The following is an 85,411-nucleotide window of genomic DNA, read 5'->3' as shown; positions in this document are numbered from 1 at the left end:
TTTTTATCAGTGTTGACACATAAAAAGAGGTTCAGACACATAAACAGGCTGTGGAGAAGACTTTCTCCACAGCCTGAGAAAAAAGATATGCATCTTGCATATCTTTTTTCTCTTATATTTTAAATATATTGAGGTGTTATTTATGAAAAATATATATATCATTATCGGTTTTTTACTTATTTCTTTCCTTACAATGTATGTTTTGTTCCATGCTTCAATTATACAACCTTATACACCTTCCAAAGAAAATAAGAGAGAGAAACAAACCAATACTATTTCATACGGCTTGAAGGATAATCAAGGGCAACATATTAACAACGGTAGTGAAATTACTAGTGAGAATAATACAATTAACGTATCGTTATCCTTTATACATAATATTGACGAAGACCGAAAGTATGGATTAATTGTTCTAGAAGATTACGTACAAAAACCTTTCAAAATAGAAAATACTGTAAATGAACTATCACACTACTCTTTCGATATGAAACCAAATAGTTCGATTACTACGAAAATCTCTTTACACACTTCTCCTAACGCAAGCGAATTAGCCTTTTTAATTATTAAAAAACCTGAATATAAGTTAAAAGATAATGACTTACACAAAGCGTCTATACTAGAAGAGATTTTAAGTATGCGATATTCAATACATCATCCTCATAAAGAAAGTGAAACATTAAAGTCTACCCCTATACAGCCAAATACTATTTTAAAAGATGGTCTTTATGAGCCATTATTTGTTACGAGCAATGAAGAGAAATTACAAACGGTATTTTCTGAAAAGGAAGGTGAAACATTAACTCTATCGAACGGAAATGAAACAAAAGATGAAATACCTTATGCAATCGTGGCCTTTAAAGATTGGGAACAAGTTGAATTATTCCATAATAAAACGTCGCTTATACTACAGTGGCACCAGAAACGAGACAAACTTTTACTTTCACACTACCTACAGTGGAACAGGAAAGTAATTTTCAACTAGTCGCATTCCCATTTCCTTATAAAGTTAGTGAAGATCATTATGTCAGTCAACAAGCATACGGTTCATTTCGTATTGTAATTGAAAATAAAAAATAAATATGTTCCCACTTTATACAATTACAACAACGTAAAAAGCCTACTCACACAAGTAGGCTTTTTCATACTACGATAACTTCGTCAATAACTGATTTAAATCTTTTTTCGTTTTCGACGTTAACGACTTCATTTTCGTAATATCGATCTTTTCTTTTTCCGCGCCTACAATTAACGGATACATACTTTGACCGATTGTTTTAGAATCCGTCGGATGTGATGCTTCTAACTCTTTTTCAATGACATCCCACTTCTCATTAATTTGTTTTCCAAGTTTATTCACTGTTTCTAATTTAGGGTTAGCAGCTAATTGCTTGTCTAAGCTTTCAATTAATGTAACGACTTCTTTTACGTTCGTTTTCACAGCAACACTTTTCTTCGGATCTTTAGTAGTCTTTCCACTTGTCGTTTGGTCTGTCGTTTTCCCGCTAGTAGTTTGATCGGTTGCTTTGCCACTTGTAGTTTGCTCATTCGTTTTTCCTGTCGTTTCTTTTTCTTTTGTCGTTTTGCCGTTATTTTCTGTTCCAGATGATTCTTTTGTATTTTTTGCATCCTTATCTGTTTTTTCATTTGAAGAAGTATTTGTTTCTTTTTCAGTATCTTTCGTTGTTTTTGACGCTTCATCTGTACTTGTCGTTTTTGTTTCTCCTTCATTTTGTGCTGTTACTTGCTCTTTCTTTTCTGCCTCTTTATCTGCTGATGGACTACAAGCTGCCATAGTAAGCATTGTACCAATTGTTATCGATGCGATAGCGACCTTTTTCATTTTCATATAAATCCCCCTATGTTTACTTAATTTATCCTCCCCTTTACGATTCTATTTCCCCTTAAAAAATCCCTTTTCATACGAATCACCATCTTTCCGACAGTAATCTTCATAATAATACGTACAAAAACTGATAAACAGATTTGAATATTCGAGTTTCTTCTACTTCATTTTTCCTCTCTGCTGTAAAAGAAAAAGAGTATATTGTCACATCAAGAATTACTATCCTCATATGACAATATACTCTCCTATCAAATTTTTCTCTTTCTTGACATTTTATTTATACAAAAAAATATAAATATCTTAATTTTTTTGTTTCTCAATAATTGTTAACATAATATTTTTATGAGAAACCACCATTCGAATGAATGACTTGCCCAGTAATCCACTTCGCTTCTTCACTTACTAAAAAAGATATTAGGCGCGCAGCATCCAATGATTCTCCAACTCTACCTTGCGGGAATTTCCATACTAAATAATGTTCTAATTCCTCTGTAATCCACCCCGTATTCGTCGGTCCTGGATCAACGGCATTAACGGTAATCCCCTTCTCCATCGCAACTGGTGCTACTGATTTTGTAAATGCTTCAATTGCTCCTTTCGTTGCCACATATGCTAGTTCATCTGGCATTGGATCTAATGACTGCCCTGAAGTAAGATTAATAATACTTCCACTCTTCTTGTATGCATAATGTTTTATAAATAATGAACTTAATAACATAGTTGCCCGAACATTCACTGTATAATGTTTATCTAACTGTTCTACATTTAATTCCTCAATTCTTGTATGAGTAGCATACGCTGCATTATTAATTAAAATAGATGGATCACCTAATCGTTCTGATACCATATAAAACAAACGATTTGGTGAATAAGACTGTGATAAATTGATTTCTGCCATTTCACATCGAACACCGTAACTTTCAATCTCCTTCTTCAACAAAAAGGGCTCTTGATCATTCATTCCCCATGGCATCGCTTTATCATACTGAGACCAGTATGTGAAAAAAATGTCTATCCCTTTTTGAGCAAGCACCTTGCATACAGCTGCACCAATTCCATTCAGACGAGTTGCCCCTGTTACAATTGCTATTTTCTTCACCTTTTCTCCTCCATCTATGGATAAATCCCCTGCACGAATACAGAGGATCTACCTTCTTAATTAATATTTGACAATATACGTTCTGCACCTAATTTTAAAATTTTAATAAAGATATAATTTACAATCGTAAACATTGCAAATAAAACGATAAACATAACCCAAGGTCCGACTTGAAGGAAGAAGTATAATACACTTACTCCGGCTACAATAATTAAAGCTATTAAAATATTAGCTAAAAAATTCCACAAAGTTGTATATCGACTTTTAAATAATTTCTGCTCTGTATCCCAATGAATATCTGCAGTTTGTGCGTCCCAGCGTGTTCCAATTAAATTAATTAATAACAACCCGTTCGCACTTAGTAAAAACCACAGTATCATGAAGACTGGAGAAATTCCAGCTACAACTGCCATCGTAATACCAAATACTGCTAAAATAATCACATTAATTAACCAAGCAGTGATCGCTTTCGCAAAAAAGATATCCGAAGCTTTTACTGGTAAATATCGATTCACAAACCATGAGCTTCCATCACGTGAAAATGACGTCGTTGCAATGACGTTACTACCCATCAAAAATAACGATGCACAAAGACCAACACCGATTGCAAACCCCGTTGTCTCTGGATTGTTAATATACTCTGTAATAAACTTTAAATTCCCATCTTGTACAAATAAAATAAAGAACAACATAATCGGCATAACGAAAGTTTGTACGATACAATTTAAGAAAAATTGTGGTGTACGGAATAACGTTTTAAATTCTTTTTTCACATACGCTTTCAAATGTGAACTTTGTACGGTTGATTTCTGTAAACCTTCTGCTGAAATGACCTCTTTTTTTGCTGTACTCGTTGAAAGTCCAATAACCCCTTTTAAATATGTACGCTCTGCAATGTAATAAAACAACACAAAGAAGACAAATGAAATAAGGGCAAAGATCATTACATATAAAGGTCCCTTCCAATTTGCACTTTCTACTAATGCCACTGCTCCAAAATATGTAGTTGGAAAATAATTTGTCATTTGTACTATAAGAGAAGATTGATTATTTACAAGATATTCCGCAGCCCCGTCTCCAGAAAACGCACTTTTATTTCTCCACTGCATAAATACGTTAATTCCTACAATAAATAGTATACTTACGATTCCAATAAATATATTTCCTCGATCTTTATTTTTTGCTATATTTGTATACCTCATGATTACTGTCATCAGTAACGAAGCTAATACTAACGGCACGATTGGGAAAAGTAAGTAAATAAAAATCATATATATGTAATATGTAATAAATGCGCCACTTTTTAAACCGTACGTAATGAAGATGGGTAATAAAATGAATGAACTCATTACGTATTGTGTAATTAATACCGTTAAAAATTTTGCCGAAATAATTTGCGCTGGTTTTAATGGTAACGGCAATAACATTTCAATATCATTGCTGTAGTAAAATACAGTTAAAATGTTCGTAATACTCATTAAAAATACCCATATACTCGCAATCGCAAGTCCCATTGCGATAATCATTCCTGGGTCTTGCCCTAATTGTTTCATACCTTCATACATTCCGTGCGTCATCGAACCAAATATTAAAAAACCAACAAATAAAATAGCTGCAAATGAAAATACATATGCCCATCGCTTCTTCTTATCTGTTATGAAATCTGCATAATTTAATTTCAATAATACTTTCGTTAACGTCCAAATTTTACTCATTGCCCGTCATCTCCAAGAACATTTTTTCAAGTGATTCATTGGATTTAAAATGATCTCTCATTTCATTTAAATTTCCTTTAAACTGCAAATTCCCCTTATTAATAATAGCAACCCGGTCACATATTTTTTCCGCTACTTCTAATACGTGTGTAGAGAAAAATACAATCTTTCCTTTATCCGCATGCTCTCTCATCATTTCTTTTAAAATATAGGCAGATTTCGGATCAAGCCCTGTTAACGGTTCATCTAAAATCCATACATCTGGCTCATGCACGAGCACACCAATAATAACAATCTTTTGTCTCATACCGTGTGAATAACTTTGAATTTGATCAGATAAAGCATTATAAAGGTCAAATTTCTTCGCTAAAGACTCTATTCGTTCTTGGCGTACTTCTTTCGGCACTTCATACATATCTGCCATAAAGTTTAAATATTCAATTCCCTTTAATCGTAAAAACATATCTGGGCTATCAGGAACATAACCAAACGTCTTCTTCGCTTCCATCGGCTCTTCCATAATATTTTTGCCGTTAATCGTAATAGTCCCTTTGTCCACCCCATGAATACCAGTAACCATCTTAATTGTCGTTGATTTACCAGCACCATTCGGTCCTAAAAACCCAAAGATTTCTCCGCTAGGCACAGATAAACTTAAATCTTTTACTGCATAGGTAGACCCATTATAACTTTTTGACACATTCGTAATTTCAATCATTACATCCAATCCTTTCCTTAATTACCAAATAACTATATTGATATTATAGCATACTTCTATTTTGAGATTTTTACATTTTTCAGTTTATTTAACCTTTAAAATAAATGTACACCCCTAATCCAACAATTAAAACGACGGCTAATATAATATAAATCATCGTAAGACGTTTAATATTTCCTTTTGTCGCTTTACTATAATTCGCATCACCATTTCTCCCAATTAACACCGTCGCAATTACAGTAATCACTACAAGTAATACAACAATCATGATCCAAGTTAGCATTCCTTCCTCCCCTTCCTTACAATCATTTTACAATATTATCCTCTTTATTTCGCAGTATATTTCCTCTTTTTACTATTATTATGAAAAGAATTGGAAAACTATTATTACCATACATTTCTATACGTGATATATTTATAACATAATGTGATTTATTTCTAACATGATAAGGAGGATATATTTATGAAAACAACTTGGATTAAATATTTAGGATTTCTCGGTTTCTTCGGTTTTCTCGGATTTTTTTATGAAAAAGGATTTTTTACTATGTTCTGTTTCTTCTCCTTCTTCACATCGTATAGAACGGTTCAACACGATGAACTGTTTGAACAAATTGTCAATAAATCGTGCCGCAATGCATTTATCGTTACATTACTAACTACCACTATCATTCTGTTTATTGAAATGTTATTTCCAAACCCTACTTTACAAGAGATTGATATTGCTGTTATTTTCGCTACACTTATTCTTACGTTCGGTTTCTCTATGTTCTTTTACGATAAACCAGTTGATGAAATGGAAGATGTACCATGGCGTTCGTAACGAAAATAAAAGAATACCGCGCCAAGCTACATATGACACAAGAAGATTTAGCAAAGAGCGTTGGTGTACGCCGTGAAACAATTAGCCATCTTGAAAAAGGAAAGTACAATCCTTCCTTACAACTTGCTCACGATATAGCGAGAGCACTTCATAGTAAGATTGATGAGATTTTTATTTTTGAGGATTGATTAAAGGCATCCTGTCACCAGAATCACAAAAAAAAATACCATCATTCTTTCCAAAAAGAATGACGGTATTTCTCATTGATTATCCATATAAAACTGCATGAAATACGCCTAACAGTAAGTATTGATCCTCTATATAATCATCATCATACACATTCATCTCGATGTAATACATATCTTCCTCAAGACGAATATTCCAATCTGCGATTACATAGCCCTTTCGTAATAACTTTCCAAGCCCAATTGAAGTTTTGTGAACAACATATTCTTCTCTCTTATATGTAAAGGTAAATAAGAAATTTGCGTCTAATAACTTTCCGTCACATACAAGTATTTCATGCTCTGCATCATTATTATCTTTGTACGTTACTAAAATCTTTCTTTGGCGCTGCCTACTTACATCCTTTGCAATGACGCGAATATTATCCTTACTATCCTTTATTTCATAAATGATATTACTACCGATTTTTGGAATGAAGTCTAGTACTCTCATCAACGTATTTTTATAGTAGCCCCGTACTACGCCTACTTGTTTGCTTTCATTATAAACTTCTATTGATATCGTATCCGCTTTACTATCACACGGTCGTTTGTAAGAAAGCTGCATCATTCGCTCTCCTCTTAAGTACTGATCAAACGTCACAGGATATTCTATCGCACGCAGTTCCTTATTTAGCTCATATAAATAACGCCCAACGCTCTCTATTAATGCTGTAGTAGATATACGTTCCTGAAGTTCAAATTGTTGCCAACTGGAATAAATTCTCCACTGATTTTCCTCTTCATAGGAAAAACCAAGAATTATCTCATCACGGTCAGCCGTTTCATAATTCATATGTACGTTCTGCCCGTATTGAACTTGTTCCATCCACTGTCCTAAATAAATGCCGAGCTCTGCAACCTTCATGCATGACTTTTGAAAAAGTACTCTTTCACTCGCGCAAATCGTTACATCTCCTTCGATAAAGCCCTTTGAATAAGCATCATACCGTGACTCATCCTTCTGCGGGAGACTTTTGTCTAACTCAAATAAAAACGTTAACATCCTTTATTCACCTCTAGTTGTTACACTAATCATACATGACATCGCATTACTCTGAGAAACTATTTATATACGTATATTTAATTCACGCATTATAACACGTGAATGACCTTGTATAGTAGCGCTATTTTTTATTCTATATCTTAGTATATGAACTTATATGAGCGATTTTTCTAATATATCTATCGTAACTTACAATATATCAACGATTTTTTCAATATATCTATCGCAACTTACAATATATCAACGATTTTTCTAATATATCTATCACAACTTACAATATATCAACGATTTTTTCAATATATCGATTTTTCGACAAATATCAGCACAATTAAAATGAAGCTACCTTTTCTTCCGCCACTTCCCCAATTTCTAAAATTTGTAGCAGACTCTCCACTTCATAAGTCGGCTTAACACCCGTCATATTTTCTTTCAAACTCGGATTATACCAACACGTATCAATGCCGTAATCTTCTCCGCCTTTCATATCAGAAGTTAGCGAATCTCCAACCATTAGTACACTTGATTTATCCGTAATCCCAAACTTTTCAAACGCATAATCAAAAATCTCACGTGCTGGTTTTTGATGCCCCACTTCTTCAGAAATAATAATATGTTCAAAGAAGTTACGTAAAGGCGAATTTCCAATTCTCGATTGTTGCACCTTCGTATATCCATTCGTAATAATACCTAGCTTGCAATCTTGTAGATTTTCACATAATTGCACTGCACCTTCAATAAGATGTACTTCTTTCCCTAAGTTTTCAAGGTATACATCACTAAATTGCTGCGCATCTACTTCTATATGATGAAGTGCAAATAATTGTCTAAATCGATCTACCGCTAATTCACTTAGCGTAATCATTTTATTCTCTAAATCTCTCCATAACCCATTACTAATCTCTTTATAACTTGCAAGATAATCATTATACCCTGTAGGCATGCCGAACTGTACAAACGCGTTATGTAATGCGTTTCTTTCCGTTTCAGGGAAATCTAATAATGTATCGTCTACGTCGAATAATATAACTTTGTATTTCATGATGTTCTCCTCAATTCCTATTTTCAAAACTTCATTTTCATAGCTTCATTATAAACTTTTATATATTTCATTATAAAGTGCTTTGACTCGCTCTTTATAGAATACACCTTTATCCTTTATTTTCAAATGTGCTATAAATAAGTTTGCTAGCATGACCGCTGTATCTAGTCTATAAAATAAATTAACAATATGAGGGGTAGCATTAAAGATACTATCATTCTTATATCCATCTTTAAATTCATCCCAACTAACCTCATTTGTTTCAGCTATTCTCATAAGCTCCAATAACGGATGACCAATTAAAGCGTTATCCCAATCAACTATTGCTTTAACTTCTCCATTATACCCAATTAAATTGGCTGGTCGAATGTCCATATGTAATAAACACTTTACATGATTAGCTGTACTAAGAATATGTTCAATTGTTTGTGCATCTGGAAGTTTAATACCACAATTCGTAATTGTATTAAAACCTTCTACTCGTTTCACAATGCGTTCCGCTATATACTTACTAATTGGCTCTTTAATATTCTGCTCGTAATGTAAACCTTCAATTGGCATACTATGAAGCTTGCTGACTAACTTCCCTATTTCGTATGCCGAAATTGGCATATGATCCGTAGCCACATAATCCGATATTAAAAAATCAAGTTCGGTAGAAAGATGCAATCTGTGTATACTTGGTACTGGAATACTTTTTGAATGACAATACTTAGAAAGCTCTGCTTCCTTTTGCAACGAAATCCGACTATTAAATAAATCTTCATTTATATTTTCTACTTTTCTTTCCCACGGCACTCGAAATGCTAAAGGTCCCTTTCCTGAATCTCCGCGAAAAACAATATTTTGCACTCCCGTTCCAATCACCTTTAAATCCTGCACAGCTAATTCCTTATATTCTTGACTTAATATTGTTGTTAAACTTTCCCTTAACTCCTCTGCTTTTAAACGTGTATGGATCATTTTATCCCCCGATTCGTAAGTTCTTTTCATCCATTTTCTCCTCGGTGCACAACATCCTCATAAACAAAATTATAGCAACAATAATAAAAGGAGGCTAATCCAAATCAGCCTCCCTTCTTCTTATTTTTCTTCTAACAATAATACTTTCATTTCCTCTAACGACTCTTTCGTAAAGCCAAGAGCTTTTTCAGCGTATACTTCAACTGATCCGTATTGCTTATGGATTCCATCAATCGCAGCTTGTAAATATTCGGCGCGTGCTTCAAACATTGCACCTAATATCGCTCTACTCTCATCGTTTTGTAGTTTTGCACCTAAAAAGGCCATCATTTTTTCATTTAATTTTTCACGGAAACCGTTACTTAGTAAATAATCTTCCATTACTGTTTTTTCTGGCACACCTAATAGAAGTAGTAATAATGCTGATCCAAATCCAGTACGGTCTTTTCCAGCTGTACAGTGGTTTACTAATGGTAAGTTTTCCGGATTTTGTGCAAGTTGTAAGAAGCTCACGAACGCCTCGTTACCACTTACAAAATCTTGGTTCATTTTCACAAGATATTCACCTGGTTTCCCCAACAGAGAAAGGTCACCAACTTGGAAAAACTCATTTATATTTAAGTCTTTCGCCAAGTCTTGCATAACTGGTAAGCATACTTGACGAGCACCTGTAATCTCTGGATTTGGCTTATGCTTCACTTCAAAGTCTGTACGATAATCACAGATTAACTTTAATCCAGATTTCTGTAAATACGCAATATCCCACTCTGTTAGTCCCGCTAATTCTTCAGAACGGTACAATTTGCCCCATTTTACTTTACGGCCTTCAGTCGTTTCATATCCTCCCATATCACGGAAGTTAAACGCTCCTTGTAGTGGCAATCTACGCTCAGCTACTGTCACTGCTTGTCCATTATTTCCTACTAGTCTAAAATATGGGCGTTCATTTTCACTCGGGTTTTCAATAGTGCATGATGATTCCCCGTTTGCAGTTACAAGTAATTCTCCATTTTCTTCAATATAATCTGGTGAAGTACTCCAATAAATGCGTACTTCTTCTATATTATTTTCCCACTTTATATGTAACATATTATCTTCATTTCGTTCTACAGTTGCTTGTAGCCAATTTTCTTGCTGCTCCATTCTTTCACCAACGCTTTCTTCGTATAGTCTAATCCTTCTCTATTGTATTATAGGAAAACATACTTTGTCGTTTCGATTTTTCTTTTTATCTTACAAACACGCAAAAAGTTCTTTTATTTGTTCATAATTTATACACGGATTCCCTCGAAATACGTATGCGATTTGTTCATTACCTAAACCTTCATATATATAACTGTTCCGCGATCTGGATGCGAATAAAACTCTAACCCATTTATTATCTGTTTAAGGTAATAATTCATTTTCCATGAAGAAACAGGATAGTACACTTTGTTTTTATGTCTACAAACCCAAAGTGCATATAGTTGATTATCTTCGTTCCAGTATACATACTGCGTTTCGTAATTTCCGAAACCAACCGATTCAAGCGTCCAACTTAGCTTTTTATGAATTGGCAAATTTACATAGGATACGTCTTCTGGAGCATTCCACTCCCGACATCTTCCTATATCGCCTATTTCACCTTTTCGCTTAAAAACTTAATAAGTAAAATGGTGTATGTAATATCGTTTTCGCCAAATCCATATTTATCGGCTGTAACCTAAATATCGGATGTTGTACAAAACATTATTTGTTTTATATTAAGTTTCTCTTCCTCTTTCGTCGGTAGTTTCATCACTTAATTGAAATTTTATTACATACATCTGACTGATGAATAATAAAATTTTCAACCTCACATAAGCATTTTATTTGTTTATTCGATTAATTTTAATCGAACTATATTCGGTTGGAATATAAAACTTATTTTGAACTACCACATTTCCCATTAAGTCATACATACTTTCAACTAATAACACGAATAAATTATTATTTGAATGAAGTTCATAGTCCGAAGAAGAAGGAACCAATTTTGTGAATTTTATTTCTATTGTTGATGAATGTACTAACTTATAAATATCTTCTTCAAGTATTTTTAGTAGGCTTTGTTGATCGTTAAGATTCATTTGGTAATTAGAAGCTGTTTCACTTGGAAATATGGTAAAAGCAAGTGCCACTATTCTATTTTTACATTTGTACCATCTGTTAAATCCAATAATCACTGCTACATCGCGATTGAAAATTTTTTTAATATAATCAAAATCATCTGCAAAATCAACTTGAAAATAAGCATCAATATCATCAATAGCTTCTGTACAGCATTGAAAAACAATATTATCTATTTTTTCTAATCCAATACTTTTTATATCTACATTTTGTTTTATAAAATTTCCTTGTCCATGTATCGTTTCGATATAACCGTCCTCTTGTAATAAGCTCAGTGCCTGTCTTAAGGTCATTCTACTCACATTCATCATCTTAGATAGTTGTGCTTCAGTAGGCAGCTTACTTCCAATCGGATAGACTCCCTCATTAATTAGTTTTAGTAATTTATCATAAATCTCTACATAAAGAGGTAATTTTTTTTTATTTTCACCTGTCATTAACAACACTCCCTATAAATATTATATCGTGTTATAAATTAATCGCAATTCTTGTCTGAACTTGGAATAGTGAAATATGGTTACTATTGTTTTAAATCGAGTATTTAAAGCGTAACAAGCTGAAAAATGTTGTGAATGTTTTAAAATTGTTGTTGATTAATTTTTTGTATTAAAATATAATTCAAGTGAAATAAATTATACCACAACATATACCACTATACTTAATGGTATAAAAACTCTTACAAAAGAAGGTGATTAAGAGAATTAGAAAAACTAGTAGTTCTATCTCTTTTTTGAAAACGGATACATTTTAAGACAGGAATTTAAAACGTACAAACTTTTTGATTTGTGAAAGGGGTAAGAATAATGCAACATAGTGGAAACGTAAAAAAAGTAATGCCAATGATTATGGTGATTTTTTTATCTTCAGCAACATTAATTCAAGCATTTATGATTATCTCGCCTCAACTAGCAATAGATTTTAATTTACCAGAATCTACAATTAGCATCCAAGTATCAATTGCTATGCTAGTGATGGGGGTTGCATCAATGATATACGCAACCTTGTCAGACCCTATTAGTATTAGGAAGTTAATTATTTTTGGTGTACTTATCTTGTGTATTGGTAGTGTACTAGGGTTTGCTTTTAGTCATTCATTTATTATGGTTGTAATTTCAAGAGCTTTACAAACTTTTGGTGGAACTAGTGCTTCAGCATTATTGATCATAATAGCTACAAAATACTTGGATGAGAGAACTCAGGTGAAATATTATGGTTATAATACAGCGTGTGTACAAGCATCAATGGCCCTAGGAGTTTTATGTGGTGGTTTTCTCTCGACATATGTTAGTTGGAGGTTTTTGTTTCTATTACCGCTCATAACTTTGATTTTAGTTCCGTCTTTGCTTAAAAATTTACCAGAGGACTCAAAGAAAACTGAACGAAAATTAGATATAGCTGGTATAAGTTTAATAAGTTTAATTACAATTTTATTAACCTTGTACTTTAATAACTTAAATATAATACTACTTTTATTGTCGCTGTTTAGTATAGTATTGTTTGTTTTTTATATCATGAAAAACAAGAATGCATTTATTACAATTGATTTCTTTCAAAATAAAAAATATTTGTTGGCAATTTTACTTGTATTCTTAACTTTCGGTTCCCAAGCAGCTTTTTCTTTTGTATTTGGTTTTTTAGCTCAAAGTATTTATCAAGTGAATCTTGGTACAGTTTCATTAATTATGCTTCCTTCATTTGTAGTCGGGACCATAATTGGGGGTATAAGTGGAAAAATAACGATTCAATTAGGAGTACCTAAAACGCTAATGATTGCAATCGGTCTAATGGGAGCCTCTTTATTAATTGGAGCAGTTTTGATCGATACTAATATAACGGTACTAGCCCTTGTGATTTGTTTATTTTCGGGAGCGATGGGCCTATTATATACACCATTTATGAAAATTGTTGTTAGTGCCCTTCCAATAGAAAAAGTGGGAACTGGGTTAGGTTTCTTTAATCTAAGCATATCGATCGCTTCTACTATCTGGATTGCTATTACTGGAAATTTATTATCGGTAGGTTTTTTACACAAAACAAATTTATTTGGATTTGAAACATCGAGTGCACCGTTGTATAGCAATATTCTTTTAATCTATGTTGTGCTAATCACGATAGGATTAGGTTTATATTATATAAATAAAAATACTCTTTCTTTTAAAGAAAATGACTAAGGAGAAGAATAAAAAATGACAAATAGACAGTGGAGAAAAAATGGTCCTATTCTAAGTACTGAAAATAGAAGCGGTTATTTTGATATTTCTTATGGGGCTGAATCAGAAGCACAAAAATTAGATATTTGGTTACCTGAAAAAGGAGATGATCCATTTCCTGTAATTCTTTCTATACATGGCGGAGGATTTGTAGCTTGTGATAAAAGACAACAAGATATGATTGATCCGATGTTAGAAGGTTTAAATAGAGGATATGCAGTTGTTTCTATTAATTATAGATTAATAGGCGAAGCGATTTTTCCAGAACCAGTAAAAGATGTGAAAATGGCTATTCGTTTTATTAAAAAGAACGCTGCGAAATTTAATTTAGATTCGAATAGAATAATAACTTGGGGTGGTTCAGCAGGTGGATATATGGCCCTTATGACAGCGGTTTTTGAGAATGAAAATTTATTTGATAATGAAAAAGACCCTAATATTGATATTCAAACTGATGTTTCAGCAGTAGTTGCTTGGTATCCAGTTTCTGATTTTTCTCGTTTGGAGTATGATCTACAAGTAAATAGTATACTCAGAGATAACGGGTTATATGAAGTGGTAGATCGTAGCGATGAATATGAAGACGCTTTTCCAATTAGTAAGCGCAATGAATTTCCATATCATACAGAAGGTAGTACAGGAGCACAATTTGTTGGTGGACCAATCAATCAATTAACAAAACAAGTTGAACAAGCAAATCCTATTAGTTACATTCATAAAAATATGCCAAAAATACTGTTACAACATGGGAGTGGAGATGATATTATACCGATGCAACAATCAATTGATTTTGCTTTGAAAGTCAATAACTTATTAGGAAAAGATTATGCAAAGGTTGAAATCTTCCCTAATGCTATTCATGGTTCGGTGATGTTTGAAACGAAAGAAAATATTGAACGTATTTTTACTTTCATTGATAGTGAACTAGCATCTGTTCAAAAATATACAAGTAAATAATGGAACGGCTAATGAATTATGAACTGTACTTTATAAGATAGACAGTTTAATAAAAAAATCATAAAAAATTAAGTACTTAAGAGATGGTTTTGGTATTCTACCAGAGCCATCTTTTTTAGTTTCTACTGATAAGGATTATAACCTTCCATATATCCCTTTATGACAAATTGAAGGAATTCACATGCTTCACAAACTTTATAATTTAATTCATCTTTCATATGTCAAAAAACACCCATTATCAGATTACGATGTAACAAAAACGAACATTTATGTTTCCACTATCCTCAAAGATTATTAGTTGGTAAACAATGTATGACTACGATTTAGTTTTTCACGTATATCAGTTGTCCCCTGTATACAAAGGGGAACAACCTTGCAACTTTTTTATAAATAATATGACTTTATTCCAAAACTACACTAGGGGGATTTTTTAAATTCCCTACTTAAAGTTATTTATCCCAATCGGTCCCCCTTTTTCACTTTTTGTTGAGGCTCTATAAGTACAACACCTTGTTCTGCATAACCCCCTATCACTACATCTTTCATCCTCCTAAAACTTCCTCACATATCGCTCAGTAGAACTAAGCAGCTGACATCCATTCTTCCCAAAAACATCCTTCATCCACTCATTTTGTACATTTGTCTCGCCAATATAATAAGATGCACCTATTTCCTTTAAGACAAACATTGCACCTGTAAAGAATGCTGCTTCGTACCCTTTATTTCGCATATTTGGAGCCATTACGAAATACATAAGTTTCCCTTCTTCTAACGTACCTTTCTCAATATGCGGGATTACAATTCCTATTGGCTCTTCGCTTGCAACTGCTGTTAAACAATGTTCTTTCCATTGCTCACCAATTTCTTGTTCCATCATATGTACAAATTGATTATAGTCGACTTGTTCTTCCGTCATTTCGTTCCAAAAAGAATAAAAAGTATCCTCTCCTACTTCTTCAATCAGCTTAAAATCAATTTCACTTTCTACATCTTCTACTTCATATATATCCTTAAATACAATCATGTTTTCAGTAACATATTCAAATGAATACGTTTCAAAACATTTCTTATACACATCATAATTTGGACTTTTTGAAGAGATCTCAAAATGTAATTTTTCTACCCCCTCTTTTTCAGCCTCAGCAACGCAATATTGCATGATCTCTTTTAATTGCTCTTCTGTAAAAGCCTCTGCATTATTTTCTTTTATCATGATAGAAGAAGCACTTCTTCTTATTTTAAAATGTTTTTCTAACTGTTCTATTGTCGTCATATTCTTCCCTCATCTATGTCATACTCGAATTTCTAATGGTTCTCCTTGCATGAGCAGGATTGTCCTTGAATATATAGAATACTAGAAAAGATCGCATCTTTAAAGTGCGGAGGAGGTTCTCCATTGGATATTACAGCATTGCAACAACAGTTAGAGCTTATACAACAAAATGACTATACGCAACTGCATCATATAAATGTAAATGAGTTAACTTTGAACATGCTTCAGTACATCGGAACGACTGATAGTTACGTTCGTTACCAACTTATATATAAATGTTTTGCGCATTTCATTCATCATGAATTCCTTATGGACGATCAGCTGAAATTACTGTTGCAAACATGTTTAAGTGATGAGTATTTATATTGTGACATTTACTCCCCACATACAGATGGGGTTTTCACACGTTCTTACACTGTTTCTTTAATTGCGTTAATACTTCAATTCGCTAACTCTCACTACTTTTTTACAGAAGAGGATATTGAAGAGATAAAAAATAAACTCATTACATATACAAACTTAGAAATGGATTTTCGAGGATATATCGAAAATAAAGGATGGGCTCATTGTATCGCCCACGTATCTGATGCTTTCACTGAAATTGTTCATAATTCACATACGACTTTTGAGTGGTATGAAGAGCTCATTCATTGTTTATTAAATAAAATCTTCATTCCATCTGATATTTTTCATAATAACGAAGATGAGCGTATTGTTACGCCATTAATATCCATGCTGTATCATGACTTCCAGCAAGATGAGTTAATTTCAATTATTTATAAAAAAATAAAAAGGCTTCCTCAAATTAGAAAACGCCTTTCGCTTAATGAGTATTGTATTTTATGTGCCAACATTAAAACCTTTTTACGTACATTATTTTTTAGAACAAAAGATGATCATAACTTAGCCTATACAGCACGTAAAACAGAAAAAATGTTAAAAGAACTCCCAAACTATTATTAAATACAAGGAGAAAAATTATGGGTTATATTGAAGACGTAAGAAATCTAGTAGGAAATCATCCACTTATATTAATAGGCTCACACGCCATTATATTAAATGAGAAAAATGAAGTATTACTACAGCTCCGAACAGACTTTAACCGCTGGGGTATTATTGGTGGTGCCTTAGAATATAATGAGACGTTAGAAGATGCTTTAAAACGAGAAGTATTTGAAGAAACTGGGCTTATCATTAAAAATCCAGAACTGTTCCGTACATACTCAGGAACAGATTTTTTTCAAATCTATCCAAACGGCGATCAAGTACACGGTGTACTCGTTGTTTATATTTGCCGAGAATTCCACGGTGAACTTGTATGTGATCAAGCTGAGTCAAAAGAATTACGCTTTTTTCCGCTTGATAGGTTGCCTATTACTCTTCATCCAGTCATTGAGCGGATTATTAAAGAGTTTCAGCACTCTAATTAAAAAACATTACAAAATAAGTACCTTATATTTTATATAAAAATATAACAACCTCATTTCTCGTCATTACAACGTGAAATGAGGTTGTTATCGTTCACCGTAAATCCCTATTTCCCCAAAAAATAATTAGATGATTTAACGTTCTTTTTCTACAGCTTTATATCCCTTTACAAATAAAATAGTTATATAAGAAATAATGAATGAAAAAACAGTATACATGCCCACCCAAAAGAAAAATGATGGATCGTACAATGTAACATTGAACATAAGAAAAATAAGAAATGTTACCATTGGCATCACGTAAAATGTACCTATTTTATATGTCACAGCTATTGAAAACATACAAATAAGCAATGGATATATACAGAAAATAAAAATTGACTCACTCAATGTTATGTCCCCCTTTCTGAAGAAATAATAGCTTTCTCTTAAACATTTTGGGGAACAACAAAGTTTTATATTTTTTATTCGTTATTAGTAAATAAAATGTTAGATTGTTATCTCGATCTGATTTCCTTCAGGATCACTTACTACACTTTCATAATAACCATCTCCTGTAGTGCGTGGGCCATTTAACAGAGTATATCCTGCTTCTCTTAACCTATCCGTTAATTGGTCCACTTTTTCTTTGCTACCTACAGAAAATGCCATATGCGCATATCCTACTGTTTGTTTTTTTATTACATCGTCTATCCCTACCTGTCTCATAAGTTCTAGACGCGCACCACCTTCAAAAGTTATAAAGTGAGATTCAAACTTTTTTTTCGGATTGTGATACAATACATTCGCTTCACCATTGAAGTACTGTTTATAGAAATCACGCATGCCTTCTATATCATTCACCCAAATTGCTACATGTTCAATTCTCATAATCGACACCTTTTCTTTTTATGGTATTCAACCAACAATTTGATATTTAATTTTCTTTGCTTGTTCTTGTAATCATAAGATCAAGTCCAAGGCTTTTTAATCCATATAAATAATCTTCTTTCCAATCGCTTACTGTTATTTTCGGAATATGTTCCGCCGGAATGTACTGTGGACAACTTTTTACAATTTGATCTATTACAAATTGATTCACTTCATCATCACAGAAAATAAACGCATGTGGATTAATAATAGCTATACATGTAGAAATTAATCGAGTAATAGCATCTATATTATATTCCTCTGGATTATTCGAATCTCTCACTTCATCTCCACTTCTCAAAGCTTGTAAGAAATTTTTATTATCATACTGCGGAACGAAAGATATCTCTCCCGAGAAAAATGTACTTCCTCGGACTACATCCCCATTTATCATAATACCCGCACCTGGACCATTTTGACCTGAATACAAATATACAAGAGAGGAATTGTCATGGTTTCCAGTGTTTTTATAATAACCAAGCACTGCGGCATTCATATCGTTCTCTATTACTACAGGTATAGAGAACAGATTCTCCAAATGACTTTTTAAATTAAAATTTTGGAACTTTTCATAACCAGGTATATAAAAAATACGACCATTATCTACCGAACCGGGCACACCAATTGATATAGAGCTTATTTTCGGGAATGTAGCGATAAGACTTTCAATATGTTTAGATAATAGGTTTACGCCAGTATCAATTAATACACTTGAAGTACTTCCTTTTTCTTTTACTTCCCCTAAACAGTTAAAAATCGTATAGTTTGTCTCATTTTTTTCTAAAAATATCGCTAAACCTAACATATATTCCGGATTATAAGCATATCGTTTCGCTCTTCTTCCACCACTTGAATCATCTAAACCGACTAAAGTGACTTCACCGTCTTGTTTCATATTTTCTATAAATTTACTTATCGTTGGAAAACTGATTTCTAATGTATTACTAAGTTCAACTTTCGTTGCACTACCTCGCTCTAGAAGAGCTGTACGAATGCCGCGAAGGATCGTCTCTTTAATCGATTTTTGAGTAACAAATTGTTCACTCAAATCGCTCACCACCTTAATCAACATACTTATTAAACACTTTTAATAAGTTGCGTTGACAATATATCACACATCATTTTCTAAAGCAATAGAGATGATATATTTCCACTGCATGCACTCCTTGTTTAGCTCGATTTATTCTCTCTCGTAACAGACGATACAATTCCAGATAAGAGAACAAATAATAAAACAGCTAGCAAGGCATTACGTATTCCGAATGATTCCCCTAGTATACCTAAAAATGGCGGTCCGACTAAAAAAGCTGTATAACCGATGATAGAAACTGCAGCAACATTAGAAGTCGCATTTTCACGATCATCTCCAGCAGCAGAAAGACCAATTGGGAAACCTAACGCCGCACCAATCCCCCACAGCACTACACCAACTGCTAGGAAATACGAGTTACTCCCAAATATTACGATTAAAATTCCTATAATCGCCACCATAATAGTAGCACGTACGACAGCGACACGACCGAATCGATCAAGGAAATAACTACTACACATACGAGCTAACGTCATTGCCAATACAAAAATTGTGTACATAATAGAACCTGTCACTACACTTTGCTGATGTCCATCTACCATCACGATAGGCAGCCAATCATTTGCACTTCCTTCTGCAAATGCCATTCCAAACACAAAAAGACCAATTAAAAGCACCTTCTTTTCCATACGTAAGGAAGTACGCTTCGCTCGCTTTTTGTTCTGCGATTTCTCTTTCTTTCCTGTTCCGTGCGGAAGATAACGATACACCATACATACAAGTAATAAAAACACGGCCGAAATCGCAAGAAACTGATACAGGATTGGGATGTGAAGCGAGGCGGCGACAGTGCCACTGAGCGCGCCTACTAAAGTTCCTACGCTAAAAAAACCGTGGAATTTCGGTAGAAGTGTCATTCCTAATTTCTGCTCTATTGAAGAGCCTTCTACATTCAATGAGACTTCTGCCAACCCATATCCTACTCCAAATACTAGCAAGCTACCAAAAGTCCCTATGCTAGAAACAAAATAAATATTAATACCTAAACAAAGTAATCCAACAATTATTAAAAACATACTGCCTATAATAACGTCTCTAGCTCCCTTACAGTCAATAAAATGACTTGCACTCAGTAAACCAATTATTGAACCGACAGATAAACCGAACAAAATCCAGCCCATTTCTGCATTTGAAACTGCTAAAATATCTCGCGCCGCTGCTGTTCTAGAAATCCATGTAGCAAACGCGACACCTGGCAAAGCAAATAAGAGAAAAAGAGCGTTTCGATAGGCAAGTAATGTCTTTGTATGATTGCCCGCACTATTTTTCTTCATATGAAACACCTTTCACATTGTCTATACGATACGACACCAGTTTATTCAAGCATCCGTGAAAAACGATTTCTATAAGTCTATCATTTTCATAACTTTGGCTGGGTTACCACCAACAACTACATTACTAGGTACATCTTTTGTCACAACTGCTCCTGAAGCAATTACAGCATTGTCTCCAATTGAAATACCAGGGTTAATTATAGTTCCCCCGCCAACCCAAACATTGTTACCAATCTTTACAGGTTTCCCATATTCTTTGCCAGAATTCCGTTCTACTGGATGCAACGGATGCGTAGCAGTGTAAATGTGAACACCAGGTGCAAACATACAATTATCACCGATTCGAACTTCACAAACATCTAAAATCACACAATTAAAATTTGCGAAAAAGCTCTTTCCAACATGGATATTGTAACCGTAATCACAACGAAAATCAGGATTAATGTGGGTTTTCCCATCAGCTGAAGAACCTAAAAGCTGATTTAATAACGTAAAACGTTGTTCATCTCCTGTCTCCATTGCCTCGTTATAAAGGCGTGTTAAACGTTTTGCCTCCACCCTATCAGCCACTAATTCTTCGTCATCCGCAATATACATTTCTCCCGCCAACATCTTTTCTTTTTCCGTTTTCATAGAATCATCTCCTTTGTAATCAAATGAGTCCTACTTATTAAACCTCTTTAATAAGTGACTTTAATCACACTTATTAAACACCTTTAATAAGTACCCCTATATTAACATACTTTTTAAAATGTGCAATTAATAAATTTAGAAAGACGATGCGAATTCCTCATTTTGCATGTAGATATAACGAATAAATAATTAAAATTCATATAGAAAAAACAAGAGAACGCTCAGCGTTCCCTCTCAAATCCAATCCGTTTTTTAATTTCCACCAAATTCACCTTCGCAATAGCCCCTGCCCTCTCAGCACCTTTTTCTAACGCTTCATATAGTAAATGCGGTTCATTCATATACGTTGCGTATTTTTCCCGAGGTCCTGCTAACTCACGATCTACAACGCGAAATAACTCTTTTTTTACATCACCCCATCCGATTCCAGTTTCATATTTTTCACGAATTGACTGAATTTCATCTTTTGTCGCAAATTCTTTATAGATTGTAAATAACGTTTCTAGTTCTTTCGGTTCATTTGGAAGTGAAGAATCTGTTTTTATTTTTAAAATAAGCTTTCGTAGTTTTTCTCGCTCTGCAAATAACGGGATAACATTCCCATAACTTTTACTCATTTTTCTTCCATCAAGACCAGGTAAAATTGCCCCTTCTTCTTGCACTTCATACTCTGGAAGCGTAAATGTCATGCCAAATGTATGATTAAAATACGTCGCAATATCACGAGCAATTTCAATATGCTGAATTTGATCTTTTCCAACAGGTACATGAGTAGCTTGAAATAATAATATATCAGCCGCCATTAAAATCGGGTACGTATATAACCCCATATTCACACCTGCATCAATTTCTAATCCCGCTTCTTTATTTTGCTCTACCTTCGCTTTATATGCATGGGCGCGATTCATAAGCCCTTTCGGAGTTAGACAAGCTAATATCCAAGCTAATTCCAAAATCTCTGGCACTTCTGTTTGTCGATAGAAAATAACATCTTCTCCAAGTCCGAGTGATAACCATGTAGCTGCTACCTCTTTTGTATAACTACTGAACTTCTCTGGATCATGCACTGCATTTAACGCATGATAATCAGCTATAAAGTACAATGCTTTTCCTTCATTATTTTTTGACATTTGCAATGCAGGTTTAATTGCACCAATATAATTTCCTAAATGCGGATAACCTGTTGGTTTAATTCCTGTTAACATTATTTTTTCGCTCATACTAACTCCTCCTTTCTCAAAATAAAAAACAAAAAGAGTCTCTCATCCTTAAAAAGGACGAGAGACTCCCGCGGTACCACCTTTATTAGCTATCATTAGCTCACTTCATACTTCGATAACGTGAAGTAACCGTCTTTACCTACTCATTTCAGTTAGAAGCTCCAGAGCCCATTCCATATTCATCCCTTACTGATTTCCACCACATATCAGCTCTCTGAAAAGTTTTGAACATGTACTCTTCTCTTTCATTGCTTTTTCGTTTTTTACAGTTTATCACATTCCCTTTCCAATTAAACCCTAATTTTCTGTTTTATATAGCAGGAATTTCCACCTTAATTGTCTAATAATATATAGGTTTGCAGAAGTAATCGAAACAACTTTGGAGGTTTTTTCATGGTAAAATATATATCCATTTTAGGTTCAACAGGATCCATTGGCACATCTGCATTAGATGTCGTTTCCGCTCATCCTGAACATTTTAAAATCGTCGGTTTAACCGCAAATTATAATATCGATCTTCTCGAAAAACAAATTGAATCGTTTCAGCCTCGTATTGTAAGCGTAGCGACAAAAGAATTAGCGGACACATTACGTTCTCGTATTTCAACAAATACAAAAATTACATATGGAACTGATGGTTTAAATGAAGTATCTACCCATCCTGATACAAATCTTGTATTAAGTTCAGTTGTCGGTGTTTCAGGTTTACTCCCAACAATTGAAGCATTAAAGGCGAAGAAAGATATCGCCATCGCTAACAAAGAAACTTTAGTTGCCGCTGGTCATATCGTAACTGGACTAGCGAAACAAAACGGATGCCGCCTAATTCCAGTCGATAGTGAGCATTCAGCTATTTTCCAATGTTTAAACGGAGAAAATAATAAAGAGATTGAGAAGTTAATTGTCACAGCTTCTGGCGGCGCTTTTCGTGATAAAACACGTGAAGAAATGAAAACATTACAAGCGAAGGATGCTTTAAAACACCCAAACTGGTTAATGGGAGCAAAACTAACGATAGATTCTGCCACGTTAATGAATAAAGGGTTTGAAGTGATGGAAGCTAAATGGCTGTTCGATATTCCTTATGAAAAAATTGATGTTATGATTCATAAAGAAAGTATCATTCACTCTTTAGTGGAATTTATTGATGGATCAGTCATGGCACAACTCGGTGCTCCTGATATGAGAATGCCGATTCAATATGCGTTTCACTACCCTACTCGACTACCTTCATCCTATGAAAAATTAAATTTATTAGAAATTGGTAGTTTGCATTTTGAAAAACCAAATTTAGAGAAGTTCCCCTGTCTACAATACGCATTTGAATGTGGCAAAATTGGCGGTACAACTCCAGCCGTATTAAATGCAGCGAACGAAATTGCAAATGCACTATTTCTTAAAAATGAAATTGCATTTTTCGATATCGAAAAAACAATTTACAATACAGTTGAAGCTCATCATAACGTAAAAGATCCTTCACTCGATGCTATATTAGAAGCTGATCAATGGGCACGCCAATACGCAAATCAATTATTAATAAAAAAGAGCTAAAACAGTTTTCTCTGTTTTAGCTCTTTTTTTACGTATTCAATTTTACAAATCTATAACCATGTGTAACTAACACTTTTAATATCGCATATCCTGGAATTGCTAAAACTATCCCCATAATACCGAATAAGTTACCGGCAGTTAAAATGATAAAGATTATTGTAATTGGATGGATATCTAGCTTTTTCCCCATTACTTGCGGGGAGATAAACTTACCTTCTGCTAATTGCACAACCATCATAACGATAATTACCTTTAAAACCATTCCTGGCGAGTCAATAAATGCGATAATTAACGCTGGAGTTATTGCAATAACTGGACCTACGTACGGAACGATATTTACAATCATCGCTAAAATAGCAAGTAATACCGCATATTTAATACCAATAATAAGATAGCCAATTAATAGCATGATACCGATAAACAAGCTAACGATAATTTGCCCTCTTATATACGAACTAATCGCATAATGCATATCATCTAGTATTCTCATTGCTGCCGGTTGTCTTTGCTCTGAAATAAACTTCAAAAAGTGATTCGGTAATTGTTCACCATCTTTTAATAGATAGAACAATATAAACGGAACCATGACAAAGGTTAAAACAACTTCTGTAAGTGTACTTAAAAATCCAGTTACATTTCCAGTCACTGATGATAATGACTTTGTAAAATCAACTGTATAGTCTTTTACTATATTCGCTACATCAATATTTAAATTCTCCTGAATTTTACCAAGTAAATTACTTTCCCCAAATCTACGTGCTGCTCGTTCGATTTCATGACCGAAATACGGTAAGTTATCTATTAATGCATCAATTTGATCTTTAATAATAGGGATAACCGTTACAACTAAAAACACAAATAATCCTAGTACTATTAAATATATCGAGGCTATCGATACGATTCTTGAAACACCTTTCTTTTCTAAAAGTGAAACGAATGGGTGCAAGATATAAAATAGCACTCCGGCTAATAATACCGGGAAGAATATTGTTTTTAAAAAGACGATAAACGGAGTAAAAACGAAAGAAATTTTTGTTAGCAATAATATGTTAATGAACAATAATGCAAATCCAAGTAACACTGCTAAATAATTTTGTTCCCTAAAAAACTTTTTTAACTTGTCTCTTTTTCTTATATTTACTTTTTCCAATGAAACCACCTCTTTGAATGATGAAAAGCCCTTACTCAGGGCTTTTCATCATTATCTATATCTTTATTTCCTTGCAGCTTTCACTACAAATGATACAATAAGAATTAATACGATTGCTCCTAATAATGCTGGCACGACATGAATTCCACCAAATGATGGCCCAAAAGATCCAAATAATCTACCACCTAACGAAGCACCTAATAAACCTGCGATAATATTTCCGAACATACCGCCTGGGAAATTTTTACCTGTTATAGAACTAGCAATTGCACCTATAATAGCACCAACTATTAATGTGATAATCCATCCCATCTTTAGTCCTCCATTTCTATTATAGTCTGTATGCTCAAATACAAGAGTAGCAAAACTCTTATATAAGATTACAAATTCATTTACACTAACCATATTCTACTATAGAAACAAACGAAAGAGTAATATATGTAAGGAGATACATATATTATATGCAAAAAAGAAAATCATTGTCAAACTTACCCAAAAATTAATTATATTAATATACCATATTCAAAGGAGGCTTCACTATCTATGATTCTTAAGTTAAATGCCACTTCTTTTGAAGTTGCATCATCCATTTTACAAGTTCAAATTCCATCTTATAAAGTTGAAGCAGATTATTTAAACAGTACTGCAATCCCCCGTTTATATGATACTGTAAACGATATTCAAAATTGCGGTGAAACATTCTATGGATATTTTTCTGAAAATAAACTTGTCGGCTTTATTTCTTTTATGCAAGAAGAACAGCTAATTGATATTCACCGACTAGTTGTATCGCCTGATTTTTTTCAAAAAGGAATTGCAACGAAACTCTTAAGTTATATATTTAACATGTTCCCTTCTTCCATGGCATATATTGTACAAACAGGTAAAGCGAATACCCCTGCTATTGCATTATATAAAAAACACGGCTTCATTGAAGTAACCGATATAACAATTACCGATCGTATGATTCTTACACAACTAAAGAGACAGAAAACATAAAATAGTTTGACTCATTAGTTTATTTATGTTATCTTTTACTTTATAATACCTTTTGCTGAGTCCAAATTTTGGAGCGGGGGAACCATTTTTGTAGCAATGCTACTTGGGGCGAATCTTTTTTAAGTAGGGATACTCTCACTTCCCGAGTCCGACAGCTAACCTCGTAAGCGTAATGGGAGAGGAAGGTGCTTTTTGCCTATGTTACACAGTATACCTCCTTAACTATAAAATCTGGAATCGATATCATTTTAGAGACCTATATTTATAGAAAAGGAGAGATGTATTATGTTACGTTTATCTGATCACGCAATAAAAATGATGGAGCAAAGACTTCGACTCGAACAACACCGCACATATCAAGCAAATAAAGTTGTAGATAACTTACATCACAAATACTTTTTCCAACATATTTTTCAACCAAAAAGATAAGTACTGACCTTTAACAAAATACAGCGCACACTAAAAAAAGTGTGCGCTGTATTTTACATTTTCTTGCCTTCACAATAAAGTAGTTGGCACCATCCTAGCTTTATATAAAGAATAATATTTCGTAGATGGTTCAGGCTCTTCTATTCTCTCAATTTTAAATCTCACTCTATTTAACTCATTTATGTATGTACTTATTTTTCTCTTATATAATGTCGCTTGTACATTTTCTCCTTTAAATGTTTCAAACGTAATAGGCGTTTCCTCATGATAAGAAGACTTTATAGCAACTTCTTCTGTACCATACTGTAAGTTTGAATATACTGGGTGCTCCCAACTAAAAATAAAACTTCCTCCTGGCTTTACATATGAATAAATCAGTTCCAACGTTTTTCTTAAATCCGAAGTCCAACCTAATGCATAAATGGAATATACAATATCAAAATACCCTTTCGGAATATTTCCTTCCTCTTCCATTGCTCCGCATATTAACTTTGGATTCCAATCCTTTAACGCCTTATTCGCTATTTCAATTTGTGCACTCGAAAGATCAAGCCCCCATAATTCCTCTGCCCCTTGTTCCGACATATATTACAACGAATGCCCACTTCCACATCCAATATTAAGTACCTTTTTATCTTTAATTGAATCGAACACATGAATCTCATCTTCAGACGCCGTATACGGTCCGTATTTCGGTAAACAATCCACTTGAAAAAAATAAGGTGCAACTGTATCCCAACACTTTTTATTAATAGCTAGCATTTGTGTGCCTTTCATATTCTACATTCCCCCATCCATTTTGCTTTCTCTAATATTAATTACATATCATAACCAGATCGCCCTTTTCTCTTCGCCCGGTAGTTTTTCACTTTTGCAATCGTACCGCATGCTCTTCCTCCTTCTTCTCCAGCATACATACCACACCATCTTTTACTTCCATTTCGCGAATGATCATAAAATACCCAACGACAATCTGGACAGGCCTTTAACTTTCCCCACAACTTTTCTTGAATCGCCGTTAACACAATACTCAATACTTTTGTATACACATTCTCTTCTTGCACCGGTTCATATGTAACACTTTTCATATCTTCCTTTACATGTACATGAAATGGGTATTTCTCTAACCACTTTTGCAATGATTCTCCGCCTTCAATTGCCACCCGAATATCTTCTCGAAAACTTTTTAATTCCTCTATCGTATGAAATGGAACCTCTTCATGAAAATGTTCTTTCATAAAGAGCATTATATCCTCTTCTGTTTGTAGCAAATCAATTGCTTCTCTCGTATCGTTTGGTATTCTCCATGTATTTAAAAATTCTCGAATATATTCTAATTCATGTGGTGCGTTCTGATTCAATTCCATTCACCTTCTTCTTAAAATTTACTTTTTTCTGACTTTATGTATAATTATAATATAAAATAGTTAACCATTAAATAATTTTACTGGTTACAATATTAGGAGGAGTTCTATGAAAAGTTTCTCAATACCGATACGTTTCATGCTTATTTCTTCATTCTTTATGTCTTTTGGGTATTTTGCAGTATACGCATTTTTAGCTATTTATCTATTAACCTTTCTTCATTTTTCTGCTGTCCAAGTAGGAACAGTATTGACGGTTATGACAATCACATCACGAGTTATCCCATTATTCTCAGGGTTAATTGCTGACAAAATAGGCTATATCATCATGATGATAGCTGGATTATTTTTAAGAGGAATTGGATTTATCGCTTTAGGAATATGTTCTGATTTCTATACAATTTCTATTTCCTCTGCACTTATTGGCTTCGGAACCGCATTTTACGAACCTGCTGCTCGCGCCATATTCGGCTCACAACCAGCTCATATGAGAAAAAATTTATTTACATATTTAAACCTGAGTTTTAATTGCGGTGCAATAATTGGACCAATTGCAGGAGGATTCTTACTCTTACTCGATCCCATCTATACTTTCTTTCTAACAGGATCACTTATGCTGTTATTCGCTTTTATCTTTTACTTACTTAAAAATCACTTCCAAGTCACTACTGAAAACACATCTATTACATTAGGAATACAGGCTATCTTACAAAACAAGCCTTTTCTTCTGTTTTCATTTATCATGATTTTCTTCTATATTATGTTTACTCAGCTTACTGTCGCACTTCCACTTCATATGAAAAACATTAGTAATAGCAACCAGCTTGCTACACTCGTTATTACGATAAATGCAATAACAGGCGTTATATTTATGGTGTTATTTCGAAAACTATTTCACAAATACAACACGCTGTCGATTATTAAATACGGTATTTTATTAATGGGCATTTCCTTTTTACTCATCCCTTTATTCCAGCACCCATATTGGTTATTTATTTGTGTAATTTTATTTACAATTGGTGAAACACTCGTATTACCTAACGCTGATATTGCTATTGCAAATTACAGTAACGAATCATATACAGCTACTTACTTCGGATTCTATCAACTATCACTCGCATTTGGTTTTATCATCGGTAATTATACCGGTACATCTTTTACATCCAACTTAAACGGAATGTATACACCATGGCTTATTTTCGGCGGAATAGGACTTATTGGTTTTATTTCACTACATATTTTAAATATAAAAAAAGGATTACCTAAGGAGGATATATACCTATGTAATGATACGAAACATCTTTAACAAATTTCAGTCGAGATGGTACCTTTAGACAAGCGACCTATAATAAAAAAATTCGACCGTCATGTTTGACAGTCGAATCTTTTTATTCTTCATATTCAAGATGATTATGTCTTTTACAACCAAATAAATAGCAACCCCCTATATGATAAGTTTCAAATTCTAACCCTGGAACATATCCAGATTTGATACGTTCTATCATTTTTTTATAACAATTATTCTCTTCTGTATATTCCTCAATTAACTCTTTCTTATCTTTTTCTGTCCAGTTTTCTTCTACTTCTTCAGTCTGAACATCTTCTATTTCTGCTGTTTTCGCTTCGATAGATTCCCGTATCACTTCATTTATACGCGTGAAATTATTAGCTTTATATAGAGCATAAACAAATCTACCAATCCAATTGGGGCTTTCCCAAACTTCCTTGTATCCCCTTTCGAACCATTCAATTGCTTCTTTATAGCAATTCAACTCGACATATAAATCTGCTACATGAATTTCTCCTATAAGATCATCAGATTCCCTGTTAAAAGTATCTAACTTCTCTTTCGCTTCTGTCGTTCTCCCTAAATCAATTAAACATTTTACATAGCTATACATGATATAGTCCGAATCCCCTGCAACTCGCAAGAAAAATTCCGAAGCTTTTTCCAGCTCTCCAAGGTTATAATGAGCTACAGCTACATTGTGATATGCTTCATTGGATGGTTGAATGGATGGTTGAATGGAAATAGACTTTTGTAATACTTCTTTCGCTTCTTCCCACTTTTTTTGTTTTATGTAAATTTCCCCTAAGATGTTATAAGGAAAGTATGAGGAAGGATTCAACTGAACAACTTCTTTTATTAATTCAAGAGCTCTAGCATCATCCTCTTCCTCATAAAAGTACATCCAAGCAAGATTATTGAGAGATTGCACACCTCTAGATTCATGTACCGCTCGTTGAAATAGTTCCATTGCTTTCTCATATTCATTTTGTTCAAACATTTCAATTGCCTTCTCGTTAATGTTCAAGTAACTACCTCCGAAGTGAATCAATTCATCTATTCCATATTATTATTTTAAAATGTAACAATTTTAATTTCCATAAAAAATAAGTTCACTTCGTATTAAGTTCTTTCTCCTGTCTACATTTCATCATATATTTGGATATCCAATTCGTAATGATTTTAACAACACCGCTTTCGAAAGAAAATATATATCTACTGTAAAAATACTGATTTACAACAATAAGTAAACTTTTCAATCTCTCTTAAACTGGATATACACCCTGTTACATTTTACATATTAGGGTACAATTAAAATGAGTACTAGCTAAACATTTACGCTCCACACTAGCAGTCTAGCAATGCCAAAATCAAAAATCACTTGAAATTGGGGGATGTTATGAAAAAGAAATTAATTGTTCTTCTATTCATCGGAATCATATTATCAGGATGTTCAACTATAGCAGGAAATTCTTTAGAAACCGGAAACGGAAGTATGGAATTATTAACACCAACGATTACAACAAAAGATAATGAATTAGAAATTAAGACGGAAGGTATTGATGAAAATAAAGTAACTTTTATTTATGTCGCTAATAAAAAAGTATTGGAACAAAAAATAAAGAATAGTGAATCCTACAAACTTGATATTACAGGTATCAATGATGCTCATAGGACAGACTACAAGCCAAAAGTTCAACTTTTGCAGACTAAGGATGATAATAAAGATGGAGAGATGATAACTTTTAAGCAAGTTAGATATACAGTTAAAAACAATTAATTTTAGAGTTATTTCATTATAAATGTAACGTACGAAAATATACTTTTAACAGAGGGTAAATGTAAGGGGTGCTAACATGAAAAAACGATGGATTTCTTGGTGGATTGGTAACATATTTTGGATTATCCTTTTTGGAGTGTGGGCAGCTAGTATTTGGCTACTAGATGTCGATGGTGCTGGTGTTACTCAAACATCCGAAATTAAATCAATATCACTTATTGTTTTATTAATCGCGTTTATCATACCGATATTTATTCAAGTTATATGGCTAATCATTAATTTGAGGGTTAGTAGAAAAAACAATTATACGATTTAGTTTTTTAAATTAACAGATACATACTTTTTATAAAAAAGAGAGGAATCTAATTCGATTCCTCTCTTTTACATATGTGATTATGCCATGCTTTTAAAGCCGCACTATTCCCTTTTTACGATGCATGATCGTCTTTCTTCTTCTTCAACAACGCTCTCTTCTTCATCGCCTTCGTTAAATATCCGCCTTTAAACGAACGGATTTCATAAGAAGACATAAACGCTTTCGGTGCAATTTCATTAATAATTTCTAAAAGTTCTTTCTCTCTAGAGCGCTTTGCAACGATATCTAAGCGATAACGTATAGAATTAATTCCTTCACCTTCAAATACTGTAACGCCAAATCCACAGTGACGTAATTCATCTACTAATTCATTACAACGGTCTAGTAAACTAACTTGATACGTAATATATCCAATTGCTAATTTATTCTCTATATAACCGCCTAATAATAGTCCCGCACTAAAGCCGATGACATAGGCAACGATGTTCATCCAATTTGATAAATCTTGAAACACAATCCCTAAACTGACAATGTAAATAGCTCCTTCTAACAATCCTACACCAGCAGCGGATCTTGTTTGATTCTTTACAAGCAAAATCGTTCGGATTGTTAATACTGGAACATATATAATTTGAAGCACAAAAATAAGTAACGCTTGTAACATTGGTATCCACCTCTTTCAAAAAGTCTTTTGTCATAATAACATACATAACCTTTAGAAATCGATGGGTTTTTTAAAAATTTTTTATTATTTTTTATACTATTGAAAAGTGCAAAAAAGAAGCGTATCATATTTGTCGTTAATTTGATTACTTGTATAATATCGCTAAACTAAAAAAGGAACCCAATTAGGTCCCTTTCATCATAGCTCTATGTTTTTCGAAGCATGTTCCCTTTGCTTCTCTTCTTCTTTCACTAACTGAATATTTGCATAAGCTAAATTTGCAATCATTAAAAAGTGACCACCTAAAATACCTGTACCGAATGCCCACATTTCCATTTCATGCTCAATTTCATACATGATAATAGCTCCTAAAATAGCAGCTGCAAATCGGTTTAAAACTCCTAATCCAGGAGCCTTTTCCTTCATTACGATACTTTTTCCGAGCTTCTCCACTCTGCGAGCTAATAACCAAAGACAATAGGCACTTACTGCTAATCCAATACCAAACCCTGTCACTTGTTTTCCAAACGGAGTAATCGTCCACATAAGTAGTAAACCACTAAAGATCACATACAATTGTAATCGATATACACGTAAGGCTTCTTGAATCAAAATATCCGCTCCTAAGTTCTCATTTTTTGTACTTTAGAAGAAAAGCAGCAACTTACACAGTTGCTGCTTTCTCTTCTTCTTGTTCTTGTTCCATCTTACGAATTTCAACACGTTTAATTTGGTAAGCGTCTTTTTCTAACACTTTAAATTCATAACCTTCTGCCTCAACGTGTTGTCCTTCTTCGATTTCATGATTTTGCATCATAATCCATCCACCGATTGTATCCACATCATCTTCTTCGATGTGTAATCCAAATAAATCTTTCACTTCTGAGATAAGCACTTTTCCATCAACAATTTTATGGTGCTCATTCACATGTTGGATTGGTGGCGCTTCATCTTCATCATATTCGTCACGAATTTCGCCGACGATTTCCTCCAAGATGTCTTCAAGCGTTACAATTCCAGCTGTCCCTCCGTACTCATCATATAAAACAGCCATCGGAATTCGCTTCTTCTGCATTTGGAGTAATAAATCGTGAATTGGAGTCGTTTCCATCACTTCAATAATCGGACGCATATACGAGCGAATTGATGATAAATCTTTTTGATCTTCGGTCATATATCGAATAAAGAAATCTTTTACGTTAACCATACCGATAATATCATCTTTATCTTCTCCAAAAATCGGATAACGTGTGTATCGCTCATTTTGGATTACTTTCATGTGTTCTTCTACTGAATCTTCCAGGTAGAAACCAATGATTTCTGTTCGCGGTACCATAATCTCTTTTGCAATGCGATTATCAAATTCAAATATATTATTTACATACTTGTATTCAGCTTGATTAATTTCGCCACTTTCATAGCTATCTGAAAGAATAAGACGCAATTCTTCTTCTGTATGAGCTACTTCATGTTCAGAAGCTGGTTTCAAACCGAATAAACCAGTTATAATACGAGCTGAACCGTTTAATACCCAAATAAATGGATACATTACTTTATAGAACATCATTAATGGACCTGCCAATAATAACGTTACCCTTTCAGCCTTTTGAATTGCCATCGTTTTCGGAGCTAATTCCCCTACTACAACGTGTAAATACGTCATAATCATAAAAGCAAGACCAAATGTTAATACTGATGAAATAGAAGGATTTAAGTTCCATTTCTCAAATAACGGGTGTAATAACTTTTCGATTGTCGGTTCACCTAACCAACCTAATCCCATAGCTGTAACTGTAATACCTAATTGACAAGCAGATAAATATTCATCTAAATTTGTTGTTACTTTTTTCGCTGCTAAAGCACCGCGTTTTCCTTCCGCAACAAGCTGATCAATACGACTTGAACGTATCTTTACAATCGCAAACTCTGCTGCTACGAAAAATCCAGTAAATGCGATTAAAATCGCAACCATGACTAAATTAAATATTTCCAATGAATCCCCTTAGTTAAAAAACTAAGGTGTCCACCTCCTGTATACTATAATGTTTTCTTATTTGTTCGTTAGAAAACATAGCCCGATACAAAAATTAAAGAGGTCGGATTTCACTTATTCTATAATAATAGAGCAAGTGTCTGTATTAAAGCTGTCGTTTGACATGATAAAGATTTCGATATTTTTTCACGTTGTGAATCAGTCAATCCATCTAAAAGCGGCTTTAACTCTGTTAACTCTGCTTCTAATCGATGAATATGGTCTGTCACTTCATTCACTTGTTTCGAAACGTGTTCATTGATACCGAGCAGCTTCTTGTTCTCCTCGATTTTCTCTTTAATCTCACAAAGCGGCATATGCATTTCTTTGCACTTCTCAATAAATTGTAATGTCTCAAATGCTGTTTCGTCGTAATAGCGATAATTAGATTGAGATCGCTCCGCTTTCAAGATACCTAGATTCGTATAATAATCAATCGTTCGTTTCGACACGTGAGCCATGAGAGCCAACTGTCCGATTCGATACACCTTCCCAACGATCTTCCCCCCTTGTTTATATTACTACCATCATACAACACATAAACTGTACAGTCAAACGTGACGGTTTGTTGTTCACAATTTATACAAACTTACAAGATCAACCTACTATTACACCCGTAATTTACGGCTATACAATAAAATTACTAAACTATTACCTAATCACTATATAGCCCACACCTTTTAACCTTTCTTATTTAAAAGCATATCCTACTAATAACGATTGCCTGTATAGGAGGAGATTGACATAAAAAGGACTATCATTTCTCATTTTTATAACGAAGAGTATTTACTCCCATGGTGGCTTATGCATCACACAAAAATATTCGATCACGGTATTTTAATTAATAGAGGTTCTACTGATCGTTCCGTAGAGATTTGTAAACTACTCGCACCCCACTGGGAAGTGCGAGACTCCAGATTTCTTGAGTTTGATCCAACTAATACTGATATTGAAGTGATGGAAATTGAAAGAGAAGTTTCAGGTTGGAAAATCGTTTTAAATACTACAGAGTTCTTTTGTTGTAATAATAAAGAAGAGTTTTTCTCATCTCTTCATACACTAGGACAAAATATGTATGCGATTAGAATGATTTTAATGATAGATAGTCATATTTACAATTATTCAAAGCCAAGATATTCTATCCCATTAGTAGAACAACGATACCACGGTGTCTTCCCTTATAACCCAAAACTCGGGTGTGCTTGGAGATTTATTCATAATCATCTAGATGGTGCATATTTACCTGGTAGACATTATTCACGGCACGGGAATATAGTTTATGACTACCCTTCATTTATTTTAAAATTTTATTTTAGCCCTTGGAATGAACAGTCCAAGGCAAGAAAATTACAAATTACACCTACCCTTTCAAAAATGGGTATTCAAATGGGACTTCAAACACATTACGGTCAATCTCCTGAAGAATTGGAAACCCGTTTTTTAGAACTTAGTAACGTAACACAAGACCTCCGTAATAATCCTGAATATCAAGAATTATTTCCAAAGTTCAAACCTTAATGTTTTCTGCCTTGCCATCACCTCACACAATTTCATCCGTTTAATCAAAAACAATCTCATTTGCATAAAATATGAATACTGTATATATAATAAATTTTTATTTTAGGAGGAAAAAATGAAAGCTGTTATTCTTGCTGGTGGGTACGGTACAAGAATTGGGGAAGAAACACATTTAAAACCAAAACCTATGATTGAAATTGGAACGAAACCTATTCTATGGCACATTATGAGTTTGTATAGTCATTACGGGATTACTGAGTTTATTATTTGCTTAGGCTATAAAGGATATGCAATTAAAGAGTTCTTTCTAAATTACAACTTACACATGTCCGATTTCACAATACATTTAAGCGATAACACAATTACTAGCCACTCTCATCGTGTAGAACCATGGAAAGTTACATTAATCGATACTGGTCTTAATACCGAAACGGGTGGACGAGTGAAAAAGATTCAAAACTATGTCGGAGACGAACCTTTCTGCCTCACTTATGGCGATGGATTAAGTAACGTAAATATAAAAGAACTTATTGCATTTCATAAAAAACATGGAAAAATGGCAACTGTTACCGCCGTACAACCTCCTGGTAGATTCGGTTCTCTCATATTAGATAAACAGTCTGTCACATCTTTTCAAGAGAAGCCACTCGGGGATGGCGGATGGGTTAACGGTGGATTTTTCGTTTTAAATCCTGAAGTTTTCAATTACATTAGTGGCGATAAGTCTGTTTTTGAAACAGACACTTTAGTTCAGTTAGTAAACAAAAATGAACTATCAGCATATCAACATACTGGTTTTTGGCATCCGATGGATACATTGCGCGATAAAAATAAATTAGTCGAGCTATGGGAAAGTAATAACGCTCCGTGGAAGGTTTGGTAATATGGCTTCATCATCTTTTTGGAATAAGAAAATAGTATTTATTACAGGGCATACTGGTTTTAAAGGCTCCTGGCTCACCCTTTTTTTAACTTCTTTAGGTGCAGAAGTAGTTGGCTTTTCTTCTCATCCCCCATCCATTCCTAACCTTTTTGAACAAGGTAACGTAGCAAAAGAATGTATAACAATTCATGGCGATATTACTGATTACGATTCTTTATTCCACGCCCTAAAACAACATAATCCAGACATACTATTTCATTTAGCAGCCCAGCCAATCGTCACCACTTCATATAAAAATCCTATCGAAACATTTAAAACGAATGTTTTAGGCACTGTTCACGTATTAGAAGCGGCAAAACATATAGAAAGTATACGTGGCATCATTAATGTTACAAGTGATAAATGTTATGAAAATGACGGGAGCGGTAACCGGGCATTCGTGGAAAGCGACCGGCTAGGAGGTTTCGATCCTTATAGTGCTAGCAAAGCTTGCGCTGAAATAGTGGCAACATCCTTTCAAAAATCATTCTTCCGCACTAATACTCAGAAACTTGCCTCAGTAAGAGCAGGTAACGTCATCGGCGGTGGTGATTGGGCAGAAGACCGATTATTCCCAGATGTCATTCGTGCATATTTACAAGATGGTACATTAACTATTAGAAACAAAAACGCTATTCGCCCGTGGCAACACGTATTAGATCCTTTACATGGCTATATCCTTTTAGCTGAAAAACTTTGGACAGACGCTGAATATGCGGAAGCGTGGAATTTCGGTCCAATGAATGAACCTAACAGAACAGTTCATGATGTCATTCAAACTATAATAAAATTATGGAATAAAACACTAACAATCCTCTCTCCTCCTACAAACACGCCTTATGAATCACCTATTTTAACACTCGACAGTACAAAAGCTATAAATAAACTCGGTTGGACACCTAAGTTATCAACAGACCATTCTATCGCTTGGACAGTTGATTGGTACAAAAAATATGCATCTGGTGAAAATATAGAATCTTTCACGCGACAACAAATCGATACATTCAAAAATTTATAAGGGGGCTATAAAATGGAACAGAAAAAATGCCGTTTTTGCCACTCATTACTCACAAATACTTTTTTAGATTTAGGTGTTTCCCCTCTCGCTAATTCATTTGTAGCTCCAGAAAACTCCTATAAAATGGAACCATTTTATCCATTGCACACATTTGTTTGTCACTCTTGTTTACTTGTACAATTAGATGAATTTGAATCTCCGCACAATATTTTTCATGAGTATTTATACTTTAGCTCTTACTCATCAAGCTGGCTACTGCATGCTAAGCAATATGTAGAAATGGCAATTAAGCGTTTTAACTTAACAAACCATTCGCAAGTTATCGAAATCGCAAGTAATGATGGATACTTATTACAATACTTTCAAAAAGAAAAGATCGAAACATTAGGCATTGAACCAGCCAAAAACGTAGCAGAAATCGCTATGCAAAAAGGAATTTCTACTGAAGTAAATTTTTTCAGCAATGACTTAGCAAAAAAATTACCACAAGCTGATTTAATTATCGCAAATAACGTATTAGCACACGTTCCGAACTTGCATGATTTTGTCGCCGGTTTAAAAACGTTATTAAAACAAGATGGGACGATAACAATTGAATTCCCGCATTTATTAAACCTCATCTCCTTTAAGCAGTTTGATACGATCTACCATGAGCACTTCTCCTATTTCTCACTTATAAGCCTTCAAAAAATTTTAGCTCATCATCATTTACAAATTGTCGATGTAGAAGAACTCTCAACGCACGGTGGTTCCTTGCGTATTTTTATAAACCATCATAATGCCTCATCCACTATCCACCCCAATGTTACAAAATTAATCCAAAAAGAAGTCGATTACGGGCTAGATACATTAGATTGCTATCTCCTTTTTTCTAAACGCATAGAACAATTAAAAATAAGTATTTTACAGTTTTTTATCGAAGCAAAAGCTTTAAACAAACAAATTATCGGTTACGGTGCGCCAGCTAAAGGAAACACTCTTTTAAATTATTGCGGGATAGGAAAAGAATTTCTAACTTATACAGTAGATAAAAACCCTCACAAACAAAATCTTCTTCTACCAGGAACCCGCATTCCAATAAAATCTCCAGAAGAAATAAAACGTACAAAACCTGATTACATTCTCATACTTCCTTGGAATTTGAAAGATGAAATTATGAAAGAATGCTCTTTCATTCGTGAATGGGGCGGCAAATTTTTAGTAACAATACCAGAAGTTGAGGTAATTGAGCCATGAAAAAAATCCTTGTAACAGGCGGTAGTGGATGGATTGGTAAATACGTTGTACATTCTCTTATTCAAAAGGGCTATGAAGTGCACGCCACTTACAATACAAATAAGCCTTCTCACCTTTCTTGCCATTGGCATAAAGTAAACTTACTTTGCGATGAAGAGGTAAAAAAACTCATTTACGACATGAAACCTAGTTATCTCATTCATTTAGCTTGGGAAGCAGTACCGCCAGCATGCTACGTATCCATTAATAATTACTATTGGCTTACATCCAGCATCTCATTGATTCAACACTTCACAACATGCGGTGGAAAGCGAGTCGTCGTTGCAGGTACTGGCGCAGAATATGAATGGTTTAACGGTGTACTATTTGAAGATTCACCCTTACTTTCCTATAAAACCCCGTATTCATTATGTAAAAACACACTACACTCCTGGCTACAAACGTACGCCGAGCAAACAGGCCTCAGCATGTGTTGGGGCCGCATTTTTCATATGTATGGACCTCACGAACAAGGGAATCGGCTCGTTTCTAACATCATCACTTCCTTATTAAAAAATGAGGAAGCACTATGTACACATGGAAAACAATCAAGAGATTTCCTCCATGTGAGCGACGTCGCTGATGCTCTCGTAACAGTATTAGAACGCAATGTTACAGGCACAATCAATATCGCTTCTGGTCAATCTGTACAAATTAAAGAGTTAGCTTCTATCATCGCTAAAAAGATAGGAAAAGAACATTTAATTAAACTAGGTGCAATCCCTTTCTCTAAAGATGAACCTTTATTTGTCGGGGTTAATGTAGAACGTTTAAAAACTGAAGTAAATTGGAAACCAACATACGATCTAAATACAGGTATCGAAGAAACAATTTTATGGTGGGAATCATCTATACAAAAACATACCGATATGCAGCACTAAAACGTAAATCTTGCGCTCCTCTCGCTAAATCCTTATACCATTCTTCTAATTTTTCCGGCGTAATAATATGGTGCGTACCCATTCCTCCATGCTTACTAGCTTCAGAAAGCGTCGGACCAATTTGTAACTTTCTCTTTCTCATCGCATCGTTCCACGGACTAAATCCAAACCATAATATACAAGCAAGAGGCGGATAGATCATAGATTCATGCGCTGATAAATGTCTTCCAACCGTATAACTTCCGTGTTCATGATTATGAATAAATCTACCTCTTCTCCATAACGGCCAATCTTCTGGTAAATAACCGTGAAATCGCTGTTTCATTAAAGGGATTCCAAAGTTAAGGTCCGGATAATTATAGTTAGGATCATCAACCATAATAAGCCCTTCCAGCCAATACATCCTCCCTCCCAATTCATTTAGTGATTTCCAAAACTGGTTTTTATCTTGCACACAAAGAAACTCGGTCGTATTTAAAATGATTTTCCAACCTTGTACTTCTTGTTCTACCCTCATCACTTCATGATCTGTCGCATATGCATCAAACTCTGGATTTGTAGAATCTCGCACTTCCCAATGCGGTGCGAATTTTTTACAAATCTCAACCGAACGATCTGTTGAACCTTTATTAATTAAAATGCCATGATCAAACAGTTTCGTATGATGCATAAGCCACCACGGTAATAAATACTCTTCATTGTAAAAATGAGAAATAACAGTTGTAGTTATAACAATCTCCTCCACTTTCTCTATTAATCTACTTTTTCATCCTACTCTTAATATACTTATCAAGTATGTAATTGGTTTCTTTTATTTTAAAAATATGTTTTTCTACCATATACTATGCTTTCTTAGACAACCACCATTTCCATTTTCTAAAGAAACATCCCAATAAACTGAAAATTAAGTTATAATATCATTATAAAATTACGAAGGAGGAATGCACGCATGTACTACAACACTTCATTCGAAAACGATCAACCAGTAGGCCGTCTATAAACTAAGACGGGCATTCATATAACACATACACTATGCCTCGTCTTAGGGAACTCATAATACCCTAAAAATAGACGGAGGTACTTTACATGAAACAAACAATTTTAGGAGCTATATGTTTATCACTAGCAGCAAGTATATGGGGCGGTATGTACGTTGTTAGTAAATACGTACTCGACTTTATCCCACCGCTGACACTCGTTTGGTTACGCTTTATTATCGCTTTCGTTGTTTTATATGCATTTTTGAAAATAACAGAGAAAAAGCAAAAGAAAAAAGTGACCATTCGCAAAAAAGATTGGCTATTATTCGCTTGGGTTGGATTTATCGGATACTTCATTTCGATCACTTGTCAATTTATCGGAACAAAATTATCCGACGCTCATACAGGATCTTTAGTAACATCTGCTACACCTGCATTTATGATTATATTTGCAGCAAGCATTTTAAAAGAAAAACTAACCGCTCGTAGACTGTTATCTACTATAATAGCGACAATCGGTGTTATTATCGTAATCGGATGGGATATTGAAATTGGCTCCTATTTTATCGGAACAATTATATTAGTCGGGGCTGCTATTACGTGGGCTTTACTATCTATTTATGTGAAGATTGCTTCAGCCAAATTTTCATCTTTAGTTATTACAACGTACGCCATATTCTTTTCACTCTTTTTCATTACACCTTTTATGCTATGGGAATTCCAATCAAGCCCTATTGAACATATAAACATGTATGTGCTATTAGGCGTAATTTATTTAGGAATCGTCTCAACGGCAGGTGCCTTTTTCCTTTGGAATAAAGGATTAGAACTAATGGATGCAAGCATCGGTTCCTTATTTTTCTTCTTCCAACCTATCGTCGGATCATTACTTGGCTGGCTCTTATTAAATGAGACATTAAATAGTAGCTTTTTTATTGGTGGTATTCTTATTATATGTAGCGTTTTAATTACTACTTTTGAAAAGAAATAAAAAAACAGGCAGAGATTCTTAGTCTCTGCCTGTTCGTATAAACTCACTGTTTACGCACTCCAATGCGCGGGACGGGATAACAATTCCGGCAATTTCGTATGTTTATCCCCTTTCGCCGCATTAATTTGAACTTGCGTAAGAAAAATACTATTTGTAAAGTCTGCTCCGCGAACATCTGCATCTCTTAAATCTGCTCCGATGAGATCCGCCCCGCGTAAGTCTGCTCCATTTAAGTTAGCCGCAATTAAATAAGCACCCCTTAAATTCGCGCCTTGTAAATTTTTCTTTTTCAGGTTTGCTCCCATAAGATCAGCTCCGCGGTGAATGATTCGTTTCTTACGCGTCGCATTCATTTCCTTCCAAACTAGCTCACTCGTTTCTAAAAGTAAAACATTTACTTCTGCACGGTGTAATGGAATATTTACTTTCATTAACTCGTCCGCATTTAAATTCGAAAGTCGCTCTGTCTCTTCAATCGCTTTACTTAGTTCTTTATGAATTGGCTGCGTCGCCTTTAATAGAATCGCCTCATTCAAATACCAAAGCATTTCATGGAGCTGATGCATAACCGGAAAAGCATCATACATTTTTCTCGCATGCTTAGCATCTTTCCGCCAATCAATCCCTTTAAACGTAACTTGAGAAATCTTCTGCCCAGCACCGAAACATTCAAATACTGTACAACCTTTATAACCTTTTCCTCTAAGATTTTTATGTATACTACATTTAAAATCTGATTGTAAATTGGAACATGGTTTACCACCATCTTTATTCACTGCAAAATCTACCGATGCTGCGAACGGTAACGCCACGCAACATAGACCGAAGCATTTTTCGCAGTTTGCTTTTAAATGATCGTTATGATTAGTCAAAATGTATACCCCCTGTTGTCTTTTGACTATTTCATAATATTCCAACTGCACAAAATAATCAATTTTAAAATAAATTGGCATCTTTCATTTCAAATCACAACTTTATCATTCGATTTCCTTTCAATTGAAAAAGACTAATTCTATCTAATGAATTATAATTAAATTATAAATTTTCAAACAAAAGGAGAATTAGTATGGCACTAGAAATGAAAACAAACTGTCAAATTTGCGATCAATCGCTCGAGCAAGATTCTGAAGCTTACATTTGTGTATATGAATGTACATTTTGCGCACCATGTACAGAAGAAAGACAAAACGTTTGTCCAAACTGCGGCGGCGAATTAGTACGTAGACCGAAAAAGAAACAGTAAAAAGCAAAGCGATATCGCTTTGCTTTTTACTGTTTTCTGAGTATATGAAATTATATCGAACACAACTTAAACATTTAAAAATTTAACACAAACAGGCTCTGGCACAGCAACATCAGATTGTAAAAGTGTTAACTTTCCTGTAGATTCATCTCTTGAAAATAGCACAAGATTATGTGACTTTTCATTTGTAGCAACAAGGAACTTTTCAGTAGGATCTAATACAAAGTCTCTTGGCCAATTTCCTTCTGTAGATGTATGTTCAACAAATGTAAGCTCACCTGAATTTTGATCTACGCTATAAACAGCGATACTATTATGGCCACGATTACCTGCATATACAAAACGGCCGTCAGAAGAAATATGAATCGCACTTCCTTGATTATTTTCATCAAAATCTGCTGGAATAGTAGAAATATACTGTAATTCTGTAAAGGTCCCTTCTTCCGCATTATATGTTAATACGATAACCTCTGAACTCAGCTCAGTCATCACATACGCATACTTTCCATTCGGATGAAAAGTAATATGTCTCGGCCCACTTCCTGGATTTACAGATAAGCTATTCACTTCTGTTAATGCACTACCTTTTATTTCATACGTAATTATTTTATCTATCCCTAAATCAACGCCCACTACATATTTTTCATCAGGAGTATATCCCGCGTAATGTGCATGTGGTTTTTCTTGTCTTTCTTTATTCGGACCTGAACCTTCATGCGCCATAATAGATGAAGCAGGATTTACAGTTCCATCTTCTTCATTAACTACAAAAGACTCAATCGTTCCTTTATGGTAATTTGCTGTAACTACCGTATGATTTCCACTATCAACGCTCACATGACAAGGAGAAGCCCCTTCTACTACTTGTCTGTTTTCTGCCTTTAACTCTCCAGTTTTACTATCAATTGAATAAGCAGCTACACCACCAGATTCTCCTTCCTTAACAACGGAATAGAGATATTCATTATTTCGGTTAATCGTTACATATGTAGGGTTATCCAGCTTAGCCGCAAGTGTTACATTACTAATTTTTTTTGCTTCCGCATCTAACGTAAACTTATATATTCCTTCACTATTTTCTTTCGTGTATGTTCCAACATATCCAATAAACTCTTTGTTATCCTTCATTTTCATAACCCTCTCTCCCTATATTTTTCGTTCATCATACTTCTTAAAATATTTTATGTTGAAAGAGTATCCTAAAAAATCGGAGTACCTCTTTATACGTTACCATATTTTCTTAGTAAATAGCTTTTAAACCCACTTTTTTTGATACGCTGCTATACTTTCATATTCTTCTTCCAAGTGACGGGACAGACGAATATAGATTGGTGTTAAATCTTTATATTTTTCCACACTTTCAATGTTTGGTTCATGGTGGAAATTCGCACCTACCATTTCAGTAACTACATGTAACGTATCTACTTCACCTAAACTATATAAACCGAGGATTGCAGCTCCTAAGCAAGAGCTTTCGAAACTTTCAGGAACATATACGTCTTGATGAAGAATATCCGCCATCATCTGTCTCCAAAGTTCTGACCTTGCAAAACCGCCTGTTGCTTGAATTTTTTTCGGTTCGCCAATTAGCTCTTTTAAAGCGAGAAGAACGGTATATAAGTTATAAATTACTCCTTCTAATACAGCACGAATAAGATGTTCTTTCTTATGATGTAATCCGAGTCCAAAAAAAGATCCTCGCGCATTCGCATTCCATAAAGGAGCTCTTTCCCCTGCTAAATACGGATGAAATAATAAACCGTCAGATCCAGGATTTACTTTTGCTGCTATTTCAGTAAGCACTTCATATGGATCTTTCCCTAAACGCTTCGCAAGTTCAATCTCTGAAGTGCCTAATTGGTCACGAGCCCATCTGAAAATCATACCACCGTTATTAACTGGTCCACCGATTACCCAATGGTCTTCAGTTAAGGCATAACAAAAAATTCTACCTTTTGGATCTGTCACAGGACAATTTGTTACAGCACGTATCGCACCGCTTGTACCAATTGTAACAGCCACAACCCCAGGATCTATTGCATTTACGCCTAAATTCGATAGCACTCCATCACTCGCTCCTACTACAAAGGGCGTAGAAACAAGTACATTCATCTCTTTTGCAAGTTCTTCATCTAATCCTATTAAGCTGTGCGTCGTTGGAACAAGTTTAGAAAGCTTTTCATCTGAAATCCCTGCAACACGAAGAGCTTCCTCATCCCATTTTAAAGATTTCAAATTGAACATTCCTGTTGCTGATGCTATAGAATAATCAATTACATATTCTTTATATAACTTATAAAACACATATTCTTTAATAGAAATGAATTTATAACTTTTTGCAAACAATTCTGCCTGCTCATTCTGTAACCAAACTAATTTCGAAAGTGGTGACATAGGATGAATTGGCGTGCCAGTACGAAGATAAATTTCATGACCATTCCTATCATTCTTTATTTTCTCTGCCCAGCTTGCGCTTCTATTATCTGCCCAAGTAATACATCTCGTTAATGGATTTCCTTTTTCATCTATAGCAATGATACTATGCATTGCCGAACTAAAAGAGACACAAAGAATATCAATGGGCTGTACTTTACTCGATTGCACAGTTTCTTTAATCGTATGTATCACTGCTTGAAAAATCTCTTCCGGATCTTGTTCTGCTATTTCAGGCGTAGGAGAATATAAAGGATATTCAATTCCATGACTTGCAATAACAGATCCATCAGTAGAAAATAGAACTGATTTTGTACTAGTTGTCCCAATGTCTACACCAATCATATATTTTGAGCTCACCATTTCTTCCTCCTAACAAAAAATTGCTACAGTATCCCACCATAAAAATAAATTCCTTTTATCTACTGATAACGTTGTATGCCACAATTATCTAAATAGAAACATCTTTATTTTAAACAAACATATCGAGTAGTAAAACGCCTCCAAAAGCGATAAATGAAAGTAATGTTTCTAATACCGTCCATGTTTTAAATGTTTCTTTCACTGTTAAACCTAGGTATTCTTTTACCATCCAGAACCCAGCATCGTTTACGTGTGAAAACATGAGTGCTCCTGCACCTGTTGCAATGACGAGTAACTCTAAATTTACACCTGTCGTATTTTCAACGATTGGAGAGACGATGCCCGCTGCTGTTGTTAAGGCGACTGTCGCTGACCCTGTCGCAATTCGAATTAATCCAGCTACTATAAATGCTAATACAATTGGAGATAGAGCTAAATGTTCAGACATTTGAGCAATAGCATTCCCTACGCCACTATCGATAAGAATTTGCTTAAATCCGCCGCCAGCACCAATAATCGCAACAATAGAACCGATTGGTAATAAGCTATCTTCTGTTACCTTCTTAATAGCCTTTTTATCGATACCTTGACGAAATCCAAGAAAATAGAAAGCTGCAAAACATGCAATCAAAAGCGCAATGATAGGACTACCGATTAATGTGACAATCTTCATTAAAGTATTAGAAAGCGGAACATAAGGAGCTGCTGCTGCTAACACCATTAACATAACGGGTAACAATATAACTAAAAATGAAACTCCTATTCCTGGTAATTTCGTTGATTTTGTATTTACACGTATCAATTCTGGTTCATTTTCAGGAATTACACGTTTGTGAATCCATTTAGCGAATATAGGACCTGCAATAATCGCTGCAAAAAATGTAATAATGAGTGAATAAAGAAGTACCTTCCCAAGGTTCGCTTTATAAATACCAATTGCAACGATTGCCCCTGGATGCGGAGGAACAAGGCCGTGTACGACAGATAACCCAGCAATTGCTGGTAATGCTATCAATAAAATATTTTGTCTCGTTGTTTTATGAATAGAAATTACTAACGGCAATAATATTAAAATGCCTACTTCAAAAAACACCGGAATTCCAATAATAAAACCTGCAATTAACATCGCCCATGGTAAGTTTTTTATTCCAAAGGATTTAATAAAGAACTCTGCCACCTGCATTCCAGCACCTGACTCTGCCATCATTTTCCCTAGAATTGTACCTAATACTAAAATACCTACTAAATGCCCGAGAACACTTCCGACTCCCGTTTCATAAGCGCTCACTATTTTATCCATTGGCATTCCAGACATAATTGCTAAAAACAAACTTGCAATCGTTAAACTAATAAACGCATGCCACCTCCACCACGATACTCCTAAAATAACAATTACAATTGATAATAATGTAATCATTAAAAGGTACATATTCATACTCAGTTCCACCCCTCTATGTAAACCCTTTCAAAATTACTATACAATTAAGAGAACTTATATAGTTCTTTCTTGAGTAAGAGATATTTTCACATAATAATGATTTATATAAAAAGAATCTCCCTTATCAGAGATACACGTTAACTACTCTCTCTAATAAGGGGATTTCTCTTTAATAATTATAATGTTATTGTGATACATGCTTCATGCGAGCAAATTTTCCTTCTTCAAAAGTGAATGACACTTTCTTCTCTTACTGTTTTCACGTAGTAGGACTCCTAACTCAGGATCCAAGTTAAACGATGAAGTTACCTAGGAATCTGTCCTCTCATGAAAAGCAATTTTCGGAAAGCCTCCTTCACTTTCATATATTATAATTTAGGTGCTTTCGCCCAATCTGCAGCGAACTTTTCAATACCTTGATCTGTTAATGGATGCATAGCAAGTTGTTCAATTACTTTATAAGGGATTGTTGCAATGTGAGCACCTGCCATCGCTACACGAGTTACATGATCTGGGTGTCTGACAGAAGCTGCAATAATTTGTGTATCTAATTGATGAATATCGAATATCTCAGCAATTTTCGCAACTAAGAGCACACCATCTTCAGAAATATCATCTAAACGTCCTAAAAATGGAGAAACGTACGTTGCACCTGCTCGAGCTGCTAAAAGTGCTTGGTTCACCGTGAAGATAAGTGTGACGTTCGTTTTCACACCTTTTTCAGTAAGATAGCGACAAGCTTCTAATCCTGCTAGCGTCATTGGAAGTTTTATCGTGACGTTTTTATCGCCACCGTTAATTTTAATTAATTCTTCTGCTTGAGCAATCATTTCTTCAGCTGTAACAGCATCTGGCGTTACTTCTGCCGAAACAGACTCAACTTTAGGTACTGCCTGACAAATTTCTGCGATACGGTCTTCAAACTTAACGCCCTCTTTTGCTACTAAAGAAGGATTCGTTGTAACACCAGCTAAAACTCCAAGTTTATATGCTTTTTTTATGTCCTCAAGATTTGCAGTATCAATAAAAAATTTCATGATCAATTCCCTCCAGTTTTTAAACGTTGATGAGTTACATGTTTAATATGCTTATCCCGTAAAAGCCCGATTGGTGTGGAATAAAGCCCCTACTTATTAAAGTGTCACTTTATTTCTTTTCTACAGCATGTCCGCCAAATTCATTGCGCAGAGCTGCTACTACTTTTCCTGTAAATGTATCATTGTCTAATGAGCGATAGCGCATTAATAACGACATTGCGATAACAGGAGTTGCTGTTTGAAGATCTAATGCTGTTTCTACTGTCCATTTTCCTTCACCAGAAGAATGCATAACACCCTTAATTTCATCCAGTTTTGCATCTTTAGAAAATGCATTTTCTGTTAATTCCATTAGCCATGAACGGATTACTGAACCGTTGTTCCATACTTTTGATACTTTTTCATAATCGTAGTCAAATTCACTTTTCTCTAGGATCTCAAATCCTTCACCAATAGCAGCCATCATACCGTATTCAATTCCGTTGTGAACCATTTTTAAGAAGTGACCACTACCAGCTTTTCCGGCATATAAGAATCCATTTTCTACAGCAGTATCGCGGAAGATAGGTTCAACGATGTCCCAAGCTTCTTGATCTCCTCCGATCATGTAACAAGCACCATTACGAGCGCCTTCCATTCCGCCAGAAGTTCCTGCATCCATAAAGTGAATGCCATCTTTCTTTAATTGCTCATATCGGCGAATAGACTCTTTATAATGTGAATTACCCGCTTCAATTAAAATATCTCCTTTTGAAAGCAATGGTGTAACCTCATCAATAACAGAATCAACAACAGCGTGTGGTACCATTACCCAAAGAATTCTTGGTGATTGTAATGACTGAACAAGTTCACTTAAACTAGATGTACCTGTAGCCCCATACTCTTTCATTTCTTCTACTGCGCTCGTATTTAAATCAAATGCTGCTACCTCGTGTTTATGATCCATTAAATTTTTCCCTAAATTTAATCCCATTTTACCTAAACCAATTAATCCTACTTGCATAATATAATTCCTCCTCAAATCATCTTTTATTAAAAATCCATATCACTACGATTTTGAATACCTTTCAGCACTGATAAGTTGATCTGTCCAGAAAGGTATTCACAGTCATAGCTTAAGAATTCAATACATTTTTTGTAATTTGAACAACATTTTCTGTCGTAAATCCAAATAGATTCATGACTTCAGCCCCAGTTCCTGAAGCTCCAAATGTTTCAATCGATAATATTTTTCCTTCTTGTCCTACATAACGCTCCCAACCGAGAGATACACCCATCTCAAGAGATACTCGTTTCGTTACAGAAGACGGAAGAACGGATTCTTTATATTCTTTCGATTGGTGATCGAATAGCTCCCAGCTTGGCATTGCAACGATACGAACAGAGACATTGTCTTCTTCTAGTTTCGCTTTTGCACTAGCAGCTAAGGATACTTCAGAACCTGTCGCAATTAAAATCACATCCGGATTTTCATTCGTTTGTGCTAATACGTAAGCGCCTTTAGAAAGATTCTCTATGTTCGCTTTCGTTTCATGAAACACCGGTAAATTTTGACGGCTGAGTACTAAAACGACTGGACGATCCGTTTGCTGTAAAGCATAAGCCCACGCACTTGCTGTTTCATTTGCATCTGATGGGCGGATAACTGTTAAACCAGGAATTGCCCGAAGAGCTGCTAAATGTTCAATAGGTTCATGCGTTGGACCATCTTCTCCTACAGCAATCGAATCATGTGTAAATACGTACGTAACAGGTAACTTTTGCAATGCAGCGAGTCGAATAGATGGACGAAGGTAATCATTAAATACAAAGAATGTACTCACGAACGGTTTTACTCCTCCATGAAGTGCCAGTCCATTCGCTGCCGCGCCCATTGCATGTTCACGTACACCGAAATATATATTTCGGCCAGCATACGATTCTACCGCATACACTGCTTCACCTTTTATATCTGTCATCGTAGAATGAGAAAGATCTGCACTTCCACCGAAAATAGAAGGAATCGATTTCACATAATGATTAATAGCTTCCCCACTTGCAACACGAGTTGAAATCGTTTTTTCAGTATCGAAGGATAAAATGTCTTTCGCTTCGATTAAAACTTCACCTGTAATCGCTTTTTCTAATTCATCTGCTAGTGCAGGGTTTGACTCTCTGTATAAGTTGAACTGCTCATTCCAGCCATGTTCTTTTTCAATACCTTTTTGTTTCAGTTCATTAAAATGAGCGGTTACTTCTTCAGGTACAAAAAAGTCTTCTTCATAATGCCAACCATACACTTGTTTTGTCGCTGTCGCTTCTTCTACTCCAAGCGGGTTACCATGTGCTTTGTTCGTTCCAGCAACTTTTGGACTTCCGTAACCTATAATGGTTCTAATTTCTATAAGAGTAGGTTGGTCCGTATTGTCTTTCGCTAATTGAATCGCTTTTGTAATCGCATCAACATCGTTTCCATCTTCAACTCTTACATATTGCCAATGTGCAGATTCTACCCTTTTCTGCATATCTTCAGAGAAAGCAATGTTTAATTCACCATCAAGTGAAATTTCATTTGAATCATACAGCACAATTAACTTGCCAAGTTTCATATGTCCTGCCATTGACATCGCTTCATAAGCGACACCTTCCATTAAATCACCGTCTCCAACTAAAGCGTACGTATTGTGATCTATAATAGAGTGACCATCCTTATTAAACTTCGCTGCTAAATGCGCTTCTGCCATTGCCATTCCGACAGCATTGGCAATCCCTTGCCCTAACGGTCCTGTAGTTGCTTCAACTCCTGAAGTGTGACCAAACTCAGGATGTCCTGGCGTTTTACTATTTAATTTTCTGAAGTTTTTCAAGTCATCAATTGAAACGTCATATCCAGCTAAATGAAGTAGGCTATATAATAAGCTAGATCCATGTCCCGCCGATAAAACGAAGCGATCACGGTTAAACCATTTTGGATGATTAGGATTATGATTTAAATGATTCGCCCATAATGCATAAGCCATTGGCGCTGCTCCCATCGGAAGACCTGGATGACCTGAATTTGCCGCATTAATAGCATCAATTGATAACGTACGAATTGTATTCACTGCTAATTGATTTATGTTTTGTGTCATAGTAATCGTCCCCCTAAATGCTTTCATGAAAGAAAGTACTTATTTTTTCGTTTCTTGATCTAACCACCATTTAAATTCACTTTCTTGCAATAGTTCATTAGACGCATCTGGACCATATGAACCCGACTCATATTCATGAAGTGGTAATAAGTTTTCTTCAAATGCTTCAAGAATTGGTTGTACCCATTCCCATGACAATTCAACTTCTCTCCAATGTGCAAAGAATGTAGCGTCTCCACTCACAGCATCATGAATGAGTCTTTCATACGCTTCAGGTACTCCCACATCCGCTTGCTCACAAGTAAAGTTAATACGCATCGGTTCAATTTCTCCATTTTTCAATGGATTTTTACTATTTAACTGTAATGAAACGTTCTCACCTGGGCTAATTTCAATTATTAACAAGTTAGGTGCTGCATTTGGATTACTATCTTGATATTGCTGTTTTAACGTATTTTTAAATTCGATTACAATACGAGTAGACTTTTCTTTCATTCGTTTGCCTGTTCGTATATAAAAGGGAACGCCAGTCCAAAATGGATTATCGATCCACAAGCGAGCAGCAACAAATGTGTCTATGTTAGAAGAAGGATTTACTCCTGGCTCCTCTTTATATGCTACAACTTGTTGACCGTTTATCTCACCTGCACCATATTGTCCGCGAATGATATGGTTTTGAACGTCTTCTTTTTTCACTTTACGAAGCGTCTCCATTACCTTTCGCTTTTCCTCTCGAATTTCACATGCATTAACCTTTTCCGGCAAATTCATAGCAGTCATCATTAATATTTGTAACATATGATTTTGAACCATATCTCGAATGGCTCCTGCCTGATCATAATATCCTGCCCTTTCTTCAACCCCAACTGTTTCACTCGCTGTGATTTGTACATTCGCTATATGTTCTTTATTCCAAATCGATTGGAGAACAGGATTTGCAAATTCTAGTGCTTCAAGGTTTTGAATCATCGGCTTACCTAAATAATGATCAATACGGTATATCTCGTCTTCTTCAAACGTGCGACTAAGCTTATCATTCAGCTCACGAGCAGATGTAAGGTCGTGCCCGAACGGTTTCTCAATCATTAGGCGTTTCCATCCATCCGTTTTATCAAGTCCGCTTTCCTTAATATTTAAAGCGATTGTCTCGAAAAATTCAGGAGCAACGGAAAGATAGAACATTCTATTTCCTTTTATATGTAGTTCTTCTTCCCTTTCACGAACGACTTGTAATAATCTCTCATAGTCTTCCGGCTTACTCACATCTAATGGACAATAGCGAAAATTATCTAAAAAACCTTCGAGCTCTGAAGTCCCTTCTTCTCTATGACGAGAAAACGTCTCTATTGATTCTTTTATTCTTTTTTGAAAATCTACATGAGATACTTCACGTCTCCCAAGCCCGATAACAGATATTTGCTTTGGAAGCTTTTGATCTCTATATAAGTTATATAGTGCGGGGTAAATTTTGCGTTTCGCTAAGTCCCCTGTCGCTCCAAATAAAACAAAGGTCATTGATTCCAATTTCAGTCCCCCTCTTGTTGTATAATCCTGGTCAATATATTAAAAATGAATTGTACAGAAGCTCATGTTTTTATAAAAAACAAAGAGTTATCAAATTCCAATTCTTTTTATACCTTTCGCCTTCTAATTGTCCCCAATATTAATAGTGGCAATTCAAAGCGGTTCTACTACAACGTACTTATTTATAGAATTTAACGAAATATTTTATATCTAATTACTTTTAGTAATTAGATAATCATATGTCTAGTATATTAACTACATAAATTATTATCGTCAATAAATATGTCTTAAATTACATACTATTTATTTCGTAATACTTTTCTAAGTTTATCCTGAGTTACCATTCATTTTCAAAGATAATGATCGATATAATAAATATCAGTTTCATCAAAATCTTCAATTAATTTTTCGTTAAACTCGTGAACAGACGTTACATGATAACCAAAAGGCTTCTCTATAATAAAACGGTTCAATCCTTTTGTAGCCCACAATCCACTTTCCTTAATATTTAAAGCAATGACATCAAATACTTCTGGTATAACAGATAGGTAAAACATGCGGTTTTCAGGAATGTTTAATTCTGTTTCACGTCTCTTTACAAGACGCAACAAATCTTGATAGTCCTCTATATTCGCTGTATTTAATTGACAATAACGAAATGTGCTAATAAATTCTTCTACTCCTGATTCGTCATCAGTAGCTCTTCTAGAAAATGTAGCAAGGGATTGTTCTACCTTTGTTTGAAATTCCACATCTGACATTACCCTTCTGCCAATACCGATAATCGAAATAGATTGCGGTATATGTTGATTACTAAATAGTTTGTATAAAGCAGGGTAAATTTTGCGTTTCGCTAAATCCCCTGTCGCTCCGAATAAAGTGAAACTTTAATCAGTGGGGGTTTTGTTCATCCCCACTGATTATTAGCCTTCACCAATCGGGCTTTTACGGGCAGTTGATCCCCCACCTAACTTCTTTGCTTCCGCTGAATTTTAAGGCGGGGGTCTTACTGCCCGTTAATGCGGGATAAAAGAAATGTCATTGAATCCATTTGCTATCTCCCTTTTTAAAACAATTGCTAGAAAAGAATATATTAGCTCATTCGCTACTTAGCACAACGCTCTCTCTAAATCCTCATACTTTACCAATGTTTCTTTAATACAATTTTGCCAAGAGCACGTTCTGACTCACTTATGTGGTGTGCTTTTTTTACGCCTTCTACATGTAAAGGCAACACATGCGTTACAACGGGTTTAATCTTCCCGCCCTCAATTAATTCTGTAATAAGAGAAAGTTCATATCCGTTAGGTTCAGTAAATATATGGTCACTCTCAATATTTTTCTCTCTTGATATCTCGGTTTGCGGAATTTCCATACCTTTCGGACCATAAATAGACGCTAACTTTCCATTTGGTGCAAGCACTTTATAACTATCCTTTAGTACATCTCCGCCTAAACATCAAATACAATATTGTAATTATGCAAAAGCGAAGAAAAGTCTTCCGTTTTGTAATCGACGATAGTATCAGCGCCTAGATCCTTTACAAACTGCATGTTTTTCGTACTAGTCGTAGTTGCAACATGTGCACCGAAGCTTTTCGCTAGCTGAATAGCAAACGTACCAATCCCCCCAGATCCAGCATGAATTAAAACCTTATTCCCCTTTTGAACATTAGCGAATTTCACTAAACTTTGCCAACTTGTCAAACCTACAAGAGGGATTGATGCTGCTTCCTCAAAAGATAGATTTCTCGGTTTTTTCGCCACATACTTCTCATCTACAGCCACGTACTCTGCATACGTACCATTTCGTTCAATCTCTGGACGACTATATACTTCATCCCCCACTTTACATGCTGTAACGTTCGGCCCTATAGCAGCAACTACCCCTGCAACATCCCATCCTAAAACGAGCGGGAAATCATAAGAAATTACATCTTGAAGTAAACCTTCACGTATTTTCCAATCCACGGGATTTACACCAGCTGCATATACTTCAATCAGTACATCGTTGTCTCCCAATAGCGGTGTCTGCATTTCAATTTCTTGTAGTACACTTTTATCTCCATATTGCATAAGTCCTATCGCTTTCATTCTTTTCACTCCTTTACAATGCTGGGAAATGAGGTAGCACTTCTTCTCCTAACTCATCCAATACTTCTTCAGCTGGACGTTGACCATCAAATAGAGCAAGGAATAAATGATTCACACCAATACTTTTATATATATCAAGTAATTCAATTAGCGCCTTACGTCCTGTACGGTAACCTAAACGTATCGGTGTAGGACGTTCATTTGGATCTTCAGATAAGTCTAAATGCATCGGTTGTATAAATGGTTTGAATACATTTGGATGATAATCCTCTACTAGTTCTCTCCATTGTCCAATTGCTGCCGCCTGATGCACCGGACTACGTGGGTAGTACATCCATCCATCACCATGTTCAGCGAACCAGTCCATATTTTGCTGACTAAAACCTGTAATAAAGGTTGGAACACGTTTAGACGGTTTTGGAACTAAATTCGCTCCATTCACTTCTCCTAGCGTCGACTGGATAGACGGGAAGTTTTTATACAAAATCTCTTCCAAGTAAGCAAACGCTTCTCTAAACTTTTCACCTCGTGTTTCATGACTAACACCTAACGCCTTGAAATCGGCACGTCTGTCACCTGATGAAACGCCGAGCATAATTCTTTCTGGAAACAGTTCATCCAATGTCGCAATTTCTTTCGCTACACGCAATGGATGGCGAAGTGACAATACAGTTGCCGATGTTCCGAATGCGATTTTCTCTGTTTTGCTTGCTAAATACGTTAAATAAATCATCATATCGTAAATTTGACCTGTTGCAGGATCTCCAAAGTCAGGGTCTTGCAGCAAAACATCACGAAGCCATACGCCTGTAAAACCATATTGTTCCGCTTTTTGCACTAACTCTACTTGTTTTTCCATCGTTGGCGCATGAAACTGATAATTTTCAATCGGAATGTGAACTCCTAATGTAAGTTGATCTTTCGCAAACATACGATTATATCCAAAATGACTCGCAAACTTTTCCATGTGTTTCACTCACTTTCCTTCATTCATATAAATCTATACTTTTCATATTTCTTCTCAAAATTGATAGGCAATACTGTAACACCACATTGTCGCCGATTGTAATCGTTATAACTTTCTTTGTGCTACGAGTGTTATTATAAATCGGTCATAACATGAATAACAGTACGTACTTTAAAGTGATGTAGGCACTTTTAAGTACCTATACTACATGCTTGCTTATCACTTTCAGCACTAATTCATGCTACACAAAATAACAATTCCCTTTCCTTCAGCAACTTCCAAAGTTGCTTTTGCATGTGCGCTACACTATTTCATGCAATCTCCTTCTCTTTATAAAAATTCCTCAAACAAAATGATTGACTTGGAGTTAACTTCAAGTCATACACTTGTAGTGAAAGGAGTGTAATTACAAATGAACGATATATTCACAATATCAGATGTTGCAAAGAAAACAGGATTAAGTACAGATACAATTAGATACTACGAAAAAATTAACCTTCTTCCCCCAGCTAATAGAAATGGGAATAATAATAGGCAATATGTTCAATTAGATATCGATCGAATACTTTTCATTAATCATCTAAAAAGAACACAAATGCCATTAAATAAAATACAAGAATATATGAAATTTTCACGAGAAAAAAACGATGAAGCTTGCAAAACAATACTTGAGGAACATCAAAAACAAATCACAATACAACTAACGAATTTGCAAGCAACTTTAGATATTATAAATTATAAAATTACTCACTTTGAGCGTATAAAAACAGGGAAAGTTAATGAAGGAACGGAGATGGAGTTACACAATGAACAATAATAATGAAAACACAATTCAAAAACCAATTTATTCTGGATTCGGCGCAAGAACTACCGCTAAAGAGGCTCTAGGTGGAAAAGATTTAAGCGGAAAGATAGCTATTGTAACTGGAGGATATTCAGGATTAGGACTTGAAATCACGCGCGTACTTGCGGAAGCTGGCGCTACAGTTATCGTACCAGCCAGAAGAATAGAACAAGCTCAAGAAGCTACTGCAAATATTCCGCGGGTGGAATTGGAAAAACTAGATCTTATTGATCCTGATTCTATAGATGCTTTTGCAAATAGATTTCTTAGTACTGGACGTCCACTACATATTTTAGTAAACGGCGCAGGAATAATGGCTAACCCATTAAAACGCGATGTACGAGGATATGAATCCCAGTTCGCAACAAATCATTTAGGTCATTTCCAATTAACAGCAAGACTTTGGCCCGCTTTAGTTAAAGCAAATGGAGCAAGAGTTGTATCAGTTAGTTCGCGCGGTCATCGTATTTGTGGTGTTGATTATAACGATCCAAACTTTACAAATCGTCATTACGACAAATGGCAAGCTTACGGACAATCCAAAACAGCAAATGCATTATTTGCGGTCGAATTAGATAAACGTGGTAAAGAATTTCATGTACGTGCATTCTCTGCCCACCCTGGAACAATCGTCACAAGTTTATCTCGAAATTTAACTGATGAAGAAATGCGTTCAATGGGAGCACTGGACGAGCATGGAAATCGAGCTTTAATAAAATACGATGAAGAATTTAAAAGTATCCCAGAAGGGGCCGCTACAATTGTATGGTGCGCCGTAAACGATCAACTTGATGACAAAGGTGGCGTGTATTGCGAAAATGTTGATATTGCAGAAGCTGTTTCTGCTGACAATCCAGAGCCATCAAGAGTTAGACCTTGGGCTAGTAATACAGACTATGCAGACATGCTTTGGGAATTAAGTGAAACGCTAACCGGCGTTCATTTTTTAACTAAATCATAATATTATACTTATTTTTTGTACTTTGCTATGCTATAACCACGAACAGGAGGTAAGGATTAATGAAAGCACAAATTATCCATTCTTTTGGAGATTCATCTGTATTTCAATTAGAAGAAGTTGCAAAACCGAAACTTTTACCTGGTCATGTTCTAATCCATGTAAAAGCAACTAGTGTAAATCCAATCGATACGAAAATGCGCAGTGGCGCTGTTTCATCAGTTGCTCCTGAATTTCCATCTATATTACACGGGGACGTCGCTGGTATTGTTATAGAAGTTGGCGAAGGTGTTTCGAAATTCAAAGCTGGCGATGAAGTATACGGGTGTGCCGGAGGTTTTAAAGAAACTGGTGGTGCACTTGCAGAGTTTATGCTTGCTGATACGCGATTAATTGCTCACAAACCTAACAATATAACAATGGAAGAAGCAGCAGCTCTACCATTAATTGCAATTACAGCTTGGGAATCTTTATTTGATCGTGCAAATATTACATCTGGTCAAAATGTACTCATTCATGGAGCTACTGGTGGCGTAGGACACGTAGCCATTCAATTAGCTAAATGGGCAGGTGCTAAAGTTTTTACAACAGCTTCTCAGCAGAAAAAAATTGAAATAGCTCATCGTCTGGGAGCTGACGTAGCTATTAATTATAAAGAAGAATCTGTTCAAGAATATGTGCAAAAACATACGAATGGCAACGGATTTGAAGTTATATTTGATACAGTAGGTGGCAAGAATCTCGATCGTTCTTTTGAAGCTGCTGCAGTCAATGGAACTGTCGTAACAATTGCAGCTCGTTCAACCCATGACCTCTCTCCTTTACACGCAAAAGGACTCTCTCTGCACGTTACTTTTATGGCGTTAAAAATATTACATACAGATAAACGTGACGCTTGTGGGGAAATTTTAAATAAACTAACGCAAATAGTAGAAGAAGGAAAACTTCGCCCATTGCTAGATTCGAAAACTTTTACGTTTGATGAAGTTGCACAAGCACATGAGTATTTGGAATCGAATAAAGCAATAGGAAAAATAGTCTTGAAAAACGTTTGGTAACTTTCACTAAATAATACAAATAACAAATATTTGTTGTTTGAAAATAACAGCGAAATTGCTTTAAATCACCTTATCTTTTTCTTAAGAGATGACACAACGCTAAACACTTTTCCTCCTTTACAACAAGTAAAAAATAACAGCCGAATTTTTCTTATAGTAGAAAAATTCGGCTGTTTTCATACCGCAATTTGCTTTTTTATTAAAATACACTACGTACTAATCCCCCGTCTATTCGCAACGCGGAACCATTAATCGCTGAGGAAAGTGGGCTACTTAAGAAAGTGACAAGATTGGCAATTTCTTCTGGTCGAATAAGTCTTTGAATAATAGAGGTTGGTCGATTCTCTTTCATAAATCGCTTCTCAGCTTCTTCTATTGTCAATTGCTCATTAGGATACAGACTATTTAACATAGTCTCCACTCCTTCCGTTAAAGTCGAACCAGGCATTATAGTATTAACAGTCACATTCGTTCCTGTCGTCAGCTCAGCTAAACTGCGAGAAAGTGAGAGTTGCATCGTTTTAGTCGCACTATAATGAGCCATTTCTTGAGATGGCATAATAGCTGCTTCGCTAGCAATAAAAATAACTCTTCCTTCTTTTCTTTCAATCATTTTTTTTAAATACGAGCGAGTAAGTCGAACACCACTCATAATATTGACTTCAAAAAATTTAAACCAATCTTCATCAGGAATATCAAAATATTCTACAGGTTCAAAAATTCCTAAGTTGTTAATAAGAATGTCTACTTCAGGGTACTTTTCAATCACATTTTGGCACCCTTGTTCTGTTCCTAAATCAGCTACTACGGGTTGAAGGATAGCATCAGGATACTGCGCTCGAATTTCTTTTATCGTTTGATTAACATTTTCTTCACGACGTCCATTAATAAGTACAGTAGCTCCTTCTGCTACTAATGAAGTGGCAATTGCTTTTCCAATCCCTGCCGTAGATCCAGTAACCAGTGCTGTTTTTCCTTTTAATTGCATATGCATATAGATCCCTCCAAATTTATGTGCTAAATGATTGACTTACGTTGGAATAAATAATTACGTTTATATTGTGGTTCACTTCTCTTATCTTTAACAGAAAATAAGCAAATCCACCCTTTTTTCGAAAGAGTATAAAGTGAAACTTTAATCAGTGGGGGGTTTTTTTCATCCCCCACTGATTATTAGTTGAACCAATCGGGCTTTTACGGGCAGTTGATCCCCCACCTAACTTCTTTGCTTCCGCTGAATTTTGAGGTGGGGGTCTTACTGCCCGTTAATGCGGGATAAACGAAAATTATGTAGCTATGCACTCTATACTGAATTAGAAATCGAATTTATCAGCATTTTGATCTACTCGATAATTCTGATTCAAATCATTGTAATGTTAAAAAATCAAATCAACAGCAGAGTAAAGCTAAAACCAACCAGTAAATACCATTATGATCTATATTAACTAGAAAGAAAATTACGCACTTTAAAGTTCCATAGGAACAAAAAAGTGCCCTATATACTATAATTTCTAACTTTTTATATTTACTAAGGTAGTATCCTTTTCTATCATAAAAAAGAGTGTAAAATTATACATTCTTACATACAGTTATAGGATTATTTTTTATCCTAATTAACTAAAAACCATATAACATAAAGTGAAACTTTAATCAGCCCGACCCCCACCTAACTTCTTTGCTTCCGCTGAATTTTGAGGCGGGGTCTTACTGCCTGGCAAATAGCGGGATAACATTCTAAAAAAACTTGCAGAAAAATTCTACAAGGTTTTTGTCTACATATACAAATCAATCATTATATTAAAATAAAAGGGTTTATAATTCATCACAATAATATTAAATATAAGCTGCTTTAAAGGCTTGTTGGACAGCTTGTACTTCTAATGAGTCTTTACCATATAAATTCGTTGCTACACGAATACAAGCTTCTTTTAATTCTTTAAAATCAGAAGTCATATTTAATTCATCTGTATTTGCATAATAAAAAATATCAAACATTTTATCTTCTCCAATGCCATGTACGTTTACTCCATTATGATTTCCACCACTAGCAATTAAATAAGCTACTTTATTAATAATGCTAGAGTTCGTATGTACACCACCATAATCATGGTCAGCATCAATAGGTAAATTGTTATAATGTCTATAATCTTCTGGATATCTAGAAGAGATAGATGATGGGTTTTTCATATCTCTAAATATACGACCTGATTGTTCCCCCATTGTCCAATTGAACTTTCCGTTATTTGCATACTTTTCAACTGCTACTCCTAAAATATCAGATAGAGCCTCATTAATGGCACCAGCTTCTCCTGCGTACTCAAGTCCAGACTCATTTCTTGTAACCGCGTGTGTAAACTCATGTCCTGCCACATCAAATGCTCTAACAATTGGATCTCCGTATACTAGCATAGCCCCATTGCTAAATGCATTAAACCACTGCTTAGGATTCCCTATATTCTTACCATTTGTATTCCAGCCATGAACGACAGAAATTACTTTTTGCCCATTATTATCAAAGCTGTTTCGGCTGTATTTTTCTTGATAAAAATCATATACTTTCGTTGCTAAATAATGTGCACTAACTGCTTTAGGATCTGTAAAATTTGTAGAATTACTTGTTACTAAATCATCCAAATAACCCCATACATTTCTTCTATAATTATTATAATCTTTATAATTCGCAGTATACGTTTCAATTCCCTTACCACGAGAATAATCTGCAAGAGTGTACGTTCCATCACTTCGTTGTGAAATTCCAAATGTACGATTCATACCTAAGTCATCTTTTCCTGTGCCTGTTAATTTAGAAGGATCTTGTGATTTATTTGATGTTGCGGATTGAACAATACTGCTGTCTACTTGTATACCCAATTTTTGAACGAGTTCTTTTAATAGATCCCCAACAAAAGCATCAATTAATACCGTACCAGATACATATTCAGGTGTAGATGCACTAAAAGTAATTTGATATGCGTTTGTAGCTTTATTTGTATTTTCATCTACATATACCACTTGTTTAATTTCTGGTTCTTCAACAAATGTGAGATTATCCCCATAGATTTTAAAAAGCTGCTTCTTTGCATCCTCTTCTGATAGAGTAATAGGTTGTTTCAAATCTTCTTGTTGTTGTAGATCTTGGGCACTATCCCCCGAAACACTCGTAAGGACACCATCATCATTAATATGTGCTGTTAGTTGATATCCGTATACATCACGTCCTTCATATGTTTGTTGAAGACGCACCAATGTAGTACCATCATAAGATTTACGACTTTGCGTAACATTATAATTAACTTTTGATTCCGTGTTAATTTGCTTTGATGATAATGCTTGTTCTGTTTTCCCTTTCAGCGCATCCTTCGCTACATTTTCTGCTGATTTTTGAGAAGGTGCTGTTAAATTACCTGTTCGGAACGTATCCTCCTTTGTTTCCACTTTTAAATCTTCTGTTGCCGCATGTACTCCTCCATAAGGCATAATCGCCGATAACACCACTCCTGTAGTTAAACCTACCTTTACGAAATTCTTCATATTTTTACCCCTTTGTAATCGTATTATTAAATTAAATAAATGTATTTTACAATTTTAAGCTTAGATAAAAATTTTAACTATAGCCAATCGATTTTACATACCTCTATATACATAGGTTAATAGATTGGTTTGCTACTTTTTAGATTCAATTCATTTCTCAAAAATTACTCATTATATAAGCTATCTTTATATTTATTTATATACGTTATTTTTTGTGGTTCTGATAACATATTTATTGCCATCCACACATTCTTTTTCATTTCTAATTTTTGCATTGGTATCTCTTTTAAAAACGGATTGCCTATAATCGCTTCCATTTCTTCATCAATTCTTTGTATAAGATTTTTTTCTGGATTATTTTGCAAATAAGTATTTTTCAATCCCCATTTTGTCATTATAAATTCATTTGTTTTATTCATAGGATTAATAATAGTAGCTTTACTAGTTAATCGTTTTTTTACTTCATCATGATAGATTTTAATTTTATATCCTTCTTTTAGTGGAATGGTATCTTTTACAATCGTTACATTTGTCCCTTCCATTTCCTTCGTATAAATTTTTTCACCTTTCTCATTAAACAACTCTATTGATGCATATTTTTCACCTGCATAATAGCTATGAGGCGTTTTAGTAGTAACCGTAAAAACAGCTCGCTTTTGCTCTAAGTCTGTATTTAATTCGGCAAACTGATCATCTCCTAATCCTAGGAATTGAATCGTTTCATTTACCAAATTGCTCACTTTCATTTCGTTAACATCAATCGTTAGACTATTATCCTTTTCCTTTACATAGGCATAATACGTACTGAAATGGTACATACTATCCGTTTTCCCACCTGAAATCTCAACCGTATAGATTCCATTTGGTACGTCTTGTAAATTGATATCTGCTGTTTCAATTGTTTTTTCTTGAATAACTGTATTCCCTTCTTTTAATTTAATCTTTCCTCCTTTCAATGTATCTATTTCATTTGTATTTAAATGGATATGCAAATTCCCTTTTAACCTAAGTGAAGCAATTTGCTGATTCGTAACTATTTCAAAGTTAGAGTTTATCGGAATATCGGGATCAACTAGAGCTCTCGCCTTAGCTAATTGTGATTCAGGCACTATATACGCTAAAGAAGTAACTGCCGGATAACCTTTCGCCCTATTCATCTCTATTTGTTTATGATTAAGCTTAAAGCCCCATCTTTCAAAAACGGGTGTAAAATCAACTTGTACATTCTCGCTATAATACTGATTCATTAAATCTGGTAAAGAATGTTCACCTTTTTTAAAAGCAGCATTACTAGCTAGTTTTCGATAACCTTGATACATTTTTGCAAAAGCTTCATTGCCAGCTTTTTGTTTCGCCATCGTTAAAAGAATAAGTTTTTGTCGTAAATCTAAGTCATCATAATTTTTATTTTCTTTCATTAAAGCATTGTATAAATTCCGTTCTACCTGTTCCTTCTTCCCAAAATTAAATAACCAACCAACTTGATCTGCTTTTTTGCCGTATTTACTATATTGATATTGAACACCAAATAGATTATTAGAAACTTCTCCTGTAAATATTCCTTGATTATCAAAACCAGCTTGGTATCCATGAGCGATTTCATGTAAAGTTCCCCAACTTAGTTTATCTAACCACATCTTTGTACTATCTGTACTATTGGCTGTCCAATTTGCGCCATAATAGGCACCGCCAGCACCGGATATATCTGCTTTTAAGAAATAACGATTTTGACTTTTTTTATTTTCAACCGTTGAGCCATCTAAACCAATAATTGAATCATACATCGCAAAAATATCCTCATAATATGCAATTAACTCATCCAACGATTGAAAATCTTTTAAAGATCTTACTAACTCTTTATCTTTTTTAGGTACAAATAATTGAAAACTCTCCCCTTGAATTAACGCATACTCCCCATCAAATTGATCCCATGTACTAAAAAATTGAGATACACTTCCTTGTTGTTTATAAATGGGAAGAGGCTTAGTAGCACTTTCATTTCCTATTTGGTACTCAAGTGTAGCGTGCTCTTCACCATACGGAGTATCTATGAAAGGAACTAAAGGCATATCACCTTGAATCGTAATCCATTCATTTCCTACTTGTATGGATTTTTCATTTTTTGAGTCATTAGACAATAAACGTACTGTTAATTTGTCTTTAAAATTAGGATTCGTTTGTCTTACCTTTAATGGTGTATTTCTCTGCAAAATAAATCCTAAATCTTGTCGATCATGATATTTCCCCTTACTTATTCCTGCTTGAAATATCCACATAGGCTCTTCTAAACTAGTAATTTCTTTGACATTTGTTCGTTCGTCAGCATGTAAGTGTATATTTCCTATGAGGAAAAACATTGTATACACGATGCCTATAACAAGTAACCTTTTCATTTGTACATCTCCTTTTCTATTTTTTTTATATACAAAATACAATAAAACAAATTTCTCCTTCCTCACTTATAATTATGGCCAGTAAGTTATTTAACAGTGTAATTATTATAGTTACATTAATTCATGATTATCAATCATTATATGTATGTAATTTTGCATATACAAATATTTAATGGTAAATTCCGAAATATCGTATAATGATCCAATATTATTTCATACATTATTCAATAAAAAAACACACGAAGCCCCTTAAGTCTTCATGTGTTTTTATCTACATGTTATTACACTTGTGATTGAATTAATTACTAAAATCTTTTTAATCGTGAAAAATCAATTATTTTTAGGCTGATAGCCGTACTTAATCTTTTACGATTTACTCATCCTTTTTGTTCTGTAATATTAAATTTCGAAACCAGTTCCGTTAATTCTTCCACCTTTTCTTTCATTTTGTTGGATTGAATTGATATTTGTTCAATTGATACGGCCTGTGATTGAATTGACTTTACTGTTTGAAGAGTCTCCTTCTTTACTTCTGTTGCAGTTTCAGAAACTAGCGAAAGAGAAGCATTTACTTCTTCTGTACCAGCAGACATCTCTTCTGTCGCTGCGGATACTTCTTGAATTTGACCTGTAATTTTATCAATATCTCTCATAATAGACAAGAAAGTTTGCTTCGCTTTGTGAGCAGCTTCTTTTCCTTCTACTGCCTTTTGTTGTCCTTTTTGCATAACATTAACTGTATCTTTGGTATCTTGTTGAATGGATTTTATTAAATGATTAACTTCCTTTGCAGATTCTTTAGATTGCTCAACCAAGTCTCGAACTTCTGCGGCAACCACTGCGAATCCTTTCCCATTCTCTCCAGCACGTGCCGCTTCAATAGCAGCATTTAAGGCAAGAAGGTTCTTTAGCCTCAAACTGCTTTAAAAGATAATCATTTTCCTTACGAATTCCATCCATTTCTCTTATTAATTCGTTCATTCTTTTTTCATCTTTTGATAACATTATTTCCATAAAGTTCATATTAACGTGATAAAAATTAGATTCTACAATCCCAATCCACTCAACTGATAGTAAATTATCCTCATACATATTAGAGGAAGTACTTTTCCCTCTTTCTAATCCCCAAAACCCTATTAGGGATAATACTATACATGCAATACTTGATATAGTTATTAATATGTTTAGTTTTGTACCAACCTTACTGTTTCTTAGTAATTCCAATAATTTTTTATTCTAATATAAAGTTTAAATAATGTATTTTATAATAAGAATCCAAAAATTCATAATTATGAACACACCCCATTAATTCTTGAACTTCTCATCCAAAATATCCACAAATATTGTGGCACCAGGGGAACCAATCATTGATATATAAATTACGCTTCCATACAAGACCAGCCTAAAAATATTTTTCTTATTGCTCATTTTTCTATTTCCTCTCTATCAGAAGTACTCCTAGCACATCACACTTTAAAGAAACGGTGGTATTCCCTCATGCCCATCAAGCTAAGGTACTATACGTTTAATTTCAGGTTAGATTTTTTATTATTCTGAATATTTAGTGCGATTTTTCAAATAGTTTATATTAAATTTTTGAAAAAAATCTAATTTAGTTGATTTTTATTTAATCTTGGCTTGATAGTGATGGGGCGGTACCATTAGTACTGCCCTAATACGTTACAAATTTTTTATAAAAGGTTGTAACGTCCTACGTTTTTGACCATTCTGTACAACGATAACTTTGGTTTATTGATTTCACTTGTAATCTGGTAACCTAATCTCTGATACAATTTAATGGCAAGTTGGTTCTCTTTCTTTACTGTTAGAGAGCATTTGGCAAAGCCTTGCAGGGAAGCCTGTTCCTCAGCAAACTCAAGTAGTCTGGTACCTATCCCCAATCCTCGACTTTCGGGAAATAAGGCGATTGTTCCGATGTGAAACTCGTCATCTTCTCCCTCCTTCAAGGTAATCATGGAATAAAGCATTTTGATATTCCGAATGTTATAAACAAGAAAACCCAACTTTCGGAATGAAAGCAGCTGTTTAAAAGTGGACCAGGAAAGACGATTTAAAACGGGGATGGGATAGCAAGTAATCATCCCTAAAGTTTTCCCGTCCATTTGAGCTTCATAAGCGTATTGATGACTAAAACGGTTGTTCCCCTGCCGCCATAGCTTACAAAATGTCCCTTCGACTGTGTTCTTCTCCTCAGATCCTGCAAGTGGAAACGCCATGTATTCCAATGCCATTATATTTAGCTGGGCGCCGACCATGGATTGTTGAACAGCCTTTACTATAGAGATTTGATTCATTTCCCAGTACTCCTTTTCGCTTTATATATTATTGATGTTAATTATCATGGGTTTGTATTAGTTCACTCCCTTCTCAAATCATCCTTAGCTTTGAAACCATAATAAAATGTATTTAAAACAAGCTCTGCAGCAGATTTTTTAGCTACATTTCCTTCATGTACTTGTTCCCAAGTATGGAAAATCAGGGCATAAAGCGTATTCAAAATCCATTCGCTGCTAACCGTTTGCTGAAAGTAACCACGTTGTTGTAACAGCTCAATAACGCGTCGTATAGGTTCCCTCAGCTTCTCTTCGGCTTCACCTAATTCTTTGTTGTTAAATACAGATGCATCATGACCTAGAAAATAGATTTTGTCACCTAAAGGGATTAACTCTTCAATGAGTTCTGGAATATAGTTTTCGCTTCTTTCCTCATCCAGTGGGATCTGGTTTACGGTATCACTTACAAGTTGTATAGCCCGATGGCCCAAGAACAGCATCAATTTCTCTCTGCTTTCGACGTAACGATGGAGTGTAGCAATGCCAATTCCCGCATATTCCGCAATTTCATTCATCGAAGCAGTAGGATTTTCAACAAGTAATATAGTAGCCGAATCAAGAATTGCGTTAAATCTCGCTTCCTTTAACGTTGATAAGTCTTTCTTCATCGTCAATCTCTCCCTTTTTCTATATAAAGTCGTCATTTTTTGATAGATAAATATATCATTTGATAACATGATAAACAATCTCAAACAAAGTGTCCAGCTGCTAAATTTAGCTTTTCCAAAAGAATTATATTACTGAAACTGATAGTACTTTGAATGTTTTATTTTTATTATGTAGATGAAGATGAAGAAATTAATTTTTTGATGTAATACATACAAAAACCAAAGGAAATGGTACGATTCGCTTTCTTAGTAGAGAAAACAATTACATTAGCTGGGTTTTTTAAGCTATTTTTCACGATGTTCCCTTGTGATATTTTTATTTTTTTCACTAATATGGTTATCCTTCTTGCTAATTTTTCCAGCATTTTTTCATGAAGAATTAATAATTACAGTAATTTTTCTACTTTTATTGAATCCATTTGTACTTCATTTAATTACTGAATATTTTATAATGAAGGTACTTTCTGCATAAAGTTATCGGTTTACTTTAAAATTCACTTCTGGGTATTTGGTCATGAGCCCTTTAAGGGTTGAGCCATCATCCTTCTGTTTTACATACTGGTCAAAAAATGCCAAGCTGAATTCGTTGATAACGCGATGAACTTCCTTTGGATTTTCACCTGGGCTCTGCAACAGAGGGGAGAACAAATGTAAATCAGTGAAGCTTGTATGATCTGTATGAGGAATGACCATTGACATACCACCGCCAGCTAACCCACGTCCATATCGCTCCCTCACTTTATCGGGATCTGCTTCATCAGGCTCTACTGCACTCATGAGCAGAAATGGTTTTCCAATCCCACTTTCAGGTAAAATTTCCCCATACAAAGCGCCATCCATATTGATAGCTGCTTTAACACGAGAATCTTTTGCAAGTATTTGTGCTGCGGTAGCTCCACCATAAGAGTGCCCAAACATTCCAATTCGTGAGGTATCAAGCCTTCCTGTAAAGAAGCCGGCCTCATCGTTTTGGTTAAGTTTCTCTATCTGATTAAGCACAAAGGTGACATCTTCCTCCCATAATTTTATGTGGCTATCCCCTTCGTCATCAGTTAAATTGAAGGGCTGTACGTAAGCAGTTCGACCATCTGGAAAGACGGTAGCTGCAGTATCAAAAGTATGATCGATACTTAGAACAATATATCCTTGACTAGCCAACTCCTCAACTTCAAACGTGTTTTGATTACGAAAACCATTAAAACCATGAGAGAAAAGTAATATGGGATATTGATTCTCTGAGTCTGAGAGTTGTAAATCCATAAACGAATGAGATTTTACCAATTCCAAGTGGCTGAATGCAAATGCAGGAATAGACAATGTTTTTTCCAATCCCTTGGAGAGCTCATTTATGTTACGAATATAAGGTTCTTGATCCCCCTTGCTTTTTTCAGCTGCAGGATACCAAATTTGCACCATCAGTTCGCGTCGATCAGTTGGATTTTTCGAATATGGTTCATTTCTTTGATGATCAATCCAATGATATAGCTTCGTACCGACCCTATGTGGACCAGTTGGTTCTTCAAATGAAAATACTGGCATAAGTAAGGGTAGCGCAACTGCTACAGACAAATAGATGCACAACAACAAAGTCTTAACTATAAATATCCCCCGGCTTCTAAAGCCCTTTTTCCGTCCAGCTAATAAATAGCATAAAATTAAGATAACTGGGGATACATATGTCGGAATCATCTGCCATCTAAAACCTTCTGACAATAGCTGAACTGTAACCATTACAATAGCAACCAAAGTAGCTAATTTAGACCATTTTTTCGTTTCCCCGGCTACAAACAGTATCCAACTCAATAGACTAAAATTCACAACTATCAAAACGACTTCCCAGAAATTCATTGGCCTATCTCCTTTAAATGCATTTTACTTCTAAATTAAAGAGGTAGTTTTCAGTCTCAGCAAAAACAGATGAAACACCTATATAGTTGCACCAATTATGCTTAATAATCGTTTCATCCACTATACTCCTTTCTTCAAATTAAAAACTTAAAATGCCCAGCTACCTTTACGGAAAATTGGCTCTACAGTTCCATCTGGTAGAATACCGTCGACGTCCATCTCACTGCTGCCAATCATAAAGTCCTCATGTATTACTGAACTATTTGCACCTAACGTTTCAAGCTGATCGTTATCTAAATCCCTTCCACCCTCTAAGCAAGTTGGATAAGCTTTACCAATCGCTAAATGGTTCGAGGCATTTTCATCAAACAATGTATTAAAATATAAAATCCCCGATGCTGAAATTGGCGATAGATGTGGTACAAGTGCTACCTCACCTAAATAGCAGGCGCCTTCATCCACATTAATAAGCTCCTGTAATAAACCATGTCCTATCTGTGCTTCAGCTTTAATAATTTTTCCTTCTTCAAATGTCAGTTTAAAACCGTCGATAATATTCCCTTGATAAACTAATGGTTTTGTATTGCTTACATAGCCATTTACACCTTGTTTCATCGGTAACGTATAAACCTCTTCTGTCGGCATATTAGCCATAAAGATAGTATCATCTGGCGTTTTACCACCTCCAGTAATCCATTTATGCTGTGGCGCTAATGCAATTGTTAAATCAGTACCTGGCGCTGTATAGTGAAGCATCGCATATTTTTTATTGTTTAATAGGACCGCACGAGATTCTAAATTTGTTACATGTTCACGCCATTTTTCAACCGCATTTCCTTCACCGATACGAACAGCTTTAAAAATAGCCTCCCATAATGCTGGTACTTGATCCTCAGCTGCTAAATTCGGGAACACCTTCGATGCCCACTTTGATGAAGGAACTGCTACCATCGACCAAGCTATTAAATCCTTCATTACGGCGTTGCGATTGTTTCCTAGAGCAGCTCCTGATACCTTTTGATAGGTAGCTAGACGATCAGCTGAAATACCTGTAAATCTATCGGGGTCTGTAGCATCTATTATTAATAGTGCGCCATTACGTTCAATCAGCTCATCATTCATTTTGACTATCCATTCTGGGAAACGATTAAATTCTTCATCTGAGGCATGATCAAAGTAAGCACGATCCATTTCCTCATCCGAAAAATTAACATGAACACGCCCAGCCCCAGCCTTATAAGCCTCTTTCACAACTATACGGACGAAATCCAATGCATCCACTGATGTATTGACTAATAAGTATTGCCCTGGTTGAATATTGACACCAATTTTTACCGTAAGTTCTGCATATGCTTGTAATTTTTCTTCAAAAGTCATATTATTTACCTCACTTTTGTCCAATTGTTTTTGAATTCACTTCACAAGCTTGCCTTCATACCATACTTTCTGAACAGGTTTTCCAGGATTTTCTCTTGTCTATTTTTTACGTTTTTCATCAAGACATGATAACAACTTAGACAGAAATATATTTCAATGAATTTCGATGTTTTTACCAAATAATCTAATACAAGGTTATCAAGCACTACATAAAGTTATAGCGTTCTTTATTATGAAGGCTCACTCATTTCTTTCCAATCATTTCAATGCTGCTGCACCTAAATGCTTCCCATCAATGGGGCGTTTAACAATCTCAATCACACCTTTCTTTGTATAAAGTTGTTTTTGATAGATAATTCTATCATTTAATACAAATATAAATCATTCTAAATGAATTTTCAAGCAATTAAATTTATTTTTTTAAATTTTTGGTAGCAACCTATGTAAAACTGGATTCTAACAAAGGCAGCGATAACGGTAAAATCTTTATGCATAAATGGATAAGAAATTACTGCTAAATATTAACGAGCCGATGTACTCTTAACTGGGTAAAAATCGGCTTTTTTATGTCAAAACTTTCTTAGCATATACTTTCGTTAAAATGTGGGCGGTACCCCATGCCCATCAAGCTAACATTTTGAAGTGCCGCCTAAAACAAAGAAATGTACAACTTCACGCGAAATTGTACATTTCTTTGCTTTGGGTGTTATAAAATTCTTAAGTTGATGGATATGTTGTATTCCCTGTAATCCCAAAAAAAATGAGGAAAGACATATGACATATGTCTTTCCTCTAAAATTGTAATACTCAATATGCTCTTGGCTCTATTTAATTTTCTAATTAAATCTTTACATACTTTTCTTTATAATATTTCCTAACTCTGTCCAAGTTGTAATACGCGGGATATTGAGATGTTGATTGTAAGAAGTAGTTTTTGCATACACATTTATCGGTTTTCCTATTAATGTTTCTAAGACAGCCGGCTTATCATCAAAGAAATAGTTTAATTTCATTTCTTGTATGAAGTGTATTTTTTCTTCATCCTTCATTCCATAGAAAAAGCGATCTTCATGTACCGGAAAACCTTTTTCTATTAACCATTTTTTTGTTTGCTCTCCATGCTCTTTAGGTCGCGCCGTTATATAGTAAATTTCATGTCCCTGTCTTTCTAATTCTTGCAATGTCTCTACTGCATACGGAAACGGTGAACAAGAAGTATAATAAATCTCATCCAGCAAACTATTCCACATATGACTACCTTCCTCCGAAGTCATGCCAAATGCTTCATGAATTTCAATTGTTTTTAAAGAATGAAATACATCCAATCCTACTTTTTTGTTTAATTTTTTATTATATAAATGAAAAGCATGCTGCCTCAAATCAATTAATGTATCATCGATATCAAATCCAAACTTCACTCTTCATCGCTCCTTTCTGCAATCCATTTATCGGAAAATATAAGTAGCTTTTTTTCTCCTTATTTCTCATCTTTCCGATATTCTGGATAACCAATAAATCTATAATCTTTTCCAACCTGGGTAAATGATATATCCTTAAATTCAATTGCATCTTGCATTTTAGTAATACCAGTCCCCTCTACAAAGCTAGGCGCCAATCTGCCCCCAATAATTTTAGGTGCGAAATATAAAATAAGTTTATCCATCAATTCATTTTCAATAAACGAAGCATTTACCTCTCCACCACCTTCAATAAGCAGGGAGGAAACTCCTTTTTGCCCTAAAACATCAAGCATTTCATATAAGTTTATATGCTTTTCTCCGCTAGTAACAAATACTTTGACTCCTGCATTTTCTAATGCCTTCCTTTTTTCCGCTGCATGATTACTTGTTGTAAATATCCAGGTAGGAGCTTCTCCATCTGTAACAACGTGAGCTTCCATTGGTATGCGTAATGTTGAGTCCAAAATTACTCGAATTGGATTTCGCCCATTTGGAATACGAGTTGTCAATGATGGATTATCCTTTTGTACAGTATTCGCTCCTACTAAAATAGCTGCATTTTCATTTCGTATTTGGTGTACTTCCTGTCTTGCTTCTGTAGATGTGATCCACTTACTATCCGATAAAGAAGTAGCAATTTTCCCATCTAATGTAACACCCGATTTAATCGTTACAAATGGGCGCTTTGTCATAATATATTTATTAAAGACTTCATTCATCTTTTTAGATTCTTCTTCACACACTCCTACAAGTACTTCAATACCAGCATCTTGCAGAATTTTAATTCCACGTCCAGAAACAATTGGATTTGGATCAAGTGTAGCAACTATTACTCTCTTAATTCCTGCTTGTACAATTGCTTCTGCACAAGGCCCTGTTCTTCCATGATGAGAACAAGGTTCAAGAGTTACATAGATTGTACCACCACGTGCTTGTTCTCCCGCCATACGTATCGCATGTATTTCGGCATGTGGTTCTCCGGCCTTCATATGTGCTCCGATCCCTACAATTCGATTATCATTTACAATTACAGATCCAACCAGTGGATTTGGAGTGGTTTGTCCCTTCATAGCCTTGGCATTTTCTAGTGCTAACTTCATATACAATTCATGCTCAAGCATGTAAGTGTCCCCCTTCAAAATGTCCAGAACGTTGAATCTTCGTTTGCAAATATTTCTCATTAAACTCTGAGACATCACCCCATAACGGTTCACGACTCGTAACATTTAATCCAGCTTTTTGTAACGCTTCTAATTTTTTCGGATTATTTGTAATAAGTTTTACAGGTTTTGAGCGTAGCGCTTTTAACACTGCAATTGTATCATCATAGTTTCGAACATCATCTTCAAAACCTAGGTTTAGATTAGCTTCTACTGTATCTAACCCATTTTCTTGCAAGAGGTACGTCATCGCTTTACTAAACAAGCCAATCCCTCTTCCTTCATGATTCGCTAAGTAAAATAAAGCACCTGAACCATGTTCTGTAATCATTTGTAAAGACTGCTTTAATTGGAATCCACAATCACAACGTTTACTACCAAAGATATCACCCGTGTGACAAATACTATGCATACGAATTAGGGCATCTTCAGAATTCTCAAAATCACCATATACAAGCACACTAGATTGTTGCATATCAGCTAAATTAATAGATGAAAGTTTTTCAATAATTCCTTCTACACTATTTGTAACCTCACTACATTGCAACCAAGAATACCATTGGAAAACTTTAGTCTCCCCATATAAATTAATTGGCAATTTGATAGGACCTACTAAATAAATATCCTTTCCATCTTGATGTATAAATTTAATTTTATCTTCTAACATATGAATTGTATCTGTTGTAACCATTAAGTACCTCCAAGTATAGAGAATCTCTAAAAAATTCCCTTCCATCGTTATATTTTTTATTGTTTAACTTACACAACGTAAGTGTTTTTACAGATGATATTCTTTTTTCTCTCAGCTTATATGCAATATGTATCATTACAACTTTGGCCATTTAAAGAAAAGAACTTCAGTTACATAAAACAATTTAGTTACTTTATGTAAGTGAGTATACAATCGTAATTAATTTACGTCAAGTAATTAATTATAAAAACATTTGTTACTAATAGTAAGATGTTATATAATTTGTTTTAGGAGGTGAAGGAAAATGAATGATTCTACATTATGCCCTCGCTTTGAAAAAGGAATGAAATTCTTTAGTCAACGATGGACAGCACTAATTATTTACCAACTTTTCTCTGGATCTCAGCGCTTTTGTACGCTTGAATCTTCTCTTCCTGTTAGCGGAAGATTACTTTCAGAAAGATTGAAAGAATTAGAACTAGAAGGAATTGTCGAACGTAAAGTCTTTCCTGAGACACCAGTTCGTATAGAATATTCTTTAACTCAAAAAGGATTTGCTTTAGAAACTATTATTCGCGGAATAGAAGAATGGTCACAGGAATGGATAGAACTTGAGGAATAGTATAAAAGCTTTTTCGTATATAGTTTTAAGTAATCAAATTACAAATACCTATGATTAAAACGCTAGTTTTTCAAGCATTTATGAAAACTTAGCGTTTTTAATAAATAAAACAAGGTGATCAAAACGATAACCTTGTTCCTTTAAAGATTAAAATTATATTTTCAACGCCTTTTATTCATACATACTCGATTAATAAAAAGAACGAATAAACTTTTTTTGACGAAACAGTTTTATTTTCACAATACAGTTAGCTTCCCTCGCTATTTGCGGACAGTAAGACACTACTAATTAAAGTTTCACTTTATTACTTATGAAATTTCACACGCTCTTCAAGCGGTTGAAATTCTTTTTCTCCTGGTGCAGCTGTTGGATTACCAAATGGCATTTGTGCAATTAATTTCCAATTGGCAGGAACATTCCATTCTTGTTTTACCTCATCGTCGATTAATGGATTATAATGTTGTAAAGATGCCCCTAATCCCTCTGCTTCTAATCCCGTCCACACGACTAATTGGTGCATACCTGATGCTTGGTGTGACCAAATTGGGAAGTTTTCAGCATATGCAGCAAATTTTTCTTGAAGCGATTTCACTATTGCCTCATCTTCAAAGAATAGCACTGTTCCATAACCAGCTTTAAAGGAATCCATTTTTTGTTGCGTTCCTGAAAAATCTCCATCTCCAACTACTTTTCTTAATGTTTCAGTTGTAATATCCCATAATTTATCATGAGCTTCACCAAATAATACAACTACTCGCGCAGTTTGAGAATTGAAAGCGGATGGAGTATATTTCACAGCAAACTCCACGATTTCTTTAATTTTTTCATCTGATACTTGTACCTCTTTATTAATTCCATAGTAAGTACGTCTTTCTTTCAGTGCAGTATAAAAATCTTTTGTCATAACGTCATCTCCTCCTAAGTTCTAATATCCTTCAAAAAATACATCTCGAAGATAATATGCGTTTAAATTCTTTCATTTTTTAATGATTGAACTCCATAACATCAATTACCAATCATTCTGAACCTAAACACACTGCTTCCTTCAGTTGACCTAAAAAACGTCTTATAACATCATTCATAAAATCTAATCATCATTCGGTACTATTTTATCCATTCTCTATTAATGTATCCTGTTTGTTTCATATTTACACAAATATGAATTTAATCACCAAAGATAATAGCGTTAAATTGACTCATTATTATAGTCAATAAAAAAGCCAGGAAGCGTTTATAACACATTACCTGGCTTAATACATTTTAATTTTAAATTCAGCTAAGCATTCTTAACGAATAGTAGTTAAAACTATACCTGTCACTTATTTAATGATTAACATCTCATAAGGATGTTGTTCCATAAATCTGTTCTCCCAAGGAATCTCTAATGACGCCCAATTTGAACCACCATCTACTGACTGATACACTCCTTTATTGCTAAACAGATAGAACGTCCCATCACTTGTTGCCTTTAATACTGGTATGATTGTGCCTTTGGGAGTTGGTAAACCTGCATTCATTTCTGCCCAAGGCTGATCTTTTTCTTTCTTATAAATATATGATTCACAATTTCCATTATTGTAATCATGTGCTACGTGTGGATTTGACGATGTCGCAATAATAATATTTTCCGGATCATTAGGATTAACTGCCATTTGATATGCGTAATGATGCTTTAGCCCACTACAAATATAGTCCCAAGTTTTACCTCCATCACAGCTCTCCGCATACTCGTGACCTGGTTCTTTCAAGAATGAATCACCTAAAACCCCGTATAAGCGATTCGGTGCATTGCGATGTGATTTAAGAACGTGAATATCTTGAGGATAATTCCCCTCTTTTTCCTCAGTCCATGTCATACCGCCATCTACACTTTTAATTAATCCCCCAACCTCAATAGTCGTATAAATGGTTTCTGGATTATTAGCATCAATTTCAATGTATTTTACATGGTGTGTATATGTTCGTTGAGGAAAGAACCATGATGAATACGATGGCATTTGTCGATAATCCGTTAGCAATTCAAAACTGTCTCCTCCATTTTTGGATACAAACATTGCGCTCGGTTCAGTTCCTACATATACGATCCCGTTACCGTTATCACCCTTCGCTGGAGATACAGAAACTGCTGTAATAGCTCTCATATAAATAGCATTGGCTGGGAACACTTCACCAAAGGAAGGTAACGTACCAATCGCTTCCCATGAACTTCCTCCATCTTTACTTCTCCATAATCCCCTATCAAAAGTACCACAATATATTCTTTCTTGGTCGTATGGATCTGAAGCTAAAGCAACTGGATTAACACCTACAAACTGCGAATGGACACTCCATGTTGAATCTTTTCTTTCTGCAATTACAAGTTCTCTATCAAACGCTAATATGAATTTTTCCATAGCTAAAATCTCCTCGTTTCATGAATTTCCTACTATATTATTTAAATTTTAAGCATTACAAGTTAAGAGGCTCTATTTACATGCTATAGCATGTAAATGGTAAATTTTATACGCAATATGTGATTAAAAACTTACATTATATCATTTGTTAACTTCACATCAGTACGATGAACAAGATGTCCTGTTAACTCATATAAGTCTATATGCCCCCTCCAAATAAATTATAATTTGCATGCTATAGCATACATAATATAGAATGCATTATTTTATGTCAAACTTTAATACTGTTAATCAGTTCTTTAGATCGCCTAAAGCAATTTAAGAGTCATAATATAAACAGAAACATTTTATTGAATAAAAAATAAAAAAAGAGTGCAATTTGCACTCTTTTTACTCATTTCTATTAGAAATCAAAGTTATCAGGATCTGGACCAACGCGGTGATTTTGATTTAATGCATCGATTTTTTCCATATCTTCTTTCGTTAATTCAAAGTTAAATACATCAGCATTTGCAATGATGCGGTTCTCTTTCGTTGATTTCGGAATTGTAATCACTCCATTTTGAAGATCCCAACGTAAAATCACTTGCGCTGTTGTTTTACCATGTTTCTCAGCAATTTCTTGTAATGTTTCATTATCTAATAATTGACCTTGCATTAGTGGTGACCATGCTTCCATTTGAATACCTTGTTCTTTACAGAAAGCTTGTAATTCTTTTTGTGTTAAACGAGGATGGTATTCTACTTGGTTGATCATTGGCTTAATTTCTGCGTCTTTTATTACATCTTGCAGATGATGGATTTGGAAATTACTTACGCCAATTGCACGTACACGCTTTTCTTTATAAAGTGTTTCTAACGCTCTCCACGTATCTTTATATTTCCCTTCTACAGGCCAGTGAACAAGATATAAATCTAAATAATCTAGTTTTAATTTTTTTAAACTCTCTTCGTATGCAGCAATTGTTTCTTCATATCCTTGATCTGCGTTCCATACTTTTGAAGTAATAAATAATTCTTCTCTTGAAATACCAGTTGCTTCAATACCGGCACGAATTCCTTCACCTACAGCTGTTTCATTTCCGTAAATTGCAGCTGTATCGATGCTACGGTATCCTGCTTTAATCGCTGATTTAATTGCTTCTACAAGTTCTGGTCCTTCTTCTACTTTAAATACACCTAAACCGAACCAAGGCATTTCTACACCATTATTTAATACTGTTTTACTTTGTAAGTTTTTCATTTTATTTTCTCTCCTTTTATTTTACTTGATCTCTTTTTTCTAATGTCATACTCCATGCTGTTAAAATAACAGCACCTACTACCATAATGCCGCCTACCCAAGCTGTATGAATTAACCCTAACGAGTTCGTTACAATACCGCCTAAATAAGCACCAAGAGCAATCCCAGCATTAAACGCTGCAATATTAATTGCCGATGCAACATCGACAGCACTCGGTACAAATCGTTCAGCTAACATTACGACATATACTTGTAACCCTGGAACATTCATAAATGCGAATAGCCCCATTAAAATAATTGTGATTAACCCAGCTACCTTAAATGGTGCCGTAAATGTTAAAACAAATAATATAATCGCTTGAATAAAGAACATGTAGAATAGCGCTCGAATTGGATTATGATTGGATAATTTTCCACCAATCACATTCCCTATCGCAATGGCGATTCCATACACTAATAAAATGATCGTAACCGTATTAGCTTTAAATCCTGTTACTTCTTGTAATAACGGAGATAAATACGTAAATGTTACGAATGTACCGCCGTATCCAAGTGCAGTAATGATGAAAACAAGTAACAGTCTTCCATTCGTAATCAGTTTAAATTGATCACGGAATGATACAGACGAACCTTTTTTCATATTAGATGGAATGAGAATACTATTAGCGATTAAAGCAATAATTCCAATTACCACAATTGCTAAAAATGATGTTCTCCAGCCAAATTGTTGACCGATAAACGTTCCAATTGGTGCACCTGTAATAGTTGCAACTGTTACACCAGTAAACATAATCGCAATCGCGCTAGCACGTTTATTTTCTGGTACAAGTGCCGCAGCAATCGTTGAACCAATTGACATAAACACACCATGCGAAAGCGCAGACACAATTCTCGCAATAAGTAATACAGTGAAGCTTGTTGCGACAGCTGCAATTCCGTTACCAATAATGAAAATAATCATAATCCACATTAATAACGTTTTTCGTGACATATTAGCTGTTAACGACGTTAATACTGGAGCACCAAATGCTACGCCTAACGCATATAAAGAAACGGTTAAACCAGCTGTTGTCACCGACACATGTAAATCTTCCGAAATAGATGGTAATAAACCGACACTAACAAATTCAGTTGTCCCAATCCCGAACGCACTAATCGCTAGCGCTAATAACGCAAATATACTTCTTCGATTCGTCTGAACTTCTGAAGACGATGCTGTATATGAATTCAATTGAGTTTCCCCTCTCCCCTACAATTCCTATCATAATAGTGCGATAAAAAGGCCCTTTTATCTTTCAAAAAATATATTTTATCTCTACAAACGCTATTATGAATGGTTTCATTCTCTTTTTAAAGAACGCACTTTAAAGTACTGTAGGCACTTTTTAGTACCGTACTTTTTAGTACCGTACTTCTCATTTCTCACTCCGCTCTTACAAATACTATTATGAAATGTATTTAACATAATTAACAGTACGTACTTTAAAGTGCTGTAGGTACTAAAAGTAACATAGTTAGTTACTAGTACCGTAAAGCTTGTTTCTCTCTTACATGTGCTATTATGCATTATATTGATCCTAATAAAAAGTACGTACTTTAAAGTACTATAGGTACTAAAAAGTAACATTTACATAACCTAGCTTATTTTGCTCAAAAATTGACATCTACATTCAACGAAGAAGGGTTTCATATAAAGAAATACACTCTTCCAGTAGAGGTGACTTTAGAGGATATTACTTGAAAATGTAAAAGATCATATTCATTACCGCAGACAAATAAAAAAAGGCAGAAACGAACAGAAATATGTTCATTTTTGCCTTTTTTATTTAATCATTAAAATGTACGACTTTTAGAAAGAAAGTCTTTATCGGCTCCTGTTACACCGCTTTGTCCCCAGTTTCCTGGAATCATTTCACGAATAAGAATTAGCACTTTATCCAAAGGTGCATGTGTATATTTAGAGGTTAATTGTGTAAGTTCGTTTACCCACTTATCCTTTGTCTCTTGATCAAATGTATTCCATATATCAATCTTAATGATACCCATTCCATCAACGTTACTATCCGGTGTACCATAAGACCCTTTTGTTTCCCAATTGGACACCCTACTTTTCTCAGAAAAGGTAGCATCACTTGCTACAGCTCCAGCTTTCCCCCAATTTTCTTTCTCAAGTTCCGTGATTAACACTTGAATTTTGTCAGGGACAATTTTTAATCGTTTTATTGTAAGTTCCGTTACATTATAAATGAATTCCTTCTTTTCTTCTGTTGACATGGTTGGCCAAGTATTTAGTTCAATTAATGGCATAGTATTGCCCCCTAAAATTAATTATTTATTCATTAACTACAACGATTAGTTCAAATGATTTTTAACTGCTCTTACTACCAATTCGTGATCTTCTTCTGGTGGTAATCCTGAAACTGTTATCATTCCAATAACCCCTACGTTTTTTATTCTGATAGGAAAACATCCACCAAACGCAGCGTATTCCGAAGTATCTAAAAGATATTTTTCATTATATGAGACTCCAGTTATTTCACTTTGTATCTGCATATAATATGAGCTACGGTCATGCAGGGAAACGACTCGTTTTTTACGCTCAATCCATTTCGTATTTTCCTCATTTGTCCCTGTCATCTTGAAATGAAATAATTGCACACCATTTTTCGTTATATCAACAGCAATCAATTTCCCCTCTCGCTTTGCTGTTTCAACGATAAATAAGCCTAGTTGCAAGGCATCTTCATTTGTAAAAGAGGTAAATTGAAGTGTTTCTTCCTCTTTTACAATTTGTTTACTTATTTCATTCAAATTTGAATTAGTCATATCTTTAACCTCCATAATCGTGTTATGCCACTCTGGTATTTCGGGCAATTATTGAATTCTAAAGTATCAACTTTCAATCAATCTGAATCTAAATAAACTGCTGTAACATCAAGTAGCTAGTACCGTAAAGCTTATTTTCTTCTTACTGGTGCTATTATGAATGATATTCAAAGTTATAAAAAGTACGCACTTTAAAGTGCTATAGGTACTTTAAAGTACTATTTTACTTATCCCTATCTTACAGAGACTATTATGAAATATATTTAACATCTTAAAAATGTATGTACTAAAGAATAATATTTTTCATATCAAACTTTTTTGCTCAATGGCTGTAATTTAAATTCATCAAATTTTTGTATCAAGACAAACGAAAAATAAAAGAATCTAGCGGATACTAGATTCTTTTCTGATTAAAAAACACTCTTATATTTCTCGTGTGTTGTTACAAAAGACATAGAATAGAACTTCTACTAAAAGCTCATTTTAATTACAGTAAAAGATTGGTGAAACGAATACATTACACCACCTAAAAATAGGAGGCAACAAAAATGGGTGAAAAAACAGCAAGCTTTTCACAAGTAAATCACGTCGGAATTACAGTAAGTAATTTAGAAAAATCTATCGTTTTTTACGAAGCATTAACAGGTAAGAAAGTATCAAACATCGATGAAATTGGCGGAAAGAGAATGGCGCAAACTCAAGGACTTGAAGATACTCGTATTAAATACGCCAACCTTCACTTAGACAATTTGAATATCGATATTCTAGAATACGTTGTCCCTAAATCAGATAAAGCATCTTACTCAAATAATCAAATTAGTGCGATGCATCTTTGTTTTGAAGTAGAAGATATCGATGCTGCTGTAGAACGTCTAAAAGCAATTGGAGTAGAACCAGATGGAAATCCAATTGTCTTTCAAGAAGAAGACGGCTTGAAATCTGGATTTGGTACAGGCGTTGCCTACTTCCGTGATCCAGATGGTACTAATTTAGAACTAATTGCTCCAAAAGGTCCATTCAGACGTGAATAATTAAAATATATTAATACCGAAAAAGCCACCTAATATATGAAAGGTGGCTTTTTGTCGCTAAGTTGATAGATTGAATAAAAAAGGACAAACTCTCCAACTTGAGAAGTTTGTCCAAAAAGTTTTTCGTGTCCACTATTTTCACACTAAAACTAACAATCGTGAATTAGAATAATGACTTAATACTTGCTAAAACAGTAAGTACACCTACAATAATAACAAATACGTTACTCATTTTCCCTTTGTATTTAGCTAGTACTGGTACTTTATTGATTGCATACATCGGTAATAGACATAAGATAGCAGCAACTAATGGACCGCTTAGAGAATCAATAAGTCCAAGAATACTTGGATTTGTATAAGCAACAAACCAGCATGATAATACAACAAAAGTAAGGACGATTGTCTTAATTGTTTTTTCTTCTATATCTTTTCCACGTGATTTACCGAACTTAATAATCATGTCACGCATTACTTCAAATGCTCCGATATAATGGCCAAGGAAAGATTTTGTAATAGCCACAAAAGCAATGATTGGAGCTGCAATCGTGATTACAGGTGAATTAAGCTCATTAGCAAGATATGAAAGGATTGATAAGTTTTGCTCTTTTGCCATTTTTAAATCCTCTGGAGTCAAGCTTAATGTACTACTCCAAACGAAGAACATAACTACAGCGAATGTCATGATATAACAAACTTTTTGTATTTGCGCACATTTAGCATCAGTAGCTTCTATTCCATACGTAGCTCTCTGTTTCACAACAAATGATGAAATCATAGGTGAATGATTAAATGAGAATACGATGATTGGTAGAATCATTAATATCGTTCCAAAATAGCCTGTACCTGTTGAAGCAGTAGAAACAGCTGAAAAACTAAGCATTGACGTATTCCACTGTGGAATTAAAGATATTGCGATAAAAAGTAGAGAAGCTATGAAAGGATACACTAGCATACTCATTACCTTTACAGTAATATCTTGACCAAAATTCAGTATAGCGATAAGACCAAGAACTAATACAAGTGATAAAATAGCCCTTGGAGGTTCTGGCATGTGCAATTGATGCACGATAAAACTACTTGCAGTATTTGTAAGCGCAACCGAATACATTAGTACGATTGTATAAATTGAACCGAAATATACGATGTTAAAAATGATACTCGCTTTATTTCCGAAATACTCTCTAATTGTACCTGTGATCCCCTCATCAGCAGAATTAGAAGCGTATATCATTTTAGCAAGTGCCCTATGTGAGTAATACATAACTGGATATGCAAGCAATGTAATTAGTAGTAATGATAATAAACCACCTGAACCTGCATTAATCGGTAAAAAGAGCACCCCTGCTCCAATTGCAGTTCCAAATAGGCTCAATGCCCATGTAGTATCCTGCTTATGCCACTTTTTCGGATCTGCATATTGCTCATTTTTTAGTGCGGTATTTTCAGCTTGAACTTCTATTTTCTTTGCAGTATTCCCGTTCATATAATAACTCCCCCTTGTATCCTATTCTTACGTCTCTCTTTATAGCTAACGAATATCTTCCTTTTTTGGAAAATGAATTCCTTACAAGTTGCCCCACATTGCATGTCCTTCATCATAATGAATCCAAATTGAAACATTCGCTAGTTAGCGTCCTAATATAATTGTTAGCGTTAACAAAAAAGTTTACTCGTAGTATCCGCTCTTTATATAAAGAACCCTTAAGAGAACAATATAGAATAGACTTCATAAATACGTTGCAACATTTCTAATAACAGTGTATTACTTTAGTGGTTTCTCTTTTTTTACTTATAACAGTAATTTCAGCTAAACCGGCCTCTCTTCATTTATGAGGCATTTCTTTCTCAATTCTACACATCACTTTAATAACTTCGGCAGCATTTATGGTATTGATTACACAAGCCACTGAAGCACTTTACATACATTTCCGCCTCTAATCACACACCTTTCTTACTAGTAATCGCATTTTTTATATTTTCTCCAGAGATAATAAAATTTCTCTCGACGCCCTCATTATAACGTGTATATTTATAAAATTAATATTTTTATATTTTCAGATTTTTCACCAGGAAAAATTTTCAATATATAATGAATTTCATCCATAATGCAGTAATTTTTTCCATTACTTTAAGATATACTAGTTATTTAATACATTCCACCTCATACACTAAAACTATTGTAATAAATAATTAATGAATATATTTCCAAAATAGAAAAATAAATTTTCGGGATATATATTATTAATATCGAATTTATATACATTTATTGGAAAGGGATATCTCTTTTCCACCAAAGTTTTCTATAAGAATTGAACTCATTTTTCGGACAATACGTTTTTTAACTTGATGACAATAAGGAAACCCGCTAGCATTTTACAAAAACTACGCTAAGCCGAAAAATATAATAAGCCTCCCATATGGAAGGCTTATTTACAAAATAATCATTGTCTATTTTTATTGATTCTCTTCGTCTCTTTTATACTCCAAAATATCACCTGGTTGACAATTCAAAGTCTTACATATCGCTTCTAATGTTGAAAAACGAACCGCTTTTGCTTTCCCGTTTTTCAAAATAGAAAGATTTGCCATCGTAATCCCAACCCTCTCTGAAAGCTCCGTTACGCTCATTTTTCGTTTTGCTAACATCACATCAATATTAATAATGATTGCCATATCCTCCACCTCAGACCGTTAAATCATTTTCTGATTTTATATTAATAGCTTCTTGTAAAAGTCTTTGTAGAACAGCAGCAAAAACGGCAATTACCATAGAGGCGAAAATAATAACCAATCCAATTGGTATAAAACTTGGAGGGTCAACTCTTGCCGCCATAAGATAGTAGAGTGGCATACCTAGCAAGTACAAGGTACTAATCGTGAGGGCACTGTATTTAATATTCTTTAAAGCCTTTACCGATAATTCCGAGAACGCTTCGTTCTTATCAATATAGCTTAAAAGTTTAAATGCTTGATACAGAGCAAGGTAAAAAGGTATCGCTGCCGCGTACATATCGATTAAAACGAGAGATTTCATATAAGCAATATTTGGATACAATTCTCCAGCAAAATCCCCAATCTT

Annotated in this window: 78 protein-coding genes, 6 pseudogenes, 1 riboswitch and 1 other annotated feature (1 of these 86 running past the window's edge); of the genes and pseudogenes, 24 read left to right on the top strand and 60 right to left on the bottom strand. The window is 34.7% G+C overall.

All coding sequences use genetic code 11. The features are described from left to right. Window positions 1–142: 142 nt before the first annotated feature. A pseudogene (locus JDS98_RS21245) lies at window positions 143–1,077 on the top strand (hypothetical protein). A gap of 67 nt (window positions 1,078–1,144) precedes the next feature. Here the strand turns inward: JDS98_RS21245 and JDS98_RS21240 are convergent. The 5 genes from JDS98_RS21240 to JDS98_RS21220 form a co-directional block, all read right to left on the bottom strand. Beyond that, on the bottom strand, window positions 1,145–1,846 hold the full coding sequence (locus JDS98_RS21240) for a hypothetical protein (RefSeq protein ID WP_000782530.1): 702 nt from the start codon (window positions 1,844–1,846) through the stop codon (window positions 1,145–1,147). A gap of 337 nt (window positions 1,847–2,183) precedes the next feature. Further along, window positions 2,184–2,942: an SDR family oxidoreductase gene (locus tag JDS98_RS21235; protein WP_000716978.1), complete on the bottom strand. Its 759-nt coding sequence runs from the start codon at window positions 2,940–2,942 to the stop codon at window positions 2,184–2,186. 56 nt (window positions 2,943–2,998) lie between these two features. Then, the gene (locus JDS98_RS21230) at window positions 2,999–4,657 is read right to left on the bottom strand and encodes a putative ABC transporter permease subunit (protein WP_199634299.1); all 1,659 of its coding nucleotides are present in this window, start codon (window positions 4,655–4,657) and stop codon (window positions 2,999–3,001) included. Next, complete coding sequence (locus JDS98_RS21225; protein ID WP_199634298.1) at window positions 4,650–5,375, bottom strand: ABC transporter ATP-binding protein; 726 nt, start codon at window positions 5,373–5,375, stop codon at window positions 4,650–4,652. Before JDS98_RS21225 ends, JDS98_RS21230 begins: the two co-directional genes overlap by 8 nt. A gap of 88 nt (window positions 5,376–5,463) precedes the next feature. Further along, window positions 5,464–5,658 (bottom strand): hypothetical protein, encoded by a 195-nt coding sequence (locus JDS98_RS21220; RefSeq protein ID WP_000958861.1) that lies wholly within the window; start codon window positions 5,656–5,658, stop codon window positions 5,464–5,466. Window positions 5,659–5,838: 180 nt separating this feature from the next. On the opposite strand from JDS98_RS21220, the gene JDS98_RS21215 reads away from it, so the two are divergent. Next, a complete protein-coding gene (locus JDS98_RS21215) occupies window positions 5,839–6,198 on the top strand; it encodes a DUF3796 domain-containing protein (RefSeq protein WP_087970369.1) in 360 nt (119 codons plus the stop codon). Then, the gene (locus JDS98_RS21210; protein ID WP_000896289.1) at window positions 6,186–6,386 is read left to right on the top strand and encodes a helix-turn-helix transcriptional regulator; all 201 of its coding nucleotides are present in this window, start codon (window positions 6,186–6,188) and stop codon (window positions 6,384–6,386) included. Before JDS98_RS21215 ends, JDS98_RS21210 begins: the two co-directional genes overlap by 13 nt. Before the next feature lie 79 nt (window positions 6,387–6,465). Here JDS98_RS21210 and JDS98_RS21205 read toward each other — a convergent pair whose 3' ends face one another. The 6 genes and pseudogenes from JDS98_RS21205 to JDS98_RS21180 form a co-directional block, all read right to left on the bottom strand. Continuing rightward, window positions 6,466–7,428 (bottom strand): tubby C-terminal domain-like protein, encoded by a 963-nt coding sequence (locus tag JDS98_RS21205; RefSeq protein WP_097860863.1) that lies wholly within the window; start codon window positions 7,426–7,428, stop codon window positions 6,466–6,468. 328 nt (window positions 7,429–7,756) lie between these two features. Next, window positions 7,757–8,467 (bottom strand): YjjG family noncanonical pyrimidine nucleotidase, encoded by a 711-nt coding sequence (locus tag JDS98_RS21200; RefSeq protein ID WP_000875936.1) that lies wholly within the window; start codon window positions 8,465–8,467, stop codon window positions 7,757–7,759. A gap of 48 nt (window positions 8,468–8,515) precedes the next feature. Continuing rightward, window positions 8,516–9,460, bottom strand: a complete 945-nt coding sequence (locus tag JDS98_RS21195; RefSeq protein WP_199634297.1) for a phosphotransferase family protein — start codon at window positions 9,458–9,460, stop codon at window positions 8,516–8,518. A gap of 90 nt (window positions 9,461–9,550) precedes the next feature. Then, complete coding sequence (locus JDS98_RS21190; protein WP_097959667.1) at window positions 9,551–10,573, bottom strand: tyrosine-protein phosphatase; 1,023 nt, start codon at window positions 10,571–10,573, stop codon at window positions 9,551–9,553. 90 nt (window positions 10,574–10,663) lie between these two features. After that, window positions 10,664–11,140, bottom strand: a pseudogene (locus JDS98_RS21185) (hypothetical protein); the annotation flags it as partial. Window positions 11,141–11,277: 137 nt separating this feature from the next. Beyond that, window positions 11,278–12,012 carry a GntR family transcriptional regulator gene (locus JDS98_RS21180; RefSeq protein ID WP_098912585.1) on the bottom strand — a complete coding sequence of 245 codons (735 nt, stop codon included), beginning with the start codon at window positions 12,010–12,012 and terminating at the stop codon, window positions 11,278–11,280. A gap of 366 nt (window positions 12,013–12,378) precedes the next feature. Between JDS98_RS21180 and JDS98_RS21175 the strand changes: the two genes are divergently transcribed. Both JDS98_RS21175 and JDS98_RS21170 read left to right on the top strand, forming a co-directional pair. Further along, entirely contained in the window at window positions 12,379–13,746 is a 1,368-nt protein-coding gene (locus JDS98_RS21175) for an MFS transporter (RefSeq protein ID WP_199634296.1), read from the top strand. Window positions 13,747–13,761: 15 nt separating this feature from the next. Next, a complete protein-coding gene (locus JDS98_RS21170) occupies window positions 13,762–14,742 on the top strand; it encodes an alpha/beta hydrolase (RefSeq protein ID WP_199634295.1) in 981 nt (326 codons plus the stop codon). Between the two features lie 550 nt (window positions 14,743–15,292). On the opposite strand, the gene JDS98_RS21165 is transcribed toward JDS98_RS21170, so the two are convergent. Beyond that, on the bottom strand, window positions 15,293–16,015 hold the full coding sequence (locus tag JDS98_RS21165; protein ID WP_070173518.1) for an N-acetyltransferase: 723 nt from the start codon (window positions 16,013–16,015) through the stop codon (window positions 15,293–15,295). A 123-nt stretch (window positions 16,016–16,138) separates the two neighbouring features. On the opposite strand from JDS98_RS21165, the gene JDS98_RS21160 reads away from it, so the two are divergent. Then, a complete protein-coding gene (locus JDS98_RS21160) occupies window positions 16,139–16,978 on the top strand; it encodes a DUF2785 domain-containing protein (RefSeq protein WP_000355436.1) in 840 nt (279 codons plus the stop codon). Window positions 16,979–16,995: 17 nt separating this feature from the next. Beyond that, window positions 16,996–17,445: an NUDIX hydrolase gene (locus JDS98_RS21155; RefSeq protein WP_097959664.1), complete on the top strand. Its 450-nt coding sequence runs from the start codon at window positions 16,996–16,998 to the stop codon at window positions 17,443–17,445. A gap of 132 nt (window positions 17,446–17,577) precedes the next feature. Here JDS98_RS21155 and JDS98_RS21150 read toward each other — a convergent pair whose 3' ends face one another. The 6 genes from JDS98_RS21150 to JDS98_RS21125 form a co-directional block, all read right to left on the bottom strand. Beyond that, entirely contained in the window at window positions 17,578–17,832 is a 255-nt protein-coding gene (locus JDS98_RS21150) for a YbeF family protein (RefSeq protein WP_000004286.1), read from the bottom strand. Between the two features lie 99 nt (window positions 17,833–17,931). Next, window positions 17,932–18,312, bottom strand: a complete 381-nt coding sequence (locus JDS98_RS21145; protein WP_199634294.1) for a VOC family protein — start codon at window positions 18,310–18,312, stop codon at window positions 17,932–17,934. Between the two features lie 46 nt (window positions 18,313–18,358). Beyond that, window positions 18,359–19,399, bottom strand: coding sequence for an ROK family transcriptional regulator (locus JDS98_RS21140; protein ID WP_016108816.1), 1,041 nt, complete (start codon window positions 19,397–19,399; stop codon window positions 18,359–18,361). Between the two features lie 122 nt (window positions 19,400–19,521). Continuing rightward, window positions 19,522–20,715 carry an MFS transporter gene (locus JDS98_RS21135; RefSeq protein WP_097959662.1) on the bottom strand — a complete coding sequence of 398 codons (1,194 nt, stop codon included), beginning with the start codon at window positions 20,713–20,715 and terminating at the stop codon, window positions 19,522–19,524. Between the two features lie 69 nt (window positions 20,716–20,784). Beyond that, on the bottom strand, window positions 20,785–21,348 hold the full coding sequence (locus tag JDS98_RS21130) for a maltose acetyltransferase domain-containing protein (protein ID WP_199634293.1): 564 nt from the start codon (window positions 21,346–21,348) through the stop codon (window positions 20,785–20,787). A 221-nt stretch (window positions 21,349–21,569) separates the two neighbouring features. Beyond that, entirely contained in the window at window positions 21,570–22,568 is a 999-nt protein-coding gene (locus tag JDS98_RS21125; protein WP_097959661.1) for a tryptophan--tRNA ligase, read from the bottom strand. Between the two features lie 50 nt (window positions 22,569–22,618). Beyond that, window positions 22,619–22,826: a binding site (T-box leader), on the bottom strand. Between the two features lie 135 nt (window positions 22,827–22,961). Here JDS98_RS21125 and JDS98_RS21120 point away from each other — a divergent pair. After that, on the top strand, window positions 22,962–24,119 hold the full coding sequence (locus JDS98_RS21120; RefSeq protein ID WP_000241780.1) for a 1-deoxy-D-xylulose-5-phosphate reductoisomerase: 1,158 nt from the start codon (window positions 22,962–22,964) through the stop codon (window positions 24,117–24,119). A 28-nt stretch (window positions 24,120–24,147) separates the two neighbouring features. On the opposite strand, the gene JDS98_RS21115 is transcribed toward JDS98_RS21120, so the two are convergent. Together JDS98_RS21115 and JDS98_RS21110 are read right to left on the bottom strand one after the other, a co-directional pair. Further along, a complete protein-coding gene (locus JDS98_RS21115; RefSeq protein ID WP_000416922.1) occupies window positions 24,148–25,269 on the bottom strand; it encodes an AI-2E family transporter in 1,122 nt (373 codons plus the stop codon). 63 nt (window positions 25,270–25,332) lie between these two features. Beyond that, on the bottom strand, window positions 25,333–25,581 hold the full coding sequence (locus JDS98_RS21110) for a GlsB/YeaQ/YmgE family stress response membrane protein (protein ID WP_000539733.1): 249 nt from the start codon (window positions 25,579–25,581) through the stop codon (window positions 25,333–25,335). Between the two features lie 231 nt (window positions 25,582–25,812). Here JDS98_RS21110 and JDS98_RS21105 point away from each other — a divergent pair, with 231 nt between their 5' ends. Next, window positions 25,813–26,268: a GNAT family N-acetyltransferase gene (locus JDS98_RS21105; RefSeq protein WP_000601223.1), complete on the top strand. Its 456-nt coding sequence runs from the start codon at window positions 25,813–25,815 to the stop codon at window positions 26,266–26,268. A 43-nt stretch (window positions 26,269–26,311) separates the two neighbouring features. Beyond that, window positions 26,312–26,454: riboswitch (cyclic di-AMP (ydaO/yuaA leader) on the top strand. Between the two features lie 253 nt (window positions 26,455–26,707). Here JDS98_RS21105 and JDS98_RS21095 read toward each other — a convergent pair. Beyond that, window positions 26,708–27,474, bottom strand: a pseudogene (locus JDS98_RS21095) (class I SAM-dependent methyltransferase). A 41-nt stretch (window positions 27,475–27,515) separates the two neighbouring features. Further along, entirely contained in the window at window positions 27,516–28,058 is a 543-nt protein-coding gene (locus JDS98_RS21090; protein WP_141554762.1) for a CGNR zinc finger domain-containing protein, read from the bottom strand. Window positions 28,059–28,170: 112 nt separating this feature from the next. On the opposite strand from JDS98_RS21090, the gene JDS98_RS21085 reads away from it, so the two are divergent. Further along, window positions 28,171–29,367 (top strand): MDR family MFS transporter, encoded by a 1,197-nt coding sequence (locus JDS98_RS21085; protein WP_199634292.1) that lies wholly within the window; start codon window positions 28,171–28,173, stop codon window positions 29,365–29,367. A gap of 82 nt (window positions 29,368–29,449) precedes the next feature. Here the strand turns inward: JDS98_RS21085 and JDS98_RS21080 are convergent, their stop codons facing one another. Next, window positions 29,450–30,376, bottom strand: a complete 927-nt coding sequence (locus JDS98_RS21080; RefSeq protein ID WP_199634291.1) for a tetratricopeptide repeat protein — start codon at window positions 30,374–30,376, stop codon at window positions 29,450–29,452. 372 nt (window positions 30,377–30,748) lie between these two features. Here JDS98_RS21080 and JDS98_RS21075 point away from each other — a divergent pair, with 372 nt between their 5' ends. Together JDS98_RS21075 and JDS98_RS21070 are read left to right on the top strand one after the other, a co-directional pair. Further along, the gene (locus JDS98_RS21075) at window positions 30,749–31,129 is read left to right on the top strand and encodes a hypothetical protein (RefSeq protein WP_141556016.1); all 381 of its coding nucleotides are present in this window, start codon (window positions 30,749–30,751) and stop codon (window positions 31,127–31,129) included. A gap of 76 nt (window positions 31,130–31,205) precedes the next feature. Further along, window positions 31,206–31,445 carry a DUF3923 family protein gene (locus JDS98_RS21070; protein WP_199634290.1) on the top strand — a complete coding sequence of 80 codons (240 nt, stop codon included), beginning with the start codon at window positions 31,206–31,208 and terminating at the stop codon, window positions 31,443–31,445. Window positions 31,446–31,557: 112 nt separating this feature from the next. Here the strand turns inward: JDS98_RS21070 and JDS98_RS21065 are convergent, their stop codons facing one another. From JDS98_RS21065 to JDS98_RS21050, 4 genes are all read right to left on the bottom strand, one after another. Further along, window positions 31,558–32,109, bottom strand: a complete 552-nt coding sequence (locus JDS98_RS21065; RefSeq protein ID WP_000938448.1) for a DUF2179 domain-containing protein — start codon at window positions 32,107–32,109, stop codon at window positions 31,558–31,560. A 198-nt stretch (window positions 32,110–32,307) separates the two neighbouring features. Next, window positions 32,308–32,721 carry an ATP synthase subunit I gene (locus JDS98_RS21060; RefSeq protein ID WP_023522542.1) on the bottom strand — a complete coding sequence of 138 codons (414 nt, stop codon included), beginning with the start codon at window positions 32,719–32,721 and terminating at the stop codon, window positions 32,308–32,310. Window positions 32,722–32,773: 52 nt separating this feature from the next. Further along, window positions 32,774–34,102, bottom strand: coding sequence for a hemolysin family protein (locus JDS98_RS21055; RefSeq protein WP_087970353.1), 1,329 nt, complete (start codon window positions 34,100–34,102; stop codon window positions 32,774–32,776). 119 nt (window positions 34,103–34,221) lie between these two features. Next, the gene (locus JDS98_RS21050; RefSeq protein ID WP_002039109.1) at window positions 34,222–34,602 is read right to left on the bottom strand and encodes a MerR family transcriptional regulator; all 381 of its coding nucleotides are present in this window, start codon (window positions 34,600–34,602) and stop codon (window positions 34,222–34,224) included. Window positions 34,603–34,945: 343 nt separating this feature from the next. Between JDS98_RS21050 and JDS98_RS21045 the strand changes: the two genes are divergently transcribed. The 5 genes from JDS98_RS21045 to JDS98_RS21025 all read left to right on the top strand — a co-directional run bounded on the left by JDS98_RS21045 (window position 34,946) and on the right by JDS98_RS21025 (window position 39,755). Beyond that, window positions 34,946–35,659, top strand: a complete 714-nt coding sequence (locus JDS98_RS21045) for a hypothetical protein (RefSeq protein WP_000546526.1) — start codon at window positions 34,946–34,948, stop codon at window positions 35,657–35,659. Window positions 35,660–35,774: 115 nt separating this feature from the next. Next, window positions 35,775–36,542 (top strand): glucose-1-phosphate cytidylyltransferase, encoded by a 768-nt coding sequence (gene rfbF / locus JDS98_RS21040; RefSeq protein WP_098912564.1) that lies wholly within the window; start codon window positions 35,775–35,777, stop codon window positions 36,540–36,542. Window position 36,543: 1 nt separating this feature from the next. After that, window positions 36,544–37,599 (top strand): CDP-glucose 4,6-dehydratase, encoded by a 1,056-nt coding sequence (rfbG, locus tag JDS98_RS21035; protein WP_199634289.1) that lies wholly within the window; start codon window positions 36,544–36,546, stop codon window positions 37,597–37,599. 12 nt (window positions 37,600–37,611) lie between these two features. Next, window positions 37,612–38,835 (top strand): class I SAM-dependent methyltransferase, encoded by a 1,224-nt coding sequence (locus tag JDS98_RS21030; RefSeq protein WP_098912562.1) that lies wholly within the window; start codon window positions 37,612–37,614, stop codon window positions 38,833–38,835. Continuing rightward, window positions 38,832–39,755 (top strand): NAD-dependent epimerase/dehydratase family protein, encoded by a 924-nt coding sequence (locus JDS98_RS21025; protein ID WP_000723109.1) that lies wholly within the window; start codon window positions 38,832–38,834, stop codon window positions 39,753–39,755. The genes JDS98_RS21030 and JDS98_RS21025 overlap by 4 nt, the downstream gene beginning before the upstream one ends. Here the strand turns inward: JDS98_RS21025 and JDS98_RS21020 are convergent. Beyond that, on the bottom strand, window positions 39,724–40,500 hold the full coding sequence (locus JDS98_RS21020) for a glycosyltransferase family 2 protein (protein WP_087970350.1): 777 nt from the start codon (window positions 40,498–40,500) through the stop codon (window positions 39,724–39,726). The genes JDS98_RS21025 and JDS98_RS21020 overlap by 32 nt on opposite strands. Before the next feature lie 341 nt (window positions 40,501–40,841). Between JDS98_RS21020 and JDS98_RS21015 the strand changes: the two genes are divergently transcribed. Then, window positions 40,842–41,726, top strand: coding sequence for a DMT family transporter (locus JDS98_RS21015; RefSeq protein ID WP_098912561.1), 885 nt, complete (start codon window positions 40,842–40,844; stop codon window positions 41,724–41,726). Between the two features lie 50 nt (window positions 41,727–41,776). Here the strand turns inward: JDS98_RS21015 and JDS98_RS21010 are convergent, their stop codons facing one another. After that, the gene (locus JDS98_RS21010; RefSeq protein WP_097959650.1) at window positions 41,777–42,598 is read right to left on the bottom strand and encodes a pentapeptide repeat-containing protein; all 822 of its coding nucleotides are present in this window, start codon (window positions 42,596–42,598) and stop codon (window positions 41,777–41,779) included. A gap of 194 nt (window positions 42,599–42,792) precedes the next feature. Here JDS98_RS21010 and JDS98_RS21005 point away from each other — a divergent pair, with 194 nt between their 5' ends. Further along, entirely contained in the window at window positions 42,793–42,969 is a 177-nt protein-coding gene (locus JDS98_RS21005; RefSeq protein ID WP_001162791.1) for a DUF1272 domain-containing protein, read from the top strand. Between the two features lie 66 nt (window positions 42,970–43,035). Here the strand turns inward: JDS98_RS21005 and JDS98_RS21000 are convergent, their stop codons facing one another. The 10 genes and pseudogenes from JDS98_RS21000 to JDS98_RS20955 form a co-directional block, all read right to left on the bottom strand. Next, window positions 43,036–44,103 (bottom strand): lactonase family protein, encoded by a 1,068-nt coding sequence (locus JDS98_RS21000; RefSeq protein ID WP_199634288.1) that lies wholly within the window; start codon window positions 44,101–44,103, stop codon window positions 43,036–43,038. Window positions 44,104–44,223: 120 nt separating this feature from the next. Continuing rightward, entirely contained in the window at window positions 44,224–45,765 is a 1,542-nt protein-coding gene (gene gntK / locus JDS98_RS20995) for a gluconokinase (RefSeq protein ID WP_199634287.1), read from the bottom strand. A 109-nt stretch (window positions 45,766–45,874) separates the two neighbouring features. Next, window positions 45,875–47,200 carry a gluconate permease GntP gene (gntP, locus tag JDS98_RS20990; protein WP_001057626.1) on the bottom strand — a complete coding sequence of 442 codons (1,326 nt, stop codon included), beginning with the start codon at window positions 47,198–47,200 and terminating at the stop codon, window positions 45,875–45,877. Window positions 47,201–47,571: 371 nt separating this feature from the next. Next, a complete protein-coding gene (fsa, locus tag JDS98_RS20985; RefSeq protein ID WP_199634286.1) occupies window positions 47,572–48,240 on the bottom strand; it encodes a fructose-6-phosphate aldolase in 669 nt (222 codons plus the stop codon). A gap of 109 nt (window positions 48,241–48,349) precedes the next feature. Further along, entirely contained in the window at window positions 48,350–49,243 is an 894-nt protein-coding gene (gene gnd / locus JDS98_RS20980; RefSeq protein ID WP_001195919.1) for a phosphogluconate dehydrogenase (NAD(+)-dependent, decarboxylating), read from the bottom strand. Between the two features lie 112 nt (window positions 49,244–49,355). Next, on the bottom strand, window positions 49,356–51,350 hold the full coding sequence (gene tkt / locus JDS98_RS20975; RefSeq protein ID WP_098912556.1) for a transketolase: 1,995 nt from the start codon (window positions 51,348–51,350) through the stop codon (window positions 49,356–49,358). A gap of 39 nt (window positions 51,351–51,389) precedes the next feature. Next, entirely contained in the window at window positions 51,390–52,874 is a 1,485-nt protein-coding gene (gene zwf, locus JDS98_RS20970; protein WP_000445347.1) for a glucose-6-phosphate dehydrogenase, read from the bottom strand. Window positions 52,875–53,224: 350 nt separating this feature from the next. Then, a pseudogene (locus JDS98_RS20965) lies at window positions 53,225–53,761 on the bottom strand (glucose-6-phosphate dehydrogenase); the annotation flags it as partial. 254 nt (window positions 53,762–54,015) lie between these two features. After that, a pseudogene (locus tag JDS98_RS20960) lies at window positions 54,016–54,968 on the bottom strand (NADP-dependent oxidoreductase). 13 nt (window positions 54,969–54,981) lie between these two features. Beyond that, window positions 54,982–55,935 carry an LLM class oxidoreductase gene (locus tag JDS98_RS20955; protein WP_199634300.1) on the bottom strand — a complete coding sequence of 318 codons (954 nt, stop codon included), beginning with the start codon at window positions 55,933–55,935 and terminating at the stop codon, window positions 54,982–54,984. A 412-nt stretch (window positions 55,936–56,347) separates the two neighbouring features. On the opposite strand from JDS98_RS20955, the gene JDS98_RS20950 reads away from it, so the two are divergent. Genes JDS98_RS20950 through JDS98_RS20940 form a run of 3 tightly spaced genes read left to right on the top strand, consistent with a single transcriptional unit; the run spans window position 56,348 to window position 58,795 of the window. Beyond that, window positions 56,348–56,752: a MerR family transcriptional regulator gene (locus JDS98_RS20950; protein ID WP_097959643.1), complete on the top strand. Its 405-nt coding sequence runs from the start codon at window positions 56,348–56,350 to the stop codon at window positions 56,750–56,752. After that, on the top strand, window positions 56,742–57,740 hold the full coding sequence (locus JDS98_RS20945) for an oxidoreductase (RefSeq protein ID WP_199634285.1): 999 nt from the start codon (window positions 56,742–56,744) through the stop codon (window positions 57,738–57,740). The genes JDS98_RS20950 and JDS98_RS20945 overlap by 11 nt, the downstream gene beginning before the upstream one ends. 59 nt (window positions 57,741–57,799) lie before the next feature. After that, the gene (locus JDS98_RS20940) at window positions 57,800–58,795 is read left to right on the top strand and encodes a zinc-dependent alcohol dehydrogenase family protein (protein WP_097959641.1); all 996 of its coding nucleotides are present in this window, start codon (window positions 57,800–57,802) and stop codon (window positions 58,793–58,795) included. 199 nt (window positions 58,796–58,994) lie between these two features. Here JDS98_RS20940 and JDS98_RS20935 read toward each other — a convergent pair whose 3' ends face one another. The 12 genes and pseudogenes from JDS98_RS20935 to JDS98_RS20885 form a co-directional block, all read right to left on the bottom strand. Then, window positions 58,995–59,789, bottom strand: a complete 795-nt coding sequence (locus JDS98_RS20935) for an SDR family NAD(P)-dependent oxidoreductase (protein ID WP_097959640.1) — start codon at window positions 59,787–59,789, stop codon at window positions 58,995–58,997. An 839-nt stretch (window positions 59,790–60,628) separates the two neighbouring features. Then, window positions 60,629–62,326 (bottom strand): M4 family metallopeptidase, encoded by a 1,698-nt coding sequence (locus JDS98_RS20930; protein WP_097959639.1) that lies wholly within the window; start codon window positions 62,324–62,326, stop codon window positions 60,629–60,631. 164 nt (window positions 62,327–62,490) lie between these two features. Beyond that, the gene (locus tag JDS98_RS20925) at window positions 62,491–64,719 is read right to left on the bottom strand and encodes a putative mucin/carbohydrate-binding domain-containing protein (protein WP_199634284.1); all 2,229 of its coding nucleotides are present in this window, start codon (window positions 64,717–64,719) and stop codon (window positions 62,491–62,493) included. Between the two features lie 377 nt (window positions 64,720–65,096). Further along, window positions 65,097–65,624, bottom strand: a pseudogene (locus tag JDS98_RS30775) (methyl-accepting chemotaxis protein); the annotation flags it as partial. Continuing rightward, window positions 65,596–65,943, bottom strand: coding sequence for an MCP four helix bundle domain-containing protein (locus JDS98_RS30770; protein WP_371410954.1), 348 nt, complete (start codon window positions 65,941–65,943; stop codon window positions 65,596–65,598). The gene JDS98_RS30770 and the pseudogene JDS98_RS30775, both read right to left, overlap by 29 nt. 467 nt (window positions 65,944–66,410) lie before the next feature. Further along, complete coding sequence (locus JDS98_RS20915; RefSeq protein WP_097959638.1) at window positions 66,411–67,034, bottom strand: GNAT family N-acetyltransferase; 624 nt, start codon at window positions 67,032–67,034, stop codon at window positions 66,411–66,413. 62 nt (window positions 67,035–67,096) lie between these two features. Continuing rightward, a complete protein-coding gene (locus JDS98_RS20910) occupies window positions 67,097–67,681 on the bottom strand; it encodes a TetR/AcrR family transcriptional regulator (RefSeq protein ID WP_097959637.1) in 585 nt (194 codons plus the stop codon). Window positions 67,682–68,155: 474 nt separating this feature from the next. Further along, window positions 68,156–69,529, bottom strand: coding sequence for an alpha/beta hydrolase family protein (locus JDS98_RS20905; RefSeq protein ID WP_098912549.1), 1,374 nt, complete (start codon window positions 69,527–69,529; stop codon window positions 68,156–68,158). A gap of 147 nt (window positions 69,530–69,676) precedes the next feature. After that, the gene (locus JDS98_RS20900) at window positions 69,677–70,906 is read right to left on the bottom strand and encodes an aminopeptidase (RefSeq protein ID WP_097959635.1); all 1,230 of its coding nucleotides are present in this window, start codon (window positions 70,904–70,906) and stop codon (window positions 69,677–69,679) included. 848 nt (window positions 70,907–71,754) lie between these two features. Continuing rightward, window positions 71,755–72,324: a 5' nucleotidase, NT5C type gene (locus JDS98_RS20895; RefSeq protein ID WP_000668230.1), complete on the bottom strand. Its 570-nt coding sequence runs from the start codon at window positions 72,322–72,324 to the stop codon at window positions 71,755–71,757. A gap of 59 nt (window positions 72,325–72,383) precedes the next feature. Next, complete coding sequence (gene ribD, locus JDS98_RS20890) at window positions 72,384–73,487, bottom strand: bifunctional diaminohydroxyphosphoribosylaminopyrimidine deaminase/5-amino-6-(5-phosphoribosylamino)uracil reductase RibD (RefSeq protein WP_199632195.1); 1,104 nt, start codon at window positions 73,485–73,487, stop codon at window positions 72,384–72,386. Then, on the bottom strand, window positions 73,480–74,217 hold the full coding sequence (locus tag JDS98_RS20885; protein WP_199634283.1) for a GTP cyclohydrolase II: 738 nt from the start codon (window positions 74,215–74,217) through the stop codon (window positions 73,480–73,482). The genes ribD and JDS98_RS20885 overlap by 8 nt, the downstream gene beginning before the upstream one ends. A 304-nt stretch (window positions 74,218–74,521) precedes the next feature. Between JDS98_RS20885 and JDS98_RS20880 the strand changes: the two genes are divergently transcribed. Then, window positions 74,522–74,839 carry a winged helix-turn-helix transcriptional regulator gene (locus tag JDS98_RS20880; protein ID WP_001000106.1) on the top strand — a complete coding sequence of 106 codons (318 nt, stop codon included), beginning with the start codon at window positions 74,522–74,524 and terminating at the stop codon, window positions 74,837–74,839. A gap of 304 nt (window positions 74,840–75,143) precedes the next feature. Here JDS98_RS20880 and JDS98_RS20875 read toward each other — a convergent pair whose 3' ends face one another. From JDS98_RS20875 to JDS98_RS20850, 6 genes are all read right to left on the bottom strand, one after another. Next, a complete protein-coding gene (locus JDS98_RS20875) occupies window positions 75,144–75,743 on the bottom strand; it encodes a nitroreductase family protein (protein WP_097959630.1) in 600 nt (199 codons plus the stop codon). Window positions 75,744–76,158: 415 nt separating this feature from the next. After that, window positions 76,159–77,232, bottom strand: a complete 1,074-nt coding sequence (locus JDS98_RS20870) for a WD40/YVTN/BNR-like repeat-containing protein (protein ID WP_199634282.1) — start codon at window positions 77,230–77,232, stop codon at window positions 76,159–76,161. A gap of 403 nt (window positions 77,233–77,635) precedes the next feature. Next, window positions 77,636–78,475 (bottom strand): aldo/keto reductase, encoded by an 840-nt coding sequence (locus JDS98_RS20865; protein WP_098227170.1) that lies wholly within the window; start codon window positions 78,473–78,475, stop codon window positions 77,636–77,638. Between the two features lie 16 nt (window positions 78,476–78,491). Continuing rightward, on the bottom strand, window positions 78,492–79,706 hold the full coding sequence (locus tag JDS98_RS20860; protein ID WP_106080645.1) for an MFS transporter: 1,215 nt from the start codon (window positions 79,704–79,706) through the stop codon (window positions 78,492–78,494). Between the two features lie 602 nt (window positions 79,707–80,308). Further along, entirely contained in the window at window positions 80,309–80,782 is a 474-nt protein-coding gene (locus JDS98_RS20855; protein WP_097959812.1) for a tautomerase family protein, read from the bottom strand. A gap of 45 nt (window positions 80,783–80,827) precedes the next feature. Then, entirely contained in the window at window positions 80,828–81,301 is a 474-nt protein-coding gene (locus JDS98_RS20850) for a heme-degrading domain-containing protein (RefSeq protein ID WP_098911665.1), read from the bottom strand. Window positions 81,302–81,849: 548 nt separating this feature from the next. Here JDS98_RS20850 and JDS98_RS20845 point away from each other — a divergent pair. Continuing rightward, a complete protein-coding gene (locus JDS98_RS20845) occupies window positions 81,850–82,332 on the top strand; it encodes a VOC family protein (RefSeq protein WP_199634281.1) in 483 nt (160 codons plus the stop codon). Window positions 82,333–82,495: 163 nt separating this feature from the next. Here the strand turns inward: JDS98_RS20845 and JDS98_RS20840 are convergent, their stop codons facing one another. The 3 genes from JDS98_RS20840 to JDS98_RS20830 form a co-directional block, all read right to left on the bottom strand. Beyond that, entirely contained in the window at window positions 82,496–83,815 is a 1,320-nt protein-coding gene (locus JDS98_RS20840) for an aromatic amino acid transport family protein (protein WP_001014167.1), read from the bottom strand. A 971-nt stretch (window positions 83,816–84,786) separates the two neighbouring features. Continuing rightward, window positions 84,787–85,005 (bottom strand): helix-turn-helix domain-containing protein, encoded by a 219-nt coding sequence (locus tag JDS98_RS20835; protein WP_000974630.1) that lies wholly within the window; start codon window positions 85,003–85,005, stop codon window positions 84,787–84,789. A 10-nt stretch (window positions 85,006–85,015) separates the two neighbouring features. Beyond that, window positions 85,016–85,411, bottom strand: partial view of a DUF2975 domain-containing protein gene (locus JDS98_RS20830; RefSeq protein WP_087970325.1) — the 3' portion only. The gene runs 87 nt beyond the window's last position; the window shows 396 of its 483 coding nt (coding positions 88–483); the start codon falls outside the window, past its right edge; it ends in the stop codon at window positions 85,016–85,018.

This window comes from Bacillus cereus group sp. N11, assembly GCF_016483605.1.
GTDB lineage: Bacteria > Bacillota > Bacilli > Bacillales > Bacillaceae_G > Bacillus_A > Bacillus_A toyonensis.
The sequence above is the reverse complement of the archived record's forward strand: the minus strand, read 5'-3'. Positions and strand labels throughout refer to the sequence as shown.

Coding starts and splice junctions, on each gene's coding strand:
- JDS98_RS21240 (WP_000782530.1), bottom strand. CDS start 1,846: ATGAAAATGAAAAAGGTCGCTATCGCATCGATAACAATTGGTACAATG.
- JDS98_RS21230 (WP_199634299.1), bottom strand. CDS start 4,657: ATGAGTAAAATTTGGACGTTAACGAAAGTATTATTGAAATTAAATTAT.
- JDS98_RS21225 (WP_199634298.1), bottom strand. CDS start 5,375: ATGATTGAAATTACGAATGTGTCAAAAAGTTATAATGGGTCTACCTAT.
- JDS98_RS21220 (WP_000958861.1), bottom strand. CDS start 5,658: ATGCTAACTTGGATCATGATTGTTGTATTACTTGTAGTGATTACTGTA.
- JDS98_RS21215 (WP_087970369.1), top strand. CDS start 5,839: ATGAAAACAACTTGGATTAAATATTTAGGATTTCTCGGTTTCTTCGGT.
- JDS98_RS21210 (WP_000896289.1), top strand. CDS start 6,186: ATGGCGTTCGTAACGAAAATAAAAGAATACCGCGCCAAGCTACATATG.
- JDS98_RS21205 (WP_097860863.1), bottom strand. CDS start 7,428: ATGTTAACGTTTTTATTTGAGTTAGACAAAAGTCTCCCGCAGAAGGAT.
- JDS98_RS21200 (WP_000875936.1), bottom strand. CDS start 8,467: ATGAAATACAAAGTTATATTATTCGACGTAGACGATACATTATTAGAT.
- JDS98_RS21195 (WP_199634297.1), bottom strand. CDS start 9,460: ATGAAAAGAACTTACGAATCGGGGGATAAAATGATCCATACACGTTTA.
- JDS98_RS21190 (WP_097959667.1), bottom strand. CDS start 10,573: ATGGAGCAGCAAGAAAATTGGCTACAAGCAACTGTAGAACGAAATGAA.
- JDS98_RS21180 (WP_098912585.1), bottom strand. CDS start 12,012: ATGACAGGTGAAAATAAAAAAAAATTACCTCTTTATGTAGAGATTTAT.
- JDS98_RS21175 (WP_199634296.1), top strand. CDS start 12,379: ATGCAACATAGTGGAAACGTAAAAAAAGTAATGCCAATGATTATGGTG.
- JDS98_RS21170 (WP_199634295.1), top strand. CDS start 13,762: ATGACAAATAGACAGTGGAGAAAAAATGGTCCTATTCTAAGTACTGAA.
- JDS98_RS21165 (WP_070173518.1), bottom strand. CDS start 16,015: ATGACGACAATAGAACAGTTAGAAAAACATTTTAAAATAAGAAGAAGT.
- JDS98_RS21155 (WP_097959664.1), top strand. CDS start 16,996: ATGGGTTATATTGAAGACGTAAGAAATCTAGTAGGAAATCATCCACTT.
- JDS98_RS21145 (WP_199634294.1), bottom strand. CDS start 18,312: ATGAGAATTGAACATGTAGCAATTTGGGTGAATGATATAGAAGGCATG.
- JDS98_RS21135 (WP_097959662.1), bottom strand. CDS start 20,715: ATGAAGAAAAATAGTGCGGGCAATCATACAAAGACATTACTTGCCTAT.
- JDS98_RS21130 (WP_199634293.1), bottom strand. CDS start 21,348: ATGAAAACGGAAAAAGAAAAGATGTTGGCGGGAGAAATGTATATTGCG.
- JDS98_RS21125 (WP_097959661.1), bottom strand. CDS start 22,568: ATGAGCGAAAAAATAATGTTAACAGGAATTAAACCAACAGGTTATCCG.
- JDS98_RS21120 (WP_000241780.1), top strand. CDS start 22,962: ATGGTAAAATATATATCCATTTTAGGTTCAACAGGATCCATTGGCACA.
- JDS98_RS21110 (WP_000539733.1), bottom strand. CDS start 25,581: ATGGGATGGATTATCACATTAATAGTTGGTGCTATTATAGGTGCAATT.
- JDS98_RS21105 (WP_000601223.1), top strand. CDS start 25,813: ATGATTCTTAAGTTAAATGCCACTTCTTTTGAAGTTGCATCATCCATT.
- JDS98_RS21085 (WP_199634292.1), top strand. CDS start 28,171: ATGAAAAGTTTCTCAATACCGATACGTTTCATGCTTATTTCTTCATTC.
- JDS98_RS21075 (WP_141556016.1), top strand. CDS start 30,749: ATGAAAAAGAAATTAATTGTTCTTCTATTCATCGGAATCATATTATCA.
- JDS98_RS21070 (WP_199634290.1), top strand. CDS start 31,206: ATGAAAAAACGATGGATTTCTTGGTGGATTGGTAACATATTTTGGATT.
- JDS98_RS21065 (WP_000938448.1), bottom strand. CDS start 32,109: ATGTTACAAGCGTTACTTATTTTTGTGCTTCAAATTATATATGTTCCA.
- JDS98_RS21050 (WP_002039109.1), bottom strand. CDS start 34,602: ATGGCTCACGTGTCGAAACGAACGATTGATTATTATACGAATCTAGGT.
- JDS98_RS21045 (WP_000546526.1), top strand. CDS start 34,946: ATGCATCACACAAAAATATTCGATCACGGTATTTTAATTAATAGAGGT.
- rfbF (WP_098912564.1), top strand. CDS start 35,775: ATGAAAGCTGTTATTCTTGCTGGTGGGTACGGTACAAGAATTGGGGAA.
- rfbG (WP_199634289.1), top strand. CDS start 36,544: ATGGCTTCATCATCTTTTTGGAATAAGAAAATAGTATTTATTACAGGG.
- JDS98_RS21030 (WP_098912562.1), top strand. CDS start 37,612: ATGGAACAGAAAAAATGCCGTTTTTGCCACTCATTACTCACAAATACT.
- JDS98_RS21025 (WP_000723109.1), top strand. CDS start 38,832: ATGAAAAAAATCCTTGTAACAGGCGGTAGTGGATGGATTGGTAAATAC.
- JDS98_RS21015 (WP_098912561.1), top strand. CDS start 40,842: ATGAAACAAACAATTTTAGGAGCTATATGTTTATCACTAGCAGCAAGT.
- JDS98_RS21005 (WP_001162791.1), top strand. CDS start 42,793: ATGGCACTAGAAATGAAAACAAACTGTCAAATTTGCGATCAATCGCTC.
- JDS98_RS21000 (WP_199634288.1), bottom strand. CDS start 44,103: ATGAAAATGAAGGATAACAAAGAGTTTATTGGATATGTTGGAACATAC.
- gntK (WP_199634287.1), bottom strand. CDS start 45,765: ATGGTGAGCTCAAAATATATGATTGGTGTAGACATTGGGACAACTAGT.
- gntP (WP_001057626.1), bottom strand. CDS start 47,200: ATGAATATGTACCTTTTAATGATTACATTATTATCAATTGTAATTGTT.
- fsa (WP_199634286.1), bottom strand. CDS start 48,240: ATGAAATTTTTTATTGATACTGCAAATCTTGAGGACATAAAAAAAGCA.
- gnd (WP_001195919.1), bottom strand. CDS start 49,243: ATGCAAGTAGGATTAATTGGTTTAGGTAAAATGGGATTAAATTTAGGG.
- tkt (WP_098912556.1), bottom strand. CDS start 51,350: ATGACACAAAACATAAATCAATTAGCAGTGAATACAATTCGTACGTTA.
- JDS98_RS20955 (WP_199634300.1), bottom strand. CDS start 55,935: ATGGAAAAGTTTGCGAGTCATTTTGGATATAATCGTATGTTTGCGAAA.
- JDS98_RS20950 (WP_097959643.1), top strand. CDS start 56,348: ATGAACGATATATTCACAATATCAGATGTTGCAAAGAAAACAGGATTA.
- JDS98_RS20945 (WP_199634285.1), top strand. CDS start 56,742: ATGAACAATAATAATGAAAACACAATTCAAAAACCAATTTATTCTGGA.
- JDS98_RS20940 (WP_097959641.1), top strand. CDS start 57,800: ATGAAAGCACAAATTATCCATTCTTTTGGAGATTCATCTGTATTTCAA.
- JDS98_RS20935 (WP_097959640.1), bottom strand. CDS start 59,789: ATGCATATGCAATTAAAAGGAAAAACAGCACTGGTTACTGGATCTACG.
- JDS98_RS20930 (WP_097959639.1), bottom strand. CDS start 62,326: ATGAAGAATTTCGTAAAGGTAGGTTTAACTACAGGAGTGGTGTTATCG.
- JDS98_RS20925 (WP_199634284.1), bottom strand. CDS start 64,719: ATGAAAAGGTTACTTGTTATAGGCATCGTGTATACAATGTTTTTCCTC.
- JDS98_RS20915 (WP_097959638.1), bottom strand. CDS start 67,034: ATGAATCAAATCTCTATAGTAAAGGCTGTTCAACAATCCATGGTCGGC.
- JDS98_RS20910 (WP_097959637.1), bottom strand. CDS start 67,681: ATGAAGAAAGACTTATCAACGTTAAAGGAAGCGAGATTTAACGCAATT.
- JDS98_RS20905 (WP_098912549.1), bottom strand. CDS start 69,529: ATGAATTTCTGGGAAGTCGTTTTGATAGTTGTGAATTTTAGTCTATTG.
- JDS98_RS20900 (WP_097959635.1), bottom strand. CDS start 70,906: ATGACTTTTGAAGAAAAATTACAAGCATATGCAGAACTTACGGTAAAA.
- ribD (WP_199632195.1), bottom strand. CDS start 73,487: ATGCTTGAGCATGAATTGTATATGAAGTTAGCACTAGAAAATGCCAAG.
- JDS98_RS20885 (WP_199634283.1), bottom strand. CDS start 74,217: ATGGTTACAACAGATACAATTCATATGTTAGAAGATAAAATTAAATTT.
- JDS98_RS20880 (WP_001000106.1), top strand. CDS start 74,522: ATGAATGATTCTACATTATGCCCTCGCTTTGAAAAAGGAATGAAATTC.
- JDS98_RS20875 (WP_097959630.1), bottom strand. CDS start 75,743: ATGACAAAAGATTTTTATACTGCACTGAAAGAAAGACGTACTTACTAT.
- JDS98_RS20870 (WP_199634282.1), bottom strand. CDS start 77,232: ATGGAAAAATTCATATTAGCGTTTGATAGAGAACTTGTAATTGCAGAA.
- JDS98_RS20865 (WP_098227170.1), bottom strand. CDS start 78,475: ATGAAAAACTTACAAAGTAAAACAGTATTAAATAATGGTGTAGAAATG.
- JDS98_RS20855 (WP_097959812.1), bottom strand. CDS start 80,782: ATGCCATTAATTGAACTAAATACTTGGCCAACCATGTCAACAGAAGAA.
- JDS98_RS20850 (WP_098911665.1), bottom strand. CDS start 81,301: ATGACTAATTCAAATTTGAATGAAATAAGTAAACAAATTGTAAAAGAG.
- JDS98_RS20845 (WP_199634281.1), top strand. CDS start 81,850: ATGGGTGAAAAAACAGCAAGCTTTTCACAAGTAAATCACGTCGGAATT.
- JDS98_RS20840 (WP_001014167.1), bottom strand. CDS start 83,815: ATGAACGGGAATACTGCAAAGAAAATAGAAGTTCAAGCTGAAAATACC.
- JDS98_RS20835 (WP_000974630.1), bottom strand. CDS start 85,005: ATGGCAATCATTATTAATATTGATGTGATGTTAGCAAAACGAAAAATG.